Consider the following 115343-nt stretch of genomic DNA (forward strand, 5'->3'; position numbering starts at 1 on the left):
ATAACTACGTTACTGCAAACGAAAAAAAGTGGAGTCAAGCAATCGTAAGGGTTTTGAAAAATTTATATTCTGTTACATAGTTGGGTTTATTCGTACCTGCCTGCTTATTTAGTAGATTAGTAAATTGATTCATCAAATATTTCTTCTAATTCTTTAACCCTTCTGAATCCTGAATTCTTAAAAAACGTTATCTTCTAGGTTTGATTGATTGTGATTGTGATTGAGTGTGATTACTTTTTAGATAATCAGAAACTACCTGTCCTACTTCCTCCAAAGATTCAACATCTTTCTCTGTAGCTTGAGTAGTCAAACTATTATCTACCATGACTGCCCGACCATCTTTGGCGGTAACAGTAATGCTATCTCCTTTTTGGTAAAAATTGTAATTTTTACTTTCATAACTTCGGGAACCATCAGAGTTTTGATTTCCAAATAGACGTAGCATAGAATCTATGCTTTTAGAAAAAGCTTTACCCTTAACTTCCATCACACTGTTAGTCACTTTTGTTACGTTCTCTTTGACAGTGTGATTGACTCTTGAGTGTATATCACCAACTGCTTTAGTTACTTGCTTATGAACTGTATTTACTTCCTCAGAAATTTTACTTTGAATAGCACTTGTAGCAGCTTGATGACGTTCTATGCCATACTGAACTTCGTTACTGGCTAATTGCTTAACTTCAGCAATCCCATCTTTTACTACACCTACTTGTGATTCAAACTCACTTTTAATAGCCGCTATTTGTGATTTCATCTCTGCCTTAACAGATTCCATTTGTTGATTAATCTGCTCTTTTAAAGCAGTGATTTGAGTCTCTAATTGAGCTTTGACTTTATCAACTTTAGGTGTCAGCGCAGTTTTTACTTGTTCATAAAGATTTTTAGCAGTATTCTTAGCCTTACTCTCAATTGAGTTAAGCCACTTACTTAGACTTTCATTTTTAACGACAGGAAGATTCTGTTTATTTATTGCCTCCAATCCTTTTTGTAATTGCTCAATGGTTTTTTGCTGTGTATCAAATGCTTGCTTAAGATTAGCTAAATCTGTTGATAGCTTTTGAGTAGATTCAACACTTGAGTTCTCTTGCTGAACAAACCTATCAATCACAGCCTGCTGGTCTTGAACTTTTTGTTGTAAAGATTCTACTTGCTTTTGAAGACTTTCAATACTTGATGATTCCTCTACAGATTCAGCTTGTCGAGACTGTAGTTGAGTTTGATTTAATCCAAGTTTATCAGTTAAAATTTTTCCATCTTTAGCATGATAAACTTTCTGATTGCCTACCATTATCCGCACAGAACCTTTTAGATTTTGTGGGTCATTGATAGCAGTTTTAATTGTCTCAACCACTTCTGGGGTCATCAAATTTACAGAAATTTCACCATCAGAACTAATTTTATACTTTGCTTTACTACCAACATAAATTGATAAATTTTTACTGGTATCTAAGGATTGAAATTTACCCTTCTCTGATAACTTGTTTAAAATGTCATTAAGGATTTCTAGATAATCATGTTGCACTTGTTTAGCTTCAGACTTTATTTCATCCATGATTTTCTTACTCCTATAAGTGAATCAACAAGACTTGATGGACTTACTAATATATCTGGTAAAATAGCTCCTCCTAATCGATTAAGAATTACTTTCCCTTCAATTTCTATGTATGTCCATTGGTCATCAACTAAAACTGAAATTGTTTTACTCGTATCAGGTAAATTGGCTACGTCATAATCTTGTAGTTCCCCATTTACTATAAAAATATGAGGACTATCAGCATCTCCGTAGTAAACTTCAATAAATTCGGGAATATGATTTTCAGGAAATGGTGGTTCATCCCAATAATCAGCCGCATTCATTAGACTATTGCGATAAAATTCGTTATTGGCTAAAACCGCAATATCGAAAGGTAACTTACTTAATGCTTTTAATTCATAATCAGAAAATTCAATCATGTATTTTTCTCCTAAATATTCTTCATTCTGTCATTAGCTGCCACATAGTTATCAACTATTGGTAGTAATCTTTCTGCTTCTAAACGCCGTTTTTCTAACTCTTCTCCAGATGGTTCGCGTAAAGTAGAACGTAAAATAATTTTTTGCTGCACTTCATACCATTTCTCAATACTTTTAGCTACGCAGTCAACTGATAAAATATTTTCAGGAATTTGCTCTAATAAAGGTAATCCTACATCTTTACCAGAGCGAAAACCAGGACTGATAATTACTGCTCTACCAGGAGGTAAAGAATTAAATTGGCTAATTTCAAATAGTTTTCGGGTAGTATTTTGCTCAGAAATTGAAGTGCTTGCACCACCTTTACCGCCAAAGCTACGAGAGCGTTCTTTATGTCTAATTTGCTCATCACCTAAAAAGTTACTAAATCGTTCTGCTGCCACATCATCTTGTGGATTAAAGATTATTTTTGTAGCACAACCCCCAAATATTGCATTAGTAGTTTCTTTAGAATAAGCTTTCTCAAGTTGCGATAAATTTTGCAATCCTAATATAGAAATTAAGCCATCTTCACGGTTTTGATTGAGCCAATCTACTAAAGCAGGAAGATACAATGTTGGTAATTCATCCAATGCTAAAACTAAAGGATCTGTCCGTTTACCAGCTAAATTACGGGTACATAGAAGGTGCAGAATAGACACTAATAAAGGAGCAATTACATCTCTTTTCTCCTTATCCATACCAAACACCACCATTTTTCGTCCTTTTAAATCCAAGGGTATGTTTGTTTGGCCACAAAATGCAGAAAGCGTTGATGGAGTCATGAAGCGAGTAAAAAGACCACTTGCTGTACCCACAATACTCGCTGCTGTTTCTGGGCTACCTGCTACAGATAAAAATTGCTCAAAAGCCACTCTGACCCAAGGGTTTAAATCAGCTTGTTGAATGCGTTCAATCAACTTAGGTAAACTCAGAATCGCATGGCACATCATAATATCCGGGAAGTTTGTACCCTTTGCCAGCATGAAGATAGCTTGTGCTAACTGATCCCCTGCATTCACAAAAAATCCACTTTCGGAAGAGTCACCACCTGATGAGAGTTTAAAGTTTTTATTCAGGACGATCGCCAATTGGCGGGCCATCTCTGCATCAGTTTCGCTCCGCAGAAAATCTAGTGGATTAGCTACACATGACTCTTGAAATCCAGGGGCAAGAATCGACACCTCATATCCACGCATCGCAGCGTAACCTGCTATTTGAGGGGCTTGTCCTTTGGCCTCTTCTGTTGCTGATTTTTGTCGATCAAACTTAAAATCATAAAGAATGATTGGTATTCCTTGATCAATCGCAGACCAAAGCAAAGGATTAATCATTGATTTCGTCTTCCCCCCACCAGGGCCGCCACAAACAAAGATGCCTCGTTGGGCTTCCGGCAGATACAAAATTGAGCTATCTTCTGGAAGATTAATAATGCGTTTGTTACCTACCTCCTCAAAAGTAGCTCCTTTTGGAGTACCAACATAAAGAGCTACTCGGTTATGTTTGCGTTTTTGAATTAACTTCATGGCTAACTTCCGGGCTGCTGTTCTTTCTCTAGCTCCTGCCCACCTTGCCCTTGCTAGTTTACTTGATCTACCCCTAGCGTCTAAAGATTTAGCTACTACTAATGCAACTATAGATATCAGCAATGCTAAACCCATTGGCGAATAGAAAGTAGAGACAAAGTTGCTCGGAAGAATCTGGTTACTAATATTCTGTTGGGTCTGGGTTGTTGCACTCATTACCTTGTCCCCACAACCACTAACTCATTTTCTCTCACAGGTATCCAAGGTACTGGCCCAATAAAGTATGGGGTACAGGTCTTGCCTACAAACGGAATATTGGCGCAAATCCTGAAAAACAAGCCAAAGTCTGCTGTTCCTTGTGATTCATTCACTCCTGTCAGTACAACCTTAAAGGCAGATCCGTAAACAAGTCTACCTGTAGGTTCTTTGCTACCATTCACCCGACCCAGTAGCCCAAATCCACCCTTAACCATTTGAGAACCAAAGGCCCAACGTTTCCCGTAAAGTTCCCCTTGTTGCCCAGCTAAATCGCCTAACTCCATATACGCACATTCTTGACGACTTTCGCAAGCGACAGGAATGGTTACACTACTACGGTTAACACTGCCAGATATAAAGTAGTCTGAGCCGACTTTTGTATCTCCTTGTTCCGCTTTTCCCAAAACTAACGATGCAATACCAACTACATTAAACTCTGCATCAATCGGTTGAGGCATTTTATCAAATGGAATTTTGTTTAATCCTGGTACTTGATTAATAAAACTCTGTTGCCAACCTGGGAATTTGGCTAATTGTGTTTTACTTAGCCCTGGTACTGAATTAATTGGGTAACGGCTCAAATCCAGCTTACCTAATGGTGTATTAGCTGCTTGAGGGTTAGACTGTAAGACTCGTAATAAATTACCACTTACAGCAATTTTTAAAGGCTTTTTATTTGTGATTTTTGACTTTGTATTATCTGCAACTGTTAAATTAATAATTCTTTTTTGGGCAGCAACTTGATTAAATAAATCATAAATCGGTGGTACTTGGCTGATATCAAGGTTCCCTAATGCTGGAATTGCTTTAACTAAAGTGTTCGGGGTTTGCCATTGTAGCAATCCTAAGTCTTTCAGCGTCAATTGAGAAAAATCAATTGGTGCTATTGCTGATATACTTTCTAAACTGAAAACACTCATCTTAAAAGCATCTTCTACATCTCCTAACATGACTATCGAATCTATTTTTTGTCCCGCCGACCAAGAACGCGAAGGATTATAACCGATTTTGCTCACTAACTCTGGTGCAATATTTAGATATCCAGGCTGCCCAACTGGTGCTAAATTATTCCAGGTTATCTTTGACCAATCAGGTATTTTTGCTTCATATTGATGTAACGTGCGAGTTTCGGTTGGTATTTGGGCTTGGGTTTGTATTGGCGTAGTAGCCATTAATATTGTTGAAATTCCTAATAATATTTTTGGAAAATTCAGCATTTATCTTCCTCTATTTATTAAGCTTTCAAATAATGCGGCTGGGACACCAGATAAAGAAATCGCTTCTTGTTGACTCTTGCCTCTGCGTAATAATCGAATAGCATCTTGCAGTTTTCGCCAAGTCCTTGAATAGGGCTTAATTTCTTTATTAGTAACAGCTTGTGTTAGTCCATAAGCTAAAGCATTAGCATCATTTCTAGTAATTGAATTTCTCTCAGTTACTAATTTAGGTAAGGCTGGGTTAGTCGTTGAATTATTTGCAATATTTGTAGAACTAGGAGGCAAGCTGTTACTTCTCGTTTCTGTTCTTTGTTGGGTAACTGGCTTGGCTATTATTACAGGTTTTTTGACTGTTACAGGTTTTTTTGGCTGTTGAACAGGTGGATTTGTTGTTACTAATTGAGGTGTTTTTATACTTGTATTTAATATTGCTTGTCGCCCAATTGGTGAAGGTTTTTCAGATTCAGGGTGAATAATTAGACTTGTATAAGATGGTTTACCACTAGCTGGAGTTAGCTGAAATTGATAATGTTTATCTCCTTCTGCGCCGTCCGTAATAATTGTAATTATTGTACTCCCATCTGGAGAGGTTGTTAATGAAGGAAAATTAATTGGCTTTATTTGTCTTATAAATAAGACTGTAGCTCCTCCTGTTCCGCAGCTTTCATCATTATTTGATGTACTGCGTTGACATAAATTACCATTGGAAGTTAACGCAAATCTTGATGGATCTCCTAGCCAGACTTGCTTGATTTTTTCTCCTGTAGGTATGAAGTTAATCGTTAGTCCGTATCCTTTCCAAACTTTTAAATTAATTCCTCTACTACTGCTTGATTGAGCATCTTGTGAATAGACGTTTCTCGCTGCTGGTAAAGCTAAAGATATACCAGCATCACAAACTAAAGTAGTCGCCAGTAGCACAGCTAGAGTTTTCATATTGAAATAGATTTATTAACAAAAATTTGGACTTGCTTACCAGCTTCAATTACAAAAACTTGTTGTTGCTGTTCTAGCCCTCGTAATTGCTGCTCATTGGCAGTTTTCATTCTCTCTAAAACTTCATTAATACTCCCTTGAGCAAAGCCAGCTACTAAATTTTTATCTGGGTTATCAATTGTCGTTGTTGTACCTAATGAGCTAATTGTTGTTTGTGTATTAGCTCGATTTTGTATCTCTGCTGCTTTCGATAATCCAGATAATAAAGATGCCATCAGTGATGCACCTAAATTATTTCCACCTTTACGAGATTTAGCTTTTAATAAATCGCCATCTTTACCTAATATCAAAATAGAATTTGTCGGCAATTGTTTTTCTAGGGTTCCTCCATTACTATTGATTAGTGCCGATGTCGCTTTCATTTGTACAACTTCCGAATTAGTCGTGCTGATAGTTGCTACAACATAACTACCCTTGGGTAAAACTTCAGAACCATCAAATCCTTTTAATGGTTGAGTTAATCGAATCAAGCTATTTTGTTGTTCCTGATTACTATTACTACTTACCCATGCGATCGGCGTTTCCATCACTCCGGTGGCACGAGTCCCTACTAATACTTGCTTGCCTCCATGATTAGCTGGTATTGAAAAAGACACATTTTGATTCTGATTTGGGTAAGAGCCATTGACTGCTTTTACTCCTATACCTCCTTCTACCTGAAGATTTTTTAAATCTGGTTGCTCATAGTTGCTTTCATCATTATTAGAAGAATAAATCCCCACATTTGAAGCTGCTATCCATTCCTGCATCGGGTCTTTCGCAGTAGGAGTAGACTTTACTGGTAATGGTCGAGAATTGTTCACTGCCACTTGAGGTTGGCGAGTAGAAGGGGCAGGAGAAAATACCCTTCTAGGTGACACATTATCCGCAGTCTGATAACTTCTACTAGGTGCTTGGTAAACTTGGGGCTGTCTTGGGGTTACTGGCTGCGCTCTTACTGTTACAGCTGCCGTAGTTGTTGGCTTTGCTATTGGTAATGGGGTTGCTGCTACCGCATCATCTTTTTTCACGATCGCCTGCAATTCGCTTTTCTGGGATGTAATTGCGATCGCTGTTTTTAACTCTCCTTTTTCGTCTTCTTCGTTGCTTGCTTTATTGGTCTCGAGTTTTCGCAGTCCTAGTATCGGGTTGATTGCTAGGGGAATTTAAAGCATCTGTCAGTGAGCTAATCATTGCCCCAAAAACAATGACTATTAGTAACACTCCTCCAGATATGGTTAATCCTTTTAAAATTGGATGTGACGCTACAGGACGAGTAGTGACAATTTCTTCTAACTCGTTTGGTGGTACATTATTCGTTGACTCAGCTGATGTTAAATCAGTTGTTGTAGCTTCTTTAATTTCTACCCCATTCATCCGTGCAAATTCTTCGCTACGATTGCCATTGCTGTTAGTAGCTGTCATTGCTGGGTTAGATTGCTCTTGCTCTACAATTTGGTTTGGCATAAAGCTACCTTCCTAAATCTAAGTCTTGAATTCGGTAAATCTCCATCCCTGCTTTTCGTGCGTTATAAGCTGCTAACATCTGGGCTGAAGGATTATTTGGTAATGGTAGAGTATCAATAGCTCTCACAAACACAGTTTTATTAAATGAAATTGCCTTGCCTGCTTGGTCTTTACCTTTGAAAATTACTAAATTAGCTACCATATCTGTTCGCCATTGACCTTCTGATATTTTTTCTGGTGGAGATATATAACGAACTAACAAAGCCGATTGTGTTTCTCCAGTAAATACATCAGATGGTGTTAGTCCTGCTATTTCTCGTAAAAAACTAGCGCGAAAATCTTCTGATAATGCGAATCCTGCACCCCATGTATTTGTAGTTAGTTTTTTATCTCCTATTTGCACTCCAGAGTCTAGTTTTAAATTTCTTGGATCTAAGTTTTCATCTGATTTTGGTACAGCATTCCAACTCATCAAATTCATCATAGTGCGACCAACAAAATTCATAATTGCTTGGTCGGTACGCTCTTTTGCTCCAATTGGAATAGCTCTAATCGGTGTTCCATCTTGTAGTTCTACTAAAGTTGGTTTATTATTAGCAATTTTTCCTAGCCTATTTGAAATAGTTAGGCAGATAAAAAACACAAATATTAAAATTACTGTTTGCCCTAGAGATAGTAAAGGCGTAAAGTTTATTTCTTTTTTATCAAGTAATCTCATCTGAATACTCTCCCTGAGATTAACCTGCCACTGCTAGAAAAACCGGAAAAGGTCGCCATACCTGCTCCCGCACCCATCGCTACAGCCAAAATTGGCGAGAGAATTGCTTGTACTAACTGCAAAAATAGAGGATTACTATTACTAGCATTGACAATGGAACTAGCAGCAATTCCACAAACTATAGAGTACGATATCAATACTAAAGTTAATGCCAACCATCCTGACATCCACGCATAAATAGGTTTAGCTCCCAAAGGTAAAAGTGAAAGCACCAGAAATATAGGCGCTATGTAGGCATTCATCAAAAATGATACTTGCACAACATATTGAAACCCTGCTTGCAAACCACTAAATATTATCCATACCAAAGTTTGAACGGCTGAGTTAACAAACTGTCCGGCAATATCCTTTGGATTCCAACTATTTGAATATGATGATAAACCATATTTTTCTTTATACTTTTGAGCATTTTCCTTAGCTTGATTTATTTTTTCTTTTTTACATATCTCTCTAGGATTAATTGGTTCTCCTTTGGCGTTTACTCCAGTCTCCGGTTGTTTTTCACATTCTTGCAATTGTGCTTGAACTGAAAGTGCAAATGCCTGATCCATATTTGTTGTACGGATAGCATCTCTTAAAGTTACCCCATTTCTGGTTATACTTAGTACCCTATCGTTTAAGCTAACTGCTATATTGCGAAACATTAAAGATGTATTAGCTAATAACTGCCCATTATTAAGTGTCAACATTAAACAAACTATCAATGGGTAAATCATCTCAGTAAGAATTTCATTATTTAATCCTTCCTGAGTTAACCGAGAATACCAACTAACAGACCAGAAAGAAACCAAAATTACACCAAATAAAGCAGAAACTTTTACCACTGCTTCATAAACTGCACTTTGACCATTAGCTAAATCTAACCAGTCTTGGTTAAAGGCAGAGACAACAATACGAGAGCCATTAATAGCTCCATCTACAATATCTTCTGCATTCGTATCTCCAGTTACTTGCAGCCAGTACAAAGTTAATTTAGTGATTAGCATTGTTCAATTCCCAAAAAGCATCAGCAAATGCGGCTGTATTTAAGATTTGTTTGGCACTGGAATTAGCTTCAATTTGTTCTTTTCTAGAATTCTCATCTAGCCTACTGGAGATATCACTCAAATTAATATTTGCTGCTGATAAAGCTCTCGTCTGTTTTTGTTCTTCACTATGAATCGATTTCGTCATAATGGCTGTTTGTAAATTTTGCATAGCCATTTTTTTCAAAATATCTTGAGTAATCACATCATTTTGTGATTCATCTGATAATGCCGATGAAGTTTCTACAGCGTAATTACTCATTTCAGCTTCTTGTGCTTGAGTTAGTTGTCCATCTTTACCTAAAACAGATCCAGATAGCCCATAAGTATAGACTTGATGCCATCTTCTCTGAGCATTTTCACCTTCGCTCTGAGAATCAGTTTGAACTAAATCAGTATCTTTTTTTTGAATTACGGCCTTAATGTTTTTACCTGCTGCTAATGGATCTGGTATGCCCATTACTCCATTCGTAGAAGTGATGGCTATATCTAAATCGTCATCTTCATTTCCTTCTTTATCTTTATCATTAGAGTCTTTTGCTTCGTTAGCAAATTCTTGTTTATATAAATCAATGTACGATTGCAAACTTATCATTACTTGCTGTAATTGTTGCAAGAATGAAGATTTCGCTGCAACTGGTAAAATCGAAGCAACAATGAATACAAACACAAAACTACTAAAAAATACTGAACGGCGGCAGATATGGATTAATATCGATTGGTTGAGCAATTTCATATAAATTCTCCAAAGATACTGTAAAAGGTTGGGGTGAGCAAGTAGATATGACTTCTACTTTATTTCCTAAAACTTTGTTACCAGTTACCATTAATGGTTCTGGCGGATATTTTTCAGGTTGCTTTGATAATCTTTCAAAAAGCTTGCCTTCATATCTTGGATTATTAGGTATTAAAGCTACTGCCTTATCATATATCAATACATATTCTTTATCAGGCTTAAACTCAGTAGTTATTCCAGGTTGATTTAATTTAATTCTTAATTTATCTTGGGTTGTACTTGCATAATAGGCTGCTCTCAAAAATTGATTATTCTGTACATATTTCTCAGCTATTTTCAAGCTTTGCTGACAAGCTTGCTCCTTTTCGACAATATATTTTTGATGTTGTTCTTTATTCCATTTCCAAACTGTAAAAGACAAACCTGATGCTACAACTCCCACAATAGCTAACAAGACTTTATAGTTAGCAAATCCAGTTACTATTTCTATTTTTTTCATAATGGTTTACCTTGCTTAATACATTCCACATAGTAATTAGCAAACTCGGCTACCCATTTAAATTTATCCGGGTACATTGCTTTAAATTTGTCACGGGCTGCTTGTTCTTCTCGACTATTGGCTACTAATGCCAACATTGGATAAGAAGGATAGTAACGACAGCGCACATATTTTTCTTTATAATCCAATAACCACAACGTATATAGTTGTTTGAAGTTGGAAGAAAAACTTTCATTTTTACTAATAATCTCTTTTGGTATTCCTAAATATTCTGTGAAACTTCTAGCCGCCCCTGGAACTATACGTCCAATTAAACGGCAAGGCATATTCTGTAATATTTGCTCTCCTGCTTCTGAATTAGCAATCGACAGAATATCTTGAGCTGCTAACATCACACGACAGCCTCCTTTACGAGCAGTAGCGCACTTACGCCCTACCAGCCGTGATAATGCCGAAAAGCGTAGTAGTACGCTGGCTTCATCCATAAAGAAAACACTATTGGGTGCTGATAGAGATTGGCGAGAAGCAGCGATATACGCGCTCATCCCTAACACTTCCGCATCTTTGCTTAACTGCAAGTTAGTCAATGCAAAGGTAATCAGCTTGGCCTCTGTATCAAATGTAGAGGGGCGACAGATTGCTTTCCCAATACTGCTATTTTTCCAATATTGAAACCGTAAACGGATGTAATTCAATGCTCGGTCAACATTTTCATCTTCATAGCCCAATTTAATATGCTCTTTCGTAAAAAAGTATTCCATGTCTGCAAGTGTTGGGGTGTTATCCCAGGCCGCAGAACCCAATCCTGCTTTCTTTGCTTCAGCAAAGCGTCTTTGAATATCGAGATCATCGTAAAAGGCTTTTGTTCCCAATGGGATAAGTGACTCGATTGTCTGTGATAAAAATCCATCAAAATCTTGAGTTCCCAGAACTAATTGAAGCACAATTAAGTTCACATCATTTCTGTGAGCTTGAAGTCTATCTTTCCATTCTTTAACCGGGACTTTTGATAAGTCCAATGGTTGCACTAGATTATTAGATTCTTTGGAGATATCAAAATAAAAGCCATTGTGATACGGTGTATAGTCCCCAAATGTCCCTGTTCCGTCATCGTTCGGCAGATCAATCATTAGCACACTCATATCTTGAGCTTGACATTCGGCAATGATTGACGATACTAAAACTGACTTGCCTGAACCTGTTGTACCTAGTATTAATATATTTTTGGTTGTTGATAGGTCGATTTTGACTGGCGAATCACTTTCATCAGCAATTAACTCAAATCCTTTCTCATCTGCTTGGCTATTTTGAACTATATTAGTTAGTCCTAAAATTTCACTGGCGAAAAAAGCTAATCTTCTATTATATGGTCGCAACAATATCGGCTCTAATCTCACTAATAAGGTTTGCAACCATATTAGCCAAGCATATTCAACTTCACGGGTTAGCTCTGTCGGTTGTGTGACATACCCTGAAATCAATCGGCAAGCATCATCAATTTCTTCTGGTGTATCTCGATAAACCAGAACTATTAAGCTTAAATTTAATGGTACATCTCCCGTATATAACTGTCTTTGGGCTTCTACCGAGCGTTCCACATTTATTTGAGCAGAAACATCAATTGATTTTCTCTGCTGTACATTTATATCCAACGCTCTAGAGCGTTTTGTTATCATCTGCTGAGTAGCGCGTGTTATGCCTTTATCAGCCGGAGAAAATTCCGTGATTACTTCCACATCAAAAATATTGTTCCGCGAGAATATATCCCACAAAAAACGAATTTGATGTCTCGTAGAAGCAAAAATTTCCGGTTTTCGAGTCAGTACCATTACGCCTACATACTTATTACTTTCTCCTTTTGGTAAACATACCCATCGTTTATCAGCAAACGGTACACCTTTATTTAAAACTGTTGAGGTTAAGTGCGGCTGATTGATAATTTCAATGGGCTTGTCAAATCCAGCATTTTCATCAATTTCTTCTCTTAACCCTTGCTCATCAAATACCAATGTATGCGGGATGATTACCTCTTTAGCTCCGATATTCTGGCATAGTTCTTTCCATAAATCTTTGTCTGTTTTAGGCTGTGGTTTCAAGCCCATTTGAATTAAAATCTGCTGATATCTTAGTGAAGCTTCTAAGCCCTTAGTTAAAATTTGGGTTAGCCGTTTTTTCGTTAATTGATTTACTCCTGAATCTGTAAATCTTCTTTGTAAAAAATTTGCAAGTTTGACTAAAAATTTATCTACTGGGTCGGCGGTTTCTAATGCTTCTGAAGTTACAGTAAACGACCAATAAACATTGAATTTAATATTCTTTCTAGCTTTAGACTTTGTAAGCTGTTGAGTTCTTGCCAATCTTCCCCAATCTAAAAATTCGCACTCTAGAGAAGATGGATTCTCAATTCGCTGCATTAAATACTGTTCAGCATCGCTATCCTCACAAAAAGAACTCCACCTAAAAGTAAGTTTTTCACCTTGAGGAATTTCTTTACAACTACTTTCAAAGGCTTTAGCTAATGCCTCTATTTCTTGTTCTGAGTTGAATATGGGATGAATCCCAGTGCATGAAAAACCAAATATTAACTGTAAAGTATTGCTACTTTCAGCCAGATTTTTTTTACTTAATAAATAAGCCCCAATCAGATACGAATCTTTTTTTAGTCTGACTATTGTTGTTAAATCTAGCCAATCTTCAAAAGGATTGAGAACTTTTGGTTTAGATGAACGTGTTAGTTTTACTCTTTTCGTGCCTACTTTCTTTTTTAATTGCGGCGATGTATAGGTTGCATATCCTCTTGTCCATCTTGGGACAACTGGATACATCTTTGACCAGTAAATGTGTGGTCTATCACCTGATAGTAATGCAACTGATAAGCTCACCCATATAGAGCAGCCAAGTCCCCAAAAAATATTTATCCCAATAATTAAATATAGTAGTCCGAAGACCACACAGAATGTACCAGCAAAAATTACAAACTGTCGGCCTGTAAATGGGCCAAACTTTGGGCTTTCACCTAAGCTCTGATTGACTGTCCTAATTTCTTCTCTCATAGAGCTTTCAGCAGTTATTCAAAATGCACATATATCCATATCCCCTGATCAATAAGGGAATTATGCAAAACTTATATCAGGCTTAACCATTTCCAATTAGTTACAAATGCCGTTACCAAACAATAAAGATTGGAATAATACGATGAGTACCACAGCTATGAAAGTAAATATCGGCTGCTGTATTACATTGCTTACTTCTTCTCCTCGTCCATAAGCTGCTACTCCTTGGAAAACCGAGAAGCAGAAGTAACCAAACAAAACTATTGTTAATCCTGTAAATAAAATCATTGGCAAGTTATTCAGCACTACGCTATTAATTCCACCACCAACTGAAGCACCACGAATCATACACTCCATCGCTGTTCGGGCATTAGTAAACAATTGGGCTTTTGCGGGTTTTGATTCCAATGCTATTAGAATTGTTGTTGCAACTGATACTAATTGCCAACGTACTTTAAACAACCACTGAACTATACTTTTTGAAGCTCTGTTTTTATTCAGCATAGATTCTCCAACCAGAGTGGTATTTACTGGAAAGTGCTTTCTTTGCTAAGTGAAAATTTTGACAGGCTTTTGCACTATTAGCTAATGTGCAAGCAACAAAACAACTTTAATATGAATATTATAAATTGAAGTATACAGCAGAAACATTGCAAATTGCTATTTATTAAATTATCAGGTCTTATTCAGATATCTAACTTTTGATAGTTGAGAGTTAAATATTAATTATGAATTTGTTAGCTAATAAAATAATTGCATAGATAGAAATCAATAGTTGTTATTTATAAAGTTTAAAAACTTGTTCCTACTGCATATATATTGATTGTTAGATAATTCCTTTCTCTCAAAATGTCTTTTTTATTACTCCATTTTTTTAAAAAATATTTAAAGCAACATCAAACTTTTCGCTTTTTTACCTTAGTATACGGTTGTTATCGATAGTCTACCACAGTATACGGTGGACTTAATGATTTTTACACCTACTCAGTGTTTACTCGTAAATTATTGAAAGATTAGACTTGTTAGCTGTGATTTTTACTGTCATACTTTTGCGTATTACTTAGTATTTCTGTGACATTATTTGAGATTATGCGAGGCGAGGACGGAAGATTTACACCCCAACCCGATAGTTTGCATCCTAAACCTGCCTGTATCAAACTTCCGAAACCAATTCGTGATTGGATCAAAGGCAAGGGTACAGAATTTCATCGCCAATTAGTTATTGATGCTTGGAAAGCAGAGGGACACCCCGACCCAAAATCTCTAGCCTGAGTCAAGGATCACCTCAGACTCAGGCTAATCTTACTGCGATCGCTTGCCCCAAATGTACTTGCGATCAATTTAAAGTTTTTTTGATTCAGCAAAATGAAAAAGATGAAGCCCGACCGCAGTTGCAGTGTACTTTTTGTGATCACATCTTTTTCGCTTAATCAAATTAGGGGTTATATTTAAAATTTTTCTCTCATCAGTCAATCTGACAACTGCGCGAATAGAGCAAGCGTTTTCTCCACTCCTCCTTTTCCAGTAACGCCCCCCACAAATTAAACTCAACTGCACGTTTAGCGAAAAACAAACACGAATGACTTAACTGTTCGAGCAGTTCATTTGCTTGTGCTACTGATAAAGTTGGTAGAGGTTCAACTGTGGTTTTCGTTGCTGCATCTGGACAAAACTGACGTATTACCCACAACACACTCATATCTTGTGTTAAGTGTCCATCTAAAGAATAAGTGCGATCGCTCTGGTCATAATTGCCTAGTTGTTTGATTTCTCTATGGGTTGCATATCCCCACACTCTGACTATTCCATCCTCAGCATTCACTTGTACTGCTAAATAATAATCGCCTGCCCAAGAAGGAATATCTATCCATTCCTGGGGGATGCGAAGTTCGGTTTGCTCAATTGCTTCGCTAGGAATCAATACTACTCTTGTAGATTCAAAATCTATAGCCGTACCATTCACGAATTCCCAGCAGCTATTGATCCATGAGGCTTTCATTCCCCATCTCTCTTCTAGCTCTGGTAGAACTGCCAATAAAGATAGCTGATTGGTATAAGCACTAAAACGAGTAGCGGCTGTGCCTAAACACTGAACTTGATCCCAAACCCTATCTTGTTGCCCTGGTGGAACTTCTAACACTAAATCCATCGAACACCTCTGAGTAAGTTTCTAAAAAGGCGAAAGAAACAAACAAGACGTAAGATAATTCCAGCAACTTCGATTTAGTCATCCGCCATTATCTAATCCTTGCTAATGGCTTTGCAACGAATAATTCTTTTTGTACCACTACTGGATTCAACTGTAAATTTACTCTTGGATCTAATATTTAAAGTGGTATCAGTAATCGCGTGGCTATTCGTTCTCTCACTCCTAAAACTGTTTGTACTGTTTATACAATTTTAACTGTTTATACTGTTTATACTTTTTACCACCTTTCCAGATAGTCTACTTGTTTTTACCTCTTCTAGACTATTGATTACTTCTGATTACTTCACCTAATTTTACGTAAAACTATTTGTACAGTTTATACTATATAAACAGTTTATAGTTTTTGTTGCTTTGCAGAGGGTCTACCTGTTTTTACCTTTTCTAGACTATTGATCGCTTGTACTAATTCTTCGTCAGATAAAGATTGTAAGATATGGAGTCCCGCGCGAACGACTTCACTTTTTGTGACATTGACTGCCGAGTTTAAACATCGCTGCCTAATTGTTGTGATTAATTCATAATCTCCAGACGGTAGCGTGAAACTATCACGAATTACTTTTTGTAGTTGGGCTGGTTCTACTATGTCCTGTGGCTGAGATGTCGTCAGTTGGCTAGAATTCGGCTCTGTTTTATCTTCTAGCAATCTCTCTGCTTTTTCAAAACGGCTTCTCACGGCTTCATCTTCAGCTTTTAATGAATTTGTCAAAGCTGATTTCATACTCTTCTTTGTCATAACTCCTCTGCAATCAAAAAATTTAGGTTAGCCAAAAACTAAGTAAACTATTTTAACAATATAAATTATTAAAACTGTATATACTTTTTACCAATTCTCTCTTTTATGTCACAATATCAACATTAAACCCTATAAAAACTATAAACAGTAAAAACTATTCATATAGTTTAAATCATTAATACGGTTAATTCTATGACAGCTAAAATCATTGCCGTTGTCAATCAAAAGGGCGGCTCAGGAAAGACAACTGTTACTATGCAGGTTGCGGGTGCGATCGCTCGACGCAGCAACAAAGTTCTTGTCGTTGATGCCGATCCACAAGGGACAGCTACACGTTGGGCCGCCTCAGCAGAAGACGAAATCCCCTTTCCGGCTGGCGTAATCGGCCTGAGTGCTGCCAGCAACAAAGTCCACCGCGAAGTCAAAAAATTTATTGATGATTACGACTACATCATCATCGATTGCCCCCCTGCTGCTGATTCCCCTGTCCCGCAAAGCGCGTTGCTGATTGCAGACCTAGCTCTAGTGCCAATCATCCCTTCGCCATTGGATATGTGGGCAGCAGTTGGTATTCGACAGGTTATCCAGAATGTAGGTGATTTTAATGATGCCTTACAGTCCCGGCTTGTCTTGAACCAGTGCCAACCAAAAACAACCTTGGCACAAGAAACTTTGGCAGTTTTACCTGAGTTTGGGATTCCCTTAACCAAGACGCAGATACAGCATCGGCAAGTCTATCGTCAATCTGCTGTGTTTGGTCAGACAGTGCATAATTTCGGCAATAAGTCCTCATCTGCCATCAAAGAAATAGAGCAACTGACCGACGAGGTTTTAAGAATACTGGATACTAAGCCTTAAAATAGTTAAAACTGTTTATATAGTTTATTTTGTTTATATAGTTTATTTTGTTTAGATTAAACCCAGACTGTAGCACTTAAGCCTTAGAGCGATCGCAGATGAGATGATAGTCGAAAATAGCGCATTTTGTGAAATCAATACCAAAGTTATACCTGATGTAATTGGCAGTATACATAAAGGTATAAAAATAGCGGATATTAACTAAGGACTACAAGTAATACCAACCTGATATTGAGTTTTATCAAATGTAAAATTTAAAGTTTGGTTTACGATCCGAAACTGTAGGATTTGAAATCAAAATTTCTCCAACTGCATCAGAAAACCCAACGGTAACTGGCTGAGATTCTCCTAAACGACACGCATTGTAATTTAGCTTAGTAAGCCCAAATATGTCTTGTGCTACTCGCTCTATAACAGCATCTCCATGTTGAATGTCAATTTGCAGAGGAGTTGGAGTTTCCCATCCATCATAGGTAGCAAGCCTTGGCTTAAATCCACTTCCCCATAATAAGCCAGAACGCTCGTTATTCCTTAAAAATGTTCCGCGTAACACAGGCATTTCACCAGTCCGAAAAAGACGGAAACCATTCCCTATATCAGGACGTACTCTAATACCAACAAGTTTGACACCATAAGGACAAGCTTTCTGATAACCTTCAAATTCTTCATTACTAATAGTGGAACGTGAATGTAAAAAAATCTCAGTAAGTTCTTTACCTCCTAGCTCACTATAAGTTTTTAATACTCCTCTTAGAAGGTCGTATGCTGAGGCTTTGCTTAATTGAAATTGTTTTGTCTTTGGTGAATACCAGGGGCCAAAGTCACCGAGAAATACTATTCCGTCTCCCGTATTTAAAAACATTTGAGCAGCACAACAAGCTGTTTTCCCCTTTTCTGTATCTTCTGCTCGACGAAATGCTATACCAATGTAGCAAACACCTTCCCGCGCAGTAACTAATCGCCAAGGTTTACCACCACATTTGTAATAGAGAGTAGTTCCAATGTTCCACATTCTATCAGAAAGCGGGGTAAGTGTTCGCTGACCTAACTGATTCTTATCAGTTAATCGTAAAGAAGACTCTCGTATAATTTGTAGCGGAATATCATATTTCATTGAACGTGCTTTAAGTTGTCGGCGAAAGTCAGGAGAAAGACTGTAAGGCTCTAAATTGACTTCACCATACAGTGGTAACTCAAGCTGCCCTGCTTGCCGAGAACGTACAGTTTTTTTAGATATAAGTTCTCCAACGGTTTCAGAAACAATCGATTCAGGGCGACAGTTTTGATAGATTTCATCTGGTACAACACAAACTGCTACAGCAGGCTTTTGGTCTAGTTTATCTGCTGCAATTTTCAGCCCTTTGAGAAATATATCTACAACTTTATAAGAACGTTCATGTTTCTCGCGGGTGTGAGAAGCTTCTAAAAGTTGATGTTCATCTATAGGGTAAGACCAAATAGGATCACTAGACCATCGACTGCAAAATGCTGCTTCAAAGCCGGGGTAAGGAGGCCAAAGGCGAAAATTCTCTTTAGGTGCGTATATAGCTGGACAGTTCATTGCCTCTGACCAAGCCTTAAATTGAGATATTCCGCTAACAGTACCAAGTACAATATAAGGTAATGATTTGGGATGTGATGGAGAATCAGCATCAAAAGGGCCAAATAGGGCTAATCCATCGCGTGGGTCTTTCAGTCGCTGACCGTAGCGAAATTCTAATTCTGGTTCATCAAATATAATAAGCGACTCATTCATTTTCACTTTCTTTATTACAATATATCTTCTTGTTCACTACCAGAACGCATATTTAGCAAGTCTAATCTATCCTGTTTAAATTTTTTGATAGAAGCTTCATCAATAGCAATTGGTGCTGTAAAATGGGTTGGTATTGCATGAATAAAAATTTGTTCATTCACTTTATCTCCAATAATTATTTGATTGTCATCAGCCAGAAATTGACAAACAGCAAAAATCCGATTGAGCCAATCATTATTCCACCAATTTTTACATAAATGTTTTCTACGTGAAACTGCTTTTCTTTTATCTAATGCTATACCACTGGAATCGCACAAACGAATTCTTATGCGAATTTGTAGTGTAAACGTATTAAACAAATTTTGAGATATATAAAATGTAGGAGCAAGATGATACTGATACTCCTCTGCTTTAGCAGGCCGCCAATAAGTTCGAGTACCAACGGCTTGAACAAATGATTTTGAACCATCGTACTTGATATAATTCAGACGATTTCCTTTGGCAAATCCTTGTGGGAAATACTGCAATTTTGTTTCAAAACAGTACTTCAATCCTTTCTGATGACACTTGACCATGAGAGCTTTTCTTAACAATTCTGATACTAAATTTTTAGTAGAAATACCTTCTATATTTACTAATTCCTGCCAGCAATTATTTCTGGATAAATTAAGTTGTAACTTTTCTGATATCCAAGCTGGTGGTTGGTGAAACGATAAAAATTTTTTACTATCTATTTGACGATAAGACCATTCAAGATTTAAATTTTCAATCTCTAAATTTAAACTTGGATTTTCAGCCTCAAATAGATAAATTATACTAGGGATTTTTTGAAATTTTAAGTAATTTGAAAATACATTCTCAGTCTCGTCTACAATAGCATCCTCATATAAAAATGCTGATAGTGATACTTTTGCACTTTCAGGTAATGATTTTGGACATTTGATATATTCCAGTTTATTTAATAATTTTTTCAACCCTTCAGCCCAGTTTTTGTTAAATTCAATAAACTTTAATAACTGTGTCTTACGGTCGAGGTTTGTTTTATTGATACCATCAACATCAATTGGAATCAGAAAATCTTCTTGCCTTTCTTCAATTAAATTTATAGCAATACTTCTTTGCAAGATTAAATCAGGTTTAGTGAGTGATGGTTGAGAATATAGAGCAACTATACAAAAAGCTTGATTTTTAATTGCTTTCTCAATGTCATCAGGAAATTTCTCTCCACCTAGCAGCTTCAGATGTTCACACCAAACAAGATATCCTTCTGCTGTAAGCCTTTTGGCTAACCAATCTGCAAGTACTAAATCTTCGGAGGCATAACTGATAAATAGGTGCTTACGTTCCTCAAATTTATTAATTTGTTCTAGAGCGATAATAAATTCTGGTGGGAAGATAGATGGATAATTCTTTTTGATATGTGGATACTTTGTCTCTAGCAGTATTCTTAGACGCTCACTTCCGTAAATTTCTAGATCCCAGCCATATTGATTGCGAATATAAGCAATCGCTTCATCTCGTTCACCAGCTGTAGGTTGAGCAGTTGTGATAAAAACTAAGTTATCGCAAGTGTGGCCGTGTTTTTTTATCTTGAATGCGTCTTCTCCAAGTTTAGCTCTCCAGTCTTCACGTACACTATAGGCAAATATCGTTGTTTTTTTCGCTGGACTGACGTAAATAGCATCACGCCCTTTGTCCTTAAAACCCCCAAGAGGTTCAATAGAGAAATATCCTTCTAGAAACATCAAGTCATGGCAAAGACGTTCAAACTCCGAATAGTCTGTGAGCTTGTCTAGGCAGTAGATAATCAGATTAGCTGCCATTGCAGAGTATTTAGGATTTTAAGTACATAGGTACTATTATATATACTAAGTATCTAAATTATCAATATTTTTAAGTGTTTTTTGAAAGCTGATTTAAAAAGCTGAATACTAAACACTATTTGAAAGAGCGTAACACATGATTACTCCGATGTCACACATCTCCCCAATCAAAATTTAGAAAACGTCGAGCATTCAATTTGGTATATTTTTCAGTGTGTTTGATATCCCGAAGTTCTAAAAAGTCCTGAATTTTTCTAGTGGTGTAATCCTAATTCACCAGATAATAACCGCAAGCATGGCGCATCATGTGACAGTGAACTCAGAAATAGAGGAACTGACCAACAAGGTTTTAAGAATACTGTATACCAAGCATTAAAATAGTTAAAACTGTTTATATAGTTTATTTTGTTTATATAGTTTTTATGATTTATATAGTTTATTTCGTTTAACTTAAACCCAAACTGTAGCACTTGTGACTGAAAAAAGAGCGATCACACATAAGAGTAAATGCTCTTTTACTGGGGTGATGGAGTTCTACAGCATTAAGAAACTTAATAACTAATTTCTTATCAAGGCTTATCACAAGTCAAGATATAACAAAGTTCTTTAGAGCTAGTGTTGCTCAGGCGTATTAAGCGGTCGTGGCTGAGACAGTCACTTTTAGGGTGCGACAGAGCAATCAAGGTATGTGGGATAATAGAGCCAATAAAATATTAAAAAATAGTTAATTATTTAATGATATCAGAATATTTGCTGAGGCTGTTTTTAATTTTGCATAGTTAAATTTAGCAGTTGATATTTTGTATACTGCAAATATAATTATGGAATTTATTAGTCTTAACGATTTAACTAGACAACTGATGTTATCTGAAATAGAGCTAGATATTAGTCAGGATAAACTTTATCTAAGTACACGTTTGAGCGAAAATGGTAGAAAAGAATATGCAAATTTCTTAAAAGAAGCTGCAAACGCTTTTGATACTGAATGGCTTACTCAGCAATTGCAATCAAATAGTAGGATTAACCCAACAGAACAGCGAAAAAAACCAAAAGGCGGATACACTACTGTTAATGTTCCTGCAACTGCTGCTGAAACTCTAGCAGAAGGTGAGTTTAACCGTTTTTATATGCGTGCTTTATGCCGTCAAGTTATAGAAAATGAAGCTGGACAGCTAACAGTTTACCGTGCTAAAGCAGTAGCGAGTCCTCGTCCCGAATCACAAGCAAAAATTGGAACAAAAGTAAATGCAGAAGCCTTACTTTTAGACCTTCGTAAGAACATAGGGATTGATACTTATTTAGGTTTACCTTCAGGGCCAAACTCTGGTTTAAGTGTTTACATTAAAAATTAACTTAATTATCCTCTAAGAATATTTAAATCATTAAAAGGTGGTTTAACCACCTTTTTTAATCACTTTAATTAATTCAAATCGTTTGACCATAACAAGCTATTAATTTCTAGTTTATTGGTCAAATTTTTTGAGATAGAAACACCTTCCAAAAACTCTATCTGCTGCTGCGTTGCTTGCCTTACTTCATACATTCCAGGTGTAAAGCGCATTCTCCAAATATCAGCCCACATAAAATTTATTCCGGCCGTTTGGGCTGCGGCTTCATCTTCGGGGCGATCGCCAATCATCCATTAAGTGTATTTTTGTTCGGCGATCGCATCTTGTACGCTACCCGGTACTGTGCGATCGCACTTAGTATCTTGGGGTTGCTTTCTATTTTGCTCTAATGTTGGGATAATTCCCATCAGGGAGTTTACTGTCAATCTGCTGTGTTTGGTTAGACAGTACATAATTTGGTAACAAGTCCTCAGCTGCCTTTTCAGAAATAGAGGTACTGAACGACGAGGTTTTAGGAATACTGGATATCAAACAGTAAAATAGTTAAAACTATTTATATAGTTTATTTTATTTATATAGTTTTTATAATTTATATAGTTTATTTCGTTTAAATTAAACCCAGACTGTAGCACTTACGCTTTAAAAAAGAGCGATCGGCGTTTCCAGGTTAGGTAAACAAGTAGCTAGTTTTAACCACACACATCAATAGTTTTCCTAATTTACGTTTTCTTTTATACTCAACACTTTTGAATGCTAATTTCTTCACAAAGACTTTACTTTCATGTATAGAAAGAATAAATTCATTTCTACCGTACATAACCGAATACGGTTTACACCGTATTGATTAGACAAAATTTTGACCATCCTAGCAATAGGATTTTCAAGGTTGCGTCTATGAGTTATCGAGAATACCAACAACAGTTTAATAAAGCACTTGAAGATGAAATTAACGCATTACGAAAAAGTGGCGGACAAAAAACATTCTTGAGTGATGGTTCATTTTTAGGTAAACGCGGCGGTCAATATATATATTCATTTACAACAGATACCGATTTGCGCTTCCCTGACGATACTCCAGTAGATTTAGAGCATAACAAGAAACAATATAGTGGTATTTTAGTCTCTGTTGAAGGCTTTGATATTATTTTGGCATTACAGAAAAACTTAGGAGATTCAATTCCTACAGCTATACTCTACACCTCTCCTTGGTTTTTATTGGAAGAACTTAAAAAGCGTTTGCTAGAAAGCTCTAATTTAAAAGGAGCTAATAGAAACCTAGCGGAAATATTATTAGGTGATAAACGTGAAACGAACTCTTCAACAAATAATACCCAAAAACTGTTAAATCAAATTGAGCAGCGATTACAAAAACCAATAGATTGTAATGAATATCAAAAATCTGCTGTTGATAAGGTACTTAATCGTCAAGCCAGTTTTATTTGGGGGCCACCAGGAACAGGAAAAACTAAAACTTTGGGCATTACCGTAGCTGCACTGGTTCAAGCTGGTGAGTCAGTTTTGGTGGTAGCGCATAGCAACACTGCTGTTGATACAGCTATGAAAAGTCTAGCCCAGTATTTGCAAGGTGCGCCTATTTATGAGAATGGTTTAGTATTGCGCTATGGAGTTGCAACTCCTGGTAGTTTAGAAGAATTTCCTAAGTTACACGTTAGAGGAGTAGCACGTCAGCAGAATCCAAAATTAATAGAGCAAATTGAACAGTTAGAAAGACAACGCAAAGATTTAGTTAAGCGATCGCGTATTGAAAAGCTAACCGAACTGCAACGCCAGAATATTCAAAATGAGATTACAACTGTCAAACAAGCTTTGCAACCCCTAAAAGAACAGTTGAAACTGAAAGAAGCTGAACTGATTAAACAAGCAACAGTAGTTGGCTGCACTTTATCAAAGGCAGCGATCGCTAAAGAAATTTACCAACGTCGCTTTGATGCCATAGTAGTGGACGAGGCGAGTATGGCTTATATTCCTCACTGTGCTTATGTCAGCACCCTTGCTAATCACCGCATTGCGATTTTTGGTGATTTTCGTCAGTTAGGGCCAATTTCACAAGCCAAGACAGAAGCAGTGCAGGAATGGCTACAACGAGATATCTTTGACGAAGCGGGTATTACTCAAAAGGTAAATCAGGGTCAAATTGATTCACGGATTGTGCTATTAAAAACACAGTACCGTATGAATCCAGCTATTTCTAAAATACCAAATCAGCTTTTTTACGATGGTCAATTGCAAGATGGCTCTGGTGTAGAGCAAAGGACAATGCCGATTGTCCAGAGTCAGCCACATCCAGGGGCAGCCCTAATACTATATGATTTGAGCAAACTTTCGGCTTTTTGCTTTAAAGAACAGCAGTCTCACAGCCGTTTTAACATCATCTCAGCTTTATTAGCAGTCAAACTCGCTTATCAAAGTACCCAAACTAATAATTCTAGTGTGGGTATCATTGCTCCCTACAATGCCCAAGCACGTTTAATCCAACGTTTGTTGCAAGATTTGCACCTTACTGACAAGTCTGTAAAAGTTGCTACAGTACATCGCTTTCAAGGGGCAGAACAGAATTTAATTATTTTTGACGCTGTTGAAGGTTCACCGCAAGCTAAGGCAGGAAAATTGGTTACAGGTGGAACGCAAAGTACAGCTATGCGGCTTGCCAATGTCGCTGTTAGTAGAGCGCAAGGTAAATTTATTGGTTTATTTAATTATCAATATATTCAGCAAAAACTTGACTCTTTTAATATTTTTCGCAAATTTGTTGACCGTATCTATGCTCAAGCTAATACCCAATCACTCACATGGGCTTTACAACCACTCAGCAATTTACCGGGAGTAACTTACTTTTCTAAAAGCCAGGATACTTTAAAACAAATACAGTCAGACTTACTTGCAACTAAGGAAGAAATAGCCATAGCTTGGCCAAACTCAACTAGCAATAACCCATTTCTCATTCCTACATTAAAGCAGTGTAATTCTCGTGGGGTCAGATTTTTTATTACAGGTCAAAGCCGTAATTCTATCGCTACTGGGCTACAAAATACTCGTGTTTGGGATAATAGAACTAATACAAATATTGGGTTAGTTGGTATTGACCATAAGTGTTTGTGGGTATACTTGAATCCGAATTCATCACTAGCACCAGTTATTCGGATTGATTTACCACAAACTACAAAATTGCTATATAGTTTTTTACGCTTAGTACCTGAACAAGATCCAGGTTCTATAACTACTAAAATCAGTCAAGGCGAAAATCCATTTGGTCAATGTCCAGATTGCAGACAACCTCGCTGGTATAGCCCCACTGAATATGGAGCTTACATTACCTGTTCCAAAAATCCTAACCATTCTCGTCGGAAAATGAATGAGAAAGATACGACCCTTTTAATGAGATTTATGAACATTAACTGTTCAAATTGTCAGCAACAAGCAATTGCATATAAAAGCTATAAGGGTATTTACATAGGCTGCTCACAAAAAACCTGTAACTGGTCAACATCTTTGGAATCACTAATTTAACTCTAGTGTTAGCTCATTTGTACGATGTATATCGAAAAATGTTATAGTCTGTGACTTATATCAGTATTGTAGCAACATGATTTTGTATATAATAAGTCAATTTATTATTTGTATATTTTACAACAACAGATATTGGCGGTTGGGATTGACTGTCAACTGTTAACTATCAATTGTGAACCGTCAATAGATACTATTATGCTTCCATCAGTATTCAAAACTTGCATTCCTAGAGAAGAAATACTAGCAGGGGAACTCTCTCCTGAATTATTCGCCGCCAAGTTACGCCTTGTTGTTGAAGGGAAAGCACCCCAGGTATACCAAGACCCGACAGCATTTTTCGCCAATACTTTTGCTACTGACGGTTTAAAAACATTAATCTCTGAAGTGTTTGGGCGGTTAGTCGGTGCTGCTGTCGGTTCTCCGATTATTCGACTAGAAACCAGCTTTGGTGGTGGTAAAACCCACGACGAAATTGCTTTGTGGCACATTGCCAAAAATGGGCGGGACATTTCTGGACTAGACCGTTTTGCTGACCTGAAATTAATTCCAGACCGACCGATTCAAGCAGCTGCGATCGCCTGTCAAGACCTTGACCCAGTTAACGGCGTTTATCATGAGGATACTGGCGTTACCACTTACACCCTTTGGGGAGAAATTGCTTACCAAATTGGGGGAGTAGCAGGTTATAGCTTACTTAAAGGTTCCGATGAACAGCGAGTTAGTCCTGGAACAGTGGTTTTAGAACGGATCATGCAAGGACAACCCACTGTAGTTATCTTAGATGAAATTGCTAGATATTTGAGAGCAGCCAAAGCCACCATAGTTGGTAATAGTGACTTAGCAGAACAAGTTGTGGCGTTTTTATTCTCCTTGATGGACTTAGCCGCAGCTTGCAATAATTTAGTGTTTGTCTATACCCTAGCTTCCTCTAGCGACAGTTTTGGTGAAGAAACTACGGAAATCCGTGAAGCAATTTCTGCTACTGCCCGTCAAGAACGCATCCTCAAACCTAGTACCGATATTGAAATTTACAATATCGTCAAACAACGGGTATTTAGCAGTATTCAAGCCGATGCTGCTGCTAATGCTGCCAGAGAATATTTACAAAGTTATAAAGCTAGTCGCATTAACTTACCAGATGGTTGTAAAGATTCACGCTACGCTGAAAGTATCGAGCAGAGTTATCCCTTCCACCCCGAATTATTTAACCTGCTAACTAAAAAAATCGCTTCCATTCCCAACTTTCAACGCACTAGAGGTGCTTTGCGTTTATTTGCCAGAGTCATACGTTATTTGTGGTCAGATACTACTGTATGGATTCCACTAATTCATTCTCACCACATCCCCGTAGGTATTGAGGAAGAAATCACCAGCGATTTAACTGCTCGTTTAGAACGTTCTTTGATGCGTATTGCGATTCAAGCAGATATTTATAACTCAACTGGGAGAGAAGGACACGCCCAATCACAAGATGCTGAATGGAAAGCTGCTGGTAAACCTCCCTTTTCAACTTGGGTAGCACGTACCATTTTTTTACATTCCATCAACCAAGGTACAGCAGCAGGTATTCGTCGCGCTGAGTTAAATCTATCACTGCTAACACCTGGGCTAGAAATTGGTTTTGTTGATACAGCTTTGGAAAGGCTCAGTGAAGTTGCGTGGTACTTGGAAAATGACCCAATAACAACTCTTGCCCGTTTTAAAGAAGAACCATCAATTAACAAAATCATTGCGGAAGAAAAAGGTCAAGTTGGAATTAGCGAGGCGAAGGAAGACTTGCGAAATCGCCGCGATACCATTTTTGCTGATAAATTCTTTAAGTTAGTTTCTGCACCAGAATCACCCGCAGATGTAGATGATGTCTCAGATAGTATTGCCCTCTGTTTAATTGACTTTAACGAAGCTACTATCTCTGCAACCACTGAAGGGCCACCGCCAATTGTAGAGAAAATTTTTAATGAAACAGGCGAATCCGGTAAGTTTCGCACATTTAGGAATCGGTTGTTATTTTTAGTTGGCAATAGACAAGAATTAGACCGAGCGATTGACAATGCTAGAGAGTTTCGAGCAATTCAAAATATTCTCAATTCTGCCAATCGCTTGCAAGATTTATCAGAAAATCAGCAAAAACAACTCAAAGATAAAAAAGGGTCTTTGGATTTAGGCGTAAGAGTATCTTTAACTAATGCCTATCGTCATTTATTTTACCCTGCTACTGACCCAGTAAAAGCTCCCAAGGGGTTGATGCACTATCCTTTAGCTGCACAGGATGCTAGTGATGTTAAAGGTAAAAATAATCAACAAGATGTAATTTTAAAAGCACTGAAAGATTGTCAAAAAATTCGTGCTGATGAAGCACCAGCTTACGCCCCTGCTTACATTTTGCAGAAGGTATGGCCATCTGGGTTAACTTATTGGACAACCAAAGCACTGAAAGAAGCTTTCGCCAAAGATCCTGGGTTTAAATATACTACTTGAGGCTGAAATTTTAAGGTTGCGAGACACGATCCGTCAGGGTTTACAGAATGGCAGTTGGGATATGAAGGTAGGAGAAAAGTTATTTATTAAAACTGATGACGGCAAAATAACCCTACCCGACTCTATTGAATTTTCTGAACGGATGGCACTTTACCGCCGGGGAATTCTAGAACCACCGAAACCGCGAGAAATTGAACTGAATGCCCAAGTCATGCCCAGTACAGATACACTTAAACCCGTGCGGGTGCGATGGAAAGCATCAGGAGCCTTGACAATTCAGCTTTATCAGGATGGAAACTCGCTAGAGGAACAGTTTCGTCCTAGTGATGAGTACGAAACGGCGATCGCTAAAACCACTACTTTCAAAATCGTAGCTGATTACGGTAATAACGAAGTAGAGGAGAGGGAAACCCAAGCCAAGATATTGGCTTATGGCACTGGAACACCTCGCACACCTAACGGAAGCGAACAAACTGGCGGTTCCTGGGATGATTCACCTCTGTTTAAAGCCAAACCGGAAGAATTTGATTTGGAAGGGACACTTGATAGGGTATTTAATGAATTGGGCGATTTTATTCAGGATAATGGAGTTCAAGGTATCGAGTTGCTGGAACTTGCCGTTGCACAAGTGGTGGACTACCGCAAGTTGATGACGGCTTTCCCGATGTTGATGAAACTGCCTTTACAAATTGACCAAACGGCAACTATTACTATTGGCGAACAATTTACACGCTTAGTATATCAAGGAACATACAAAGGATTTCAGAGTTTTCAGGGGCCTGTTAACACCTTACTAAGTAGCCCAGACGTGAAAGCTGATGTGTCACTGAAACTAATATTTAAATTTTCATCTCCAGTACAAACAAACGGCGCAGAAATCAGTAATATCAAACAAGCCCTAAATCGTAACCCGGTTGATAGGCTGAATTTGACGGCGAAAGTAACGTACTGAGATGCAAGAGTTTCAATTGCGAGTAGTTCCCACGGATAACAATAACTTTGCCCTGGAGTTGTATCAATGTGCTTATAAGAAAGCCGGCGAAAAAAAGCGTCCTTCTGCAAAACGGATTGGGCGACTGAAAGGCAATGCTTTAATTCAGGTAAAACAGGCAATTTATGATTGTTTGAAAGCGAATAATTACGACCCCAAAACGTTAAGTTATAATCGCCAAACTCCCTATATTTTGAATGAGGAATCAGGGATAAATTTAGCGTTACTGTTTCAAACTTTACAACCGCTTTCTAAAATAGAACGCATTGCTAATATTGCTCAAGGGATTAGAGCCATGAGTTATGAAGAATCGCACTATTGGTTTGCCAAGATTAGTAATGGTAAACGTAGTCAGGCTTTGAAAGCAATTCGGGTGCTTTTGGGAGATAGTTAAACTAAATTTATAGTAAAACGAGAATGGATAACCAAGATACTAAAATATTTTATTCATGGCAAAGTGATTTACCGCAAGAAATTAATCATTATTTTATTCGTGACGCTTTAAAAGCTGCATTGAGAAAATTAAATCAAGCAGAAGAAAATCTAATTCTTAGAATCGATACAGCTACAGATGGACTTCCTGGTTCTCCTAACATAGAACAAGCGATTTTCAACAAAATTGACGAATGTACAGTGTTTGTTTGTGATATTACATTTATAAATGCAAACCAAAACTCATTTAGAAAAACGCCTAATCCAAATGTTCTAATTGAACTTGGTTATGCTATTCATCGGCTAGGATGGAGTAAAATTATTTTAGTTCACAATAATCATTATGGTAAAATAGAAGACCTTCCTTTTGATATTCGTGGGCATAGAATAAGTCAATATAATTTTGATGGTAATGTTAATACAAAACAAATTTTAATAAATTTACAAGACATATTTTATGTTGCGATAAAAGCCAGCTTGTCTTCTAAAGAGGAATTAAGAGTTAATAATCCTAACTTAGAAGAAAGGGAAAAGCTTTGTAGAGAGCGTGATATTAATGTAGTTAAAAGACTTTTCAATCAAATTAATACGTACATAATAGATAGTTTTTTAGACAATGCAAAAATTGATATAGTTAATGGAAATATATTTTACTTTTGGGAAAATTTCAAGGCAATTGTAAACTCAAGTTATTTTCATTTATATGACCAAGAACTGCAAGAATTAATTATCGATTTTTATACTTCTTGGGATACAATATTAAGCTACGGCGAAGAACACTGCGTTCCTATAATTGGAGGAAATGGATATAAATTTACTCCCCCTCATTATTCATGCTCCATAAATATATATGAACAATGGGATATAGATCATTCTAATTTTCATAATGCAATTGATGTTACAGAAAATGCTTTTAAAAAATTAATTAAGTTTATTAAAGAAAAATATTTGGAAATAGATATTGAAGATTCTAATAACATAGCAATTCAATCGTATAATTCATTTCACTAATGTTACTTTAATTATTAATAATATAGGGTTGAAGCATATCATGGCAACTTTGAACTATATCTTGCAAAAATTAGGATACAAAATGGGTCAAAGCACATTAGTATACGCACTGGCTACTCACATCTACTGAATTAAGTCAAAAAATTGACAAATAAGGTACTTACCTTACACAATAACAATCAATTCCAAGATATCTGCATCTACATGACTAACCCTACCCCCAAACGTCCCCACCTGTTCATAGAAGAAAGAATGCCTGTGCAGGTATTAAATGAGCAAGTTAATTTTGAACATGGGGGGAATCCATTTAAAGGATTACATCGCTGGTATTCGCGTAAGCCATTATCATTTAGTCGCGCTAGTGTGTTGGCTTCTTTATTACCAGCAGATATCACGATGGAAGAGTTTGAGTATTTGCTGGGGTTAGTACCGGGGAAGGAGGTAAAGCTATATAAAACACCGCCTAATTCTGTGCAAATTAAGAAGGTGCAGGATTATTGTGAAAAAGTTTGGGGAACTAGAACACCTACGGTTTTAGATGCGTTTGCAGGTGGTGGAAGTATCCCATTTGAGGCGGCGAGATATGGGTTAAATGTGCTGGCTTCTGATTTAAACCCTGTGGCGGTGGTGACGATGAAGGCGGCGATGGAATATCCGCTAAAGTTTGGCCCAGATTTGCAGCAAGATATTAATAAATGGGTGAAGTGGGTAGGGGATGAAGCGGAGAAAAGATTAGCTGAATTTTTCCCTTCTTTACCTGGGGAAACTGTGCAGAATTATTTATGGGCGCATACAGTTGTTTGTCCAAATTGTGAATCTGTTATTCCGTTAAGTCCAAATTGGTGGTTAGATAAATCACCATCCTCAGAAAAACAAGGAAAATTATGTGCTGTAAAGCCTATTCCTAATCATAGAGAAAAAAGAGTCGATTTTGATTTAGTTATAGGGAAAAAAGGGAAAGGTACAACCATTCAAACTGATAATGGAGAGTACGATCCAAATAACACAGTTACTATCAGTAAAGGAGTAGGTAAATGCCCAAATTGTGAAAACATCATTGATGATGATGTAATTAAGTCACAAGCTCAATTAAATGGATTAGGACACCAGCTTTACGCCATAGCGTACAAAAAACATAAAAGTAATCTTTCATTTAGAATACCTGAACAAGTTGATTTTGATGGTTTAAAAAAAATAGATATTTATTTAAAAAATAATTATGAAAAACTTGAATCATTGAATTTAATACCTCATGAAGCAGGTGATAATACAGGAATATTTCCTTGTGAAGCTAATAGAGTATATAAATATGGAATTAAAGAATCATCTCAATACTTTAATTCACGTCAACTTGTTACTCTAATCACTTATATGGAAGTAATTAACGAAGCAAAATTAATAATTTTAGAAAATTATGAACTAGATACAGCTACAGCAATCATAAATTACTTAACTTTAGTTTTTGACCGTTGTGTTGATATGAATAGCAGGTTAACGCATTGGAGTTCTAGGTTAAAAACTAATTATGAATCTTCTTCACAGCACGCATTGAATATGATGTGGAATTATGGAGAAGAAGGTATTCCAAGACTTTGGAATAGATGCTATAGCACTATTTCAGATTATGCAAACTTGTGCTTTTTATTAGCAACTCATTCATCATCAACAATAATTCAAAATTCTGAAAACCTTAATCTCAAAAGAATCCAAATCGAATCAGCTTCAGCTGACAATTTGATTCACATTTCTGATAACTCTGTTGATGCAGTTATAACAGATCCACCTTATTACGCTACAATTCAATACGCTGAACTTTCAGACTTTTTCTACGTCTGGCAAAAACGCATCCTTGGCGATATCTTCCCCGAATTATTCTACCTAGAACTTACCGACAAAGAACGAGAAGCTGTCGCCAACCCTTCCCGCTTCCGCAACATGGGAGATAACCCCGAAAAACTAGCTAATCAAGACTATGAAGCAAAAATGGCGATGGCGTTCGCCGAATATCACCGCGTCCTCCGCGACGACGGCGTAATGACAGTACAATTCAATCACAAAGACTCCGGCGCGTGGGATGTCTTAGCAAAATCTCTCATAGATGCTGGTTTTGAGATTACCGCATCTTGGGCAGTCAGCACCGAAAATCCGCAAAACTTACACCAAGCACAGAAAAACGCAGTTTCCAGCACCGTGCTTTTAGTATGCCGTAAACGCGACCCTAACGCCGGACAAGCTTGGTGGGATGACGTGCGTATTGACGTGCGAAATATTGTCTTTGAAAAAGCACCAGAAATTGAACAATCCCTCACCGCAGATACCCGCCCCGCAGCTGATAGAGTCGCAGATCCTCACCGCCGTATTAAACCTCCCGGTATTGACTTGTGCTTAACTGCTTTCGGTTGTGCTTTAAGCGTATTTACCCGCTACAGTTCCATCCTCGACAGTGCAGGAAACCCAGTTGAACCCAAAGCTGCATTTGAAGAAGTACGCCAAGCAATTGTTGAGTATCGACTACAAAATTTATTAGAAGGTAAAGACTTCAACGGTATCGATCCCTTAACCCAATGGTATCTGCTAGCATGGGATACCTTTGAAGCGCGAGAATTCCCCTTCGATGAAGCTAGACAACTCGCTTTAGCAGTCGGCGGTTTTGATGTCTCCGATTTAGTAAAAAAACATAAATTACTTGATTCTGGAAGCGGTTCCTGTAAATTACTCACCCCAGAACAACGCCTGAAAAAACGCGCCTTCTCCGTCATCGATACTGAATTTTCCGCCAGATATTTAGTAGATGGACTGCACGCAATTATTACCCTTTACCAAGAAGAAGGTAATACAGAACCAGTACGCAGATTTTTGAAAAACACAGGCTTAGTCAGCAATGATTTATTCATGCGGACATTTGAAGTGGCTTTGAAAGTTATTCCCCGAATCAAAGATGAAAAGAAACGCATCTCTGAAGAGAAAGCTTTGTCAGATTTATGGTTAGCAATGGATGAAATTAAAGCAAAAGTCTCTTATGTACAGACTGAGTTACCCTTAAATGAAGGGGGACAAATGAGTTTAAATTTACAATTTGATGGTTAGTATTTATAACTGGATGTAGCAAACTAAAATATGATTAAGTTATTACGCGACTATAGTTGGAAAATCAGCTACTCCAGTAATACTCACAATACAATTGCTGACTTTTACATTCCTGCTTTAGAATCAGCCATCCAATACGATCGCAAAGCAGGTTTCTTCAGCAGTGCTATCTTGAGTAAAGTTGCTCGTGGATTAGGTGCAATGCTACATAATAATGGGAGAATGCGCCTAATCATGGGCTGTCAATTTAGCCCCCAGGATTTACAAGCAATTCAACAGGGATACGAACTGAGAGACGCATTGCTATCTCGACTAGACGCAGATTTAAAACCACCAGAAAACCTTACCCAACTTAAACATTTTGAAATTCTTAGCTGGTTAATCCAAAATCAATATCTTGATATTAAAATTGCTATTCCTCTAAAAGAAAATGGGCTACCAGAAGACAGTACACAACAATTAGATCCACAGCATATATTTCACGAGAAAGTGGGCATCTTTACTGATAGTAAAGGCGATAAATTAGCATTTAATGGTTCCAATAACGAATCTATTAGTGGCTGGGAAGGAAATGTAGAATCTTTCCATGTTTACTGTTCTTGGGAAGGAGGAAGGGAACTAGATAGAGTTGAAGAAGAAGTAGCTAGATTTGAGCAACTTTGGTATGACGTATCGCCTAATGTACGAGTTTTTGATGTTCCAGAAGCGGTACAAAAAAAGCTGTTACGTTACGCTCCTGCTACTAAACCTAGTTGGAATGTTCAGGCGGAATTTGACTCTAGACCTCTGACAAAAACAGAATTAACTGAATACGAAGTACAACCAGAAAAAGAACCAGAACTCAAACCAGAACCATCAACTATCTCTACAGAAGATAAAGAAAAAGAACGATTAGCATTTACTCAACTTGCTAATATTCATGAACATCCCGGTTGCTTGGATTTTTGTTTAAAATCAATTCCTATTCAACCTTGGCCACACCAAATTAAAATTCTGCGTCGCGTTGCTCAAAATTTTCCCCAAAGTTTTCTCATTGCTGACGAAGTTGGTTTAGGTAAGACCATAGAGACTGGTTTAATTCTGCGCTATCTGTTGGTATCCCAAAAAGTGAAGCGGGTACTAGTTTTAGCACCTGCTAGTGTTCAACCCCAGTGGCAAGAAGAACTGCGAGAAAAATTCAATTTGCATTTTTGGAGTTATACATCTACAGAATTTAAAGACCCTTACAAGCGCACTATTCCGGCAGCAGCTAATCCTTGGAATACTCAAGTTTTAATCCTTGCTTCTTCTCATTTGGTGCGGAGAACTGAGAGAATGCGCCAGCTACTAGAAGCAGAACCTTGGGATTTAGTTGTGTTAGATGAAGCACACCACGCAAGGCGTAAAAGTCCCCAAGACCGCAAGGAAACGCCCAACCGTCTGTTAGAGTTAATGGCACAGATGAAGGAGAAGACCAAATCTCTTGTTCTCCTCTCAGCAACTCCTATGCAAATTGATGCCATAGAAGTTTTTGATTTGTTAAACCTGCTGGGATTGCAAGGACATTGGAGTTACGGCGATAACTTCTGCAATTATTTCGCTTCGCTACAAGGTGCTGTCAAGCAGGAAGTCATGACTTTTTGGCAAGTAATGTCCAGTGACTATTTTCGGCGTGGTGGACAGCCTTGCTCTAGGTTAGAGCAGTTTTTGACTAAGAGCGATCGCATCCTCGCTTACAAAATGCAAGATACTTGGCAGAGGGGGCAGAAAATCTCCAATCACAAACAACTGTTGGCAGATGAAGACTTTATTGAAACCTCACGCCAATACTTGACGGTGAACACGCCATTGAAAGATTTGATGTTCCGCCACACCCGCGACACTTTACGACAATACTACCGCCGGGGACTTTTAGAAAGGGATATTCCTACTAGAGTGGTGCAGGATAACGCCATCACCCTGGAATCACAACGGGAAATACCACTTTATATAGCTGTCAGCGATTATGTACGTCATTTTTATCGACTGGCCCAAAAAGATAAACGTTCTTGTTTAGGTTTTTTGATGACGCTTTACCGCAAGCGTCTAACCAGTTCATTTTATGCCATTAAGTCATCTCTGCAACGCCGTTTGGACTACTTATTAACTCAACAAGGAAGTGTTTTAAGTGATGATGATTTGGTGGATGTGGATAATGAAGATGATGCCATAATTGCGGGGCTGGAATCTTTTTTTGAACCAGTAGACCCCCAGGAAATTCAATATCTTGAAGATTTACTCCGCCAGTTTGAAAACACTGGGGAAGATACTAAGCTTTCTCGCTTTATTCAGATTTTGCGTCAAGAATTAACCGAACGGGAAAGTGCTATTGTTTTCACCCAGTACACCGATACAATGGACTATCTACGGGATACTTTGCAAGAGTTATATGGTAGTCAAGTAGCTTGCTACTCTGGTCGCGGTGGGGAACTGTACCAGAATGGGGAGTGGTATCTAGTTCCTAAAGAAGAAATTAAACGCCGATTCCGCCAAGATGAAATCAAAATTCTCCTGTGTACTGAATCTGCTTCCGAGGGTTTGAATTTACAAAATTGCGGGGTGTTGATTAATTATGATATGCCGTGGAATCCTATGCGAGTCGAACAGCGCATTGGCAGAATTGACCGGATTGGACAAAGGTATTCTACTGTGCGAATCCACAATTTTTACTATGATGGCACGGTAGAAGCGAAAGTTTATAAAAAATTGCGCGATCGCATCAATGCCTTTGCCACTGTTGTTGGTAATCTCCAGCCGATTTTAGCCCAAGTTCCTACGTTTATTGAACAAGCAGCGATGAGCGCAGATCCAGAGGAAGAAGATGTTTTAATGTCTGAATTCGATTCTGTGTTAAATACCCCACCGTCGCGTCTAGCTATTGAGGAAATGGTAGTAATGGATTTGGACGCTGATCTAGCGGAAATTCAAAAACCCATCTCTGCTGCTCCCTTTACGCCAGAAACAATTGAACAGTTGTTTACATCTTCAGCAATTCTAAAAGCCAATGGTGTGCAGTTTGAGAGAAGGACTGAGGGAACTTGGCAACTGAGTTATAAAAGGCAGAATTACACGGTCACTTTTTACCCTAATGTTTTTGATGAAATGCCTTCTATACGATTGATAAGTTTTGGCGACCCCTTGTTTGAAGAACTGCTAAAAGCAGTTAAAGTTTGACAATCAAACATAAACATTTTATTAGTTTGATAATGTTATTTTTAGGAAATTAAATTATCAAGAATCAAACGTCGGAAAAGATTTTGGATCTGCTCTATAAAATTGGCAGTTAGCAGCCTCATTTGAATTACAAGTCTTTTTTAAAAATTTGCAAAAAATTGGATTATCATCATAATTACGAAAATTTGAGCCATGATAACGGCAAAGATAGCAATTTCTAACCGAAAGTTTATTAAAATAAGCTTCTACTATCTTTCTTAAAAAAACTTTATTCCTTCTGTTATCAATATTATAAACTTCAACTAATTCATGATATATGAAAGATTTAGTTTCAATTTTTTCTTGCAACCATTCTAAAGTTTCTTGAATAATTGCACTTTTACCATTGGGATAAATAGTAAAAAAATTATATAGGGCAGGACATTTAGCATACGGCTGAATTCCCTCTATACAAGTACCACGGCAATGATTTTTAATTTGTTTTCTTTTGAAATTGATAAATTTAATTTTTTCACTTTCTAATAAATATTGATTATTGATAACTTCTATATCACTTTCCTGAGCAATACTTATTTCAATAATACGATGTTGGGACTTAATTTTTTCAAAACTAACTTCATGTGTTACAGCCACTTCAATAAAAATTTTATCTGCTTTAGCACTTGTCAATAGTAAATCAGGGATAAAAGACCCTTCTCTTTGCTCTAATTCAATATTCTTAAAGTATTCAACTAAATTAAACTTCTGTTTACCTTTATTAAAATTACAGGTTTTTAAAAAATCTACTTGATAATAATCACACATCTGAGATACTTCAAATTCTACCCAGAAAGGTTGGTTGTACTTAATACAATTACTATATACTTCATAAAATTTAAGTTTAGCTAATTTATGCAGATAAGTTTCAGGAGAACAATTAAGCTGAACGTCTAATTTGTGGCGAAAGTGTTTTCTTTTTTTCTGCCCTAAAACAGGTATAAGAATATTGTTACATGATAAACATCTAAAAACTTCTTTTCTAACTTCTGAATTTGCAGATAAATTCTCAACATTTATAGTCTTATCATTTGAATCGATAGCATACTGATATTTAATTATTTGTGTTTTACTATCTTTTTCCACAAGTTCGCTGTCTCTTACACCCTTACTGAGTTGACTTTCCATACCTACTGATGAGTAATCAATCTTCACTCCTCTAGCTTCTATGGGCAAAGTAAAATGCCACATCAGTAATAATGTTGAAATTTACGTAAGGCAATTAATTGTGAGGACAAACTACTTCTGTAAATTCTCCAGTTGACCAATCAGTACTAATCAGCTGGTAAGCAACCACCGTGAGCAAAGTAGATTGAAGAGAAAGTGTCCGCCATTAGCCGCCTTAATCGGACAGTTTCTTTCCTAAAAGATGCAAATATTCTTTGAATTAGTAGTAATCTCTTTAGTAATGATTTATTTATAACTAAGTTCTATATTTTTGTTTACAAGTATCTCTATCGTTTTCACTTAGGGTAGGATTGTTCCTCAAATAATCATCTAACCAGTTGCAGCCCCTATCAATTAGCTGGTCAAAATCTAAAGTCTCCACATTCCAAACTTCCACAAGTCCATCATCACTACCAGAAACAATTTTTTTGCCATCTGGACTGAAACCGATACTCCAAATGGGATAACCACGTCCTTCAATGGTTTTGAGTTCTAGCCCATCTTTTACTCGCCAAAGCCTAACTGTACCATCCGCACTAGCAGAAGCGATGATTTTACTATCTGGACTAAAGCTAAATCTAGTAACTCCAGCATTATGAGCTTTTAGAGTTCTAATTTCTTTTCCGTCTAAACTCCAGAGTTTGATAGTTTTATCTTGACTTGCAGATGCAATGATTTGACCATCAGGGCTAAAATGAACATCTGTAATATAACTATCATGTGCTTTAAAAGTTTTGAAGTTTCGTCCTTGCAAATTCCACAGCCTGACTGTGCCATCATTATGACCAGAAACAATTGTCTGACCATTGGGGCTAAAATTTACACTCAAAAGTTTACCTGCATTTGCATTTAAAGTTTTGAGTTCTTGACCATTAATATCCCACAATTTAACTGTACCATCATAACTAGCACTCACCAGGGTTTGACCATCAGGACTAAAGTTTACATCTTTAACTTCTTGAGTATGCCCTGTAAATGTTTTAATATTTTGACCATCTAAATTCCAAAGTTTGATTGTTTTGTCATTATTAGCAGTAGCAATTATTTTGCCATCAGGACTGAAATTCAGACTCCAAATCGCATTCCATTCACTACTGTTATCTGTTGTTATTGATTTCAGTTCTTGACCATCAATATTCCATAATTTAATAGTCTTATCATATCCGGCAGAGGCTATAGTTTTACCATCAGGACTAAAACTCACACCCCAAAGAGAATCATTATGACCAATAAAAGTTTTGGGTTCTATATGGCTAATATTCCATAGTTTAACTGTATTGTCAGCACTAGCAGAAGCAACCGTTTTACCATCAGGACTAAAACTAGCACTAGAGACATAATAGTTATGACCTCTGAGGGTTTTGAGTTCTTGCCCATTAATGCTCCACAATTTAACTGTTTTATCGGCACTAGCAGAAGCGATAGTTTTACCATCAGGACTAAAACTCACGCTTATAGCAAAATTTTCATGTTTGCCCAGGGTTTTAATTTCTTTTCCATCTAAGTTCCACAGTCTAACAGTGGTATCTCCTCCCGCAGTTGCCATGATTTTACCATCTGGGCTAAAACGAACATCAAAAATAGAATTTTCACCTGCTCTAAAAGTTTTAATTTCTCGTCCATTAATACTCCAAATTTTGATGAACCCGCTTCGATCAGATGTGGCAATAGTTTTATTATCTGGGCTACAACTGATACTCCAAACATAATCTTGATAGCCTGTAAAAGTATTAATTTCTTGTCCTTGAATGTTCCAAAGTTTGACTGTATTATCTTGGCTAGGAGCAGCAATGAACTTACCATCAGAGGTAAAACAAATACTGCTTATGTACTGTTCTTTGTCTTGACCTTTTATAGTAAAAATTTCTCGTCCATCTACATCCCAAATTTTAATGGTATTATTTGCACTAATGGCGGCAATCATCTTACTATCTGGACTAAAAATCGCCTTTTTAAAAAGCTGATTTGGCACAAGAAATTTTCTGATTTCTCTGCCATCAATACTCCAAAGTCTCACTGTGCTATCTTCACTAGCAGTAACAATGTATCGACCATCTGGACTAAAGTTGACACTTGTAACTGCGTTATTATGCCCGTCTAAACGATTTTTTTCTTGAATATCATAAACTGCACGTTGTAATGCTAATCTGATGGATTCTTTTGTGTTCGCATCAGATGAATTTGATGATTGCAATGGAATAGCTGCTTTGAGAGCGGCGATTAAAGCATCAAGTTCTTTATTTAAATTTAATGAAGCATTGGAATAAATGGCCAAAGATTTTATTCTCTCCAATTGTATTTCTTTGCTCGTTATATTTGCCCAAATTCCTGTAACTATGGCTGTAATTAGTGCGATCGCTAATACTCTTCCACCCACTTGAATCCATCGTTTTGATTTTTGATTGGCTACAACTAAAACTTCGTTCGCTTGTGCCAAAATTCTAGATTCTTCAGCTTCTATTTGTAACCTTTTCTGAATTTCTCGCTTTTCTAATTCTTGACCAGCATCTAAAAATCTTCTATCTAAATCACTTAAACCTTTATCTGCTGCCCAAATCCGAGCATTTTGTAAATTTTTTCCCCGTAATAAATACAACTCATTTTGAAAATTGGACGCTACCCACGCATTTAAACTTTCAGCGTATGGGCGAATATTTGCCAATTCTTTTTCAACCCATGCTTGATTAAATATCTCTGCATAGATGCGATTATAAACTCGCAGTTTTCCCTGTTGCCTAACAATTAACCCAGTCAGACGTAGTTGAGTTTGTTCAGGACTATTATCTGCGGGGATTTCACCCTGGATTAATATTTGCTGATATAATCCTAATAATCGCCCTGTTTGATTTTTCCATTTTTCTAAAATATTCTTGCGAATTGTGCGTAAATGTTCTGGTTCATCTTGTGCTTCCCAATTTTCGAGGATTTGCGTTTGTACCAACTTTTCAACGCATTCTACTTCATGATGGGCTGGAAATGTATCTTCAGAAATACAAATTATTTGGCAAAGTTTTTGCGTTAAAAATGGCTGTCCTCCAGTCCACTTTAATACTTCTTCAATGATTACTTCTGGTCTAGCAACTCTTCCTTCTAAACCTTTGATTAAAGCTCCTAATTCTGCTAATTTAAACCCCGTTAACTCAATAGCATTTCCAACATTAAAAGGAGTGCGATTTTGATCAGAAACTAAATCGGAGGGAGTCGTCACACCCAATAAACAAAAAGTCAGACGATGATATTCTGGATTATCTGCTCTTTGGTTATAACAAGAGCGAATAAAAGCAAAAAAATCATCTTTAAAATCTATTCCTAGAATACTATCAATTTCATCAAGAAAAATTATAATTTTTCCGGAAAATTCTGTTAATAATACATCATCAATTAACCGCATTAATCGTTGATTTGGTGGGAGAGATTCATATTCTAGCCACCATGCTCCAGAATTTATTTTTTTTGATAAATTAAAATGTCGTAACAATCTATCAACAAGTCCGTTGTACCATTGCGAAGGAGTGACATGACTGCCAATGCCTGTCACATCAATGACAGCACATTTCACTCCTTGCTCTTGCAGCTGTTTCATGATGTGTACACACAAGCTAGATTTTCCCATCTGACGAGAATTGAAAACATAACATAAATTACCGTTGATCAATCCTTCATAAAGGTCAGCATCAGCCTGCCGTACTACATAAGTTGGATCTTGATATCCTAGACTTCCTCCTAATTTATAATAGTTAAAATTTGTCATAGTTTTTTTGTAGCGAACCTTAATTACTAGATGTATTTTTAACGAGCATTAGAACCAGGAATAATCAATAAATTGATTGATTGTGCGGCAAATTTACTATTGATTGCACCATTACTGATAGACAGATCCGCTTGTTTGACAATTGAACGGAGATTGGCAGGACTATAATTGTAATATTGAGCATTTTTCCCTGCTTTAAAACTACCAAGATTGATCTGGGCTGAGAGCGCAGTATTAGATTTATTCATAATCATGAGAGTGAGGACACCATCTTGACTGCGTTGGGCAGCATAGATGGCAAGCTGCTCCTGATCTGTACTAGTGGCGGAAATACTAGTATCACCAAATTTACTACCTTTGCCATCGTAGTTGCGGTACATCCGAAAGGCAAATGCTCCTGCTTGGTCGGCAGTTGGAGGTTCCCAAAGGGTTGCTAAACCTACATCCTCACGCCCAAAAATTCCTAGTACATCAGCTTGGGCTAAAGCTCCATTCATAGTGTCAAGCGCACCCCAATTGTACTCAGAAATTGCTAACTTTAAGCCAGGGTAATGTTGATTAACCCAATTACGCATACGCGGGATTAGTTGCACAGCAGTATTGCCTTTTTCAGTCTCCTTGATCCAGCTTTCATCAACATAGCTGTCATCCCATAGAGAACGGGTACTACGCAGCCGGAGTGCTTGGGTTGCACTATTGCCAACTGGTGAAAGTGCAACACCTTTTGCCTGTGGATAATAATGCAGGTCAAAATAATCAATAGTACGCTGGTCTGTTCGCTGATCATGGGCATAGAGTTGCTCCAGATACCAAGCCACAAATGCCTTACTATCATGCTTTTTGCGGTCAGCTTCAGCAGTAGTATCAGGATAATTAATATAGGATGAGTAGAAGTAGCGTGTCCAACCATCCTGTACAGGCCCTAAAATTTTCGCGCTTGGATCGGATTGCCGAATAGCAGCAGCATAATTAATATTGCGTTTGAGTAGTTCTTGATAGCTTAAATAGTTAGGAAAGACATCGCGGTGCGTTTCTCGCCAAAGACCTGGTTCATTATCGAGTCCATAAAAACGAACACCACCAGCTGAAGAGTTGCCAAACTTCCCAACTAGATGGGCTACCCAACGGCGCACAAAATCAGGTTGAATCGCAATGCTGGTATCGGTTGGGTTATTGCCAGTAATTGGGGAACCGTCAGAGCGAATGCCATTACCACAATCAGGATCGTATTGGTCGGTTGATTGTTGCTGACCATAGATACTGACTTTAAAGCCACAGTTGAAAGGATGATCTAGTGGGTTTGGGCCAGTTTTGGCTTTAGCAACCCAGCCGATGAGGGGAACAGTGATTAATGATTGAATCCCGGCTTTCTGGTTGCGTTGCACAAAGTGATCGCTGTTAGCAGACGGGATATTTTCATAATAGTAGTCTTTGCCTGTATTATAAAAACCATTCTCCCAGTTGTAGCGGGTTGTAGTATTGCCACCCCAACGACTAACTGATGGCTTGATTGCCTGATTGAGTGCGTTAAATTGGCGATCGCTCAGACCATAACCATTGATACCATAGATATATGGGCTAATACTATGCCTAGCTGCACTAGGATTAATACTAAGTCGCAGAACACTTGCAGCTAGTGCTGGATTAGAGCTACTAATACACAGCAGAATGCACAAAATAAACATCTTGCGAATATGCAGGATGTGGATTTTTGTGAACATAACAACTCCTAATGCGTATCTTGGTAAAAAAAGAAAAGATTGTAATTCAATAATCACACTTAACAGCAAATTTTGAGTTCTGAAGACGAAATTCTGAGTTCTAAGGTTGAAGAGTCAAGTTATGATTAGCGAGGTACAGGGAAGAACCCACCAATAGCTCGCCAGTTGTCGTTGATGCCAGACCAATCACTAACTCCTCCTGTCCACCAACTGGTATAGACTCGACCATCATTACCAACAACAAATAAGTCTAGTTGCTCAGGCTTTCTGGCTACAACACTGATAGGTGCGCCAACTGGGAAGAACCCACCAATAGCTCGCCAGTTGTCGTTGATGCCAGACCAATCACTAACTCCTCCTGTCCACCAACTGGTATAGACTCGACCATCATTACCAACAACAAATAAGTCTAGTTGCTCAGGCTTTCTGGCTACAACACTGATAGGTGCGCCAACTGGGAAGAACCCACCAATAGCTCGCCAGTTGTCGTTGATGCCAGACCAATCACTAACTCCTCCTGTCCACCAACTGGTATAGACTCGACCATCATTGCCAACAACAAATAAGTCTAGTTGCTCAGGCTTTCTGGCTACAACACTGATAGGTGCGCCAACTGGGAAGAACCCACCAATAGCTCGCCAGTTGTCGTTGATGCCAGACCAATCACTAACTCCTCCTGTCCACCAACTGGTATAGACTCGACCATCATTACCAACAACAAATAAGTCTAGTTGCTCAGGCTTTCTGGCTACAACACTGACAGGTGCGCCAACTGGGAAGAACCCACCAATAGCTCGCCAGTTGTCGTTGATGCCAGACCAATCACTAACTCCTCCTGTCCACCAACTGGTATAGACTCGACCATCATTGCCAACAACAAATAAGTCTAGTTGCTCAGGCTTTCTGGCTACAACACTGACAGGTGCGCCAACTGGGAAGAACCCACCAATAGCTCGCCAGTTGTCGTTAATGCCAGACCAATCACTAACTCCTCCTGTCCACCAACTGGTATAGACTCGACCATCATTGCCAACAACAAATAAGTCTAGTTGCTCAGGCTTTCTGGCTACAACACTAATAGGTGCGCCAACTGGGAAGAACCCACCAATAGCTCGCCAGTTGTCGTTGATGCCAGACCAATCACTAACTCCTCCTGTCCACCAACTGGTATAGACTCGACCATCATTGCCAACAACAAATAAGTCTAGTTGCTCAGGCTTTCTGGCTACAGTACCCAGTGGCGCATTCCTGACAATAGATCTTCTTCCATAAATGGACTGAATACCATCAATATCATCCTGTGCCAGGAAACGATGAAGGCTACCAGGTGGAAAAGTTGGAAACATTAGAGCATTGGTAATATTGGTATGATCTAAGCCAAGAGAATGACCAAATTCATGGGCTGCAATAGTGACTAGATCCCAGCCACCTGCTGGTACAGGAACATTTACCGTCCAAGTTTCAGCATCGTCAAAGTGTGCATCACCAGCAATATCACCTCCATTTGGTGGTGGATAATAGGCATGAGCTAGCACATTTCCAACTCCATCAAATGGATCACCATCTCCATGATCGCCAGTTACGAAGTTAATTAAAATATCTGCATTACCATTGCCAGTAACTTCTGTAAATGTTAATGGAGCTACTGCGCCCCAGAGATCAAATGCTTGGCGCACAGCATCACGGATTTCTGCCTGAGTGAGGTCAGCAGTAAAGTTTACAATTCTGTAAGTAATGTTAGTGTGATCCCACCGATTACCTTGAGCAACAAATCTACCCGAAACTGCTGTAGAGGGTCGGTCGGGAAAGCCACATCGTGGTTTTCGCATTTCAGCAACAGTTGCCTGATCAAGTTCACCTGTAACTGGCAATCCATGAAACTGTTGATAGCTACGCAAAGCTTCTTCTGTAGCCTTGTCAAAAGTGCCTATAGCTGCGTTAGGGACTGTTAAATCACGTACTGCTGCAAAACTACTATTTCTTGTTTCCTGAAGATAACCAAATCTTCGTAGAAAAACCTGTAGGTCAGTTACATCTTGCCCAGAAACTCCCATCCGAAGACCAATCGCAGATGGTGAATTGAATAACCTTTCTTGAGGCATGATTGTTTATATCCTTTTAATTTACGAATTATTTTTGTTTCCGATGTCAATTCATCTTTAATTGGAATTATGTACCGTAATAATACGGCTGTCTATACATAAAATATCAGGAGCTTCTATAGGATATTGAATCGGTCATGTCAAGTAAGCTAAAAGCCTTCACTATCAAGATTTTTGTCTTATTTCTCTTCTGATATAATATTTATATTTGACTGTATTCAGCTATTGATTTAACTAGGTGTTAGTGGGCGCATTTAAAAATGTCTGATATTTTACTGACTTTTTCTGACATTTTATGACTTTTTGATATAAAACTGGTTTTTTGTTTGAAAAATTCTCAGTTAAAAAACTGATTTTTTATGTATAGACAGCAATTGAATAAAGCCACATAATCTTAGCTAAAGGTTCAGTTTGCTATCAAACTCACAAATCCAGAGGAGATTTTATGCAAGTTAAAAAACTCAGTTTTGGATTATCAACAATTGCATATTTGTCAATAATTCCGCTTTCAGTTATAACGATATCTCAACCAACTTATGCTGATTCTTTCAATCGAAAGTCTCAATCCCTCACAAAAGAAAGCAATGCCTTTATTTCTACCAAGCTTTCTCAGACTTCCTTCACTATTGCACAAGCTAGAAGTTTAACTGGTGTTTGGAACTGTAATGATGGTGGAGTTTACTTTATTCGCCAAGTGGGAAACCAGATGTGGTGGTATGGTCAAAGTGGTGATGGTGGAGAAACTTGGTCAAATGTATTCCAAGGGACAATCAGAGGAGATGAAGTAACTGGCAGTTGGGCTGATGTTCCTAAAGGTGCGATTAGAGGATCTGGTGAGATGACGCTCAGGCTCTCAGGTAATCGTATAGAAAAAATCTCAGGTGGAGAGAATTTTGGTGGTAGTGTATGGAGTCGTTAGAGGATGGGTTGTCTAAACTAAAGCAAGCTAGCCTTTATAGGTTGGGTAGAATGCAGTGGAACCAAACATTGTCTTGTAGTTAATCTACCATCCTTAAACTTATCCAATCATTTTTCTTTTACCAGAATATTCATGTTGGGTAACAACGCGAAATAGAATTGTCTATTTGGGATCAAAAATTTCTCGTGCGTCTAACTCAACCTACACAATCAATTCAATAATTCAGTTTGAATAACTTAACGAGTCAAAGGAGTGCTAATATGCCATACGAGCGAAGAGTTACGGTGACTGCAAGTTTCGAGGGACAAGACTACGAAAACTTTGGAAGTAACGAATATCCACCACCATTTAACACAACAAGAACAGTGATTCTTACTGATGATATGCCACAGGGTTTGCTTAGTTTCCAAAATCGATGGGGAGGAGAGTGCCGTGCTGAGTTTAATACACTTGTTCAACGTCTGACTAATGGGGATGTACGTATATATGGCGATTTAAAGTTATTTGAAGGCACAAGCGAAGATACTAATGACTTAGACGGAATTACAGTAGTTGATTTCATTTGCCCTAAATCCTCCACATTGCCGTGGGAGGTTTACGTGAGAAACAATGATGAAAATGATGATGATTGGGCTAAGGTAAAGATGACAGTATCGAACTACCCCAATGTCATTGATGAGTAAGTAGATGTGGGATGCGTCAGTGCGAGGAAACTTAATTATCCCAAGAAATTCTTCATACTGACGCACACTAATAACCTATCGATTTGAAATCATGTATTTTTTGGTATTATATTACTTGACACCGATAAGTTTGTTGTCCCTCACCGTTATTCTATAAGTGTTCCTGAAAATATTGTCGATATAACTGACAGCGTGGTTCTAATTTATTGCCTACTTTATTAACCAATCCCATACTGTATAACTGATATGCTGTATTCGTTGCTATAAAAATTGGTTCTGTTGCTGTAACTACTTGCTTAAATGCCTCCGCTAGATGAGAGTTTTGCTGCAAACAATTCAAAATTCTGCGGAAATAGCTATCATAAATTCCGGCGTTTGTAGGAGCATTTTGTAAAAAATTATCAAGAGTGTTTTCTCCAAGTACGAGGTGATAAAGTGCCAATCTAATTAGATATGGATGTCCGCCAATTAAAGACATTAATTGCTCCACTTGGATATCATTGTAGTTAAGTCTGTGACGCTTGATTAAGTTTTTAACTTGTTCTAAGGTAAATTCTGGCAATGGCATCACTAAACCTACATTATCAAAGGGTGATCGATTTATATCTAATGAGCCATAATCTTCAGTAGAATGTACGACAATTAATCGTAACTTTTCCAAAATCTCTAAAGTTTTTGCTTCTTCATGCCAAGTACGTAACATAGCAAAAAAACCTTGAGAAATTTCAGGATATTTAAAAACTACATCGACATCATCTAATGCCAATACTAAATTATTGTTGATTTGGTCTAAAATATTATCTTCAAAGTATGCAGTGCAATTAACAATGCTATTTCTATATTCAGTCCAGGTTTCATTTAACAAACTAGGTAATCTTAATTTTTGACTAACACAATCACAAAACCAGCGTAAAAATTTATCTAAATTACTAAAATCAGCTGCTTCTAGTTGCCTAAAGCTTAAACGTACTATACTATATTCCTGCCGTTTTGAGTGAGCTATAATTCTATTAAGTAAGGATGTTTTACCCATTTTATGAGGGGCTTTAATCCGAATTAAAGAACCAGGTTGAAGGATTGTTGTATAACAAAGTCTTTCTTGTATTGGCGATCGCTCAATGTAAAATGGAGAATTAAGTGGCACTGGATCATCTGGGCATTCTAGCGCAAATTCATTTTCGATAGGAGAATTATCTGGATTTACTGACGATTTCCTGTCGTATAAACGTTTAACTGCTGCAAGAAAATTTGTTTTACTTACTTTTTCTTCTAATACTTCTGTAAGTAATCTCCACAGATTGGGGCCTATATTTTTCTGTAAATAATCTGCTGTATAACGATTATTAGTGGTGTTGGCAATTTCTTCATAAGTTAAACCTTGCCATGAACCTTCTAAAATGATTCTTTCTGCATCAGTTAAATTTCTAGTGGTTTTCTGATATACAGCAGTATCTAAAACTCTTATTCCTTCTTCAAAGTTTATCATTTATTCTAAGTGTGTGCATTTATTCTAATGATTTTGCGATCGCCGTAGTCATGTAACATCCATATATAGGAATCCGACTTGATTATTGAAATTACTTGTGTAGGTAAGAAAGAGGAAACAGGAAAAGAAGTAACAGAGGTGTACTAAGTTTTTTCAGAAATCAAATAGGATTTCTATATAACTATATAGATGTTAAAATGTTGATTAGTATATAAAATTCTAAGATACCCAGTTTTTTACTAGGTATGACTTTCAGAGAATAATTTCTTGATTGGCTTAAATTGCCGATAAATTGGCGAAAAAAGCCAGAACACAAAGCACCACATTCAGAATATCAGGAAATAGGCTATAGGCGATCACATTGCCTAAAAAGGCGTTTTTTTTGGAAAGCAGGATACTAATACCAATTCAAATCATGTTTGCGACAGATACCCCACCCCAACCATCTAACAGGTGTAGGTTTTTTACAGGGGTGTGAGTATTCATTCACTAGAACTGCCTTGAAAATAAAACGGTTGACAGTGGTTAGAACAATGGTGCAATGTTGAATCCTCTGTTAGCCACAATTTCAAACAGAAGAACAAAAGGTGTCACCACAGAACGGTGAAAGTAGTTTTTGTTTTAATTGGGTGTTGGAGAGAGTTGTTCCAATCGAGAACGTAGACGTTTGAGCAAATGCTGTTTTTGAGGCTGATTATGTGACTTTAGACAAAATCTGTCCAAGGCACAAGGCATAACTTGTCCGCTTTTTGTAACTTAAAGGATAAAGTCCTTTAAGTTACACTAAGTCGCCCAAAGCCTTTTAACTACGTCAGAAACTATTCGTCGAAAATAGGGTTTGAAATCATAACTTGAGCAAAGGTGCTGTTCTGTAACCAGAAACTGAGCAAACATACTCTCTCCGGATATCAAACAACCTGATTTCTCCTTTCAAGCCGTGAAAGCTAGACATAGCAATAGTTTAATACTAAAGATTATTTTCAATAACTTTACTGTAATGACAATTAAATATAAAAGAATAGAACTTTGAGATAGGCAGATAGTAAAGCGATCGCTCTATCCAAAAGGCTCAGATAAAGTAACAGAGCTACTCTCACGAATGGGTTCACTTTCTTCCCTTTGAGGTGCATAACTTGAGCAACCTGGTTTGAAAGCATAAAGCAAGCAAATTGCTCATCTTATGCTTACAGTGACAACAACACCAAACCCCGCCGCAACCCAAAATAAGATACCCATAACTTATATACATTTCAAGACTTTATTCTAAACGTACACCTTAACTTCTACTCCAGATGAGCGAACTGTTGACTTTCTACACGGCTTCTATACTTTTTTCTATACTCTGAATTTGCCAGATAATATAGTTTCTATACTATTTCTACACAAACGTATAGAAATAGTGTACATCTGAGGTCATAACTGGAGCTTGCAGTCGGTTGTGGATTCACGCCTAAGATAAAACTTGAACAACCCATTGTCGGCATACAGGTTGCAGTAAATAGTCAATCCACAGATGATGTGAATTTTTATGACTTTGATTCAACGAAAGTCAAAATGCTCTTAAAATCGCATCTTTAAGTGTTATGGGTATACCCTGCCATTCGAGCGTTCGCTTACTTTACAACTTGAAACTTAACTGAGTTAAAACCTGAAAATACAATCATAAATGCTGAAGTGAAATAAATCAGACATTAAAATCCCGGAAATCTATGGTAAATCCTCGTTTTTGGAGCGTAGCTGCTTTACTGGGACTGTTAATTGGGTGTTCACCAGTTCAATCTCAACTACCACCATCAACCGAACTTTCCCCATCAATAAGTGTGCATTTGCTTTTGGGAAATCCTAGCAGTGCAACGCCAACGAGTCTTACACCTGACAACTACTTAATGTCCAAGTATCAGTATGCCCTCTCTTACAATAACAGTAAGGGAACAGCTAACTGGGTCGCTTGGCAGCTTAACTCTTCATGGCTAGGAAACGCCGAGCGCCAAGATAACTTCCGTCCGGATCACACATTGCCGAATGGTTGGTTACGGGTAACTCCTTCTATGTATTCTGGCTCTGGTTATGACCGCGGTCACATCGCACCTTCAGCAGACCGCACTAAAACAACAGAGGATAATGCTGCTACGTTCCTGATGACAAATATGATGCCTCAGACCCCTGATAATAATAGAAATACATGGGGCAATTTAGAAGACTATTGTCGAGAACTCGTCAGTCAAGGTAAGGAGCTTTACATCATTGCAGGGCCTAGTGGTAGTCGAGATCAACCACTTAAAGGTAAGGTGGTTATTCCTCAATCAACTTGGAAGATTGTTGTCGTACTAGATAATCCTGGTTCTGGAATTAATGGTATTACTGCTAATACTCGTGTCATTGCAGTCAATATTCCCAATGAGCCAGAATTAAATAATGACTGGAGGGCTTATAAAGTCAGTGTTGATCAAATAGAACAACTTACTGGCTATGATTTTCTGTCCTTAGTTTCTCCAAATATTCAGGAAGTAATTGAAGGCAAAGTAGATAACAGTAACAAGTAAAGCAATCTAGTGGTCTGCATCATACACAGTCATTGTCTCACAGCAGGACATAAGATATGATTTGGGCGCTCGCTCGAATGGCAGGGTTTGTACTTCACTCATTTAATACTTAGTCAACTGGGTAATACAGCCCGTCTTTCTCATTAAACCGCCAAGAACGATGAATAAAGTCGCGGTCTTGTGTCCATCGTTCAAAATCTTTCTGGCTTGATGTTGCACGTTTTTCTTCGATGATAGATGCAGTAGTACCAAAACGCGAGGCTAATTGTTCTGCATTGCGGGGTTCAAGCTTGACTGGCGCACTCGTCTGATAAGAGTAGCCGCTTGATTTGTTACGTGATCTTGATGTATTGATACTATTTTGTATTTGTATCAATGCCCCTTCAAATCGTGAAAGTTTGTGAGCTAGTTCTTCGAGTTTACCTTCGAGATTAGTTAATCTTTTTTCTTGCTGATTGTTGGTACTTTCCTCTATACTTTCTTGAAAACTAAAAAACTCTTCTTCAAGTTTATACAAGCGAATTTCTACACTTTCTTCTGTACCCGGTACGTCTCCTAAAATATGGTGTAGCCCTTGGATAACCAAGTCTGTGGCGGTGGTTTTCCGTTCTCTTGCTGCTAGGCGAAGTGCCTCAGTTAAATTTTTGGGAAGTTTGAAGTTAATTGATTCGCGTTCAGTTCTTGGCATTTCTACACGCAGTATATACCTCGGTATAGACAAAGTTTACCACTTTAGCACGAGCTAATCTTGAGCAAGCCAAAGTGCTGTTAGTGGGAGATACAAAAACGTCTTGATATATATTGATGCCTTAATCGGAGCAAGTGTCTTGCCAATCACGCTCGTAACTTTGATTACACCTTTTCTTTCAGAAATCCGGGATAGCATTGCCGGTAGCGAAAAGCATCGCAACATAAATTAACAATCTTCTGTCTTGACGTATCCCTTGGGATAGGGCGAATCCGCGTCAAACAAAGATGTAGAATGGTAAATAAAATGTCCGGGAACAGAACTTTTCAGACATTTTTCTAAATGATGCGGAAGCCTATACTTTTATACCCCTCGTCATCCAAAACATTACTCCCAAGTTGATAATTTCCCACAAAAATACTGAGAATGGGTATTCTGACTCGATCATAAACAGCAAGCCCCCAGATGCCCGTTTTAGCTGTTCTAAAATTCCTAAATTAGTTTAGGACTTGAAAAAAAGTTTGATAGCTGTAACCAAAGCCACTTATGAAACCAGATGGAATCGGGGACAGGTGCGATCGCAGGCATTGCGGCCGTTAGAAGCAATCGCGGTACTTAGCTATATTGACTTAATTGTGTAATCGCGTATTTGTACCCCCCGCGTACTCACATTCATGAGATCGCATTACTCTAACTAAAAGATGTGGGAGCAGTTGATAGCTCGTTGTTGAGAAAAAGGCACAACGGCAACAGCCACGCTGACCATAATTTATGTAATAACTGGCCCCCTCCGGTTGCCCAACTCCTGGTCACTTCATCGAGAGAAGCAAAAATTTTTGTAGTATATTTAGCTACATAATTAAGGTAAAGGCATAACAGAAAAATTATCGTCCCAAAGTGGGACTAGGAGGACAAAAAGGGGGAGAATAGTTTTGATATCGAAAATTACCTTTTTCGCTAACAATGCTATGGATGATACTTCCTATCCCCATAAGCGTGCATTCAATACAGCAAGCGATGATGCTGGATTTAATGACGCGGTGGAGGTATTAAAAAAATCGTTTGAAGCTCCAATTGAGCGTTATTTTGCGTCAACTCCTGACGAGCAGGATGTCATTGCCTTGATGCTTGCCAATATCCGCGCCGCCAGCACGCGGCGCGAATACCAAAAAGATTTGCGGAAATTTTTCGTGGCGATGACAGGTGTTGAGCCAAATGTCGATAGCGTTTTGGAGTTTTTGCACCTGAACGAGAAGCGGGCGGTGGCGGTGGTATTGAAATATAGAGCAAAGCTCTTTGCTGCTGGTTTGAAGGAAGCAACGGTTAACCGTCGCTTGAGCAGCATTAAATCTTTGGTGAAGTTTGCCCGCAAGTTAGGTGTGTGCAGCTATTCGCTCGAAGATGTGGAGTTGGAGAAGGTGAAAGCCTACCGCGATACCACCGGGGTAGATGCCCAAACAATGAGTGCTGTTATCCAGATGATTGACCGCTCAACAGTTCCAGGAACAAGAGATTACGCGCTGTTGCGACTGTTGTGGGAAAATTTACTACGGCGTAATGAAGTTAGTCAATTAAATATTAAAGACTTCGAGCCACACTCTGGCAGATTGCGGATTTTGGGGAAAGGACAAGGCACGAACGATGAATGGGTGAAACTGTCCGCAGCAACAATCAATGCTATCTGTGATTGGTTGCAAGTTCGGAGTAATATCACCGTTTCTTCACCTCTATTTATCTCCCTTGACAATCGTAGCCGGGGGCATCGCCTTACTGGAGACGGCATCCGCAAAATTGTTGTCAATTATTTTGATGAAGCTGACGTGAAAAAACTCATGTCACCACACCGCATCCGCCATAGCAGCGTTACAACACTTTTGGAAGTAACTCAAGGGGATGTGAGGAAGACGCAAAAAGCCAGTCGTCATGTCAAGCTGGATGTATTAATCGTGTACGACGACAATCGCAAACAAGGTCAGGAAGAAATGACAAATTTATTGGCAGATTTGATTGGTGATTAAGCTTTGGAAGAGCCAATAAATTTAATAGCAAATTTAATCCAGGTCTAAGTTCCAAGGGCTTCAGCTTCATAATCATTAAGTTTAGCTATAAATGCTGCTTCATATCGACTAGAACTGAATTCCCACAACCATAAAAAATTGATTTCTTGTATGATTAGATTTTGACATCAAGTTAAAACTTAGTATGCTACTTAAGCTCTGGACTGCCTGCTGAGTTATCGAAGTAGTATTCTAGATTGTTTTTATGTATTTTCTCTCTTGCATTAATCAGATAAATATAGCTACAACCAAATAAATTATTATTTGATTGTATGGTGCAAGCTCCCGTTAAAACTGTTTTTAATCCACAGGGTAAAGAACACAACAATTCTGAGAATTCTATAGTTTCAGTAGCTCCGCAGTTGCCTTATTATGTAGAAGTTAGGACTGATTCTTTAATTACTTTTCTTTTACATATTTATAATTTTCCAGATAGAAAGCTAGTTCAAAAGTGGTTAGAGGCAAGACAACAAACAGGATTTTACTTTGAAATTACCCAACATTTACATCTAGCTTTTGCAGATCAGCGAGACGGAAAAAGTACAAAATATTGGTGGTTTATTTATTATGATGATGTTGAAAAGAAAAGAATAATCAGCAATATTAAAATCCAAGAGCATTTAGTTAAAACTAAAATTGAAAATAACGTAGTCAAAGAAAAACTTTTATGGAATGGATTAATATTTCGGTCTGAAGCAGAAATAAGGATAGCCAAAGCTCTATCTAGTTTAAATATTATGTTTTTTGCTAATGTAAATGGTTTTATGGGTTTAAACGGCTTACCTATTAGTAATCATGATAATAAACAGAGAGAAAAAGCCGAGGTAGATTTTTTAGTATTTCACAATCAAAAGTGCATGATTCTTGAAGTTGACGGAGTACATCACAATAATACATTTCATAGACAATGGGACTGTAAAAGAGATAGGGTATTTTTAAGACAAGGTATTTCTACTGTTAGATTTTCAGCAGAACAATGCTATGAAAACGCCTCAGCAGTTGTTAAAGAGTTTTTAGAGCTATTTAATTAATGACTTGTAGCCTTTAGACTTCAAAGCCCAAAACTATGAAAAGTAGCAGTAACCCAATTCTCAAACTCCAGCCAAGCATCTTCTTCTGATTTATACCACTCGCTTTTAAAAGAGTGATAGGTAGCACGGTACTCAGCTTCTTCGTTGACTACACGAGTTTCGATAATTGGTACAATCTGCGTTTCTTTCATATATTCTCTAAGAACATGACTAATTTAAATGCGATCGCCCTCAGCATTTTTTTCTAGCAGCATCAGATTTTAATCAATTATCTGCCTTCTCATTGACTTAATTTGCAGCATAACTTATATATAGCTTACCCCATGCGATCGCCTGTTCACCGATTACTTCTCCTTTGAGGAGAGTTTGATAAAACAAGGGTAGAGTTTGAGCTACCACTAATGACTACCACCAAGATTCATCTAGTTGTTGGCATTCATAACGTTACTCTGTTGGTATTCTATACAGAGGCCGATTGCTGGCAATTTCGGTTGATTAGTTCTGGTGGTGCAGTGAATGGTTACGCGCAAACTTTACTATACGCCCGAAGCTGCGGAGAAAGCAGGGCGTGAGTGGATTGGACAGGGTAATTAACGTTGCGTGTCTACTGCTCTAAGTCCACTCTTAGAGGTACTGCCCCTCCTTCCACTGTGTTATCAGCACAGTGCCTCACTTTTCGGCTTCAGGTGGAAGGCGGAAGATGGAGGAATCGTAGCTTGCTTCCCGTTCGCGGAGCGTTCCCGAAGGGTAGGGTACCCCTACAGTTACCTGTACCCTGGTTTTCAAAACCAGTTGCCGACCATTTAGCGGCATCTTCCTTAAAGGGGTATCTGAGGAGGCTTGAACTCCCTAATGACTGGTTCCACAAACCAGCGCCGCGACCGCTTTGGCTTCAGACACCATCAGTGGAATCAAGGGGATTTGAACCCCTAACCTCCTGTGTGCAAGACAGGCGCTCTAGCCAGTTAGAGCTATGACCCCATACAGCAGGAGTGGTAGGACTCGAACCTACATCGGTCGATTTAGAAGATCGATGCCCATCCATTAGGCGACACTCCCATAAATTGGTAGCCCTGGCAGGAATTGAAAGAGCGACTTCCTCTTTGTAAGAGAGGCACTCTCCCAACTGAGTTACAGGGCTAAAAGAGCGGACGACGAGAGTTGAAAAGAGCATCTGAAGCTTGGCATACTTCGGTGTTGCCTTTACACCACATCCGCATTGAAAAACCTATAAGGTTCAGAGCGATCGACGAGAATCGAACTCGTACCGTGAGTTTGGAAGACTCTGATGCTGCCTTTACACCACGACCGCCTGTTCCCAAAACAGGAGTGCTGCCAAGCTACACCACACCCGGATAATACTGCTGGTGGGAGTCGAACCCACAACCTCTGGTTTCTAAGACCAGCGCCTGCTTCCAGTTGGGCTACAGCAGCATATTGGTACTCCTGATGGGATTTGAACCCACACACAGACTGTTTTTGAGACAGCCGCCTCTTCCAATTGGGCTACAGGAGTATATATAGGCTGGGAAGGAAGGAATCGAACCTTCAAACTTCGCGTTCAAAGTGCGACGGCTTTACCTGTTTGCCTACTTCCCATTGATATTTGGATGCAGGAGTTGGGGTTGAACCAACCTCTCCTTGATTCAGAGTCAAGGCGACTTGCCAATCGTCCATCCTGCAATTAATGGCTGCCCCAGTAAGAGTCGAACTTACAACCTCGCGGTTAACAACCGCTTGCTCTGCCATTGAGCTATGGGGCAATGTGCCAGTCCCCCAGATCCGGATTGAACAGATGACCTCCTGTTCTTCTCCTATCGGAGACGCTACGCGAACAGACAGGCGCTACTACCAACTGAGCTACCAGGGGATAAGGCGAGAACGGAGGGACTTGAACCCCCAACCTTCTCTTTCGTAATCTGAGATGCAATCCAGTTACACCACGTTCTCATAAGGCGGAGAGAGAGGGAGTTGAACCCACAGTGAGACGCTGAATCTCACAACTGTTTAGCAAACAGCTTGCCCTGCCAATAGCAATCTCTCCATAATGGGCCGGGTAGGATTTGAACCTACGAAGCACATAGGCATCCGTTTTACAGACGGCTTCCTTCAACCGGACTTGGATACCGACCTAAATCAACGTTCACTTTGTAGAAATACATCCACAAGGGATGGAGTGAAGGGGAATCGAACCCCTATCCAGCAAGCGTCCGTTTGTTGGTTTCGTTGCTGTCGATCACCATTCGTCACCCCATGAGGCAGTGCAGACGGGACTCGAACCCGCTAATTACACGCTTGAAAGACGTGCCGCTCAGCCACTTCGCTTCTGCACCAAGAGAAAGATTTCTACCACATACAAGTTTGAGAAGCTGTTTTTAACAGCCTCCAGGTTTGGCGGAGGCTGTAGGAGTCGAACCTACTTCGGTTTTTTTAGACCGATTAACCAATATGTAAGCTTCTCGTGTTAGGACACGCGGTAGAACGCACAGACAAGGATTTGAACCCTGACCAAAGGTTTTGGAGACCCTGATGCTGCCGTTACACCATCTGTGCATTTGGTAGCAGTGGCAGGAGTTGAACCCGCATATTCTCGGTTATGAGCCGAGTACCTTGCCGTTAGGTGACACTGCAACGCTTGGAGTCCAGGGCGAGAATTGAACTCGCTGGGGGAGGTTTTGCAGACCAACACCCTACCATTAGGCGACCTGGACATATTTGGAAGCCGTGACGAGAGTTGCACTCGCTTCTCTCTGACTGAGAACCAGAGCGACTTTTCTATTCGTCTACACGGCTACACGGGGATGATGGGATTTGAACCCACGTTCTTTCGCTCGACAGGCGACTGCTTTAAACCGGACTAAGCTACACCCCCACGTTGGGTGGCAATTATTCAGTTTTCATGGTTCTGAGATGTTTGCTCTATGCCTTATTGAGAGGCTGTAGTGCTTCACTACATATATACTACATAATGTATTACAAGGTGTCAAGGGCATACTACAAAATTTTTTTGAGAAGTGAGAGGACATTGTGATGTAATCGAGGTATTGCCCTCTCTGATTGAGTTTGAAGTAAATTACTCAGATTCACTCAGGCGTTGTGCGTTCCAAAATTGTTCAGCAAATGCAACTGCTGGGTGAATTGGGGCTTTGGGCTTGGTTTTCAGTACCATTCCTGCTTCATGTGGCAGACGATCGCTCTTGGTTGAGTTGCATTTAGCGCACGCTGTTACAACGTTGTCCCAGGTATGCTGTCCACCTTTTGAGCGGGGTATTACATGATCAAGCGTTAGATGCTTGGTGCTACCGCAGTATTGGCAGGTGTGGTTGTCTCGTTTCAAAACTTCACGACGGTTTACAGGCGGTACTTTCCAATGGCGTTCGGGATTGCCAACTCTCAAGCGGATGTGTTCTGGTACTTGTAGTACAACACTAGGTGAACGGACTTCCCACTGCTTTGTAGTACCAAAATTCAATGATTCTGCCTGACCTGTAACTAATAGCACGATTGCTCGTTTGATGTTGATACGTGCTAGTGGTAAGTAGTTTTTAGAGAACACTACAACTGAATTTTGTAGTATGTGCGATTGCCTAAAAGGTGGTTGAGCTTCCATAAGTTGATTCACTCCTAAAAAAATAACCCCCGCCTCTGTCCATCAGTGCGGGGGTCAGATAGTTGATACTTTTTGACCTATATCGGTGCTAGAAAACACTTGCACCTCCCGCTTTGAATAAGTTGATCCGGATTCAGCCAACAGGCTAACGCTGCCTCTTGGCCAACGCTTGCAGATTTACCACTAATCAACCGATATGCTCTCTCAAAGGCAAACAGCACAATTGCTCTGCCTGAACCCCTGACAGGTTTGCAATGCACTGCATTATTTGAGGAAGAAGAGAATCTGCGGCTCATCAATTTTTTGTAGTATCTGTAACTTTGAGGAATATTTATATACTACAACTGTAATATATATCTGTCCACTACCAGTGTTAGAGGATATAGTTCGGCAACGAATTTTCCGAAATAGTTAAGCTAGGCGGTGTAGTTCTTATTAGTAAAGCAACTTATAAATAACTTCTATAAATAACTAGGGGAAAATTACCCCAACAAAAGCCCAGTCATCATGGCTGGGTTTTGGTTTAAGGCGATGTCTGACGACAAGCCACTACCCTTCGGGTTCTGCGAAGCAGTACGCGTCTACGCTTGCCTTTTGTGATTATTTTAATACATTTGTATTGTTAAGCTTGATTAAGGCGATGTTTGCGGAAAAATCTTGCGATTGCGATGCCCTCCACAACAAAAAACCCCGGCGTTAAGTACCGAGGTTTAGGGAAGAAGCCTTTTGGGTCGATGAGAGATGCCGATACCGAAATCCACAAATATTAACTAACAGCAATTGCAACCCAAACTAGAGCAGTAACAAATATAGTTGCAATTGCACCTTGGATGACGTAGTTGCGTTGTTCCCAAACTGCTGGATACTCAGCGCAGTATACCTGGGGTTCAGTTGGGTAGTTGTTGAGAACGCCGTCTTCATTAACTGTGGTGTACATAGTTTTTTTATTGCTTGTTCATTAATTTATGTAAATAAATATAACAATATTGTTACAAAAGGTCAACAGGACTTGACACAAAAAGTCTGATAGCGTTAATAAAAGTCGCTAATCAGCAATGGGTTACTCAGGCGAGGAAAGAAAGCGCCGTGCTGGTGCTGTGTTGCAGATTTTGAAGCGAGTCAGGGCAGTTTCTTAGAGGAAATAATAGGCTGATCACCTACAGAGGTATTCTCATCATGATACTGTCAAGGTAATTATCAAGATAAATGACGAAGCAGACAGTCCAGTTTTACCTAGACATTACCTAGATATGAGCAATACAGGGAAAACAAAGAAGCTGGCATCTTTTAACTGTGACCAAAAGATGTGGGAGCAGTTTATCGCTCATTGCCAGGAAAAAGGCACAACAGCAACAGCCACGCTCACCCGATTTATTGAGCTATACCTAGATGGTTCTCTAGATGACCTTGATGTAATTGCTGGTAATCAAGAGCAACGTCTGGACTCTTTAGAACAAAAAATTGAGGGGATAACAGCCCAAATGACACAATTCGCTGATGCGATTTTGAAAATTCAAAATCATCTCAACAACCAACCAAAACGGCGCAATAACTCATACAACAAGAATTCATACTATCCTGGGCAAACTCCCCGTCTTCAACCGCTAACGGCAGAAAATTTAGCTGCAAGACTTAATGTAAATGCAGAAACTATACGTGAGCAGCGAGTTAATCTACCACCACCACTTTTTGTGGCATGGTGCAAGGGCAAGGATAGAGCAGGGTTAGGCTGGGAATTTAACGAAAGTACAGGACTATATCATCCTGTGAGTTAGTTTACAGATGCGGGTAGGGATGCGATGCGATCGCTGTAGACTCAGAAATTTTTTGCTCTCCAGGAGATCGGGGTTAGGCTGGGAATTTAAACAAAATACAGGGTTGTATCATCCGTTAATATAAGTGCAAATTGCGATCCGCTTAATTCTGAGAAGAAAAATGCGGTGATTGAAAAAATCTGGAAATTTGCTTAAAAATGGTGATGCTTAATGTAAACGAAGCTATCTAAATTTTATGCAGTTAATAAATCGCTTTCAGACTTTGATTGCTGTTACTGGCTTGGTTACGTTATTGGGATGTTCACCAGCACTGATTCAATCAATTTCAGCACAAAAAGTTACAACACCATCCCAACCTCAAAATAGTCCTCACTTAGTATTGGGAAATCCTAGCGGGGCAGTTAATAGCACTGCCAACCCAGACAACTACTTAATCATTAGACCACAATACGCTTTATCATATAACCGAGATAAAGGAATTCCCAATTGGGCAGCTTGGCAGCTAAACAAGAATTGGTTGGGCAATTTACCACGTCCGGGATTTACACCTGATACTACATTGCCTAATGGCTGGTATCGAGTCACGCCAAATGACTACAGTGGCAGTGGCTTTGACCGAGGACACATGGTTCCTGCCGCCGACAGAAACAAAACACAACAAAACAGCCAAGCAGTATTTTTGATGACCAACATCATTCCCCAAGCCCCAGACAACAACCAAGGGCCTTGGGAACAACTAGAAAGCTATAGTCGGGGTTTAGCCAAACAGGGTAAAGAACTTTACATATACGCTGGTAGTAGCGGTGTTGGGGGTACAGGGAAAAATGGCGCAAAAACCACAATCGCTAATGGTAAGGTGACTGTTCCGGCCAGAACTTGGAAAATAATTGTTGTCCTGGATAAACCAGGGTTAGGTTTAAAGGGAGTGAACAAAAATACTCGTGTCATTGCCATTGATATGCCTAACACGCAAGGAATTAAAAATAATAAGTGGACTAAATATAGAACTTCAGTGAAGAAACTGGAAGAAATTACAGGCTATGATTTTCTCTCGAACGTACCAACAGAAATTCAGGGATTTATCGAAGCTAAAGTTGATAATGTTAGCGTTAATTAACTCAAACTCAAATAATTAATTCTAAGTTTCGATAAGTTTAGTAGCAATTCCGGCTAAATCGCCTGTGGGAGTTTCGCCAAGAAGATAAGCATCAATTTCGATGTTTCCGAGGCGATACACCTGCGGGTTTTTTAATGTCGCAAAAATCGTTTGTACAAGCTTTTGAAATTTGGTAACTGTAGCCCTTTCTTCATCACTGTGCCAGTCTTGGGGAGTAGTTGCAACAGTAAAAAAATCATCAACTGATAGCATTTCTACAGGTGTATCCTGTGGATGATTGGTCTGTTGTATAACTTTTTGGGGTGTGATAGGAGGTGTTAATGACCACAAAAAAACTTCAAACGGGTAATCAGACTCACTCATCATGAGTAAACCGTTCGCTGCTGTACGAAGCTGTTCTAAAATTTCTGAATTAGTTTGAGTCATAAGCCATCATCATAGAGCGATCGCTCCATTAACGCTATCATCCCAAAAGCTGAAAAACCCTACACAGTATCATCCATCCAGCCGCATTCAGGGCAATCCCAATGTACCCGTGCTGTGTAATCTCGGTCAAACGTAAAGCCGCACTGGGGACACTTACCAGTAAATAAAGGATGGGTATCTAGCAGCTCTAACTGTTCCTCCGGTGTCCGCCGATGTTGTGGTTGCAAGATTAGTTCGCCGTTGTAGGTTGCCCCGTCCGGTTGCCATAGTTCCTCTCCTTGAGCGTTGGGGTCTTCTCGAAAATCCAAACAGCTATCACCGTCAACCCCCTTTGGGTGGACAGCACAGATGAGGTGGGGATTGTGGGAGTAGAGAAGGCAGCGATCGCACTCTGGGATTTTTGGCATAGCACCAGTGTACTGCGCCCCAAAGAGCGATCGCTATTGCAATTCATGAATCAACCTCTCTTGCAATCGGGTATATCGCTCCTGGGACTTTGTAGAACGAACGCACATACTGATTGCCTTGTTACTGCCAATAATAATCGCCAGTGTCTTGGCACGGGTTAACCCTGTATAAAGTAAATTTCGAGTCAGCATCATGTAATGTTGCGTATACAATGGAAAAATTATTACTGGGTATTCTGAGCCTTGCGACTTATGGATACTCACGCTCCAGGCTAAAGCCAGTTCATTCATGTCAGCATAATCATAAGTAACATCACGCTCTTGGTACTGTACGATGACTTCCTGTTCTTCAGTATCTATTGTGGTAATAAATCCTACATCACCGTTAAACACTTCCCGTTGATAATCGTTGGTGAGTTGAATTACCCTGTCACCAATTCTAAAAATAGTCCCACCCCTGGTAATTTCAATTTTTTCAGGACTAGGTGGATTAATTAACTGTTGCAGTACGTTATTAAGATTGCGTGTACCGACTAATCCCCGTGACATGGGGGAAAGCACTTGTACATCAGTAGCAGGGTGAAAACCAAGCCGGGGGATGAAATCAGCAATCAACTCACTAATTGCCTGCACTCCATGTTCTGGCTCAAACCCTCCACCATGCCACAGACAATCAGATTGAGGTGTATCAGAAATTGATTCGATATGGGGATATTGCCCCCGGTTAATTTGGTGGGCGGCGGTAATAATTTTGCTAGTAGCAGCTTGACGAAATACTTGGGTAAGTCGCACTACAGGCACTTTTCCCGAATTAATTAAATCAGCCAGCACGTTACCTGCCCCTACCGATGGCAATTGGTCAATATCTCCTACTAACAATAGTTGGGCATTTTCGGCAACAGCTTCAACCAAAGAGTATGCCAGAAACAAGTCAAGCATACTGGCTTCGTCTACAATAATTGCACTATAAGGTAACGGGTTAGTGCGATCGCGTTTAAAACTGCGCGTCTTGGGGTCAAATTCTAGTAGGCGGTGAATGGTTTTCGCTTCTAGCCCAGTCATCTCGCCTAATCTTTGGGCAGCGCGTCCAGTTGGTGCAGCCAGGGCAATTGATTTACCCATTGCCTTCCACAAGGAAACAATGGTGTGAGTGGTAAAAGTTTTGCCCACACCAGGGCCACCTGTAATGACGGTGAATCTAGAGTAAGCTGCAACTTCTACCGCTTGTTGCTGTTCGGGTGATAGTGAAACTTTGCGGCTACTGCTATAACGCTCTAGCCAAGCGCGGACACGGGGAATATCAGGATTGATGGGGTGGGTGAGCCGTTCGCGTATTAATTGGGCTAAGTTTTGTTCGGTGTGGAAGTAGGTAGGCTTGTAGCAATTAAGTGTTTTATCGGCATCACGTTCTCTAATTAGCTCATTTTTGAGCGCCATATCTTTGATAACTTGAGTGATGGCATCTTCTTTTGGTTGATGGTCAGCAGTAGTGAGCAGTTTAATTACTTTCTCAATCAGTTCAGTCTGTGGCAAGTAGCAATGCCCATCTTCTGCGGCTTCACTTAATACATGGGTCATCCCAGCACAGTAACGAAACTGGGAATCTGCGGGAACGCCCAAATTCCGGGCAATCTTATCAGCAGTTAAAAAACCAATACCATAGATATCTGCTGCTAACTGGTAAGGATTATGGGTAACTGTATCTATGGATTTATCGCCATATTGCTTGTAAATTTTAACTGCGTATGTTGTAGAAACGCCGTGGCTTTGCAGAAATACCATCACTTCTTTAATAGCTTTTTGCTCATTCCAAGCTTTTTGAATCATAGCAATGCGTTTTTTAGCAATGCCATTAACTTCTGCAAGTCGTTCAATTTGGGTTTCAATAATCTCAAGGGTAGATAGTCCAAAATGAGCAACTATCCGTTTAGCAGTTACAGGGCCAACACCTTTAATTAGACCGCTACCTAAATACTTCTCAATTCCTGTAAGGGTAGCAGGTTTGGTTTCTTTATAATTAACAACTTGAAACTGCAAACCATACTGTGGGTGTTCGCGCCAAAAACCAGTTAATTGCAGCGTTTGTCCTGGTTGGATATCTGCAAAGCTACCAGTAATCGTAGTGAGTTCCTTCGCACCAGGGCGTTGTAAACGTGCCACTGTGTAACCCGACTCTTGAGAGTAATATGTCAGACGTTCCACTACTCCCGTAATCAATTCATGTTTGGGAGTGGCGTTGATTTGCTGCTGACTTGGTAGGGGTGTGGTGGACATCACTTTTAGGAAACGGCGCAGCCATTATACTCGATAGTGTTTTAGAAGTAATCGAGTTAGCTTTATATAGTATTTATGTACTATATAGTAAATTATGGAGAATAGCGATGGCTGTGCCAACGTTAAGGGCAAACTTAGCGTACAATGCAACCCGTTTTGGTATGGTGATGCCAATATTATGTGTCATAGTCAAACAGGTGTTTCTTCAACGCTATTTATTCTCATATTTACTATCAATAAAAAGTACTTTTACTTCACAGTCATTCTATTTTCAATAGAAGTATTTATTGCTGTTTTTGTCAATGAAAGCTTTATCCGTCCTTTTATCGGCGATGTTTCTGACTGCTGACTTCTGAGTGCTGAATTCTTACGTAAAAGGTTAAGTTTTGACTGGATTATAGATAATATGCTTTAGCATTTTTTTGGGGAGTAAGACACATCATTTTCTCAGGATTATCGAGGCATTTTCTCAGAATTATAGAAACGATTGCTCCTATACTTATTTTCAGGATCAACATAACTTTAAAGTTTAGTGTTCTATTATGTTTAGGTTAAAAAAATTCACAGCAATTGCAATTTTAGTCTTTGCAGTTATAATTTTAGGATTTCCATCCCAGACTCAAGCTGCATTTTCCCGTTCAAGTTGGATAGAAAATCAAATCTATCAATATAATCATCCCTTTGCCTCGCAATTACCGCAAGAATTAGCAACAAAGATGCAAAAGATGGCAGTTAGTCCTTTTGCTTTTTATCGAGGGACTGCTCACATCTTCTATAGTGATATGCAGACATTACCAAGTTCAGCATTTGTCAATTCTTCAACAAGAGCTATTTGGTTAGAAGGTGATATGCACCTACAAAATCTTGGGGGGATGCGGGATGCCAATGGTAACAATGTTTTTGATACCAGCGATTTTGATGAAGGTTATCTCGGCCCCTACGTCTGGGATTTACGCCGGATGGCGGTTTCAATTCTTTTAGCGGCGAAAGAAAATGGACTGAGTTCTAATGATGCTCAGGATGTGGTGCGGAATTTTGTGGATACTTATCTCAACAAAATGGGGGATTTTAAGGGAACGAATGACGAATTATCTTACCGTTTAGAATCGAGTAATACAAATGGTGTTGTTAACGATTTAATTCAAAAGACTGCCGCCAACAGTCGTTCTAACTTTTTAAGCAAGTATACACTAATTAATACTAGTGGAGATCGCCTCTTCCAGACTACTTCTGAACTTCAACCTTTATCTAGCAGTACCTATTCAGCTATTAGTGCTGGGATGAGTAGCTACATTACTTCAATTGCTAGTAGTAAGCGTTACAGCAATAGTTATTATATTGTCAAAGATATTCGTCTCAAATTAGGCTCAGGAACTGGTAGCCTCGGCAGATATCGATATTACTTGCTAATTGAAGGCCCAACTTCTGCAACCAGTGACGATGTGATTTTAGAAATGAAGCAAGAAACTAGCAGCGCCGTAGCTATAGCTGTGCCAGAGTTGTTGCCGAGTTCTGTGTATAGTAACCATCAAGGTGCAAGAGTCAGCATTGCCACGAAAGCGATGCTTGCCAATACTGATCCTTTAGTTGGCTACACTACAGTCAACAATCTCTTTTTCTTTCTACGTGAGAAATCGCCCTACCAAGAGGATTTTGATTACAAGTTGCTCACAAGCAAATCAAAATTCCTGGATGCAATGGGATATGCCGGGAAAGTGGTAGCTAAAAACCATGCTATCTCTGACAAAGATTACAATAGTGCAATTGTTTCCTACAGTGTGGATAAAGAAGTCACAGATGTTGTGGGTAATAACACTTCTGCATTTAAAAATGAGATTGTCAACTTTGCCTTAGACTATGCCACTCAAGTTGAGTATGACTATGCAAGTTTTGTTAGTGCTTTCAACCGAGGAGCAATACTCTACTAAAGCAATTTACCGCCGCTCTCCTCGCGCCTCTTGTGATAACTTTTCCTCTAAGAATTTTTTGGAGGGCGATCACCACTAACTTTGTGTCAGTTGTTCTATGAGTTGCAGTATATGTTTTTCAATTTGCTCAAGGGCAACTGTAGCAGAGGTTTTATCGATATCGTGAACCAGCCAGTATTCGATTGTCTCTGCCCAGTGGGGAAAGCGTTCATTCATCAAAGGACGGTGTTCTAATTCATCTAAGGCAATAACTCTAGTAGCTGACTGAAAATCTTGCTCACTGGCTGGCATTGGAAACCGTTCATCATCTGGTAGGTTTACCAAACGCACAGCTAAAGCCTCAGCCGCATACTGGGAAATTGCCCCCACATTGTTTACACCGCGCTCAAGTGCCAAACCTCTAGAGTCGGCTTGCCAATCTAAACCTTGTTTGGTAGCCAACCAATTAAATAGGTTTTCGGCAAAGCGGCTGCGGTAGTAGTTGCCTGTACACAAGAATAAGATTTTATTCATTTGACCAAATTTTACTAAGCCTATGGGCTTTGTACTGGTAAATGGAAGAATTTGCAAGATATTCAGGCTACTTTTCACATGGTTGCAATGGGGTAATTTCTTCGCTTGATTGGGAGGAGCGATCGCCTGTCTACTACATTTCCGCTAAGAACGCCATCGCCTATGCTGGGCTTTAAGAGCGATGCCTACTGCCACCTTTTCCTCTAAGAATTTACTCTTCAACAGCACTTACAAAATCTTCTTACTCAAAGCAAAGAATTTTACTCATAAGAATCATATTGCGTATATTAACTGATGAATAGCCCGCTTTAGCATGGTTAATATATAGCAAATAATATAGCACCTGCTACTTAAAGTAGAAGGTAAAGTATCAAATTTAAATGACTATTAAAAAACCCTTGGCTATCAAACAGCCAAAGGTAGGGCAGATCATTCGTGATTTGCGGCTTTCTGCTGGGCTTACGCAAGAACAGTTCGCAGCAACTCTAGGTGTTAAATATTCAACGATTAACCGTTGGGAAAACGGACACTCAACGCCGTCGCCTTTAGCGATGAGCAAGATTGAGGGGATGTTAGAGGCAATGGGCGCTCAAGGGCAGGATTTGTTGGCTAAGTATTTATCGAATTAGTTTTTGGCTTCAGTTTTGTGTGGGCAATGAGTTGTACTCATTGCAGATTTAACCTGCCCAAGATTAATGGCAATAGATACACAGCAAGGATTTTGGAGAAACAACTTTTGAGTCTAGGGAAACACAGGTATGAAGGGGCGACTACTCCAACTAGATGATGTCAGGCTCTAGGTACAATATGAGAAGTAATTCATTAAACTCAAACATAGAAATTAGCGGTCAACCTGGTTTAGTGTGGGGGAATATAATTGTTCCCACTGCTGGCAGGTCAAAAATTCGGATTAAAATTGCTGGTGATTTACTGCAAAGTAACATTGATTCAAGTTACGGACTAGAGAAAAAGGATATTCAAACTAGAATTCAGGACATTAAATCTATAGAAATTTCCTCTGGGCCACTTGCTTGGTTATTGGTTCTAGGAGTTGCAACGCTCTTTTTATATGGTCTTGGGATTATATTCATTATTCTTTACTTCTTTATTAAGCAACGCTGGATGATAATTTATACCAGCACCATCAGTATTATTGTGTTCTACAAAAAGCCCCAAGATGTAGAGCAGTTTAGGTCTACTGTGTTGGCACTTGCCCGTCAAATCAATTCACCACCTGTACCCAAAACGCAGACTGCCCCACCGCCACCGCCTCGGATGCCTAGTAAAACTACTATTCAGTAGCTTAAGCATGAAGATTTAGCCGCACCCATTCAAGTGAGGATATCTAGCAACCGACTGCACACGGTTATCTTGTGAATTTAGATAATAAGGAATCGTAATTATGGATGAAATTGTTAGAAAATTAGCAGGTGTTGGATTACCAGCCGTTATACTTCTTATCACAATGGCAACGACTGGTTTAGCTGGTGCTGCTGCCATTACTGCGGCATTGGCTATGTTAGGGTCAGGCGGAATGATTGGTGGTGTTGTATTACTTGGAATCATAGGGTTAGCATCAGATGCACTAACCAAATATGGATTGACAGCACTACTCCAGGGAATTTATCAAGAGAGAAAAGCTAAAGGTGAATCTTTGAATAACCTCTGTAGAGAAATTGATGGTTTACCAATCACTAAAGAATTGAAGCTAATTATTAAAGAACATATCGGTTGCATTTAAGTTTATTGCGATCGCTGTTCTCATAAGTTATCAAATGCCATCACTGCCACATTCTTAGAGGAAATCTACCAAACAATGACCGCAAATTTATAGAAAAGCCAATACTACGCGAAGGCCTCAATCTTGACCCTGTATTGAAAAATTTGATTGTAATTTGTCAGCCTAACTGTACAAACTACAAGGTGACACAACAAGAGTGGCAACGTGTACATGAATTAAAAGGATAATAATTCTCAATTGTCTATGAAAACTTTGCAACAGTCACAAACTCTAAGAGCAGCATTTCAAGAAAAAATAAATACTAAAAAGTCAGCCAAACATCAAGAAATTCACCAAGTTTTAGGCAACGGTACATTAGGTAATCTAGGTTCATTTATATATGAATTTAAGCAAGCCAAAAATCAACTTCAAGGTAGTGTTGGTGAGTGGGGTATCTCTGCAATCTTTCAATGCTTCCCAGATACTTGGGTAATGTTCAATAATGCTTTAATACCTACTAATAACACAGGTGGTTTAACTGAGATAGACCACTTAATTATCGGGATAAAGGGCATTTTCTTGTTGGAAATTAAGACTTGGAAGGGTTCATTTACTGCATACAACGATAAATGGAAACGTCGAGAAGGTCATAATTGGGTAGAAATATCTAACAGTCCTACTTCTCAAAGTGCTTACCATCAAAAAATGTTTAGCCGATGGATAATTTCTGTAGTTCCCAATCTCTCGGATAATTTCGTTTATGCTCCTGTGGTGTTTCCTATAGCTAAATGGTTAGGAGTTAATAATTGTTCAGTACCAGTTTTTCAAAGTGTGCCTGCACTGTTGCAAACGATAGTTAACTGCCCTGATTGCTTGACAGAAACGCAAATACAGTTAATTGCTGAAGCTGTCGCTAATTATAAGATTCCTGAAAATACTACCCCAACACCTAAACCAATTCCTAAATCAAAACTTATTAAACGTCAGAATTATAATAGTTAATTTTAATTAATATGAGTGTGAAAACACAAGAGAAAGTATCAATGAATGGCTATATATAAGAACTCAAACAGGATTTTATAAAGAATTATCGTCTAATTTACATTTAGCATACGCTGACCAACGTGATGGACATAATACACAACACTGGTGGACATTATATTTTGATGATAGTTATAAACAAAATATTTCAACTAATATCAAGATTGAAATTCATTACGTTAAGAGTAAAGATTCACCAAATAATAATAATTCAGATTACCAATGGGGTGGTTTAAATTTTCGGTCAAAAGCAGAAGTTAGAATAGCACACGCCTTACACAGTAAAAAAATTTTATTTTTTGCTAACAGTCGTGCTTATATGGATTTAACTGATTTACCTATTTCTAACATTAATAATAATCAATTAAAGGAAAGAGTAGAAATAGATTTTTTGGTTTTCTATAAGCAAAAGTGTATGATTTTAGAAGTTGATGGAGAACATCATCAGCAAGCACCACAAAGAACTAGAGATTATAGAAGAGATAGAGTCTTATTACGTGATGGTATTCGGACTGCTAGATTTGAGGCTAGTGAGTGTTATAACCATCCTTTAGAAGTTGTTACCGAATTTTTGAATCTTTTTTAAAATTAGGAAATTAGGCAATTTTGATACTTACACTTACTTAGGCGTAGTCTAGCGCAGTGCAAATTTACCTGCTGTTTGGAGATAGCATTAAAGAAAGTTGCAGTTAAAGCTGCATGATTAAAATTAGTTATTCATACTGAATCTATATGTTGATTGTCATGCTTACAGTAGGATAAACTTAGACTTGCTTAAGCGAAATTTAGCTTGGCACTATATTTCAAAAGAAAAGATTAACTTTATGAAACTACAAAATCAAATAAAAAAATTTACAAGTATACTCAGTTTAATTTTTATATTTAATGCAGCCTTTAATATAACTCCATCATTGGCTCAAGAAAAATGTGGGAATACTGAACCTGTTGAAGCTAGTAAAACCACTAGAACAGTAAAGTTAAATAAATTTGGCATTAAAATTAAAATTCCCTCTAACTTTAGAACATTACTTCGTAATAACGGTTCTATAAGCATTCTCGTATCCCTGGATTCATTTGAAGCAGTTAGATGTAAGGCTCCTCATGGCATTTACTACTTCAATATTAAACTGTTACCCAATCCTAAAAAATTATCTTTAGTAGAACTAGCTAGAACTTCTTATAGTATGGCTTTAGGCCCACCAATCAAACTACATAACTATAGGCTGAATAATATAGAAGCATTGGTTATAGATGCTCAAGGTGCTTATGGTGCTTATGGAATTTTTAATGTACCGCAAAAGGGTGTAGTAGAAATGAGTACTGTTTGTGATTGTGAAGTTGATAAAAATGATATCATAAGCTATCTGGAAGTAACTGAATTAATCTAATAGTAAATATCAGAAAAATATTTCTGCACAACTTAGTTTGTGTAATGCGATCGCCCTGCTGCAAATTCTTAGAGGAAAAATCAAGTATGCGATCGCTCCTCCCAATTTACCCGCCGTTTGGAGAAAGTCTTGCAGCATAATTCTTAGAGGACAAGCGATGCCTCTAGCAACCTAACGGAACGCTCCCAGTCCTTTACGACCTGTATATTATTTAATAAGTGTTAATTCTATCTGTATGATGCAAGATTTAGAGATACTTGACATTGTAGATGAAAGTGATTGCGTTATTGGACAAAAGCCACGCTCAGAAATATATAGTCAAGGGCTGTGCAATTTTAGAGTTGTCAATGCTTTTGTCATTAATTCATTAGGACAACTTTGGATACCGCGCCGTTCTGCACAAAAACGAATTTTTCCCCTTTGTCTTGATGTCAGTATGGGTGGTCATGTAGAAAGCGGAGAAACTTACGAAGATGCTTTGCAACGTGAACTCGAAGAAGAATTAAACTTAAATTTAAACATGGTTAATACGCAGTTATTGGGTTATTTAACACCATATAAATATCAAGTGTCTGCTTTTATGAAAGTTTATGAAATCACATTAGATTGTGAACCAGATTATAATAAGAATGATTTTATTGAAAGTTTTTGGTTATATCCTTCTGATTTAATAGAATGGTTGAATAAAGGTGAACCTGCAAAAAGTGACTTGATTAAACTTGTGCAGATGTTTTATGCAAATTAATCTCGAATTTTGATGACTAAATTTTGTATAAAGATTCTGAATTTCCTCAAACCCCATCTAATTTGGTATAACAGCGATCGCCCTACCTGATTCTTAGAGGAAAATTTCTGAGCGATCGCCTCTCTCTCACTCACACCTCCAAACCCTGCTAAAATCCGTGTATTCAACACATCAAATACCATGTCTGGCAAAGGATTTGGGCAATCCCAACCTACAAAAATCGATAAACTTATTGAATCGGCGGTGCGTCACTGCCAAAAGCGACACCCAGAAGCCTTAGACACAATTTTTGACAATCTGCCTGTAAAGCTCAACAAACAGGTATTAGATGGTACAGTTGCCGCTTTAGAAACAGATATTGATGCCTTGAGTTGGCTATGTGGTTATTTTGCATCTGAAATTAACCGTAGTGAGGATAACCAGAAGCCTCGCCATTCTATTACAAAGCTTAGTAAATTGCTCATTACATCGGGGATGAAACCCTTCTGTGATTTTGCTCCTTACCCTGGTTGTCGCATTGTCATACTTGATACTGATAAGTTTGAATCGCTACCAGAGGAAGTTAAAACCATAGTACAGCAAGCTTTTAATGTAACGGAACAGTCTGGTGAAGAAGCACAACGGATAAATGATGCCTTGCTCCAAGAACTAACCGTGACCTAAGAGTAGTGAATAGATGCGACCATGACCAACATCCACAACCTCGGCATGACCGATACCGAGTATGCCCAGCTACTAACCCAAGGCTACGACCCCAACCTAGAACGCCAGTTGATAGAACTGGGTGAAAGTCCAGAGCAAGCCAGGAAACTAGCGCGAGTAGCTGGGACTGACACAAGACAAGCCACCACAAACAGATTCAGGAGTGGGAAGAGTTTATGACAGTTTGGGAAGATTAGCTTTAGGGAAAGCGATCGCCCTCGTCACTGCAAGACTTTGCTATCAATCGGTAGTGAGAATTCACGAGACCATATTCATTCCAAGAACCAAAATAATTTCTGGCATCAATTCCTGCCACTTCCAGAGCAATCAGAGTATTCGCTGCTCTAGAACCTTTAAAACAGTAGACGTACACAATAGACTCTGAAGTAATACCTACTGACTGACAAATTTCTAAAATTTCCGCTTTTGAGCGAAACATGGAGATTTCCGATTCAGAATTCATAAACCGATGCCATTCTAACCATACAGCGTTGGGAATTCTACCTTTGCGAGGACAAAAATCAACTGCATAGGGCGAAGAACTCAACCCAAGCCATTCAGGGCGATCGCGCACATCTAATTTAATAATTGCTGGATTGTCAATTGCTTGCAACATCTCGGCGGTAGTCACTATCATCTCAGCTTTAGGATGCAATCTAAATATGCTGCTTTCACGTAATGGTATTTCATCAGTTACAGGTAATTCCGCCCTCAGCCATGCTCTATATCCTCCATGTAAAATAGATACCTGAGTGCAACCCAAATACTTTAGTAAGAAAGCTGCTCGACAAGATTGACCATAACCTTTATTTAAAGTATCTTCATAAACAATTAACCGTTCTGCACCCGATATTCCCAGTTTGCTCATAATTTGTGCAAAATACTCTTGCAATTTTTTTAATCCGGCTGGGGAGGAATTCTCTAAAAGATAGGTAAAAAAATCTCTAATATTTATGGATTTAGGAATATGAGAAATACTATAATCTTCTGGACTTCGCGTATCGATAATGACCGCCTGGGATGACTTTTGGGCTAACAAAGACATGAGTTCTTGAGGAGAAATGAGGAGTTGTGTATTCACGCTTTCATGCTTCTGTTATCGTACCATTAGGCATTATCGCGCTCGGTTGATTTGCGTTTTGGAATGCAAATCACAGAAGAATGAATGTTGAATGTTACGAGAGAACTTTTGTAGCTATGTTGTTTGAAAATTGACCAAATCAATACAAATAAGCTTGCGCTTTTGGTCATCATTTTAGGTGTAATGCGATCGCTCAAATTCTTTAGAGGATGTTTGGAAAGTCAAAAAAGCTCAAAGTAACGATATTCTATCAGCAGATAAAAATGCGACAGTGTGATTATGTGTTTTATCTATACCTAACTAGTATGAGAAACGCTATATAATTGAGTATAGTAAGCATATAATTCTGCCATTTCACATTCGAGTTCCCAGGATAAATGTTTAAAGTCAGGTACATTCTCTTCTAATTCGCGCGAGTAGGTGCTTGGTTCAACGCTAATTATCTCTGTTTCTGGACTTACCTCAACAATATAATTCATTCTAGAACACATAAGCATTCCTGCTGTTAAACATACTTTTTTCTAGTTATATCTTCCTTCTGAAAATTTCATTATTTAAAGTCACTCAAATTTTTGTAAACAAGTTTATCAGTTTTAATATAGCCATTGTAGACTTTAAGATATTTCTAATATTGAGTTATATTTTTTAAAGTTATTAGTTGTAGGCTGGGATAATATGGATATACTTGATGGGCTTTATATTCTGAATGAAAATAAACAACCTGTTGCACCAAAAAGTCTTAATCAATGGTCTGATTGGCGGAAAGATGAGAAAAATATACAAGTAGCTTTAGATACCTTTTCTTGGGAAGGGTATCTACAATTTTTTTAGGAAAGGATTTTTCTAATTTCCCTAATCAAGAACCACAGCTTTTTGAAACTATGGTTTTTGGAGGTGAATACAGTGGTAAATTCTGGAGATATTCAACTTGGGAACAAGCGGTTGCTGGACATCAAGAAGTGTGTATGATAGCTATTTGAGCTTATTTGTGAAAAAAATCTAAACTTCTAAGAATAATCCTAAACTAAAAAAATATAGTTGTAAAATTGGTAACAATTCAGCAATAATTTTTTCTTAATATGGCAAGAATTAAGCACTCAGGAGCCAAGATACAGAATAGAAAATTACCTAAGTATAATTAATAGTTTGATTTCTCAACTTACACCTAGTTTTTCTCACTATTATGACGAATGTATTATTAAAAATTTTCTCATTTTAGTTTTAAAGAAAAGCAATGACAGTTCATGACTTAACTGCACTTTTAGACGGTGGCAGTAACTAACCAATCGCACATCACAGATTTACACCCATTTGCAAAATTAACAGCCACCATGCAATGCCCTAAGTATCCATTCCAAAATGGCTCACCCTCAGCCACGCCGACACTCTCCCCAATTTTGTCAACCATCTGTTGATAAAATTCCCCTGCATCTTCTAGACCTTGTTGTAATTTTAGCTTTAACCCAGTCCACAGCTTTGATTGGTTGGCTGTCTGTATTTCGCTATTATGAAGCGATTCAATATTGTCAGGCTTTATTGGGTGTTCCATACCCAAGTGATTTTTATATATATAAGAAATACTATGAGGGTGTGGAACGCTATCCAAATGCTGATGGTGACACAGTTGAGAGAATTTCTGGAGTTGGTGCTGTTTGGGCAGGTGTCAGATGTTCTTGATGTGAATCACTGTTTTGGATTGCTGTTGCAAGTGCTTTTTCTATGACTCCTGCCAAAGTTGGTGTTGGGGCCAGTTTGTCTATGTGAGCCATGATTGCTTGTAGCATTTCCCAATGCTGGCGATTTAGTCGATAAACATGACCTTTTTTGCGAGTTTTTGTACTTTCGCGCTCAATAGACAAGGTATCCAGAATTGACCCAAGTATTGCACTATTGCTGACTTTAAATGAGCCATTCTCGCTTTTCTCTAACGAAACTGTAAATCCTAGTAGACGTTTAATACTGTCTCTATGCTCTCGTGCTAGGTCTGCCACTGCCACAACTTCAGAAGAATTATTGGTGTACCTCCATCCTTGAACCAGTTTCTCGATGATTTCAGGAATACCTAACTCATGAAGTAATTGCCGCTTTGCTGCATAAAAACTCTGGTCGCCGATATCTGGGTTATATTGGCGATCTGTGAGGTCGTAAGCTACAGCTGTCTGCTCGTCACCAAGCAACACTTTCAGCATTTTTGCACCGCGAGTCAGGTTCTTAGTACGTTGCAATTTGACAATATCCTCTGTAATCTCCAGCCCAGTGTCCCGGTGCAGCCGTGTTTTTTCTAGTCGGTTACGTTCTGTGCGGTTGAGGTTGCCATTGTTGATCATGGCTTTCATAAATTCTGCCTCACTCATTAGTTCTGCCTGGGCAATCGCCTGATTTTGGCCGATTTTATTTTTTGTTTCTGTACTAGATAAAAGTTACCCTCATTAGTAGTCATTGGTTGCTCATCGTGGTCGTTTGACTCAATTTTCAAGGTAAAACCAGCATCTACCAATAAATCATGTAACGTAGCGGAGGGATTTGCAAGACTTGCATTCGCACGAGCAATAATGCCTAGCTTGTGTTGAATCCAGGGTAAATCATCAGGGCTAATGTCACCTTTAGCAGTTGGTAAAATTCCCTGTTCTGTTAAGGGGCCTATTTGGTCAATTGATACAATTAATTTATCGGTATCTTGCACATTTTTCAATAAATCTGAAAGTAAAATATCCTGATTAATTTCTAATCTTCTACGTTTGGGATTTATCCAAACTGTTATTTCACATTCGAGACGATAACGAAAAAGCATTTGAGTCGATCCGAAGACTGCAAAACATCACCAGAAAAGAAAGCATAACATTTTTTAAAGTGGGGCTTCTCAAAACTTAATGCTGTTCCCATTGTCATCGTATAACCTAGTATTTGATAATCTGGATAAATTTCATCAGCTTTTTGAATTAATTCTTTAATTCCTGGTTCATTACTGTTATCACCATGAGCAAAAAACATAGATTTATCAGGAATTCCTGCTGATAATAATTGCTGTTCAATGGCTAATAAATCTGTTTTATTCTCACAAGGTATGATGATGTTATGACCAGCTTTGGCAGCATTAATTAATCGAGTTAGCACTTCATCTTTATATTTATTACAGTTAAAAACTATTGGTTGACGATTAATTCCTTTTTTGCCTTTATGGTGAATAATAAAAGCTAGGTGATTATCACCGCGTACTTGTTCAATATAGTTTAAAGTTTCATCACATAAATCACGGTCACTACCAATGACATAAACAGCATTTTTTATCAGCCATTCTAGCTTAACTCGCGCTTTCACTCTTAGTGTACCTTTCAGGTTGCTATTAGTTTGAATTGACCTCAAAACCTGCTCTATTTCATCAAGAATTAAGATAAATGGTTCGTCTTTAGTCCATCTTTGGGGGTCAAACATGGCAGCTAAAGAGATATCTGTAATAGCTAATCTAGGAGCAGATGTTACACCTAATTGTAAATCTTTTAATTCGTGATGATGGAAGCAATCAAACTTAGGAGCAGTGTTAGAAAGTAAGGCATTTAAATGAGCGACTTGGATAATTTTATGTGACCACTGCCGACACCAAGCACTTAGTAAAAAGCTTTTACCTATACCCCAATCACCTTTTATACCAATGATTCCCGGCGGTATACTTTGAAGTTGAATTGAAGGGAGAAACCCATTTTCAATGCTGATTTGGGCAGTCCGCGTCAAGTTAAATTTAGCAATATGCTGACGTTGAATTTCGTATTGGGCTTTCGGGTCTTTTTGCCAAAATTCTTCTGTTTCTTGAGCAACTTCATTTGTAACTACTACGGTATCCCTGCAAAGTGCTATTTCAGTGTTGAGTGCTTGAAGTAACTCATTGTTTGGTATTACTTTTGCTGCAACCCAATCAGCAATGTCACCACCAGGAGGACACTGCTGCCATAATCTTAATGGGTCAATTACAATAAAAGGAAGCTGAATCTTAGCTGCTGCAATTGCCAACTTTTGAGCCTTTTTCCGACCCGGTTCGTCATTGTCGGGGAAATACACAACACCAACAACACCGCAATCTTTAATTTCTTGCAGCCCCAGCAAAAGCAATTCTATCAGATCAGCTACCACCCTGGAAAGTAAAACTCACTAATTGAAGAACCGAACGAGTAATGTCAACGCACTTCTCACCCTCGTTTCCTAATACCCATTTGCCTGCACCAAAGGAGCGTATTTCATCAATACGGTAAGGATGCCAAGTTTCATCTCCCTTGCCTTTCTCTACTTCACCATCAGCAGTGCGGTGGTGAGGTATTGTTATCTTACTACCGTCTGGCTTTTCAATTCTCAGCACCCACTGATTAGGAGAATATGGGTAGGTGATTTCAAAATTTCTACCTCTGGTCACTCTCTTAGGTGGGCTAACTGGATGCGGTAACGTGGAAAGTGCGATCTCGCCTTTTGGTATTGGTGCAGCAGCTGGTAATTTTGGCGTTTGTGCTACACGCTGAAGTTTTTTATTGATATGAGGAGGGTGTAGAACAGTTCCACCTATTACTTCCGCCCAAGGGCGAATAGCTTCTCTGATATCAGAACTCGCGCATTCCTGCCCCCAACAGTGATACTTGCCGCTTTTGGGGTCAATTGTCAAGCTGCCTTCGCACACCGGACACACATAACGGTGCTTACCTTTTTTGGGGGTTAGCCGATCTATAAAATTTCTAATGTTGAACTGCTCTAAGGAGGTCATAGTTTGACCCCCTTTGTTGCGATTGCTCTTAACTTCTAAGCACTCGTTACCATTAATTTCAATTGTTTTCTCTTGTAGCACTTTCGTATACTCCGATAATGTTTGCGTTTATCGGAGCTACCCAGTTTTATCGGGTGTTGGGTCTGATACTAATTCGCAATTCACAATACTTCGGCTGCGCTCAGTACAAGTTCGCAATTCAAAAACCAAGATGCAGCAAAGCTTTCAGAGTTTGCATCTGGAGCAGATTTCTCGTGAAATGGTATTCCTCCCATTACCCGGATTTCGGGCGAAACTAGCTCTTGCTAAAACCAATGAGGTTTTAACTATGCTAATTTGCCCACACTATGCAGACATTGTTACACTCAAATTGCTATAATATGCGGTTTGCTACTTTTTGAGCAGATGATGTCTGCTGATGGGTAGCTAACCGATTTCCTGTTGTCTGTTTTGATTTTCAAAATGCAACTGGCCGTCAGATATATTCACAGATGATGGCGGTTTTGCTGTGTTATTAATTCCTAAAACTTGTTGCACGAATCTCCATACTTGACTTTGGGTACTTCTAATAGACTTTTGATGCCAAGCATGAGTTAAAAAGCTGGAGAGTAGGAAAGAATTTTCTGCAAATTCTTTTCCCTTTGCAACTCTGCATCTTCGTGTTCTTCTGGCCTGTTGCTTCTGGGGTTAATGGAAGTGAGTATTAACTTATCTTTATAAGTCAAACAACTATCTTTAAATTTACTTATGAAGATAGTTAGATTTGTGAAATTTAGCATTGGTAAATGACCACATTTAGGGAATTTTGTAACAATTTGATGCACTTTTTTTTGAGAACACAAAAAAAAGGGCATAGTTGACCGCCCCTTGTGGTAACATTGCCTCAAGGGTGGAGTCATGGTGGAGCATGAAGCATGGTAGAGTCCAGTAAAGTCCTCTAGATTCGTAAGCCTTTATTAGCCATCAAGATTAGGTTTCATGACCCTCGCAAAGTCTTTTCGCCTATCTTTTTGTCTAAAGGCCCCCTTAAATTTGATTGCCTGAATATTATTGTTTGCCTAGCTCATCCTCCATTTGATATAGGTTGGTATCAGCTTGGTGAAAAACCGATGTAAATAGGTTATCACTCTTCATATCTCTGTCCAAAAAAATTTTTCGATACATTGTCGCTTGTTTCCTTCGATTCTTCACTCTTGCCAATGGAATCGGCGTATAACCGAGTAGCCTTTGGCTGATGAAGTTGGATTGTATATTTTTCATGATCACAAGCCACTGCCACCGTTGCGATCGCACCAAGATTTAGGATTTCCATTTTTGGTCAGCTTGCTGAAGATTTTAAGCATTTTTACTTACCAGCCTCTAGCATCTTAGCGACTGTCTGTGAGTCAAATTGATTCAAAGAGTCCACTAATTCCTGAAACTGCCGATATTTGTCCTCTGCCCATTGGTGGGGGTGTACCCTAAAACCTCACAGAATTTGATGTAATCTGTGCGCCAATGAAAATTTCCTAAAAGAGTCTTAAAAGAGTCAGCAATACCCAAGGATTCTAAGCTGAGGTTTGATTGCTGCTCGGTAGTGTTATCCTGTAAATTTTCCATATTAAGAATTGCGATTACGTGGGTTTACAAATGTTGACTGAATCAAGAAAAAGTAAGAAATGGAATGCGTAAAAATTAGTTACATAAGCTGGGAGCAAGGGTAGTAGGAGCTATTACTGTTCACACTCTTGTGTGCAGTCGAACCTATGTTAGTGGGCTGGCAGATTGAAAAATCTGTTCGGCGGTCAGATTCAATTCGGGAAAAGTTAGAGATTCCATGCGATCACTGTCTCTAAATTGAGTAACTTGGTACTCACCATCGATTAATTGATAAATGGATATAGTAGGCAGTTTAGGATTGCCGATAAACTTTCTAGCGCCTATAGCAGCGTAATCTATAATCCAATATTCAGGGATACCTATAGCTTCGTAATCAGCTAATTTTTTGTAGTAATCATCTCGCCAATTACTACTAACAACTTCAACAACTAATGGAATAGATGCAGACTGAGATACAGTCGATTCCTTTTTCCATAAAGGCTCATTCACCAAATTTGGTCGATTGATGATTAATATGTCTGGTGAATAAGCTGATTCACCTTCAGGTGGTTTGACTAATACAGTTTTTGGGATGTAATAAGGTAAATTTAAACGCTTGATATCAGCAGATATTTCTAGTGCTAAAAAACCCACAACATCTTCATGGTCGCCCGTTGGTTGTGCCATTTCAACAATCACGCTGTCATGTAATTCATATCTTGTGGCCTTCAGGTTGCCACGCTGCAAAATCTTCAAAGGTTACTAGTTTACGTAAGGCTTGAATCATAATTTATTGCCTTTAGTAGTCGTTTTGCTCATGCCGTCTTTTCGTTCTCCTGTTTCATCTTCCTGCTTCAATCATTTTGGCGATTAGCGATCGCAGTGAAAATTGGGATAAATTTACGAATCGGTATCAGTGTTGTTGCCTTAATCATCAAGCGCGATCGCCTGTCTCTGATAATGATTTATTGAATTAAGAAAAAGTAAGAAAGATGGTGAGTAACATTTAGTTACATTAGGTGGTAGTAGAGGATGCGGTAGCCATTACTGTTCACCATAGATGCGCGGTCGAGCCTAATTCTGTGGGTCAATTCTGGTTAGCTGTAATAAAATTGCCCCAAGCTGGTTTAACGCCGCGTTAGTAGTGCGCTGATTCTCATCAAAATTTAGTTGATGTTGTTCAAAATTTCTTTGTAGCACTTCTGTATTTTCTCGTAATTCAAGTAACACATCATTGAGAATTGCATCTCTAGTAAAAATATTCTGTGCTGTACTGAGTAAACTCTCTAGCTGTTCTTGGGTGTTGTTTTGCCGTTGGGCTAATTCTGCCAAAATCACATTAGTAGTTGCCTGTTGATTTACAATACGCTCTAGCGTGGATTCGATATGGTCTAGGCGGCTTGGTTGTTCTGGTGTGTTGGTCATGCTGTTTCTTTGCTCTGACTGGATTCACGTTCAGCTACATAGTAAAGCTGAGTAAAACATCTTTCATGTTTTTCCCTTCCCTGGCTACGACAAGTAAGAAAGATGGTGAGTAACATTTAGTTACATTAGGTGGTATTAGAGGATGTGGTAGCTATTACTGTTCACCCTAGATGCACGGTCGAACCTCATAACCCACTGCCACCATTGCGATCTCGCAGTATCCGCAAGATTTCACGAACATCATTTTTTAGTTCTGCTAAATCTGCCGTATGAGCATTCAATATTTGGGTGTGTTCTGCCTGGACGGTGAGAATTTGAGCGATCGCCACTTGGCTAGTGCCGATTGTACCTGTAAGTAATTCCAGGCTGCTGACCCTTTGAGCTAGGGCATCTAGGCGTGAGTTGATATCGTCGATTTGGGCTTGTGTCATGCTGGTTTTTTGTTCTCCTGTTTCAATCAACCACAGTCTTGACAGTAAAACCTTTGCTACATTTTTGAATCAAAAACCATCTTTTTGACTCTTTATCTAACGCTGGTAAGATTCGGAAATTAAAAGCGGTAGCCATTACTGTTCACCCTAGATGCTCAGTCGAGCCTAATTCTGTGGGTCAATTCTGGTTAGCTGCAATAATATTGCATTCATCTGATTCAGTGCGGCGTTTGGTAGTGCGCTGATTTTCTAAAATCTCGCTTCAATTCCTCATGGCTGTCCCTCATTTCCAGCAGTACATCATTTAAAATTGCGTCCCTAGCAAGCACAGAGTTTACATTACTGGTCTAAATCATCAATGTTGGCTGTTAAGTCAGCGATAGCTTCCGTATTGCTGGCTTGCTGGGTAGCTACCCTTTCTAAAATCGCTTCTATTCGGTCAAGTCGGTTTGGCTGTTGCGGTGTTTCCGTCATTTCCCTACCTCAATCATCAAAGCGATCGCCTCTTTATCAAAGCGCCCCAAATAATTAATTAACTCTTGAAACTGCTTGTACTTGCTTTCTGTAAAGTTATCTGGGGTATAACTTAGCACCTCACAAAAATTTACATAGTCAGTTCGCCAGTGGAAATTATTGAGTGCAGTGATAAAGCTGAAAGCTTTATCTAGTGTTTCAGGTATTACCTCTGGCTTATCGGTTTGTTAGTTTCCTGGTGTTTCAGTTATGCTGCCCCTTTATCTTTATCAGGTGAAGGAGATTTTTTTAGTAGGTTACGTGCCTCTAAAGCTTCCTCAACCAGAATCGCTGTCATTTGGCTTTGGGAGCGTCTTTCTGTGCCTGCCAGGTTTTTGATGAGTTCATAGACTTCATCACTTAACACTACATTCACTCTTCCACTCATTGTGTTATCCACGTTCATCACTCTACCTCATGATACGCCTTGTTATTCATAAATAGTTTGACACACATTGCACAATCTGTGTCATAAGATGTATGATGTCACAAGAGGTAATCGATTAGCAACCAGCTACTAATTAGTGTCCGACGAGTACCCCAAAGAAAAGTACTGCAAGGGGTTTAGCGATTTGACGCTAGATTGTGCTGCTTAATTTATCGATTATTAGCTAATTAACTACCAATTCATATTTATTGCTGTATGACCGATGAAACCTAGACGTTGTAAGCATTCCACCGATTTAGATTTATTTATTGAATTTCCAGCGACCAAAACACATTTAGCCAATTTGTTGGGTGTAGCTCGTTCCACCCTTTGCACTTGGGAAAACATAGCATTCTGGCGTATTGAGTCATTTCGTAATGCTTACCCCAAAGCCTATGACGGAACTATTGACAGAGAATCACCCCTAAGCCCTTACCAAGCCTGGGTTTTAAGTCGTGTAGGGCGGCTTATGGCACAGCTTAGACGTTCTGAACGGGTAAAAGGGTACATCTTGAAAAATCAGCAAGATTTTAGTCGCTATCGCTATCAACAGGCATTCCAGCAAATCCAATTAAAAAAGGGAGCGTAAATCATGCCACGCACAGCTAAATCAAAGCCCACACCAGTACAAAACACAATTAGCATTCAAGATGCTGTTAACCAACTAGGAACCAATGAACAAGCCCTAAGACTGGCATTGATAGACATTCGCCCGGATGACTTCGACACAGTGAAAGCCTTACCAATGCTGGATTTTGAGGCAGTTGCTAAGAAAATCGAAACTTCCATACAGCCACAGTTGCCAGCACATAGCGAAAATTTAGAAAGCCTTGAAACGTCCACACTGCAAGCATCACAAACAGCCACAGAAAAGCCACAAAATACCCTATATGTACCCCAGCCCCCGCAGCAACAAATAACCAATCCTACCCAATCCCCAATACCTAATACTGGCTTATCTCTAGTTGAGCAGTTAGCCAAACAAGCTAGTGAGGAGATAGCAGCTGTAGTATGCCATCGCTCAAGTTAAAAATCAGTTGATCATTAATAACTTGGCTATTCGCCAAAGCGAGTTAACAGAAGCCATCAACCAAAACTGGCAGTATCAAAAACAAGAGTATCTGGGAGCGATTAGAGATTTAACCAGCTTGCGTAAACAACCTGTAGAAGTCACACCAGATGAAACCAACCTACACCAAGAAATTGATGAGATTATCAACGAACTGGGAAAGAACCTCATCGTATGACGACCAATGTTTTACTGTTGCCCTTTGACCTTTTGAACGGACTACTAGAGAAGATTTTTAAGTTTATTTATTGAGTGCAACATGAATACTCAACCACTGCCAGAACTGATTGCACAGTCACAGCAACTACTCACTCAAATTCGACAACACCCGCAGTTTAAAATTTTGCGCTTTGACTGTGATGTGACTATTGGAGATGTTTGTCAATTTTTCAATACGCTCCAATACTCGACTACTGACTTAGATGTATCGAATCTTGAAAGTTTTAACGAATAGATATTAGGGTTTAAGCTCTCAAAAAAATTGAGAGCTTGAGCATCAGATACACCTTAATCTTAACCATGAATGATGACTTAAATCGCCAAATTGAAAACGCTAAAACTGATGAGGGTGAACTCAACGAAGTATTAGAAAAATACGACTTAGATGAGCAATTAGCGCAGGAATTTAGCGACATAGACAAAGCATTCCGCCAATTAGAAATTCGCTACCAATCCTTAGTTAACGCAAGAAAATTCTTAAACAATGGCTAAAATCGACACCACTAAAGCAGCTGCTCAAGCCGTAGCTGAAAAACTTGCCAAAGGTAAAAGCACAACGGGCGCAACTACTACTAGCACTACTACCAATGCTGTGACCACAGATAGCCGCATCCCTGGGTTACTGACTGTTCTCCCTGAAATGCTCCCAGCAATGATTCCAGCATTTCACCCAAGCAACTATCACATCGCTGACCGCTTAATCCTCCTGAGAGTCTACCCCAAGCTACACAAGCCCAATTAGATAAGGGGATGAAAATTTACGAGGGCGCGACACGAGCGTTAAAACTCACCGGGGCAGCATTCGACCTCACACGCGAGAAGTTTACTGTAGTGGGTAAACACGCTAAAGCTTTCGGTGCTGGCATCCAGGCAGCTACAGAGCTTGAGAAAGTTAAGGGTAATTACCTTGATTACCTTAATCAAAAAGAGGTTACTGACCAAAAATCTGTGACTTTAGATGTGTCTAAGGTTCGTACAGTTACAGAAACTAACATCGCAGTTCATAGTAAAGATGAACTCAGCCAGAAGCTAAAACAAGCCGAATTAAAAGCCGAGGAATCAAGATTAAAAACTGTTGAGACTGAGGGTAAAATATCAAGTTTTAAAGCTCAGTTAGGTGATTATATCGAGGTGAAAAAATGATTTCACTATACTTTGGCTTAGGTGCAATTTGTGGCGGTTTTGTTACTTACTTAGTTGCTGATAGTAAATCACAAAAAGAGATTAGAAAGGTTGCTAAGGTTGCCAAAAGTGCCAGCAATAACCTTCACAGTGTAATCAATAAGTATGAAGCCTCCAAAGCTCAAACAATTAAATTAAACCTTGAATTAGAAGCCTTAAAAGATGAGCTAAAAGAAGCCAGAAACACTATCAATTCGTTAGGTCATGCCAAGATTGAAAATAGTGTAATGGTTGCTCACCTAAATTCTAAGTTAGAGGAATATCAAGCTAAACTAACTCAAATTTTTACCCAATCCCAGAAAGATAAACAACGAATTGAGTATTTAGAAACTGAGATTGAGCAATGGGAAGTTAATTTTAAATCTCAGGTTGACATGGAAGCTAACAAACGCTTCCAGCTTGCTAAACAAACCGAGTTAGAGAAAATTTACTCTGAGCATGATTCTATTACCTCTGAAACAATGCAGTTGTTTAGACGGCTGCAAAATTGGGGTGAAAAAATAGCTCATGGATTCACACCTCCAAAGCTGAAATTATCAAAAGTTTAGCCAGTGGTTACAATCAAAACTTAGATGAAGTCAGCAAGGCCATAGCCTCTGAACGTCAAACTTACCTTGAGCAAATTGAGTTACTCAATGAGCGCATAGCCCAACTGCAACGAGAACTGCAAGGAGATTTATTAGAACCCCAGTATGGTGATTTTGGTTTTGATGCGTCAGGACGCATAGCCAACGCCATCGCCTCTTGGCTATGGTTTCAAAAACAAATACCTCTTTTAGTTACGGGCATAGAGGAGACTGACGGAGTAATAACAGCTGGCTACTCTTATAGTCGGTCAATTTCACCCCATGCCCTCGCCAAATTAATCAAAGATTGCTCATCAGAAATAACCTAGTGTGGTAAAACTTACTAGAGAAGAGTAGAACTCCTGTAATCTTGACCTTGTAGCGAAATAATGGTGCAAAAACTTGGCAAGAAAAAGTCTAAAACCAGAGGCAACATCGTTTGAAGTACTCGATTGTGTTCAAAAAAAATGCCCATCGTGCGGTCAACCAATGTGGAATGAATACAATAATCCTCGACATATAAGAACATTAAATGGGGTAGTAGAACTACAGCTAAAAATTCGGCAATGTCACAATAAGTCATGTCTGCGGTACAAAAAAGCATATCGACCAGAGCAAGAAGGGTCACTCGCTCTACCACAAAATGAATTTGGTTTGGATGTGATTGCTTATATAGGAGCATTACGCTATCAGGAACATAGAAGCGTTCCCCAAATACACGCTCACCTTGAATTAAAAGGTATATGTATAAGTAAACGAACGGTCACGCACTTAATTGATAGATATGACGAGTTACTTTCTTTATGGCTAAAAGACCATAAAAGATTAAAAGCAATAGTGGCTAATCAAGGACGGGTGATATTAGCCATTGATGGGATGCAGCCAGAAATTGGACATGAGGTCTTATGGGTAATTCGAGATTGCTTATCAGGAGAAATCTTACTTGCTAAAACCTTATTATCATCAAGAAATGAAGATTTAGTGGCGTTATTATTAGAAGTAACTAATACTTTGGATGTACCAATTGATGGAGTTGTTAGTGATGGGCAACAATCAATTCGCAAAGCTGTTAGGTTAGCATTACCTAGAATTGCTCACGGTTTATGTCATTACCATTACCTGAAGGAAGCAATTAAACCCATATATGAGGCTGATTGACATGCAAAAAAGGAATTAAAGAAAAAAGTTAGAGGATTACGAGAAATTGAACGTAGTGTTACCAATGAAACTCAGGAAATGGCAACTATTATCGAAGATTATTGCTCGGCAGTACGTAGTTCTATAACTAATGATGGTCATCCACCATTAGAGGCATCAGGATTAAAGTTACAAGAAAATTTGACATTGATAGAGCAAAGCTTAGAACGGATGGAAAAAAAAGTGCTTTAACTCCACCTTTAGTCAACCTAAAACACCTGATAGCTAAGGGTTTATCTGCGACTGCATCTTTATTTTCACCTGTGAGGGTTGCATATCAGTGGGTTGATAAAGCTAGTGATATTCTCAATAATAAAATAGGTCTTAATGCTGCTGGTGTCAAACAAAGTTATCAGCAACTATTAACAGAAATGTCCCAACAAAAGCAGAAAGCTGGTACGCTGAACACTGCAATCGATAACTTTATAAAAACCACTCATAGCTACTGGTCTGGACTTTTTCATTGTTATGAAATTGAAGATTTTCCTAGAACTAATAATGACTTAGAACACGCTTTTGGTATGCTACGTCATCATCAACGTCGTTGCACTGGTCGTAAGGTTGCCCCCTCATCCCTTGTTATTCGTGGCTCTGTCAAACTTGCCTGTGCGATCGCTACTAAACTTCATTCTTTTACCGCATCTGATTTAGCACAAGTTGATATCGTTACTTGGCTCGAATTACGCTCTCAATTACAAAAACACCACAAAGCCAGAATTGAACAATATCGATTTCGCCGATATCCCAAGGGTTACTTGGCTAATTTAGAGAGTCGTCTTCTCTAGTAAGTTTTACCACACTAGGAAATAACCAGAAGTTTAGGGATTTACAGCATTGAGTCTGCCAAGAAACTGGCTGTAACTGATTGCCTTGTAGTGAAGTTCCGCAAGGATAGGCCAGTAAGAAAAGCTGATAAAGGTAGTCTGTACCGTCGTCAGCAGGATTTTATAAACTATCTACTCTCTCAGCCGATTAGGTGGCGAATTGTCGGGGAGCCAGGCGCAGGTAAAACTCCCACAGTCTTAGTTTTAATGTCACATCTACTAAAGCGTGGCTTCTTAAACGGCAACACTCCCAATGGTAAAAAACTGGAATTTACAGAGTTTGGTTTTTGTAATCCATTGGCAGGAATTAGCGTAAAAAACTCCAATGATTTAGACTTCTGCCTAAGTTGGCAAAGTGCCAGTAGAGGTTTTAAGGGCTTGGCTGATGAATACAACTTTCGCAAGTCTGCTACCAATTCACAGTATAAGGATTCTGTGGGCTACATCTGGGTTTGTGATGAGTTTGATAATGCTATTGAGACTGTTGGAAGTGATGGCGGTAAACAGTTTAAGCAAGTCCTCAAAGATGGCGGTCACATTAACATGGGTGTCATCATTATGGGTCAATCTGGGATGGTTGCTAGTACGAAAGGACTGACAATTGATGACCAAAAAATGCTGACCAACATTTACATTGACCCTGTAAGTATCAGAACATTTCTGACTCAATATGGTGAAAGGTTTTACTCAAAATCAACAGCAGAAAAAGCTTTGGCTACCTTAGAACAGATTGAATTAGAGATTGAGGAACAGAATGAAACTATCTGCGATACAGCCAGAGAATTTAGAGTGGCTATGGTAGTGGCTCATCGGTTCACCAGTTTTCTACCAGTTACCCTACTTCGATACTATTGACATTGATTTAACTGCTTATCAAGAATCAAAAGTTCAAATAGCAAGGCTTAGGCAGAATCCTTTAATTGATACACCTACAACTTGCCCCCAATGCCAAAGCCAGAACATTAAGAAGAACGGTCGATTTGGGAGTAAACAGCGTTATTCATGTCGTGGCTGTGGTAAAAACTGGCTGGAGGCATAGGTATGGAATCTTCCTACTTTAGCAATGGATATCAGCCTAGAAATGATCATGAGTCAGGGTACATTTATTTAATGGAGGCAGAAGGTTATCACGGTTTAATCCCTGGTTTCTACCTGCGTCGTTGCAAAATTGGTTTATCTCGAAATCCTCAACTGAGACTAGAAAATTTTCACGCCAATCAGCCACCATGCAACATTAAAATTCTCACTACTGTTTACGTTCAAGACATGGCAGAAGTGGAGACACAATTGCACAATCAGTTTAAACATTGTCAGGTTAAAGGCTTAGTCAAAAGCCGCGAATGGTTTGACTTTAACCCTTTGCAAATGGCAATGGTAAGATATGCAATTGCTAAATATGACATTCATGTTTTCACTTTTGATGAACTGCCAGTTCAATTAATTCTGTTATGTCTATTAGGATTGTTGAGTGTAGGAATAATAACAGGAAGATTAACTGTTCAATCAGTGACACAATCACAAGAACAATTAAAAAGTAAGTAAAACCAACTTTGCTAATTATTAAAAATTTGAAGAAAAACCGCTTCAATTTCTTCAAGAAGTTATTTTTAGTAGCAATAAATATTCGGACATTACTAGAAATTAAATGGAGTTGTAAAGATGACTCAAAGTTTAAGCATAGAGGAAATTCAGATAATTCTTAGAGCCATAGAAATAATCCTAAGAATGTTGCAAGCTAGGCAGGAATATACAGATATAGAAGCCACTGAAGAATTTACCATTTCCAACGATTTTAATTTGTTGGATGTAATTAATTCATTAGGTGAAGTTCAAGAGGGCATTGAAAACTTTAAATCTGCACAATCTCAAAGCATAGAAAGTAACGGAGCATGAAACAGCCTTGCTGCTATCTACTGAAACTATCCGCACCTTTAGGTACAGAAAAACATTCGGCTAGATATTATCTTGGTTCTTGCACTAATCTGAATAAACGTCTAAAACAGCATAAACAAGGGACAGCCGCAGCTTTTACCCGTGCTGCCAGGGATAGAGGAATATTTTTTGAAGTTGTCCGAGTCTGGGCAACAGAGACTTTAAAAGAAGCTCGACAGCTAGAAAGAAAGCTGAAAAAGCAGAAAAATCATGCAAGATTATTGCATTCAAAAAAGTTTCTACCAACACCTGAAATTAATATGTGAGCTACTACGCTTTTGTACTTAATTTTTCTGTACAAATTTCGCTTAACCAATTGCGTTTTAGTTCATTTTTCACTAGCTTGTCTCAGCAAATAATAGCTTGATGGAACTTTTAATATGCCTATATTCACCTCGTATTACGCAGGTCGAAATTAAGGGAGAAGCTTTTTCTATTTCGCTGAACCCTCCCCCCAATTGGAAAGGTAAGCACTTACCCCTATTCGCTCCAACTTCTGAATTGTTACGTTGGTGGAAATCTTCAGCCAAAGATATCGCCGCGCAGTCAGAATATAAGAGGGAGTTCAGAAAAATTTTGGATTCTCGGCAACAGTTGATCCAGTTGTGGGTAAACAAACAGCAGTCTAATCCACAAGATATGACGCTGTGCTGTTTTGAAAAGAGTAGCGATTTCTGCCATCGGCATCTGGTTGGAGAGGAGGTATTACAAAAGCACTTGCCCCAGCTATGGGGTGGAGAAGTTGAAATGTCTTCAACACCACAACTCAACTTTATACAAGGTGAAACAATCAACCACTCTGCGATATATTCGCCCCTGGTGTTGTCGCTGATTGAAAAATGTCATTCGTCGGGTTATCCGGTGCAGTGCGTAGACGCTTTGCGGCTTGTCGTTAGACATCGCACCCCTTGTGGATATTATCGTGTATCTCTGCATGGTGAGGATTTAGGCGAATGGTCAGAATTAGGAGTTTTAAGTGTTCTGTCTTCTTTGCAGCATGAGTTTTATCGGCAACGTCTTGCACCGTTATTTGCCAATGTCACGGCGATCGCTAAAGTTACAGAAAATCAGGAGTTTGTAACAGCTAAATCCGAATCTCCCAATTTGATTACGAGGCTTGGGAAACTGGAGGGGCAAGAGTTAGCCCAGATTCAGGATTGGTGTAAGTGGATTGAAAATCAGATGTTTCCGTCTGTTTCAAAATACGCTGATGGTCGTTTGGAGTTGCATCTGCGGCGGTTCGTTAGTCTTACTAGTGCGAAGTCGGGAAACAAGGCTGATACTAAGTTGCAGCCAGATGTAGTAGGGTAAAAAAGATATGGAGAGAAAAAAGTAAAGCTTTACGGGTAGATATGGCTCAAGTGACGCAAGCGTTTCCTCATCTAGATTTAGAAACGGTAAAGCAGAAAGTAAAAACGGCATTATCTTATTGGGAAAGACAAAAATGGTCAGTGATATATAATGCGCTGGCAGACCCAAGAACAGCAGCCGAGATAGCTTTACACGTTGGAGTATCTAAAGGATTTGTGAGAAAAGTAATACAGCAATACAATCGGCAAGGAGAAGCAGGAATATCAACACCAGGGAAAGGAGGAAGACGTAATTGTTATTTAAGTTGGGAACAAGAAAAGCAACTGATAGATTCGTTTAAAGAAAAAGCCCGTCGTGGTCAGGTAGCAACCGCATTACAAATAAAGCTGGCTTACGAAAAAGAATGTGGTTTTGCAGTGCATAAGACCACAATTTATCGACTATTAGAACGGCATCAATGGCGCAAAATTGTCCCTAGACCAACTCATCCCAAAAAAGATCCAAACGCTGTTGATGAATTTAAAAAAACTTTCCACAGTTAGTAGAAGAAATTAATCAAACAAGAAATCCATCCGATACTAGACCTGTAGTATTGATGGCAGGAGATGAAGGCAGATTTGGTCGGATTGGTGAGGTTCGGGCTTGTTGGTGTCCACAAGGAATACGCCCAACTGTACCAAAACAGCAGGTCAGACAATACATTTATGCTTACGCCGCAGTTGCACCTGAATTAGGGAAAATGACCTGCTTAACTCTGCCTTATGCTAATACTAAAATGATGAATTTATTGTTGTCACAGATTTCTCAGGAATTTGCTGATTATTTTGTAATTTTACAATTGGATAAAGCATCTTGGCACCGCTCTAATGCTTTAAAAGTTCCGGAAAATATTCGGTTAATTTTTCAACCCGCTCATAGCCCAGAATTAATGCCTGTTGAACACATCTGGGAAGATATTCGAGAAAAACATTTTTATAATCAGGTCTTTCCTACTTTAGATTAAGTTGAGGACGTTCTGTGCCAGGGCTTAGTTGAGCTTTGTTCTGATAGCGCTCGCCTGCGTTCTTTAACTTTCTTTCCTCATCTTAGAATACTATCTCTGAACGCAACTTAGTATGAGGTTAAGTTAATCGAACCTGGGTTGTATCCTGGTTCGTTTGTTATTGAGGAATTAGGAGAGAAATTGTTGCCGAATTTTCATCAAGCACTAGTTTTGTTTTACCCAGCCGGGACGCAAATTAAGATACACCGTGACTCTCCAGCTTACGCTTCGGGGGCAGCACAGATAAACGTGATGGGTTCAGTGCGATTTTTTATTTCTGGTTGTCAGAATGTGCGGCTCCTAGAGTCATACTGGCTTGAGGAAGGAGATTGCATCAGCTTCGACAACAAGCAGCCGCATGGCATTGAACGAGTGCAAAGCGCGAGATGGTGTATTTGCTTCTTCAAACTCAAACCAGAGTACCTGGAAACTTCAACAGTTAAACAGATGAGTCTAGTTTCTTAGCAAGTGCCTTAAGAAAACTAGTTATAGAGTTAATTACTGGTTTCGGGTGATATCATAACTGGTTATTGACTTGAGAAACTAGTTCTTTTAATGTAGAACTAGGAGAAAGTCAAATATGAGTTACGTCACCAAACCAGTACCATTAATAGAAATGCAAAAAGAAAAACTTGTTAGCATTAAAGCTTATGAATCAGATTTAGAAAAACTCCAAGAATTACAAAAACTTTGGTCGATGCGTACTCAACAAGAAGCAGTAAGCAAATTAGTCATGTCTGGAGAAGAAGTTATTAACTTACAGCGCAATTTGTTAGAAGCACAGAACAGAATTAGTCAGTTAGAACAACAATTACAGCAGAGACAGGCAATGCCACAAACAGAAGGAAAAGAACTAGTTGAGTCACAACCTAATCAATTAGTTGCGAGAGTAGAACATCTGGAAAATTTAGTAACAGCACTGTTAAAAAAATTGGAAGATGGTCAGTTCCCATTAACAACCCAAGGTATAACCAAATCACAGCCACCACAACCTAAAGAAGAAGAGAAGGACTGGCAAAGTGTACCCAGTGAAGAATTACGCAAGATGAAAGCTAGGCCAGCAGTGGAGGAAAAACTCAAGAGAGTTTTTCAGGCGATCGCTAATTACAACGATAATGTAGCATCTAGTAATGATGAGAGATGGTATATCGGAAATGTAACATTAAGAGAGTTATCAGGAGCCAATGGCCAAGTTATAGCTGATTGGATTAATCGTCATCAAACTTTAGTCAGCGATCACAATAATAAATATAGTTTAGGACAATATCATAATAAGCGGCACAAGGGTAAATTAATTAGTGATGTTATTAGTTGGTAATATTCATTAATCAAAAATAATTTTTAGATTAACTGTATTGTTAAGAGAAAATTACATAAATATAAATTAAAAAATATTTTAAGTTTGGTTTTATCGACAGTTCAACAAATTTTTTAAACTCTGAATACTTTAATAATTAATAGTAAACAGTTCTAAATTAAATAATTATAATTTAGAACTGCTATAAGTATTTTGAAAATCTCGGTTACAAATTATTACTTTGCAAGTGGTTGACAAATCTTTCAGCTAATTCTCGGTAAATATCATGAACAGAGACATCAACTTGTCTCGTAAAACATTTTCCAAATCTTTCTTTAGTAAAATTTTCAAGTTCATCCATTAAATCACCTTCATCATCGAATATTGTAGCTGATTCAAATAGTTGGATGAGTTCAGAATTAGATAGTTCTTCTAACTTACGTAGCATATCTAACCTACATTGATAATCTTAAATTTGTTTAACTCTGCCGAATTACTTAAATTTTGCCTATTTGTTTTTGACGGTAAACTTCAAAAGCATACAAGATTTCTTCATGAGTCATTTCTGCCAGTTTTTTAAGCTTTACTGATGCTTGAATTGCATCAAAGCCTCCTGTACGTAATGCCAATGCCAACTCACAAAGCACTTCGCAAATTTCTGGAGGAAGTTGAGCTAGATGTTGAAGATTAGGGCAATAAATTAGTAAAGAAAAAAGTTTTTGTTGAGATGAATTCAGCATAGATATATGGAATTTTTTTCATTACTTAGGAGATTAGGGAGGGTTCAGCCTCCCCTTGTAAAATTAGAAAGCTGTGTTACCTGTTTCGGTAACTTTGTTTAAATAGCCTTGCCAGTAGTCACCTGAGTAGCTTTGAGGAGGTAAGCCAATAGCAGCATCAAATTCACCGTCGAAGTAGCTATTAGATTTAGTGTGAACTTGGTTTTTAGGAATAAGTAGAACTAGCATACAGATATCCTTTTTATGTAGGGCAAGTAAAATCCCCCTTTGGCTAACTAGTTCTATAATAAAAGAACTAGTTAAATTAATCAATAACCAGTATTATCAAAATAGCTTATATGACTAGTTATACATTTTTAGAACTAGTTATTTATAATAGGCTGTACTAGAAAAGAGCAATTAGAGCAGGTGTAACCATTAATGCCTTGTTAGAGAAATCCTCACACTGCCTCACCATGAATAATTGCATCGTTATACTAAAGGATTTAGAAAAACTAATAAGATACTTTGTATAGGGATAGCTAGTGTAATAATCCAGGTTTTAGGTAATTTATCTATATATAAACCCTTGTGTACAGTCCTTGGTTACTTTAATATGGAAATATTAGTAAGTAAGGAATTGGTATGAGCAGGGAATTGAAGACACAGAATGAGATAGAAAATAGCTTTGTGGATGAGCGTGTAAGTTATCTAATGCCAAAGTTTGAAGCTTTAGCACCCTACCGCAAACAAACAGAACGTAAAAATGGTGTAGGTAAGATACCTGGATGGAAAAAGTTAGCAACTGAAGAAATTAGATTATTGAAAGTCACATATCCAGATGAAAAGCCAGAGGCATTAAAAACCTATGGTACTTGTCTCAGACAAATTACAGCACTTAAAAAAGCACTTAAAAATTCAATCAAAACTTCTATAAAAGATGAAGCTTTACATAGTGCAGTAAATACGATAATTACTAATTTTGGTCGAGCCTTGTCAGAGCATTTTGCACCTTATAAAGCTGCCCAATCAGAACAGTATAGAGAAAAAGTAACCGAGCGTAGACAGCCAGAAAACCGGATAGAAATTGATTTAACTAACTCTCTCAAATTTGCTCATACTGTACTAACTGACATCAAAAATGGTAATGATGCTAATTGGATGGATGTGAGTTGTTCTATTGCTTTGGCCACTGATTGTCGTATGGGCGAAGTTCATTTGTCAGCCAGTTTTGAAAGAATTAATGATTATACAGTAGCTTTTAAAGGACAATTAAAAGGTAAATCTAGACGTGTAAAAATAGGTGAAAAGGCTTTACCAATTAAAGAAGTAGTATTTGAAATACCCACATTAATTAATTCTAATTTAGTATGTCATGCTCTGGACTGGCTTGATAAAAAAGGTAAACGATTTCCAAAAGATGAAGACCCGGAACGGGTAAACAGACGTTTTTCAAAAACACTTAATCAACATTGTAAAGAATTTGATATTTTTCCAGAAGATGAGCGTACATATCACAAATTTAGAGCCGCTTATTTTAGAGCTTGTGTAGTTAATGCTGGCATTGATTCTTATGATTTTATCGACTACGCAGAACGAATTTTAATTGACCGAGATGAAACCACAATCAACAGTTACAAGCGTTATGAAATCAAGCCTAGAAGCCTCACCAAAATTTGATAAATCCCTATACTAAACCTCTTGACAATTTATTACAAGAGGTTTAGTATAGGGATTGTGGCGAGTTTAATCACACATCTATTATGAGTGAGATTGAAAAATTAGAAAGAGAAAGTAATGAGGTTTGGGCATCTAGGCTAGGTAGCATTGCCGCGAACCAGTTAAAAGGTGTCAAGGATGAGCAAGCTATTAGAGAAATAACACTCAAATACTGGGAGCCAATCAGAACAGCCATCAGCAGTGATAACAGCCTGAAAAGACCTAGAACAGCGTTTGCAAAAGCCATTACTGAAAAATTTCCTAATTCTCAAAAGCGAAAGCCAGGGTATTACCACACTAAGCCACGCGGTAAAGCTCCTCACTGGGAGCATTTAGCTCTATGGTATGCCACCAGCAACCGCGATCGCTGGGATGTTATCGGGGATGAAGCAAGAGATGCCTATAAAGCTGGTTTTGAGCAACCAGCACAGACAGAACAGACCCAACAGACAGAGCAAACTACTTTACAACCAGAAGCTACAGCTACAGTACCCTCATTAGAAACTATGAATATTGCACAGTTGGAGTTAGACGCAGATACCCAGAAAGTAGTGGAAGATGCGATCGCTTACTCTGGTATGTCACTGGCTGAATTTGTCAGAAAAGCTTGCCAAGTTTATGCTAAGACCGTAACGGGGAAAGTCAAGTTAGCTGATGAAGACTTAAGCTCAGTGCTTACCGCAGAACTGATGAGCGAAAAATACAAAACCCATCCTGGTAGGGCTGATGAGCTTACACGCCGCGCTATCTATGCCTTAGAAGTTCATAACAATAACTGCACTGAAAGAAATCAGAAATGGCATATTAACCAAACTGCAATACAAACACTCACAGGCAGTAAGCCAGCGACATCATCAAGAAAATTTTGGAGAATTACCAAACTCGATTAGATGACCACAACGCCAAGCATGAGTTAAACCCATACGACAATCGCAAGTCAGGAATAAAAATTGATCAGGCTATAAATTTAGTCGAGTTTGTACCTGATGGGTTAAGCGTGTTATAGCGTTGTCAGCGTCAACTATCCTGCCTTTTCAAAATTCGTGAAAAGTCTTGCTAAGTATGGGTGTACAAAAGGTGAAAGAAAATGAGTATGATTGCTCTTACTGTCATCTGTTGACAATTATCAATGTACTGAGATGCCATAGCTTAGGCTTTTTATCAATCCTTCGGCTTGATTATCATTATTATGCAGCTACAATTTGAGTAGGTGATTGCCCAAAAATAGAGCGATCGCTTGGACAATAAAATATTTGATTTTTGTTCAGATATCTACTAAAACAAAAGTTTTGAACCATATTTTGAATTGAAAGTTTAAGTTAGAGCAATTTTTTGTGCAAGTTTTGTTCAATTATATTTTTTCAACTCATTTTCTAGTTATGCTTCAGAATTTCAACTTTTGCAAACATCAAGCTTCCTTGGTCGGCAATGTGAAGAAATATTTCGTCAACAGCATCCATTCCTACTCACACCCCGTCTTAGGAAGGAGTTCAGCATCCACTTAGTTATAACCATATTTTTTGACAAACCAGGTTTTAACTAGCTGTGTCAAAACACAATAACTCGATAGAATCAACGCTAACCAGAAAAAATAGCTGACAGGTAAAGGCACAAATCCTAAACCTGATGCAATCGGAGAGAAGGGAATATAAATACCGAACGCCATAATTGTCAGAGTCACCAGTAACATAGGCAACGCTGCTGTACTTTGAATTAGGGGAATTTTCGCAGTCCGGATAATGTGGACAATGAGGGTTTGGGTTAATAAACTTTCGACAAACCAACCTGTTTGAAATAGTGCTTGTTTTTCTACCGAGTTAGCACCAAAGACAAACCACATTAAAGCAAATGTCGCATAGTCAAAAATCGAACTCATGGCCGATGTAGAGCATAAACTTCTGGATATCATTAATCTGCCATTTACGTGGTTTAGTTAAGTATTCTGGATTTACATGATTGAAGGGAATGCCAGTTTGAGAAAAATCGTAGAGCAAATTATTTAACAATATTTGCACTGGACTCATCGGCAAAAATGGCAGCAAGGCACTTGCTCCCAACATACTGAACATATTGCCAAAGTTGGAACTTGTACCCATTTTGATATATTTGACGATATTACCGAATGTCTTATGGCCTTCATTCACACCTGCTTCCAGTACCAACAAGCTTTTTTCTAACAGGATAATATCTGCTGACTCTTTGGCAATATCTACGGCTGTGTCCACAGAGATACCAACATCAGCTTCTCGTAAAGCGGCTGCATCATTAATTCCATCCCCCAGAAAGCCGACTATGTGATTTTTTCGGCGTAAAACTTGAATGATTCTGGCTTTTTGCAGGGGAGATAGTTTAGCAAAAATAGTTGTTGTGACTGCTATTTCTGCTAATTCCTCATCAGACAATTTCTCAACTTCGCCACCCAAGAGTGTGTGGTGAACATATAAACCCACATCTTTACAAGTTTTGCGAGTAATAATTTCATTGTCACCTGTTAAGATTTTTATTTGGATGCCATTGTGATTCAGGGCGCTAATTGCTTGGGCTGCTGATTCTTTGGGGGGGTCGAGAAAAGCAATGAATCCTAGTAGAATCAGATTACACTCATCGATAACTGAGTATGTGAGTTGGTCGGGTGGTAGTTCTTTATAAGCGACAGCAATCACCCGTAAGCCATCTTCGTTTAATTCCTTGTCTAATTGTAGCGTTTGGGTGTGTACTGATTCGTCCATCGGTAAAATCTGCTCATTACCTTGGACTTGGGTGCAAACTTGTAGAATTTCTTCGACTGCGCCTTTACAAATTAATATATGCTTGTGATGGGTTTCTTCTACTACTACCGACATCCGACGGCGGATAAAATCAAAAGGAATTTCATCAATTTTGCGGAAATTTTTTTCCACTTTCAACGATTCGTGTAACTCGATGTGTTCGAGTACCGCCACATCTAGTAAGTTTTTTAACCCTGTTTGATAGAAGCTATTGAGGTAGGCATACTCTAGAACTTCGTCATTTTCTTCACCATAAACATCCAGGTGCATTTCCAAAATAATTTTATCTTGGGTGAGAGTACCTGTTTTATCGGTGCAGAGAATATCCATTGCGCCAAGGCTTTGGATGGAGTCGATATTTTTGACGATTACTTTTTTCTCAGACATAGCGATCGCGCCTCTGCCCAGATTGGCTGTGACAATCATCGGTAGCATCTCTGGTGCTAACCCCACAGAAACTGATAGGGCAAAAAAGAAAGCCTCTGTCCAATTACCTTTAATCAAGCCATTGATGAGAAATACTAAAGGTGCAATGACCAGCATAAACCGCAGTAGCAAGAAGCTAATGCCATTTACTCCTTTGTCAAAACTAGAGAGTGTTTTTTGACCGACAACAGTTTGAGCTAATGCACCCAAGTAAGTATTGCTACCAGTTTGCACTACTACTGCTGTACCTGTACCGCTAACAATGTTAGTACCCATGAAACAAATGTTCACTAATTCCAGTGGGTTTTCGCTTTGGGTTTCATCTTGCGGGTAAAGTTGGATGTTTTTCAACGGGAAGGGATTCTCCTGTGAGCGCACCCTGACTGATAAATAAATCTTTGGCAGCAATTAATCTCACATCTGCGGGGATCGATATCCCCGGCTGAGAGGTAAATAATATCTCCTGGTACTAAGAACTTGATGGGAATTTCTTTTCTTTCTACTGTATGGGGATGGAGAGTAATACCATATTCTCGTAATATTTCTGGTGGGATGTCTTGACGCTGATCTTTGCGGCTAACAGTTGTAGTTGTTCTCACCATTTCTTGGAGTTTTTCGGCTGCTAAACTAGAACGAAACTCTTGAGAAAAGCGCAGTAAGACGCTAAAAATAACCATGATGATAATAATCACTGCGGCTTTGATATCACCTGTCACCAAGGAGATGATTGCCAAAGATATCAACAGAATAACTAAAGGATTTTGAAAAGTTTTAAATAGCTGGATATACCATTTTGGTGGTTTCTCGCGGGCAATTTCATTTAATCCATATTTTTCTAAATTAATTTCGGATTCAATCTCACTCAAACCTTCAAGAGAAGTATTGAGCGATTGCAGCAATGTTGCTAAATCAATCGTCGAGATATCAAGGAGTTTTGCTGATAATTTTATAGAAATATCAGATTCTACTTTTGGCTTTTTGCTTGTATGGGATAGCCGTCTCAGAAATCTTTGAACAAGACTCATAATAAATTGCTAGTGCAAATATTTTTTGAATATATAAAGACTTACCATGATGCGTCTATACAAAAATCTTTAGCATAATTTGGCATCATACTTTAAAAAATTTGTAATATTAAAAAAGATGGAAATTATTCCACCTTTCACAACAAGCTTCACTGTATTGCACCTAATAAACTGCAAAATTCAACCATTAAATTTGATTTCTTTGGGCTTTGGGTTTGTTAGTGAAATCTAACCAGCAGATGGTTCAATTTTCTCCATTTGAGCTTCAGCTTTTTGTTCAGCAAGTTCAGCCTTGGCTTCAGCCATGATATCTTCAAAAGTTTCACCAACTTCGGCAATTACTCCTCTACCCTTTTCATAAAGGAGAATTCCGCCTTTAATGGCTGTTTTAGCTATTGGTTTACCAACACCTGCTACTACTGGAACTATGACTGGAAGAAGTACTATCGCTGCAATCCCTGGAACGCCAAGGTCTTCGACTAAATTTTCAACATCCGGTATAATTTTAGGTGACATAACATTATTTTTCTCTTAATGTTTACACTTATATATTATCAAAATGCAATAGATTTATCATCAAGAAAAATATTTTTTTAAAAACTCTTATTCTATCAATTGATTTTCTGATTTACTTGTATTTGAATACTGGATTTTTAACAGAAAAACTCAAGCAATAATACTCTAAAAATCAGAACAATTCACAATAAATCAATATTGAGCATCAAATAATATTTACTCTTTCAACCAAAGTGACCATTGACATATTGCCGGGTAATATCTTGTTTTGGTTGGGTAAAAATCACATGAGTGTGATCATATTCTACTAGTTCGCCAGTACGGCTTCCTTCTGTCATTTCAGTGTTGAAAAATGCAGTCATATTAGAGATTCGTGAAGCTTGTTGCATATTATGAGTCACAATCACAATGGTGTGATGTTGCTTGAGTTGTTGTACCAGTTCTTCAATCTGTTTGGTTGATATTGGATTCGAGGGCGGCGCAAGGTTCATCCATCAAAATTATCTCTGGTTGTACAGCTAACATTCGGGCGATACATAACCGTTGTTGCTGTCCACCAGAAAGAGAGAAGGCGCTTTCTTTGAGTTTATGCTTCACCTCATCCCAAAGAATCGCACGACGTAATGATAACTCAACAATCTCATCTAAATCTCCCCGATATCGTTGAATGCGGGGGCCAAAAGCAACATTATTGTAGATAGATTTGGGAAAGGGATTTGGCTTTTGAAAGACCATCCCAATATTGCGACGTAAGACTACTGCATCTTCTAAAGGATGATAGACATTGCGCCCTTTAAAAAGAATTTGTCCTTGTAAGTGAGTTTGGGGAATGAGATCATTCAAACGATTAAAACATCTGAGTAAGGTGCTTTTCCCACAACCGGAAGGTGCCAATAAAAGTTGTAATTAGGTTTTTATAGATAGGCAGGTAAACATTACGTAAAGCTAAAAATTTCTCATAATAAAACCCTTCTATTTGTGCGTGTAAAATAACTTCGCTATCTGCTGTGGAGGCATTTACAGATGGCAAAGAAGAAGCTGCCATAAATATTATTGTTGGCTCTTGGAGGAACTTGTCTTCTGTGAGAATTGTGATAACTCAAGCTCAATCTTTTTATAATTAAAGGTAAAAATACACTATCTTGAGGCATAGATTGGTAGGGGCGCGAAGATGTGCGCTCCTATCTAACAACCGATATCATTCTTGTTTACAAATAGCTGTGGCGCATCAGCCATTTTTTTAATTCCACACACCAAAAGACCACGGTACTGAGAATTAAACTAATAATCAAATCCAGTGGTGATAAGGCTACTGTTGTAAAAATCTTCTGTAAAACAGGGACATATATAACAGCCAGTTGCAAAATTAGCGTTAAAGTCACTGCTGTCAAGATTGGCTTGTTGGATAGTAACCCAATTTGCCAGAGGGAGTCTCTATCTGAGCGAATGGCTAGGGCGTTGCCCATCTGAGATAGGGTGATAGTGGTAAACAGAATTGTTTGCCAGTTTGGATTGCCACTGTGCCAATACCAGTAACCTATACCTAAAGATACTAAAGACATTAGTAATCCTATCCAGATAATGTCTCTGCCCATACCTCGCCCAAAGATATTTTCATGGGGAGGATGGGGCGGACGATTCATTGTGTTACGTTCCGCAGGCTCCACACCTAAAGCTAGGGCTGGTAAACCATCAGTAGTAATATTGATCCAAAGAATTTGCAGTGGTAACAACGGTAACGGCATCCCGACAAAGGGAGCTAGGAGCATCACCAAAAGTTCACCAACATTACTACTTAAGAGGTACTTAATAAATTTGCGGATATTGTCGTAAATAATCCGCCCTTCCTTGACAGCAGCAACGATGGTGGCGAAGTTGTCATCTAGCAACACCATATCAGCAGCTTCTCTAGCGACATCAGTACCACTAATGCCCATTGCTATACCAATATCAGCTTTTTTCAGGGCAGGTGGCATCATTGGCTCCGTCACCAGTCATGGCAACAATGTGCCGTCGCCTTTGGAGAAACTGCACAATATTAAACTTATGTTCTGGGGAAATCCTGGCGTAAACTGAGACTTCTTCGACTAAATTTCCCAAAGACTCAAGGGATATGTGGGAGAGGTCATCACTGGTGAGAATGCGATCGCCTGCGGCAATCCCCACTTCTTGGGCAATATATTGAGCAGTGAGGGGGTGATTGCCAGTAATCATCACAGGATGGATACCAGCTTGTTTGCAAAGTAGCACTGCATCCTTAACTTCTGGTCGTGCTGGGTCATTCATCCCCAGCAAACCAACAAATATCAGGTCTTGTTCTATCTTTGCAACACCAGGCGATTGCCAAAGCCGAAAAGATAATCCCAGAACTCGCAAACCATTTTGGGTAAGTTGGTGGTGGGTGGTCAAAATCTGTTCGCGCCACACTTCGTTTAGTACTTGTGCTTGTCCATCTACCCACACTTGACTAGAAACATCTAGCAAACTATTGACTCTCCCCTTGGTAAAAGCAATATAAGGTGCTGATTCCTGAATTTCTCGGTTCCAATACCAAACTGTCTCCAAAGCACAAGAAATTTCAGCTAATGCTGTCGGGAATTGGTGGATAGTCGTCATTCTCTGGCGCTCAAAGCCAAATGGGACTTCTGCCACACGGGGCATAGTTTGTTCTAGTTCAGCTTTCCACAATCCTTGGTGAGCCGCAGCCATCACCAAAGCATTTTCCGTGGGGTCGCCCACAGCACGAAAGTAACGAGGTTCTTCCCAATCTGGTTCTAATCTGGCGTTATTGCACAGAGTCGCACCAGCCAGTAATAAAGCGAGGGCTGGTGGTCGACAGAGTAAAAGTGGACTTGCTTGACTAGGATTGACAACAGGTGATGCCCAACGTACATGAGCAGTGAGATCCAAGCGACGACCAGCTACATCTAGGATAGTCACGATCATCCGGTTCTCGGTGAGAGTACCTGTTTTACCAGAGCAGATTGTGGTGACAGAGCCTAGAGTCTCTACAGCAGGTAGGTGGCGGATGAGCGCCCGGCGTTTCAGCATTTGCTGCGCCCCCAAGGCTAAAGCAATGCTGACTACGGCGGGTAATCCTTCTGGTAAAGCAGCGACCACTAAAGTAACAGCCGTGAGAAACATTAACTTGACATCTTCACCCCGCAGTAAACCTAAAACTAGGATGATGCCGACCAAAACTAAAGAAGCGATCGCTAACCACTTTCCCAGTTGATCCAAGCGTTTTTGTAGCGGTGTTGGCTCTGGTTCCACTGTTTGAATCATGTTGGTAATCTGCCCCAACTCAGTCTGCATACCTGTTTCGGTGACAACCGCTTCCCCCCGACCATAGGTAACAATTGTCTGCATATAAACAGTATTGTGGCGATCGCCTAACCTTACTTCCCCATGCAATTTTTGAGTATCTTTATCTATCGGCTCTGCTGCGCCTGTGAGGGCTGCTTCTTGAGTCCGCAAACCCAAGCTAGTGAGTAGCCGACAGTCTGCGGGGACAATATCTTCTGCTTCCAGCAATACAATATCCCCTGGTACTAAGTTACGAGCGGAGATTTCCTGTATATGACCATCGCGGCGTACTTTGACATTTGGTATTGCTAGTTTTTTGAGATTAGCGATCGCTTTCTGCGCTCGGTATTCTTGGCTAAAACCTAAAAAAGTAATCAGCACAATAATGGCAATAATGCCTAAGCCATCTTTGTAGTCACCCAAAACAGCGGAAATCACCGCAGCCACAATCAAAATAATTACCAGTGTTTCGCTGAGTTGCTCCCAGAGAATTTGCCAAGGTTGTTTCAGTCCTGGCTCAATCAATTCATTAAAACCATATTTTTCTAAACGATGACTAGCTTCTACCGTACTCAATCCCCAGGAGGCATCACTACCTAGCCTGTGCAGTGCTTCGGCGACATCAAGTTGATACCAATTGCTCATGTTGTCTACCTTCAGCTTGACTTAGAAGAAGTAGTAGGGAGTGGTCTAATTAATCGAAAATACTGTATCTAAGTTAAATATTTTCAAATATACACTTTGTTTATATTGGTATGAATCTAGAATTAGATATATTAATCATTTACCGACATTTTACCTACGGGCAACAGCATTGAGAACACTGCTGCTCTCAGGTTGATTTATTCAGTTAGGTCTTCATTATCTGTTTGTAGTGTCTTAAAGCTCTGTGTTAACTTCTGCCAGAGTGACTCAATTTCCTCATAGCACTCCTGTGAAGAAAGTTTTCCCAAAGTCTGTAGATTGTACAAATAACAGACACGTTGAGAAAATTCTTGAAGATTAGCATTGAATAAAAAATTTTGAGGCGTAAACTTACCAAGATATCGATATTGCTCGTAAAGAAAATTGTTTTTAGCTGTCTGATTGTAGTCATCCATATAAAAATCTTTTTAGCTAAAATTTTAACTTGATTTTTCAGGTTGTTTTTAAATTTATATCTTCAAGAGCGGTAAAAACGCTCTTACCCTTCGCCTCATACTGTGTTTAGCAGTGATTGCCTGTCTGACTATCCCTAAACTAATGGAAAAGTACATAGATGCTAAATAAATGTAAGTCCCAAAATCCCTAGCAGTTGCTCGATTGTAAAAGTTATGCCGATGTAAACTAATAAGGCATAAGTGTAGCAGTGGCCATGAGTAGCGATCGCATAGACAAAATAATTGAAAAACTTCAGAAGCTAAAGGAAATTCGGCAAGAAGTAGTTGAGCAACCAATGTCACCACCAGGGGCATGGATACATGAATATGTGATGTATAGGCAGTATAAAAAAGATGGTGATGTTTATTGGTATCAGTATGCGAAGTGGCAGTCCAATGAACCAATTTTTAAACGCAACCCGAAGGAATCGTTGAAAGGGATTGTGAAGAGAGGCAAAAACCCAGAGTATACGTGCCATCAGCACATAGGCAGAGTGGGAAGTAGCACAGGGCTACCGACTGATGAAATGGTCACAGAAGCATATCAAGAATGGAATAATCGTAAGCGTTTAGAAGCAATTGATACAGCCATACGAGAAATAGAAATTGTGCTAAAAAAAGTTATGCCGTCAGAAACTAATGAGGCATAACTTAAAATACAAGCGATCGCCACTATGCCTGTACAAGCTTGTATATAGATAATAAGTGTTAGCCTTTGTTATGGGTAAATAAGAGGGTAAAGTTAACGTTAGCGATCGCCTGTATTGTTATCACTGTACTAATGGAAATGTCCATAGATATTAAACGTTAACCTTCGCATGGGTATACAAGAGGGTAAGAAAAATGGACGTGATGCCTGCGGTGGTTGTAGCGATCGTTTATCAAGCTATGCCTATACAAAACAAATTAACCAGTGATACTACTTGTTAGCTTTCCTATACCTATACAACAGGGTTAGTCAAAGTAAGGAAGGACAGCGATCGCCTGTCAAGATGCCAATACAAGAGGGTATGAATGCAGATATCACTGTACAAAAAGTTGAAGCCAAGAGATATCCCTATACAACAGGGAAAGTGTACAAATAATCTCTAGACAAGAGAGTAGGAATGCAGATATCTCTGTACAAGACGGTGAAGCTATGCCTATACATTAGGGTAAATACGGAGATATGCCTAGACAAGAGGGATAGAGCATAGGTATACAACAAGGTATAAGCAGGGGTATCCCTATACAAGAGGATATGGAGAGACACGAGAGAATAGTCAGTAGCATCAATATACAAGAGCAACTGAATAGTCCTTACTAACATTCCTTGTTCTCCAGAGAACAAGGAATGTTAGTAAGGACTATTCAGTTGCTCTTGTATATTGATGCTACTGACTATTCTCTCGTGTCTCTCCATATCCTCTTGTATAGGGATACCCCTGCTTATACCTTGTTGTATACCTATGCTCTATCCCTCTTGTCTAGGCATATCTCCGTATTTACCCTAATGTATAGGCATAGCTTCACCGTCTTGTACAGAGATATCTGCATTCCTACTCTCTTGTCTAGAGATTATTTGTACACTTTCCCTGTTGTATAGGGATATCTCTTGGCTTCAACTTTTTGTACAGTGATATCTGCATTCATACCCTCTTGTATTGGCATCTTGACAGGCGATCGCTGTCCTTCCTTACTTTGACTAACCCTGTTGTATAGGTATAGGAAAGCTAACAAGTAGTATCACTGGTTAATTTGTTTTGTATAGGCATAGCTTGATAAACGATCGCTACGACCGCCGCAGGCATCACGTCCATTTTTCTTACCCTCTTGTATACCCATGCGAAGGTTAACGTTTAATATCTATGGACATTTCCATTAGTACAGTGATAACAATACAGGCGATCGCTAACGTTAACTTTACCCTCTTATTTACCCATAACAAAGGCTAACACTTATTATCTATATACAAGCTTGTACAGGCATAGTGGCGATCGCTTGTATTTTAAGTTATGCCTCATTAGTTTCTGACGGCATAACTTTTTTTAGCACAATTTCTATTTCTCGTATGGCTGTATCAATTGCTTCTAAACGCTTACGATTATTCCATTCTTGATATGCTTCTGTGACCATTTCATCAGTCGGTAGCCCTGTGCTACTTCCCACTCTGCCTATGTGCTGATGGCACGTATACTCTGGGTTTTTGCCTCTCTTCACAATCCCTTTCAACGATTCCTTCGGGTTGCGTTTAAAAATTGGTTCATTGGACTGCCACTTCGCATACTGATACCAATAAACATCACCATCTTTTTTATACTGCCTATACATCACATATTCATGTATCCATGCCCCTGGTGGTGACATTGGTTGCTCAACTACTTCTTGCCGAATTTCCTTTAGCTTCTGAAGTTTTTCAATTATTTTGTCTATGCGATCGCTACTCATGGCCACTGCTACACTTATGCCTTATTAGTTTACATCGGCATAACTTTTACAATCGAGCAACTGCTAGGGATTTTGGGACTTACATTTATTTAGCATCTATGTACTTTTCCATTAGTTTAGGGATAGTCAGACAGGCGATCACTGCTAAACACAGTATGAGGCGAAGGGTAAGAGCGTTTTTACCGCTCTTGAAGATATAAATTTAAAAACAACCTGAAAAATCAAGTTAAAATTTTAGCTAAAAAGATTTTTATATGGATGACTACGATCAGACAGCTAAAAACAATTTTCTTTACGAGCAATATCGATATCTTGGTAAGTTTACGCCTCAAAATTTTTTATTCAATGCTAATCTTCAAGAATTTTCTCAACGTGTCTGTTATTTGTACAATCTACAGACTTTGGGAAAACTTTCTTCACAGGAGTGCTATGAGGAAATTGAGTCACTCTGGCAGAAGTTAACACAGAGCTTTAAGACACTACAAACAGATAATGAAGACCTAACTGAATAAATCAACCTGAGAGCAGCAGTGTTCTCAATGCTGTTGCCCGTAGGTAAAATGTCGGTAAATGATTAATATATCTAATTCTAGATTCATACCAATATAAACAAAGTGTATATTTGAAAATATTTAACTTAGATACAGTATTTTCGATTAATTAGACCACTCCCTACTACTTCTTCTAAGTCAAGCTGAAGGTAGACAACATGAGCAATTGGTATCAACTTGATGTCGCCGAAGCACTGCACAGGCTAGGTAGTGATGCCTCCTGGGGATTGAGTACGGTAGAAGCTAGTCATCGTTTAGAAAAATATGGTTTTAATGAATTGATTGAGCCAGGACTGAAACAACCTTGGCAAATTCTCTGGGAGCAACTCAGCGAAACACTGGTAATTATTTTGATTGTGGCTGCGGTGATTTCCGCTGTTTTGGGTGACTACAAAGATGGCTTAGGCATTATTGCCATTATTGTGCTGATTACTTTTTTAGGTTTTAGCCAAGAATACCGAGCGCAGAAAGCGATCGCTAATCTCAAAAAACTAGCAATACCAAATGTCAAAGTACGCCGCGATGGTCATATACAGGAAATCTCCGCTCGTAACTTAGTACCAGGGGATATTGTATTGCTGGAAGCAGAAGATATTGTCCCCGCAGACTGTCGGCTACTCACTAGCTTGGGTTTGCGGACTCAAGAAGCAGCCCTCACAGGCGCAGCAGAGCCGATAGATAAAGATACTCAAAAATTGCATGGGGAAGTAAGGTTAGGCGATCGCCACAATACTGTTTATATGCAGACAATTGTTACCTATGGTCGGGGGGAAGCGGTTGTCACCGAAACAGGTATGCAGACTGAGTTGGGGCAGATTACCAACATGATTCAAACAGTGGAACCAGAGCCAACACCGCTACAAAAACGCTTGGATCAACTGGGAAAGTGGTTAGCGATCGCTTCTTTAGTTTTGGTCGGCATCATCCTAGTTTTAGGTTTACTGCGGGGTGAAGATGTCAAGTTAATGTTTCTCACGGCTGTTACTTTAGTGGTCGCTGCTTTACCAGAAGGATTACCCGCCGTAGTCAGCATTGCTTTAGCCTTGGGGGCGCAGCAAATGCTGAAACGCCGGGCGCTCATCCGCCACCTACCTGCTGTAGAGACTCTAGGCTCTGTCACCACAATCTGCTCTGGTAAAACAGGTACTCTCACCGAGAACCGGATGATCGTGACTATCCTAGATGTAGCTGGTCGTCGCTTGGATCTCACTGCTCATGTACGTTGGGCATCACCTGTTGTCGATCCTAGTCAAGCAAGTCCACTTTTACTCTGTCAACCACCAGCCCTCGCTTTATTACTGGCTGGTGCGACTCTGTGCAATAACGCCAGATTAGAACCAGATTGGGAAGAACCTCGTTACTTTCGTGCTGTGGGCGACCCCACGGAAAATGCTTTGGTGATGGCTGCGGCTCACCAAGGATTGTGGAAAGCTGAACTAGAACAAACTATGCCCCGTGTGGCAGAAGTCCCATTTGGCTTTGAGCGCCAGAGAATGACGACTATCCACCAATTCCCGACAGCATTAGCTGAAATTTCTTGTGCTTTGGAGACAGTTTGGTATTGGAACCGAGAAATTCAGGAATCAGCACCTTATATTGCTTTTACCAAGGGGAGAGTCAATAGTTTGCTAGATGTTTCTAGTCAAGTGTGGGTAGATGGACAAGCACAAGTACTAAACGAAGTGTGGCGCGAACAGATTTTGACCACCCACCACCAACTTACCCAAAATGGTTTGCGAGTTCTGGGATTATCTTTTCGGCTTTGGCAATCGCCTGGTGTTGCAAAGATAGAACAAGACCTGATATTTGTTGGTTTGCTGGGGATGAATGACCCAGCACGACCAGAAGTTAAGGATGCAGTGCTACTTTGCAAACAAGCTGGTATCCATCCTGTGATGATTACTGGCGATCACCCCCTCACTGCTCAATATATTGCCCAAGAAGTGGGGATTGCCGCAGGCGATCGCATTCTCACCAGTGATGACCTCTCCCACATATCCCTTGAGTCTTTGGGAAATTTAGTCGAAGAAGTCTCAGTTTACGCCAGGATTTCCCCAGAACATAAGTTTAATATTGTGCAGTTTCTCCAAAGGCGACGGCACATTGTTGCCATGACTGGTGACGGAGCCAATGATGCACCTGCCCTGAAAAAAGCTGATATTGGTATAGCAATGGGCATTAGTGGTACTGATGTCGCTAGAGAAGCTGCTGATATGGTGTTGCTAGATGACAACTTCGCCACCATCGTTGCTGCTGTCAAGGAAGGGCGGATTATTTACGACAATATCCGCAAATTTATTAAGTACCTCTTAAGTAGTAATGTTGGTGAACTTTTGGTGATGCTCCTAGCTCCCTTTGTCGGGATGCCGTTACCGTTGTTACCACTGCAAATTCTTTGGATCAATATTACTACTGATGGTTTACCAGCCCTAGCTTTAGGTGTGGAGCCTGCGGAACGTAACACAATGAATCGTCCGCCCCATCCTCCCCATGAAAATATCTTTGGGCGAGGTATGGGCAGAGACATTATCTGGATAGGATTACTAATGTCTTTAGTATCTTTAGGTATAGGTTACTGGTATTGGCACAGTGGCAATCCAAACTGGCAAACAATTCTGTTTACCACTATCACCCTATCTCAGATGGGCAACGCCCTAGCCATTCGCTCAGATAGAGACTCCCTCTGGCAAATTGGGTTACTATCCAACAAGCCAATCTTGACAGCAGTGACTTTAACGCTAATTTTGCAACTGGCTGTTATATATGTCCCTGTTTTACAGAAGATTTTTACAACAGTAGCCTTATCACCACTGGATTTGATTATTAGTTTAATTCTCAGTACCGTGGTCTTTTGGTGTGTGGAATTAAAAAAATGGCTGATGCGCCACAGCTATTTGTAAACAAGAATGATATCGGTTGTTAGATAGGAGCGCACATCTTCGCGCCCCTACCAATCTATGCCTCAAGATAGTGTATTTTTACCTTTAATTATAAAAAGATTGAGCTTGAGTTATCACAATTCTCACAGAAGACAAGTTCCTCCAAGAGCCAACAATAATATTTATGGCAGCTTCTTCTTTGCCATCTGTAAATGCCTCCACAGCAGATAGCGAAGTTATTTTACACGCACAAATAGAAGGGTTTTATTATGAGAAATTTTTAGCTTTACGTAATGTTTACCTGCCTATCTATAAAAACCTAATTACAACTTTTATTGGCCCTTCCGGTTGTGGGAAAAGCACCTTACTCAGATGTTTTAATCGTTTGAATGATCTCATTCCCCAAACTCACTTACAAGGACAAATTCTTTTTAAAGGGCGCAATGTCTATCATCCTTTAGAAGATGCAGTAGTCTTACGTCGCAATATTGGGATGGTCTTTCAAAAGCCAAATCCCTTTCCCAAATCTATCTACAATAATGTTGCTTTTGGCCCCCGCATTCAACGATATCGGGGAGATTTAGATGAGATTGTTGAGTTATCATTACGTCGTGCGATTCTTTGGGATGAGGTGAAGCATAAACTCAAAGAAAGCGCCTTCTCTCTTTCTGGTGGACAGCAACAACGGTTATGTATCGCCCGAATGTTAGCTGTACAACCAGAGATAATTTTGATGGATGAACCTTGCGCCGCCCTCGATCCAATATCAACCAAACAGATTGAAGAACTGGTACAACAACTCAAGCAACATCACACCATTGTGATTGTGACTCATAATATGCAACAAGCTTCACGAATCTCTAATATGACTGCATTTTTCAACACTGAAATGACAGAAGGAAGCCGTACTGGCGAACTAGTAGAATATGATCACACTCATGTGATTTTTACCCAACCAAAACAAGATATTACCCGGCAATATGTCAATGGTCACTTTGGTTGAAAGAGTAAATATTATTTGATGCTCAATATTGATTTATTGTGAATTGTTCTGATTTTTAGAGTATTATTGCTTGAGTTTTTCTGTTAAAAATCCAGTATTCAAATACAAGTAAATCAGAAAATCAATTGATAGAATAAGAGTTTTTAAAAAAATATTTTTCTTGATGATAAATCTATTGCATTTTGATAATATATAAGTGTAAACATTAAGAGAAAAATAATGTTATGTCACCTAAAATTATACCGGATGTTGAAAATTTAGTCGAAGACCTTGGCGTTCCAGGGATTGCAGCGATAGTACTTCTTCCAGTCATAGTTCCAGTAGTAGCAGGTGTTGGTAAACCAATAGCTAAAACAGCCATTAAAGGCGGAATTCTCCTTTATGAAAAGGGTAGAGGAGTAATTGCCGAAGTTGGTGAAACTTTTGAAGATATCATGGCTGAAGCCAAGGCTGAACTTGCTGAACAAAAAGCTGAAGCTCAAATGGAGAAAATTGAACCATCTGCTGGTTAGATTTCACTAACAAACCCAAAGCCCAAAGAAATCAAATTTAATGGTTGAATTTTGCAGTTTATTAGGTGCAATACAGTGAAGCTTGTTGTGAAAGGTGGAATAATTTCCATCTTTTTTAATATTACAAATTTTTTAAAGTATGATGCCAAATTATGCTAAAGATTTTTGTATAGACGCATCATGGTAAGTCTTTATATATTCAAAAAATATTTGCACTAGCAATTTATTATGAGTCTTGTTCAAAGATTTCTGAGACGGCTATCCCATACAAGCAAAAAGCCAAAAGTAGAATCTGATATTTCTATAAAATTATCAGCAAAACTCCTTGATATCTCGACGATTGATTTAGCAACATTGCTGCGATCGCTCAATACTTCTCTTGAAGGTTTGAGTGAGATTGAATCCGAAATTAATTTAGAAAAATATGGATTAAATGAAATTGCCCGCGAGAAACCACCAAAATGGTATATCCAGCTATTTAAAACTTTTCAAAATCCTTTAGTTATTCTGTTGATATCTTTGGCAATCATCTCCTTGGTGACAGGTGATATCAAAGCCGCAGTGATTATTATCATCATGGTTATTTTTAGCGTCTTACTGCGCTTTTCTCAAGAGTTTCGTTCTAGTTTAGCAGCCGAAAAACTCCAAGAAATGGTGAGAACAACTACAACTGTTAGCCGCAAAGATCAGCGTCAAGACATCCCACCAGAAATATTACGAGAATATGGTATTACTCTCCATCCCCATACAGTAGAAAGAAAAGAAATTCCCATCAAGTTCTTAGTACCAGGAGATATTATTTACCTCTCAGCCGGGGATATGATCCCCGCAGATGTGAGATTAATTGCTGCCAAAGATTTATTTATCAGTCAGGGTGCGCTCACAGGAGAATCCCTTCCCGTTGAAAAACATCCAACTTTACCCGCAGGTCAAACCCAAAGCGAAAACCCACTGGAATTAGTGAACATTTGTTTCATGGGTACTAACATTGTTAGCGGTACAGGTACAGCAGTAGTAGTGCAAACTGGTAGCAATACTTACTTGGGTGCATTAGCTCAAACTGTTGTCGGTCAAAAAACACTCTCTAGTTTTGACAAAGGAGTAAATGGCATTAGCTTCTTGCTACTGCGGTTTATGCTGGTCATTGCACCTTTAGTATTTCTCATCAATGGCTTGATTAAAGGTAATTGGACAGAGGCTTTCTTTTTTGCCCTATCAGTTTCTGTGGGGTTAGCACCAGAGATGCTACCGATGATTGTCACAGCCAATCTGGGCAGAGGCGCGATCGCTATGTCTGAGAAAAAAGTGATCGTCAAAAATATCGACTCCATCCAAAGCCTTGGCGCAATGGATATTCTCTGCACCGATAAAACAGGTACTCTCACCCAAGATAAAATTATTTTGGAAATGCACCTGGATGTTTATGGTGAAGAAAATGACGAAGTTCTAGAGTATGCCTACCTCAATAGCTTCTATCAAACAGGGTTAAAAAACTTACTAGATGTGGCGGTACTCGAACACATCGAGTTACACGAATCGTTGAAAGTGGAAAAAAATTTCCGCAAAATTGATGAAATTCCTTTTGATTTTATCCGCCGTCGGATGTCGGTAGTAGTAGAAGAAACCCATCACAAGCATATATTAATTTGTAAAGGCGCAGTCGAAGAAATTCTACAAGTTTGCACCCAAGTCCAAGGTAATGAGCAGATTTTACCGATGGACGAATCAGTACACACCCAAACGCTACAATTAGACAAGGAATTAAACGAAGATGGCTTACGGGTGATTGCTGTCGCTTATAAAGAACTACCACCCGACCAACTCACATACTCAGTTATCGATGAGTGTAATCTGATTCTACTAGGATTCATTGCTTTTCTCGACCCCCCCAAAGAATCAGCAGCCCAAGCAATTAGCGCCCTGAATCACAATGGCATCCAAATAAAAATCTTAACAGGTGACAATGAAATTATTACTCGCAAAACTTGTAAAGATGTGGGTTTATATGTTCACCACACACTCTTGGGTGGCGAAGTTGAGAAATTGTCTGATGAGGAATTAGCAGAAATAGCAGTCACAACAACTATTTTTGCTAAACTATCTCCCCTGCAAAAAGCCAGAATCATTCAAGTTTTACGCCGAAAAAATCACATAGTCGGCTTTCTGGGGGATGGAATTAATGATGCAGCCGCTTTACGAGAAGCTGATGTTGGTATCTCTGTGGACACAGCCGTAGATATTGCCAAAGAGTCAGCAGATATTATCCTGTTAGAAAAAAGCTTGTTGGTACTGGAAGCAGGTGTGAATGAAGGCCGTAAGACATTCGGTAATATCGTCAAATATATCAAAATGGGTACAAGTTCCAACTTTGGCAATATGTTCAGTATGTTGGGAGCAAGTGCCTTGCTGCCATTTTTGCCGATGAGTCCAGTGCAAATATTGTTAAATAATTTGCTCTACGATTTTTCTCAAACTGGCATTCCCTTCGATCATGTAGATCCAGAATACTTAACTAAACCACGTAAATGGCAGATTAATGATATCCAGAAGTTTATGCTCTACATCGGCCCCATGAGTTCGATTTTTGACTATGCGACATTTGCTTTAATGTGGTTTGTCTTTGGTGCTAACTCGGTAGAAAAACAAGCACTATTTCAAACAGGTTGGTTTGTCGAAAGTTTATTAACCCAAACCCTCATTGTCCACATTATC

Annotated in this window: 107 protein-coding genes, 19 tRNA genes and 8 pseudogenes (1 of these 134 cut by a window edge); 56 read left to right on the forward strand and 78 right to left on the reverse strand. The window is 38.9% G+C overall.

Annotated elements, in window-relative coordinates; genetic code table 11:
* Positions 1-187: 187 nt before the first annotated feature.
* From AC504W_RS28430 to AC504W_RS28490, 13 genes are all read right to left on the reverse strand, one after another.
* On the reverse strand, positions 188-1552 hold the full coding sequence (locus tag AC504W_RS28430; RefSeq protein WP_494879811.1) for a hypothetical protein: 1365 nt from the start codon (positions 1550-1552) through the stop codon (positions 188-190).
* Positions 1540-1953, reverse strand: a complete 414-nt coding sequence (locus tag AC504W_RS28435) for a hypothetical protein (RefSeq protein WP_494879768.1) — start codon at positions 1951-1953, stop codon at positions 1540-1542. The genes AC504W_RS28430 and AC504W_RS28435 overlap by 13 nt, the downstream gene beginning before the upstream one ends.
* A gap of 11 nt (positions 1954-1964) precedes the next feature.
* Positions 1965-3734 (reverse strand): type IV secretory system conjugative DNA transfer family protein, encoded by a 1770-nt coding sequence (locus AC504W_RS28440; RefSeq protein WP_494879813.1) that lies wholly within the window; start codon positions 3732-3734, stop codon positions 1965-1967.
* Positions 3734-4993, reverse strand: a complete 1260-nt coding sequence (locus AC504W_RS28445; protein ID WP_494879815.1) for a hypothetical protein — start codon at positions 4991-4993, stop codon at positions 3734-3736. The genes AC504W_RS28440 and AC504W_RS28445 overlap by 1 nt, the downstream gene beginning before the upstream one ends.
* Positions 4994-5929, reverse strand: coding sequence for a hypothetical protein (locus AC504W_RS28450; protein WP_494879817.1), 936 nt, complete (start codon positions 5927-5929; stop codon positions 4994-4996). It lies immediately after the preceding gene.
* A complete protein-coding gene (locus AC504W_RS28455; RefSeq protein ID WP_494879819.1) occupies positions 5926-6999 on the reverse strand; it encodes a TrbI/VirB10 family protein in 1074 nt (357 codons plus the stop codon). Before AC504W_RS28455 ends, AC504W_RS28450 begins: the two co-directional genes overlap by 4 nt.
* An 82-nt stretch (positions 7000-7081) precedes the next feature.
* Positions 7082-7435, reverse strand: coding sequence for a hypothetical protein (locus AC504W_RS28460; RefSeq protein WP_494879821.1), 354 nt, complete (start codon positions 7433-7435; stop codon positions 7082-7084).
* Positions 7436-7439: 4 nt separating this feature from the next.
* Complete coding sequence (locus AC504W_RS28465) at positions 7440-8153, reverse strand: hypothetical protein (protein WP_494879749.1); 714 nt, start codon at positions 8151-8153, stop codon at positions 7440-7442.
* The gene (locus AC504W_RS28470; RefSeq protein WP_494879823.1) at positions 8150-9199 is read right to left on the reverse strand and encodes a hypothetical protein; all 1050 of its coding nucleotides are present in this window, start codon (positions 9197-9199) and stop codon (positions 8150-8152) included. Before AC504W_RS28470 ends, AC504W_RS28465 begins: the two co-directional genes overlap by 4 nt.
* Complete coding sequence (locus AC504W_RS28475) at positions 9186-9974, reverse strand: hypothetical protein (protein ID WP_494879825.1); 789 nt, start codon at positions 9972-9974, stop codon at positions 9186-9188. Before AC504W_RS28475 ends, AC504W_RS28470 begins: the two co-directional genes overlap by 14 nt.
* Positions 9916-10473: a hypothetical protein gene (locus AC504W_RS28480; RefSeq protein ID WP_494879827.1), complete on the reverse strand. Its 558-nt coding sequence runs from the start codon at positions 10471-10473 to the stop codon at positions 9916-9918. Before AC504W_RS28480 ends, AC504W_RS28475 begins: the two co-directional genes overlap by 59 nt.
* On the reverse strand, positions 10470-13526 hold the full coding sequence (locus AC504W_RS28485; protein WP_494879829.1) for a helicase HerA domain-containing protein: 3057 nt from the start codon (positions 13524-13526) through the stop codon (positions 10470-10472). The genes AC504W_RS28480 and AC504W_RS28485 overlap by 4 nt, the downstream gene beginning before the upstream one ends.
* 96 nt (positions 13527-13622) lie before the next feature.
* Positions 13623-14030: a hypothetical protein gene (locus AC504W_RS28490; protein WP_190968801.1), complete on the reverse strand. Its 408-nt coding sequence runs from the start codon at positions 14028-14030 to the stop codon at positions 13623-13625.
* A 585-nt stretch (positions 14031-14615) separates the two neighbouring features.
* Between AC504W_RS28490 and AC504W_RS28495 the strand changes: the two genes are divergently transcribed.
* Positions 14616-14798: a hypothetical protein gene (locus AC504W_RS28495; RefSeq protein ID WP_494879831.1), complete on the forward strand. Its 183-nt coding sequence runs from the start codon at positions 14616-14618 to the stop codon at positions 14796-14798.
* Between the two features lie 193 nt (positions 14799-14991).
* Here the strand turns inward: AC504W_RS28495 and AC504W_RS28500 are convergent, their stop codons facing one another.
* Positions 14992-15675, reverse strand: coding sequence for a DUF1822 family protein (locus tag AC504W_RS28500; protein WP_494879737.1), 684 nt, complete (start codon positions 15673-15675; stop codon positions 14992-14994).
* A 394-nt stretch (positions 15676-16069) separates the two neighbouring features.
* On the reverse strand, positions 16070-16468 hold the full coding sequence (locus AC504W_RS28505; protein ID WP_494879735.1) for a hypothetical protein: 399 nt from the start codon (positions 16466-16468) through the stop codon (positions 16070-16072).
* 192 nt (positions 16469-16660) lie between these two features.
* On the opposite strand from AC504W_RS28505, the gene parA reads away from it, so the two are divergent.
* The gene (parA, locus tag AC504W_RS28510) at positions 16661-17326 is read left to right on the forward strand and encodes a ParA family partition ATPase (protein ID WP_494879833.1); all 666 of its coding nucleotides are present in this window, start codon (positions 16661-16663) and stop codon (positions 17324-17326) included.
* 241 nt (positions 17327-17567) lie between these two features.
* On the opposite strand, the gene AC504W_RS28515 is transcribed toward parA, so the two are convergent.
* Both AC504W_RS28515 and AC504W_RS28520 read right to left on the reverse strand, forming a co-directional pair.
* Positions 17568-19082: an argonaute/piwi family protein gene (locus tag AC504W_RS28515; protein WP_494879835.1), complete on the reverse strand. Its 1515-nt coding sequence runs from the start codon at positions 19080-19082 to the stop codon at positions 17568-17570.
* Between the two features lie 14 nt (positions 19083-19096).
* Positions 19097-20905, reverse strand: coding sequence for a TIR domain-containing protein (locus AC504W_RS28520; RefSeq protein WP_494879837.1), 1809 nt, complete (start codon positions 20903-20905; stop codon positions 19097-19099).
* Positions 20906-21726: 821 nt separating this feature from the next.
* Between AC504W_RS28520 and AC504W_RS28525 the strand changes: the two genes are divergently transcribed.
* A complete protein-coding gene (locus AC504W_RS28525; protein ID WP_494879724.1) occupies positions 21727-22257 on the forward strand; it encodes a hypothetical protein in 531 nt (176 codons plus the stop codon).
* Between the two features lie 68 nt (positions 22258-22325).
* Here AC504W_RS28525 and AC504W_RS28530 read toward each other — a convergent pair whose 3' ends face one another.
* Positions 22326-22544 carry a hypothetical protein gene (locus AC504W_RS28530; RefSeq protein WP_494879722.1) on the reverse strand — a complete coding sequence of 73 codons (219 nt, stop codon included), beginning with the start codon at positions 22542-22544 and terminating at the stop codon, positions 22326-22328.
* 3 nt (positions 22545-22547) lie between these two features.
* Positions 22548-22679 (reverse strand): hypothetical protein, encoded by a 132-nt coding sequence (locus AC504W_RS28535; RefSeq protein WP_494879720.1) that lies wholly within the window; start codon positions 22677-22679, stop codon positions 22548-22550.
* 469 nt (positions 22680-23148) lie between these two features.
* Between AC504W_RS28535 and AC504W_RS28540 the strand changes: the two genes are divergently transcribed.
* From AC504W_RS28540 to AC504W_RS28565, 6 genes and pseudogenes are all read left to right on the forward strand, one after another.
* Positions 23149-25782 carry a DEAD/DEAH box helicase gene (locus AC504W_RS28540; RefSeq protein ID WP_494879839.1) on the forward strand — a complete coding sequence of 878 codons (2634 nt, stop codon included), beginning with the start codon at positions 23149-23151 and terminating at the stop codon, positions 25780-25782.
* 195 nt (positions 25783-25977) lie between these two features.
* Positions 25978-29212 (forward strand): annotated as a pseudogene (locus AC504W_RS28545) (ATP-binding protein).
* A 1-nt stretch (position 29213) separates the two neighbouring features.
* Complete coding sequence (locus AC504W_RS28550) at positions 29214-29645, forward strand: DUF7680 family protein (RefSeq protein ID WP_494879717.1); 432 nt, start codon at positions 29214-29216, stop codon at positions 29643-29645.
* Between the two features lie 23 nt (positions 29646-29668).
* Positions 29669-30694 carry a hypothetical protein gene (locus AC504W_RS28555; protein ID WP_494879841.1) on the forward strand — a complete coding sequence of 342 codons (1026 nt, stop codon included), beginning with the start codon at positions 29669-29671 and terminating at the stop codon, positions 30692-30694.
* Positions 30695-30898: 204 nt separating this feature from the next.
* Positions 30899-33781: a DUF1156 domain-containing protein gene (locus AC504W_RS28560; RefSeq protein ID WP_494879842.1), complete on the forward strand. Its 2883-nt coding sequence runs from the start codon at positions 30899-30901 to the stop codon at positions 33779-33781.
* A 30-nt stretch (positions 33782-33811) separates the two neighbouring features.
* Entirely contained in the window at positions 33812-36973 is a 3162-nt protein-coding gene (locus AC504W_RS28565) for a helicase-related protein (protein ID WP_494879843.1), read from the forward strand.
* A 57-nt stretch (positions 36974-37030) separates the two neighbouring features.
* On the opposite strand, the gene AC504W_RS28570 is transcribed toward AC504W_RS28565, so the two are convergent.
* The 4 genes from AC504W_RS28570 to AC504W_RS28585 form a co-directional block, all read right to left on the reverse strand.
* Complete coding sequence (locus tag AC504W_RS28570; RefSeq protein ID WP_494879845.1) at positions 37031-38200, reverse strand: competence protein CoiA family protein; 1170 nt, start codon at positions 38198-38200, stop codon at positions 37031-37033.
* A gap of 232 nt (positions 38201-38432) precedes the next feature.
* The gene (locus tag AC504W_RS28575; protein ID WP_494879847.1) at positions 38433-41927 is read right to left on the reverse strand and encodes a WD40 domain-containing protein; all 3495 of its coding nucleotides are present in this window, start codon (positions 41925-41927) and stop codon (positions 38433-38435) included.
* A gap of 38 nt (positions 41928-41965) precedes the next feature.
* Positions 41966-43648: a glycoside hydrolase family 44 protein gene (locus AC504W_RS28580; protein WP_494879849.1), complete on the reverse strand. Its 1683-nt coding sequence runs from the start codon at positions 43646-43648 to the stop codon at positions 41966-41968.
* Between the two features lie 125 nt (positions 43649-43773).
* Complete coding sequence (locus AC504W_RS28585) at positions 43774-45750, reverse strand: matrixin family metalloprotease (protein ID WP_494879851.1); 1977 nt, start codon at positions 45748-45750, stop codon at positions 43774-43776.
* Positions 45751-46195: 445 nt separating this feature from the next.
* On the opposite strand from AC504W_RS28585, the gene AC504W_RS28590 reads away from it, so the two are divergent.
* Both AC504W_RS28590 and AC504W_RS28595 read left to right on the forward strand, forming a co-directional pair.
* On the forward strand, positions 46196-46669 hold the full coding sequence (locus AC504W_RS28590; protein ID WP_494879852.1) for a hypothetical protein: 474 nt from the start codon (positions 46196-46198) through the stop codon (positions 46667-46669).
* Positions 46670-46929: 260 nt separating this feature from the next.
* The gene (locus AC504W_RS28595; protein WP_494879853.1) at positions 46930-47352 is read left to right on the forward strand and encodes a hypothetical protein; all 423 of its coding nucleotides are present in this window, start codon (positions 46930-46932) and stop codon (positions 47350-47352) included.
* Positions 47353-47503: 151 nt separating this feature from the next.
* Here AC504W_RS28595 and AC504W_RS28600 read toward each other — a convergent pair whose 3' ends face one another.
* Complete coding sequence (locus AC504W_RS28600) at positions 47504-48835, reverse strand: AAA-like domain-containing protein (protein ID WP_494879924.1); 1332 nt, start codon at positions 48833-48835, stop codon at positions 47504-47506.
* A 1712-nt stretch (positions 48836-50547) separates the two neighbouring features.
* Here AC504W_RS28600 and AC504W_RS28605 point away from each other — a divergent pair.
* Complete coding sequence (locus tag AC504W_RS28605) at positions 50548-51381, forward strand: DNA/RNA non-specific endonuclease (protein ID WP_494879854.1); 834 nt, start codon at positions 50548-50550, stop codon at positions 51379-51381.
* Between the two features lie 109 nt (positions 51382-51490).
* On the opposite strand, the gene AC504W_RS28610 is transcribed toward AC504W_RS28605, so the two are convergent.
* Complete coding sequence (locus tag AC504W_RS28610) at positions 51491-52069, reverse strand: hypothetical protein (protein ID WP_494879856.1); 579 nt, start codon at positions 52067-52069, stop codon at positions 51491-51493.
* A 355-nt stretch (positions 52070-52424) separates the two neighbouring features.
* Positions 52425-52559, reverse strand: coding sequence for a nuclease A inhibitor family protein (locus AC504W_RS28615; RefSeq protein ID WP_494879925.1), 135 nt, complete (start codon positions 52557-52559; stop codon positions 52425-52427).
* 442 nt (positions 52560-53001) lie between these two features.
* Here AC504W_RS28615 and AC504W_RS28620 point away from each other — a divergent pair, with 442 nt between their 5' ends.
* Together AC504W_RS28620 and AC504W_RS28625 are read left to right on the forward strand one after the other, a co-directional pair.
* Entirely contained in the window at positions 53002-54087 is a 1086-nt protein-coding gene (locus AC504W_RS28620; protein ID WP_494879857.1) for a tyrosine-type recombinase/integrase, read from the forward strand.
* A gap of 311 nt (positions 54088-54398) precedes the next feature.
* Positions 54399-55157 carry a DUF559 domain-containing protein gene (locus tag AC504W_RS28625; protein WP_494879858.1) on the forward strand — a complete coding sequence of 253 codons (759 nt, stop codon included), beginning with the start codon at positions 54399-54401 and terminating at the stop codon, positions 55155-55157.
* A gap of 20 nt (positions 55158-55177) precedes the next feature.
* On the opposite strand, the gene AC504W_RS28630 is transcribed toward AC504W_RS28625, so the two are convergent.
* Positions 55178-55348 carry a hypothetical protein gene (locus AC504W_RS28630; RefSeq protein WP_494879859.1) on the reverse strand — a complete coding sequence of 57 codons (171 nt, stop codon included), beginning with the start codon at positions 55346-55348 and terminating at the stop codon, positions 55178-55180.
* A 210-nt stretch (positions 55349-55558) separates the two neighbouring features.
* Here AC504W_RS28630 and AC504W_RS28635 point away from each other — a divergent pair.
* A pseudogene (locus tag AC504W_RS28635) lies at positions 55559-55751 on the forward strand (hypothetical protein).
* Positions 55752-56063: 312 nt separating this feature from the next.
* Here AC504W_RS28635 and AC504W_RS28640 read toward each other — a convergent pair.
* From AC504W_RS28640 to psb34, 21 genes are all read right to left on the reverse strand, one after another.
* Positions 56064-56138: transfer RNA gene (locus AC504W_RS28640), tRNA-Ala, on the reverse strand.
* Positions 56139-56144: 6 nt separating this feature from the next.
* Positions 56145-56216 (reverse strand) — tRNA-Arg (locus AC504W_RS28645).
* Between the two features lie 6 nt (positions 56217-56222).
* Positions 56223-56298 (reverse strand) — tRNA-Val (locus AC504W_RS28650).
* A 100-nt stretch (positions 56299-56398) separates the two neighbouring features.
* A tRNA-Gly gene (locus tag AC504W_RS28655) sits at positions 56399-56469 on the reverse strand.
* Between the two features lie 47 nt (positions 56470-56516).
* Positions 56517-56591, reverse strand: a tRNA-Leu gene (locus AC504W_RS28660).
* 4 nt (positions 56592-56595) lie between these two features.
* A tRNA-Leu gene (locus AC504W_RS28665) sits at positions 56596-56673 on the reverse strand.
* Positions 56674-56682: 9 nt separating this feature from the next.
* A tRNA-Gln gene (locus tag AC504W_RS28670) sits at positions 56683-56756 on the reverse strand.
* An 8-nt stretch (positions 56757-56764) separates the two neighbouring features.
* Positions 56765-56840, reverse strand: a tRNA-Gln gene (locus AC504W_RS28675).
* Between the two features lie 5 nt (positions 56841-56845).
* Positions 56846-56920: transfer RNA gene (locus AC504W_RS28680), tRNA-Asn, on the reverse strand.
* Between the two features lie 9 nt (positions 56921-56929).
* A tRNA-OTHER gene (locus AC504W_RS28685) sits at positions 56930-57027 on the reverse strand.
* A 6-nt stretch (positions 57028-57033) separates the two neighbouring features.
* Positions 57034-57107, reverse strand: a tRNA-OTHER gene (locus AC504W_RS28690).
* Positions 57108-57113: 6 nt separating this feature from the next.
* Positions 57114-57201 (reverse strand) — tRNA-Ser (locus tag AC504W_RS28695).
* A gap of 4 nt (positions 57202-57205) precedes the next feature.
* Positions 57206-57289, reverse strand: a tRNA-Tyr gene (locus AC504W_RS28700).
* A gap of 127 nt (positions 57290-57416) precedes the next feature.
* Positions 57417-57490 (reverse strand) — tRNA-Glu (locus tag AC504W_RS28705).
* Between the two features lie 149 nt (positions 57491-57639).
* Positions 57640-57710: transfer RNA gene (locus AC504W_RS28710), tRNA-Trp, on the reverse strand.
* A 3-nt stretch (positions 57711-57713) separates the two neighbouring features.
* A tRNA-Met gene (locus AC504W_RS28715) sits at positions 57714-57788 on the reverse strand.
* Positions 57789-57793: 5 nt separating this feature from the next.
* A tRNA-Cys gene (locus AC504W_RS28720) sits at positions 57794-57868 on the reverse strand.
* A gap of 5 nt (positions 57869-57873) precedes the next feature.
* A tRNA-Glu gene (locus AC504W_RS28725) sits at positions 57874-57950 on the reverse strand.
* A 3-nt stretch (positions 57951-57953) separates the two neighbouring features.
* Positions 57954-58029: transfer RNA gene (locus AC504W_RS28730), tRNA-Asp, on the reverse strand.
* A 201-nt stretch (positions 58030-58230) separates the two neighbouring features.
* Complete coding sequence (locus tag AC504W_RS28735) at positions 58231-58767, reverse strand: HNH endonuclease (RefSeq protein WP_494879860.1); 537 nt, start codon at positions 58765-58767, stop codon at positions 58231-58233.
* 766 nt (positions 58768-59533) lie between these two features.
* On the reverse strand, positions 59534-59704 hold the full coding sequence (gene psb34, locus AC504W_RS28740; RefSeq protein ID WP_494879862.1) for a photosystem II assembly protein Psb34: 171 nt from the start codon (positions 59702-59704) through the stop codon (positions 59534-59536).
* 367 nt (positions 59705-60071) lie between these two features.
* Here psb34 and AC504W_RS28745 point away from each other — a divergent pair, with 367 nt between their 5' ends.
* Both AC504W_RS28745 and AC504W_RS28750 read left to right on the forward strand, forming a co-directional pair.
* Positions 60072-60542, forward strand: a complete 471-nt coding sequence (locus tag AC504W_RS28745) for a hypothetical protein (protein WP_494879864.1) — start codon at positions 60072-60074, stop codon at positions 60540-60542.
* A 235-nt stretch (positions 60543-60777) separates the two neighbouring features.
* Positions 60778-61659 (forward strand): DNA/RNA non-specific endonuclease, encoded by an 882-nt coding sequence (locus AC504W_RS28750; protein WP_494879866.1) that lies wholly within the window; start codon positions 60778-60780, stop codon positions 61657-61659.
* A gap of 21 nt (positions 61660-61680) precedes the next feature.
* Here AC504W_RS28750 and AC504W_RS28755 read toward each other — a convergent pair whose 3' ends face one another.
* Genes AC504W_RS28755 through recD2 form a run of 3 tightly spaced genes read right to left on the reverse strand, consistent with a single transcriptional unit; the run spans position 61681 to position 64766 of the window.
* A complete protein-coding gene (locus AC504W_RS28755) occupies positions 61681-62085 on the reverse strand; it encodes a nuclease A inhibitor family protein (protein WP_494879868.1) in 405 nt (134 codons plus the stop codon).
* A gap of 59 nt (positions 62086-62144) precedes the next feature.
* Positions 62145-62492 carry a hypothetical protein gene (locus AC504W_RS28760; protein WP_494879870.1) on the reverse strand — a complete coding sequence of 116 codons (348 nt, stop codon included), beginning with the start codon at positions 62490-62492 and terminating at the stop codon, positions 62145-62147.
* Between the two features lie 33 nt (positions 62493-62525).
* Entirely contained in the window at positions 62526-64766 is a 2241-nt protein-coding gene (recD2, locus tag AC504W_RS28765; protein WP_494879872.1) for an SF1B family DNA helicase RecD2, read from the reverse strand.
* Between the two features lie 542 nt (positions 64767-65308).
* On the opposite strand from recD2, the gene AC504W_RS28770 reads away from it, so the two are divergent.
* Positions 65309-66694 carry a DUF2252 domain-containing protein gene (locus AC504W_RS28770; RefSeq protein ID WP_494879874.1) on the forward strand — a complete coding sequence of 462 codons (1386 nt, stop codon included), beginning with the start codon at positions 65309-65311 and terminating at the stop codon, positions 66692-66694.
* A 75-nt stretch (positions 66695-66769) separates the two neighbouring features.
* Here AC504W_RS28770 and AC504W_RS28775 read toward each other — a convergent pair whose 3' ends face one another.
* Positions 66770-67207, reverse strand: coding sequence for an arsenate-mycothiol transferase ArsC (locus AC504W_RS28775; protein ID WP_494879876.1), 438 nt, complete (start codon positions 67205-67207; stop codon positions 66770-66772).
* Positions 67208-67248: 41 nt separating this feature from the next.
* On the opposite strand from AC504W_RS28775, the gene AC504W_RS28780 reads away from it, so the two are divergent.
* From AC504W_RS28780 to AC504W_RS28810, 7 genes are all read left to right on the forward strand, one after another.
* On the forward strand, positions 67249-67383 hold the full coding sequence (locus AC504W_RS28780; protein WP_494879877.1) for a hypothetical protein: 135 nt from the start codon (positions 67249-67251) through the stop codon (positions 67381-67383).
* A 204-nt stretch (positions 67384-67587) separates the two neighbouring features.
* Positions 67588-67836: a helix-turn-helix domain-containing protein gene (locus AC504W_RS28785; protein WP_494879879.1), complete on the forward strand. Its 249-nt coding sequence runs from the start codon at positions 67588-67590 to the stop codon at positions 67834-67836.
* 178 nt (positions 67837-68014) lie between these two features.
* A complete protein-coding gene (locus AC504W_RS28790; protein ID WP_494879880.1) occupies positions 68015-68509 on the forward strand; it encodes a hypothetical protein in 495 nt (164 codons plus the stop codon).
* Positions 68510-68609: 100 nt separating this feature from the next.
* Entirely contained in the window at positions 68610-68948 is a 339-nt protein-coding gene (locus tag AC504W_RS28795; RefSeq protein ID WP_494879882.1) for a hypothetical protein, read from the forward strand.
* A 243-nt stretch (positions 68949-69191) separates the two neighbouring features.
* The gene (locus AC504W_RS28800; RefSeq protein WP_494874794.1) at positions 69192-69929 is read left to right on the forward strand and encodes a nuclease-related domain-containing protein; all 738 of its coding nucleotides are present in this window, start codon (positions 69192-69194) and stop codon (positions 69927-69929) included.
* Between the two features lie 358 nt (positions 69930-70287).
* Positions 70288-70554, forward strand: a complete 267-nt coding sequence (locus tag AC504W_RS28805) for a DUF559 domain-containing protein (protein WP_494874795.1) — start codon at positions 70288-70290, stop codon at positions 70552-70554.
* 238 nt (positions 70555-70792) lie between these two features.
* Positions 70793-71356: a hypothetical protein gene (locus AC504W_RS28810; RefSeq protein ID WP_494879883.1), complete on the forward strand. Its 564-nt coding sequence runs from the start codon at positions 70793-70795 to the stop codon at positions 71354-71356.
* A gap of 9 nt (positions 71357-71365) precedes the next feature.
* Here AC504W_RS28810 and AC504W_RS28815 read toward each other — a convergent pair whose 3' ends face one another.
* A complete protein-coding gene (locus AC504W_RS28815; RefSeq protein ID WP_494874797.1) occupies positions 71366-71494 on the reverse strand; it encodes a hypothetical protein in 129 nt (42 codons plus the stop codon).
* 97 nt (positions 71495-71591) lie between these two features.
* Here AC504W_RS28815 and AC504W_RS28820 point away from each other — a divergent pair, with 97 nt between their 5' ends.
* Positions 71592-72101: an NUDIX hydrolase gene (locus AC504W_RS28820; protein WP_494874798.1), complete on the forward strand. Its 510-nt coding sequence runs from the start codon at positions 71592-71594 to the stop codon at positions 72099-72101.
* Here AC504W_RS28820 and AC504W_RS28825 read toward each other — a convergent pair.
* Complete coding sequence (locus tag AC504W_RS28825; RefSeq protein ID WP_494874799.1) at positions 72098-72283, reverse strand: hypothetical protein; 186 nt, start codon at positions 72281-72283, stop codon at positions 72098-72100. The two genes, AC504W_RS28820 and AC504W_RS28825, sit on opposite strands and share 4 nt — an antisense overlap.
* Between AC504W_RS28825 and AC504W_RS28830 the strand changes: the two genes are divergently transcribed.
* Positions 72282-72764, forward strand: coding sequence for a hypothetical protein (locus tag AC504W_RS28830; protein ID WP_494874800.1), 483 nt, complete (start codon positions 72282-72284; stop codon positions 72762-72764). The genes AC504W_RS28825 and AC504W_RS28830 overlap by 2 nt on opposite strands.
* A 21-nt stretch (positions 72765-72785) precedes the next feature.
* Positions 72786-72983, forward strand: coding sequence for a hypothetical protein (locus tag AC504W_RS28835; RefSeq protein ID WP_494879884.1), 198 nt, complete (start codon positions 72786-72788; stop codon positions 72981-72983).
* 41 nt (positions 72984-73024) lie between these two features.
* Here the strand turns inward: AC504W_RS28835 and AC504W_RS28840 are convergent.
* Both AC504W_RS28840 and AC504W_RS28845 read right to left on the reverse strand, forming a co-directional pair.
* Positions 73025-73884: pseudogene (locus tag AC504W_RS28840) on the reverse strand (sulfurtransferase).
* A 296-nt stretch (positions 73885-74180) separates the two neighbouring features.
* Positions 74181-74375, reverse strand: coding sequence for a hypothetical protein (locus tag AC504W_RS28845; RefSeq protein ID WP_494879885.1), 195 nt, complete (start codon positions 74373-74375; stop codon positions 74181-74183).
* Positions 74376-74559: 184 nt separating this feature from the next.
* Here AC504W_RS28845 and AC504W_RS28850 point away from each other — a divergent pair, with 184 nt between their 5' ends.
* Positions 74560-74715: a hypothetical protein gene (locus tag AC504W_RS28850; protein WP_494879886.1), complete on the forward strand. Its 156-nt coding sequence runs from the start codon at positions 74560-74562 to the stop codon at positions 74713-74715.
* A 430-nt stretch (positions 74716-75145) separates the two neighbouring features.
* Here the strand turns inward: AC504W_RS28850 and AC504W_RS28855 are convergent, their stop codons facing one another.
* The 13 genes and pseudogenes from AC504W_RS28855 to AC504W_RS28915 form a co-directional block, all read right to left on the reverse strand.
* Positions 75146-75433 carry a hypothetical protein gene (locus AC504W_RS28855; protein ID WP_494879888.1) on the reverse strand — a complete coding sequence of 96 codons (288 nt, stop codon included), beginning with the start codon at positions 75431-75433 and terminating at the stop codon, positions 75146-75148.
* A 49-nt stretch (positions 75434-75482) separates the two neighbouring features.
* The gene (locus AC504W_RS28860; RefSeq protein ID WP_494879889.1) at positions 75483-76238 is read right to left on the reverse strand and encodes a hypothetical protein; all 756 of its coding nucleotides are present in this window, start codon (positions 76236-76238) and stop codon (positions 75483-75485) included.
* Entirely contained in the window at positions 76238-76675 is a 438-nt protein-coding gene (locus AC504W_RS28865; RefSeq protein ID WP_494879891.1) for a hypothetical protein, read from the reverse strand. The genes AC504W_RS28860 and AC504W_RS28865 overlap by 1 nt, the downstream gene beginning before the upstream one ends.
* A complete protein-coding gene (locus AC504W_RS28870; protein ID WP_494879892.1) occupies positions 76642-78009 on the reverse strand; it encodes a P-loop NTPase fold protein in 1368 nt (455 codons plus the stop codon). Before AC504W_RS28870 ends, AC504W_RS28865 begins: the two co-directional genes overlap by 34 nt.
* Complete coding sequence (locus tag AC504W_RS28875) at positions 77999-78709, reverse strand: hypothetical protein (RefSeq protein ID WP_494879894.1); 711 nt, start codon at positions 78707-78709, stop codon at positions 77999-78001. Before AC504W_RS28875 ends, AC504W_RS28870 begins: the two co-directional genes overlap by 11 nt.
* Positions 78710-79221: 512 nt before the next feature.
* A complete protein-coding gene (locus AC504W_RS28880; protein WP_494879896.1) occupies positions 79222-79353 on the reverse strand; it encodes a hypothetical protein in 132 nt (43 codons plus the stop codon).
* A gap of 398 nt (positions 79354-79751) precedes the next feature.
* The gene (locus tag AC504W_RS28885) at positions 79752-79940 is read right to left on the reverse strand and encodes a hypothetical protein (RefSeq protein WP_494874807.1); all 189 of its coding nucleotides are present in this window, start codon (positions 79938-79940) and stop codon (positions 79752-79754) included.
* Between the two features lie 431 nt (positions 79941-80371).
* Positions 80372-80993, reverse strand: a pseudogene (locus tag AC504W_RS28890) (Uma2 family endonuclease).
* A 287-nt stretch (positions 80994-81280) separates the two neighbouring features.
* Positions 81281-81631, reverse strand: coding sequence for a hypothetical protein (locus tag AC504W_RS28895; protein WP_494874809.1), 351 nt, complete (start codon positions 81629-81631; stop codon positions 81281-81283).
* Between the two features lie 185 nt (positions 81632-81816).
* Entirely contained in the window at positions 81817-82062 is a 246-nt protein-coding gene (locus AC504W_RS28900; protein ID WP_190968759.1) for a hypothetical protein, read from the reverse strand.
* A 339-nt stretch (positions 82063-82401) separates the two neighbouring features.
* Entirely contained in the window at positions 82402-82536 is a 135-nt protein-coding gene (locus AC504W_RS28905; protein WP_494879898.1) for a hypothetical protein, read from the reverse strand.
* Complete coding sequence (locus AC504W_RS28910; RefSeq protein ID WP_494874811.1) at positions 82533-82655, reverse strand: hypothetical protein; 123 nt, start codon at positions 82653-82655, stop codon at positions 82533-82535. Before AC504W_RS28910 ends, AC504W_RS28905 begins: the two co-directional genes overlap by 4 nt.
* Before the next feature lie 128 nt (positions 82656-82783).
* Positions 82784-82981 (reverse strand): ribbon-helix-helix domain-containing protein, encoded by a 198-nt coding sequence (locus AC504W_RS28915; protein WP_494874812.1) that lies wholly within the window; start codon positions 82979-82981, stop codon positions 82784-82786.
* A 244-nt stretch (positions 82982-83225) separates the two neighbouring features.
* Between AC504W_RS28915 and AC504W_RS28920 the strand changes: the two genes are divergently transcribed.
* The 19 genes and pseudogenes from AC504W_RS28920 to AC504W_RS29010 all read left to right on the forward strand — a co-directional run bounded on the left by AC504W_RS28920 (position 83226) and on the right by AC504W_RS29010 (position 93662).
* Entirely contained in the window at positions 83226-83591 is a 366-nt protein-coding gene (locus AC504W_RS28920; RefSeq protein ID WP_494874813.1) for a hypothetical protein, read from the forward strand.
* Positions 83592-83594: 3 nt separating this feature from the next.
* Entirely contained in the window at positions 83595-84032 is a 438-nt protein-coding gene (locus AC504W_RS28925) for a hypothetical protein (protein WP_494879900.1), read from the forward strand.
* Between the two features lie 7 nt (positions 84033-84039).
* A complete protein-coding gene (locus tag AC504W_RS28930) occupies positions 84040-84249 on the forward strand; it encodes a hypothetical protein (protein ID WP_494879902.1) in 210 nt (69 codons plus the stop codon).
* Between the two features lie 81 nt (positions 84250-84330).
* Positions 84331-84525 carry a hypothetical protein gene (locus tag AC504W_RS28935; protein WP_494874815.1) on the forward strand — a complete coding sequence of 65 codons (195 nt, stop codon included), beginning with the start codon at positions 84331-84333 and terminating at the stop codon, positions 84523-84525.
* A gap of 65 nt (positions 84526-84590) precedes the next feature.
* Positions 84591-84782, forward strand: coding sequence for a hypothetical protein (locus AC504W_RS28940; RefSeq protein ID WP_494874816.1), 192 nt, complete (start codon positions 84591-84593; stop codon positions 84780-84782).
* Positions 84775-85032, forward strand: coding sequence for a hypothetical protein (locus tag AC504W_RS28945; RefSeq protein WP_494879904.1), 258 nt, complete (start codon positions 84775-84777; stop codon positions 85030-85032). Before AC504W_RS28940 ends, AC504W_RS28945 begins: the two co-directional genes overlap by 8 nt.
* 8 nt (positions 85033-85040) lie before the next feature.
* Positions 85041-85433, forward strand: a complete 393-nt coding sequence (locus AC504W_RS28950) for a hypothetical protein (protein WP_494879906.1) — start codon at positions 85041-85043, stop codon at positions 85431-85433.
* Positions 85430-86020, forward strand: a complete 591-nt coding sequence (locus tag AC504W_RS28955) for a hypothetical protein (RefSeq protein ID WP_494879908.1) — start codon at positions 85430-85432, stop codon at positions 86018-86020. The genes AC504W_RS28950 and AC504W_RS28955 overlap by 4 nt, the downstream gene beginning before the upstream one ends.
* A gap of 507 nt (positions 86021-86527) precedes the next feature.
* Positions 86528-88020 (forward strand): annotated as a pseudogene (locus AC504W_RS28960) (ISNCY family transposase).
* Positions 88021-88110: 90 nt separating this feature from the next.
* Positions 88111-88914, forward strand: a complete 804-nt coding sequence (locus AC504W_RS28965; protein ID WP_494879910.1) for a hypothetical protein — start codon at positions 88111-88113, stop codon at positions 88912-88914.
* A gap of 64 nt (positions 88915-88978) precedes the next feature.
* On the forward strand, positions 88979-89098 hold the full coding sequence (locus tag AC504W_RS28970; RefSeq protein WP_494879927.1) for an IS1/IS1595 family N-terminal zinc-binding domain-containing protein: 120 nt from the start codon (positions 88979-88981) through the stop codon (positions 89096-89098).
* A 2-nt stretch (positions 89099-89100) separates the two neighbouring features.
* Complete coding sequence (locus AC504W_RS28975) at positions 89101-89601, forward strand: GIY-YIG nuclease family protein (RefSeq protein WP_494874820.1); 501 nt, start codon at positions 89101-89103, stop codon at positions 89599-89601.
* Positions 89602-89718: 117 nt separating this feature from the next.
* Positions 89719-89952 carry a hypothetical protein gene (locus AC504W_RS28980; RefSeq protein ID WP_494874821.1) on the forward strand — a complete coding sequence of 78 codons (234 nt, stop codon included), beginning with the start codon at positions 89719-89721 and terminating at the stop codon, positions 89950-89952.
* Entirely contained in the window at positions 89949-90257 is a 309-nt protein-coding gene (locus tag AC504W_RS28985) for a GIY-YIG nuclease family protein (RefSeq protein WP_494874822.1), read from the forward strand. Before AC504W_RS28980 ends, AC504W_RS28985 begins: the two co-directional genes overlap by 4 nt.
* A gap of 100 nt (positions 90258-90357) precedes the next feature.
* Complete coding sequence (locus tag AC504W_RS28990; RefSeq protein WP_494879912.1) at positions 90358-91302, forward strand: DUF488 family protein, N3 subclade; 945 nt, start codon at positions 90358-90360, stop codon at positions 91300-91302.
* Positions 91303-91343: 41 nt separating this feature from the next.
* A complete protein-coding gene (locus AC504W_RS28995; protein ID WP_494874842.1) occupies positions 91344-91844 on the forward strand; it encodes a helix-turn-helix domain-containing protein in 501 nt (166 codons plus the stop codon).
* An 8-nt stretch (positions 91845-91852) separates the two neighbouring features.
* The gene (locus AC504W_RS29000; protein WP_494879928.1) at positions 91853-92305 is read left to right on the forward strand and encodes an IS630 family transposase; all 453 of its coding nucleotides are present in this window, start codon (positions 91853-91855) and stop codon (positions 92303-92305) included.
* A gap of 183 nt (positions 92306-92488) precedes the next feature.
* Positions 92489-92809 (forward strand): hypothetical protein, encoded by a 321-nt coding sequence (locus AC504W_RS29005; RefSeq protein ID WP_494879914.1) that lies wholly within the window; start codon positions 92489-92491, stop codon positions 92807-92809.
* 115 nt (positions 92810-92924) lie between these two features.
* Positions 92925-93662: a hypothetical protein gene (locus AC504W_RS29010; RefSeq protein WP_494874827.1), complete on the forward strand. Its 738-nt coding sequence runs from the start codon at positions 92925-92927 to the stop codon at positions 93660-93662.
* A 205-nt stretch (positions 93663-93867) separates the two neighbouring features.
* Here AC504W_RS29010 and AC504W_RS29015 read toward each other — a convergent pair whose 3' ends face one another.
* The 3 genes from AC504W_RS29015 to AC504W_RS29025 form a co-directional block, all read right to left on the reverse strand.
* Positions 93868-94089 (reverse strand): hypothetical protein, encoded by a 222-nt coding sequence (locus tag AC504W_RS29015; protein WP_494874828.1) that lies wholly within the window; start codon positions 94087-94089, stop codon positions 93868-93870.
* A 49-nt stretch (positions 94090-94138) separates the two neighbouring features.
* Positions 94139-94381, reverse strand: a complete 243-nt coding sequence (locus AC504W_RS29020; RefSeq protein WP_494874829.1) for a hypothetical protein — start codon at positions 94379-94381, stop codon at positions 94139-94141.
* A gap of 63 nt (positions 94382-94444) precedes the next feature.
* Entirely contained in the window at positions 94445-94609 is a 165-nt protein-coding gene (locus tag AC504W_RS29025; protein WP_190971236.1) for a hypothetical protein, read from the reverse strand.
* Positions 94610-95005: 396 nt separating this feature from the next.
* On the opposite strand from AC504W_RS29025, the gene AC504W_RS29030 reads away from it, so the two are divergent.
* Together AC504W_RS29030 and AC504W_RS29035 are read left to right on the forward strand one after the other, a co-directional pair.
* Positions 95006-96040, forward strand: a complete 1035-nt coding sequence (locus AC504W_RS29030; protein WP_494879916.1) for a protelomerase family protein — start codon at positions 95006-95008, stop codon at positions 96038-96040.
* Positions 96041-96123: 83 nt separating this feature from the next.
* A complete protein-coding gene (locus AC504W_RS29035; RefSeq protein ID WP_494879917.1) occupies positions 96124-96969 on the forward strand; it encodes a hypothetical protein in 846 nt (281 codons plus the stop codon).
* A gap of 611 nt (positions 96970-97580) precedes the next feature.
* Here AC504W_RS29035 and mgtA (AC504W_RS29040) read toward each other — a convergent pair.
* The 5 genes and pseudogenes from mgtA (AC504W_RS29040) to AC504W_RS29060 form a co-directional block, all read right to left on the reverse strand.
* Positions 97581-100298, reverse strand: a pseudogene (gene mgtA / locus AC504W_RS29040) (magnesium-translocating P-type ATPase).
* 228 nt (positions 100299-100526) lie between these two features.
* Positions 100527-100814: a DUF5132 domain-containing protein gene (locus AC504W_RS29045; RefSeq protein WP_494874833.1), complete on the reverse strand. Its 288-nt coding sequence runs from the start codon at positions 100812-100814 to the stop codon at positions 100527-100529.
* A gap of 224 nt (positions 100815-101038) precedes the next feature.
* Positions 101039-101859 (reverse strand): annotated as a pseudogene (pstB, locus tag AC504W_RS29050) (phosphate ABC transporter ATP-binding protein PstB).
* A 163-nt stretch (positions 101860-102022) separates the two neighbouring features.
* Positions 102023-104765: pseudogene (locus AC504W_RS29055) on the reverse strand (cation-translocating P-type ATPase).
* Between the two features lie 197 nt (positions 104766-104962).
* Entirely contained in the window at positions 104963-105220 is a 258-nt protein-coding gene (locus AC504W_RS29060) for a DUF7219 family protein (protein WP_494874838.1), read from the reverse strand.
* Between the two features lie 254 nt (positions 105221-105474).
* Between AC504W_RS29060 and AC504W_RS29065 the strand changes: the two genes are divergently transcribed.
* Entirely contained in the window at positions 105475-105909 is a 435-nt protein-coding gene (locus AC504W_RS29065) for a hypothetical protein (protein WP_494874837.1), read from the forward strand.
* A gap of 1342 nt (positions 105910-107251) precedes the next feature.
* On the opposite strand, the gene AC504W_RS29070 is transcribed toward AC504W_RS29065, so the two are convergent.
* Complete coding sequence (locus tag AC504W_RS29070; RefSeq protein ID WP_494874837.1) at positions 107252-107686, reverse strand: hypothetical protein; 435 nt, start codon at positions 107684-107686, stop codon at positions 107252-107254.
* Positions 107687-107940: 254 nt separating this feature from the next.
* Between AC504W_RS29070 and AC504W_RS29075 the strand changes: the two genes are divergently transcribed.
* The 5 genes from AC504W_RS29075 to mgtA (AC504W_RS29095) all read left to right on the forward strand — a co-directional run.
* The gene (locus tag AC504W_RS29075) at positions 107941-108198 is read left to right on the forward strand and encodes a DUF7219 family protein (RefSeq protein WP_494874836.1); all 258 of its coding nucleotides are present in this window, start codon (positions 107941-107943) and stop codon (positions 108196-108198) included.
* A gap of 197 nt (positions 108199-108395) precedes the next feature.
* Complete coding sequence (locus tag AC504W_RS29080; protein ID WP_494874835.1) at positions 108396-111137, forward strand: cation-translocating P-type ATPase; 2742 nt, start codon at positions 108396-108398, stop codon at positions 111135-111137.
* 163 nt (positions 111138-111300) lie between these two features.
* The gene (gene pstB / locus AC504W_RS29085; RefSeq protein WP_494874834.1) at positions 111301-112119 is read left to right on the forward strand and encodes a phosphate ABC transporter ATP-binding protein PstB; all 819 of its coding nucleotides are present in this window, start codon (positions 111301-111303) and stop codon (positions 112117-112119) included.
* Positions 112120-112343: 224 nt separating this feature from the next.
* Positions 112344-112631, forward strand: coding sequence for a DUF5132 domain-containing protein (locus tag AC504W_RS29090; protein WP_494874833.1), 288 nt, complete (start codon positions 112344-112346; stop codon positions 112629-112631).
* Positions 112632-112859: 228 nt separating this feature from the next.
* Positions 112860-115343: the 5' portion of a magnesium-translocating P-type ATPase gene (mgtA, locus tag AC504W_RS29095; RefSeq protein ID WP_494874832.1), read on the forward strand. 234 nt of this gene lie beyond the right edge of the window; 2484 of the gene's 2718 nt are visible here — the first part of the coding sequence; it begins with the start codon at positions 112860-112862; its stop codon lies beyond the right edge, outside the window.

This window comes from Nostoc sp. C96 (genome assembly GCF_059384975.1).

Coding starts and splice junctions, on each gene's coding strand:
- AC504W_RS28990 (WP_494879912.1), top strand. CDS start 90,358: ATGGAACTTTTAATATGCCTATATTCACCTCGTATTACGCAGGTCGAA.
- psb34 (WP_494879862.1), bottom strand. CDS start 59,704: ATGTACACCACAGTTAATGAAGACGGCGTTCTCAACAACTACCCAACT.
- AC504W_RS28430 (WP_494879811.1), bottom strand. CDS start 1,552: ATGGATGAAATAAAGTCTGAAGCTAAACAAGTGCAACATGATTATCTA.
- AC504W_RS28845 (WP_494879885.1), bottom strand. CDS start 74,375: ATGTGTTCTAGAATGAATTATATTGTTGAGGTAAGTCCAGAAACAGAG.
- AC504W_RS29035 (WP_494879917.1), top strand. CDS start 96,124: ATGAGTGAGATTGAAAAATTAGAAAGAGAAAGTAATGAGGTTTGGGCA.
- AC504W_RS28745 (WP_494879864.1), top strand. CDS start 60,072: ATGTGGGAGCAGTTTATCGCTCATTGCCAGGAAAAAGGCACAACAGCA.
- AC504W_RS28500 (WP_494879737.1), bottom strand. CDS start 15,675: ATGGATTTAGTGTTAGAAGTTCCACCAGGGCAACAAGATAGGGTTTGG.
- AC504W_RS29010 (WP_494874827.1), top strand. CDS start 92,925: ATGAGTTACGTCACCAAACCAGTACCATTAATAGAAATGCAAAAAGAA.
- AC504W_RS28920 (WP_494874813.1), top strand. CDS start 83,226: ATGAAACCTAGACGTTGTAAGCATTCCACCGATTTAGATTTATTTATT.
- AC504W_RS28825 (WP_494874799.1), bottom strand. CDS start 72,283: ATGGTATTTGATGTGTTGAATACACGGATTTTAGCAGGGTTTGGAGGT.
- AC504W_RS28460 (WP_494879821.1), bottom strand. CDS start 7,435: ATGCCAAACCAAATTGTAGAGCAAGAGCAATCTAACCCAGCAATGACA.
- AC504W_RS28985 (WP_494874822.1), top strand. CDS start 89,949: ATGAAACAGCCTTGCTGCTATCTACTGAAACTATCCGCACCTTTAGGT.
- AC504W_RS28570 (WP_494879845.1), bottom strand. CDS start 38,200: ATGTGGCATTTTACTTTGCCCATAGAAGCTAGAGGAGTGAAGATTGAT.
- parA (WP_494879833.1), top strand. CDS start 16,661: ATGACAGCTAAAATCATTGCCGTTGTCAATCAAAAGGGCGGCTCAGGA.
- AC504W_RS28935 (WP_494874815.1), top strand. CDS start 84,331: ATGAATACTCAACCACTGCCAGAACTGATTGCACAGTCACAGCAACTA.
- AC504W_RS28605 (WP_494879854.1), top strand. CDS start 50,548: ATGGTAAATCCTCGTTTTTGGAGCGTAGCTGCTTTACTGGGACTGTTA.
- AC504W_RS28760 (WP_494879870.1), bottom strand. CDS start 62,492: ATGCCAAAAATCCCAGAGTGCGATCGCTGCCTTCTCTACTCCCACAAT.
- AC504W_RS28955 (WP_494879908.1), top strand. CDS start 85,430: ATGATTTCACTATACTTTGGCTTAGGTGCAATTTGTGGCGGTTTTGTT.
- AC504W_RS28555 (WP_494879841.1), top strand. CDS start 29,669: ATGGATAACCAAGATACTAAAATATTTTATTCATGGCAAAGTGATTTA.
- AC504W_RS28560 (WP_494879842.1), top strand. CDS start 30,899: ATGACTAACCCTACCCCCAAACGTCCCCACCTGTTCATAGAAGAAAGA.
- AC504W_RS28630 (WP_494879859.1), bottom strand. CDS start 55,348: ATGAAAGAAACGCAGATTGTACCAATTATCGAAACTCGTGTAGTCAAC.
- AC504W_RS28785 (WP_494879879.1), top strand. CDS start 67,588: ATGACTATTAAAAAACCCTTGGCTATCAAACAGCCAAAGGTAGGGCAG.
- AC504W_RS28485 (WP_494879829.1), bottom strand. CDS start 13,526: ATGAGAGAAGAAATTAGGACAGTCAATCAGAGCTTAGGTGAAAGCCCA.
- AC504W_RS28525 (WP_494879724.1), top strand. CDS start 21,727: ATGGAATTTATTAGTCTTAACGATTTAACTAGACAACTGATGTTATCT.
- AC504W_RS28435 (WP_494879768.1), bottom strand. CDS start 1,953: ATGATTGAATTTTCTGATTATGAATTAAAAGCATTAAGTAAGTTACCT.
- AC504W_RS28835 (WP_494879884.1), top strand. CDS start 72,786: ATGACCAACATCCACAACCTCGGCATGACCGATACCGAGTATGCCCAG.
- AC504W_RS29020 (WP_494874829.1), bottom strand. CDS start 94,381: ATGCTGAATTCATCTCAACAAAAACTTTTTTCTTTACTAATTTATTGC.
- AC504W_RS28940 (WP_494874816.1), top strand. CDS start 84,591: ATGAATGATGACTTAAATCGCCAAATTGAAAACGCTAAAACTGATGAG.
- AC504W_RS28995 (WP_494874842.1), top strand. CDS start 91,344: ATGGCTCAAGTGACGCAAGCGTTTCCTCATCTAGATTTAGAAACGGTA.
- AC504W_RS28490 (WP_190968801.1), bottom strand. CDS start 14,030: ATGCTGAATAAAAACAGAGCTTCAAAAAGTATAGTTCAGTGGTTGTTT.
- AC504W_RS28900 (WP_190968759.1), bottom strand. CDS start 82,062: ATGACACAAGCCCAAATCGACGATATCAACTCACGCCTAGATGCCCTA.
- AC504W_RS28505 (WP_494879735.1), bottom strand. CDS start 16,468: ATGACAAAGAAGAGTATGAAATCAGCTTTGACAAATTCATTAAAAGCT.
- AC504W_RS28895 (WP_494874809.1), bottom strand. CDS start 81,631: ATGACCAACACACCAGAACAACCAAGCCGCCTAGACCATATCGAATCC.
- AC504W_RS28885 (WP_494874807.1), bottom strand. CDS start 79,940: ATGGAAATCCTAAATCTTGGTGCGATCGCAACGGTGGCAGTGGCTTGT.
- AC504W_RS29065 (WP_494874837.1), top strand. CDS start 105,475: ATGAGTAGCGATCGCATAGACAAAATAATTGAAAAACTTCAGAAGCTA.
- AC504W_RS28855 (WP_494879888.1), bottom strand. CDS start 75,433: ATGGAACACCCAATAAAGCCTGACAATATTGAATCGCTTCATAATAGC.
- AC504W_RS28450 (WP_494879817.1), bottom strand. CDS start 5,929: ATGAAAACTCTAGCTGTGCTACTGGCGACTACTTTAGTTTGTGATGCT.
- AC504W_RS28585 (WP_494879851.1), bottom strand. CDS start 45,750: ATGCCTCAAGAAAGGTTATTCAATTCACCATCTGCGATTGGTCTTCGG.
- AC504W_RS28805 (WP_494874795.1), top strand. CDS start 70,288: ATGGATTTAACTGATTTACCTATTTCTAACATTAATAATAATCAATTA.
- AC504W_RS28465 (WP_494879749.1), bottom strand. CDS start 8,153: ATGAGATTACTTGATAAAAAAGAAATAAACTTTACGCCTTTACTATCT.
- AC504W_RS28850 (WP_494879886.1), top strand. CDS start 74,560: ATGGATATACTTGATGGGCTTTATATTCTGAATGAAAATAAACAACCT.
- AC504W_RS28575 (WP_494879847.1), bottom strand. CDS start 41,927: ATGACAAATTTTAACTATTATAAATTAGGAGGAAGTCTAGGATATCAA.
- AC504W_RS28950 (WP_494879906.1), top strand. CDS start 85,041: ATGAAAATTTACGAGGGCGCGACACGAGCGTTAAAACTCACCGGGGCA.
- AC504W_RS28790 (WP_494879880.1), top strand. CDS start 68,015: ATGAGAAGTAATTCATTAAACTCAAACATAGAAATTAGCGGTCAACCT.
- AC504W_RS29045 (WP_494874833.1), bottom strand. CDS start 100,814: ATGTCACCTAAAATTATACCGGATGTTGAAAATTTAGTCGAAGACCTT.
- AC504W_RS28495 (WP_494879831.1), top strand. CDS start 14,616: ATGCGAGGCGAGGACGGAAGATTTACACCCCAACCCGATAGTTTGCAT.
- pstB (WP_494874834.1), top strand. CDS start 111,301: ATGGCAGCTTCTTCTTTGCCATCTGTAAATGCCTCCACAGCAGATAGC.
- AC504W_RS28530 (WP_494879722.1), bottom strand. CDS start 22,544: ATGATTGGCGATCGCCCCGAAGATGAAGCCGCAGCCCAAACGGCCGGA.
- AC504W_RS28515 (WP_494879835.1), bottom strand. CDS start 19,082: ATGAATGAGTCGCTTATTATATTTGATGAACCAGAATTAGAATTTCGC.
- AC504W_RS29025 (WP_190971236.1), bottom strand. CDS start 94,609: ATGCTAGTTCTACTTATTCCTAAAAACCAAGTTCACACTAAATCTAAT.
- AC504W_RS28865 (WP_494879891.1), bottom strand. CDS start 76,675: ATGCTTTTTCGTTATCGTCTCGAATGTGAAATAACAGTTTGGATAAAT.
- AC504W_RS28440 (WP_494879813.1), bottom strand. CDS start 3,734: ATGAGTGCAACAACCCAGACCCAACAGAATATTAGTAACCAGATTCTT.
- AC504W_RS29075 (WP_494874836.1), top strand. CDS start 107,941: ATGGATGACTACGATCAGACAGCTAAAAACAATTTTCTTTACGAGCAA.
- AC504W_RS28770 (WP_494879874.1), top strand. CDS start 65,309: ATGTTTAGGTTAAAAAAATTCACAGCAATTGCAATTTTAGTCTTTGCA.
- AC504W_RS28795 (WP_494879882.1), top strand. CDS start 68,610: ATGGATGAAATTGTTAGAAAATTAGCAGGTGTTGGATTACCAGCCGTT.
- AC504W_RS28860 (WP_494879889.1), bottom strand. CDS start 76,238: ATGAGTGAGGCAGAATTTATGAAAGCCATGATCAACAATGGCAACCTC.
- AC504W_RS29070 (WP_494874837.1), bottom strand. CDS start 107,686: ATGAGTAGCGATCGCATAGACAAAATAATTGAAAAACTTCAGAAGCTA.
- AC504W_RS28590 (WP_494879852.1), top strand. CDS start 46,196: ATGCAAGTTAAAAAACTCAGTTTTGGATTATCAACAATTGCATATTTG.
- AC504W_RS28565 (WP_494879843.1), top strand. CDS start 33,812: ATGATTAAGTTATTACGCGACTATAGTTGGAAAATCAGCTACTCCAGT.
- AC504W_RS28780 (WP_494879877.1), top strand. CDS start 67,249: ATGGAAGAATTTGCAAGATATTCAGGCTACTTTTCACATGGTTGCAAT.
- AC504W_RS29030 (WP_494879916.1), top strand. CDS start 95,006: ATGAGCAGGGAATTGAAGACACAGAATGAGATAGAAAATAGCTTTGTG.
- AC504W_RS28540 (WP_494879839.1), top strand. CDS start 23,149: ATGAGTTATCGAGAATACCAACAACAGTTTAATAAAGCACTTGAAGAT.
- AC504W_RS28595 (WP_494879853.1), top strand. CDS start 46,930: ATGCCATACGAGCGAAGAGTTACGGTGACTGCAAGTTTCGAGGGACAA.
- AC504W_RS28470 (WP_494879823.1), bottom strand. CDS start 9,199: ATGCTAATCACTAAATTAACTTTGTACTGGCTGCAAGTAACTGGAGAT.
- AC504W_RS28480 (WP_494879827.1), bottom strand. CDS start 10,473: ATGAAAAAAATAGAAATAGTAACTGGATTTGCTAACTATAAAGTCTTG.
- AC504W_RS28775 (WP_494879876.1), bottom strand. CDS start 67,207: ATGAATAAAATCTTATTCTTGTGTACAGGCAACTACTACCGCAGCCGC.
- AC504W_RS28610 (WP_494879856.1), bottom strand. CDS start 52,069: ATGCCAAGAACTGAACGCGAATCAATTAACTTCAAACTTCCCAAAAAT.
- recD2 (WP_494879872.1), bottom strand. CDS start 64,766: ATGTCCACCACACCCCTACCAAGTCAGCAGCAAATCAACGCCACTCCC.
- AC504W_RS28755 (WP_494879868.1), bottom strand. CDS start 62,085: ATGACTCAAACTAATTCAGAAATTTTAGAACAGCTTCGTACAGCAGCG.
- AC504W_RS28905 (WP_494879898.1), bottom strand. CDS start 82,536: ATGACGGAAACACCGCAACAGCCAAACCGACTTGACCGAATAGAAGCG.
- AC504W_RS28735 (WP_494879860.1), bottom strand. CDS start 58,767: ATGGAAGCTCAACCACCTTTTAGGCAATCGCACATACTACAAAATTCA.
- AC504W_RS28580 (WP_494879849.1), bottom strand. CDS start 43,648: ATGTTCACAAAAATCCACATCCTGCATATTCGCAAGATGTTTATTTTG.
- AC504W_RS28475 (WP_494879825.1), bottom strand. CDS start 9,974: ATGAAATTGCTCAACCAATCGATATTAATCCATATCTGCCGCCGTTCA.
- AC504W_RS28945 (WP_494879904.1), top strand. CDS start 84,775: ATGGCTAAAATCGACACCACTAAAGCAGCTGCTCAAGCCGTAGCTGAA.
- AC504W_RS28925 (WP_494879900.1), top strand. CDS start 83,595: ATGCCACGCACAGCTAAATCAAAGCCCACACCAGTACAAAACACAATT.
- AC504W_RS28820 (WP_494874798.1), top strand. CDS start 71,592: ATGATGCAAGATTTAGAGATACTTGACATTGTAGATGAAAGTGATTGC.
- AC504W_RS29080 (WP_494874835.1), top strand. CDS start 108,396: ATGAGCAATTGGTATCAACTTGATGTCGCCGAAGCACTGCACAGGCTA.
- AC504W_RS28830 (WP_494874800.1), top strand. CDS start 72,282: ATGTCTGGCAAAGGATTTGGGCAATCCCAACCTACAAAAATCGATAAA.
- AC504W_RS29060 (WP_494874838.1), bottom strand. CDS start 105,220: ATGGATGACTACAATCAGACAGCTAAAAACAATTTTCTTTACGAGCAA.
- AC504W_RS28520 (WP_494879837.1), bottom strand. CDS start 20,905: ATGGCAGCTAATCTGATTATCTACTGCCTAGACAAGCTCACAGACTAT.
- AC504W_RS29015 (WP_494874828.1), bottom strand. CDS start 94,089: ATGCTACGTAAGTTAGAAGAACTATCTAATTCTGAACTCATCCAACTA.
- AC504W_RS28810 (WP_494879883.1), top strand. CDS start 70,793: ATGAAACTACAAAATCAAATAAAAAAATTTACAAGTATACTCAGTTTA.
- AC504W_RS28750 (WP_494879866.1), top strand. CDS start 60,778: ATGCAGTTAATAAATCGCTTTCAGACTTTGATTGCTGTTACTGGCTTG.
- AC504W_RS28550 (WP_494879717.1), top strand. CDS start 29,214: ATGCAAGAGTTTCAATTGCGAGTAGTTCCCACGGATAACAATAACTTT.
- AC504W_RS29090 (WP_494874833.1), top strand. CDS start 112,344: ATGTCACCTAAAATTATACCGGATGTTGAAAATTTAGTCGAAGACCTT.
- AC504W_RS28975 (WP_494874820.1), top strand. CDS start 89,101: ATGGAATCTTCCTACTTTAGCAATGGATATCAGCCTAGAAATGATCAT.
- AC504W_RS28445 (WP_494879815.1), bottom strand. CDS start 4,993: ATGCTGAATTTTCCAAAAATATTATTAGGAATTTCAACAATATTAATG.
- AC504W_RS28915 (WP_494874812.1), bottom strand. CDS start 82,981: ATGAACGTGGATAACACAATGAGTGGAAGAGTGAATGTAGTGTTAAGT.
- AC504W_RS28980 (WP_494874821.1), top strand. CDS start 89,719: ATGACTCAAAGTTTAAGCATAGAGGAAATTCAGATAATTCTTAGAGCC.
- AC504W_RS28815 (WP_494874797.1), bottom strand. CDS start 71,494: ATGCTGCAAGACTTTCTCCAAACGGCGGGTAAATTGGGAGGAGCGATC.
- AC504W_RS28800 (WP_494874794.1), top strand. CDS start 69,192: ATGAAAACTTTGCAACAGTCACAAACTCTAAGAGCAGCATTTCAAGAA.
- AC504W_RS28625 (WP_494879858.1), top strand. CDS start 54,399: ATGGTGCAAGCTCCCGTTAAAACTGTTTTTAATCCACAGGGTAAAGAA.